Origin of the sequence: Citrobacter enshiensis (genome assembly GCF_029338175.1) — a bacterium.
GTDB classification, from domain to species: Bacteria; Pseudomonadota; Gammaproteobacteria; order Enterobacterales; family Enterobacteriaceae; genus Citrobacter_D; species Citrobacter_D enshiensis.
Map to the genome: position 1 here is coordinate 3,103,626 of NZ_CP119862.1, position 115,343 is coordinate 3,218,968.

Sequence of the window (115,343 nt, forward strand, 5' to 3'; positions counted from 1 at the left end):
TCCCCGTCAGAGCAGTATCACTGAGATTTTTAATGACACTGTCATTTAACTTCGGTGTCACCGTGTACACATCCACAAGCTGCCCTTTCAAGGTCGCAGTGTAGGTTCCCGGCACAGTACCGCTTTCCGTCACGGTGCTCACTGTCACCTTGCCCTCTGCTGGTGCAACACCGGCGCTGTTTTTTACATCCAGCGTCAGATTGCCTGCGATACCCGTCACGGCGTTGCTGAACTTATCCCTGGCCGTCAGGGTCAGCGTACTGGTCGTGGCATCATCCGCCACAATCGAGTCCGGGCTCACGCTAAACAGCGTGACGCTGCCATCCACTGCGCCAGCCGTCAGCGTGACATCTGCACTCAGGCTGCCGATGGTACTGCCGCTGAACGTCGGCGTGATGGTGTATTTATCCGCCAGCTGTCCTTTCAGCGTTGCGGTGTAGACACCAGCAGTGCCGCTTTCCGTCACAGCGCTCAGCGTCACTTTGCCTTCTGCTGGCTCAGCCCCATGGCTGTCCTTGATGCCCAGCGTCAGGTCTGCCGCAATGCCGCTGATGGCGTTGCCAAACTTATCCTTCGCCGTCAGGGTCAGCGTACTGGTCGTGGCATCATCCGCCACCACGGATGTCGGGCTGGCCACAAAGGTCGTTGTCGCCCCGTCCGGGGTGGTGCCAGCCGTCAGCGTGACATCTGCACTCAGGCTGCCGATGGCACTGCCGCTAAACTTCGGTGTGACGGTGTATTTATCCGCCAGCTGTCCTTTCAGCGTAGCGGTGTAGACACCCGTAGTGCCACTTTCCGTCACAGCGCTCAACGTCACCTTGCCTTCTGCAGGTGCAACACCGGCGCTGTTTTTCACATCCAGCGTCAGATTGCCTGCGATACCCGTCACGGCGTTGCCAAACTTATCCTTCGCCGTCAGGGTCAGCGTACTGGTCGTGGCATCATCAGCCACCACGGACGTCGGGCTGGCCGCAAAGGTCGTTGTCGCCCCGTCCGGGGTAGTGCCTGCGGTCAGCGTTACCGTTGCGTTCAAGGTACCGAGCGCGCTGTCGTGGTACAACGCTTTGACGGTGTAAACCCCTGCAAGTTGTCCTTTCAGCATTGCGGTGTAGGTACCAGCCGTACTGCTTTCTGTCAGATCCGTCAGCGTCACCTTACCTGCCGCAGGTGCATTCCCCTGGCTATCCTTCAACTCAAGCGCCAGATCTGCAGCCAGGCCCGGGATAGGGTTCCCAAAGGTATCCTTCGCGGTCAACGTCAGCATACTTGTGGTTGTGTCATCCGCAATAATCAGAGTCGGGCTGGCTACCAGCGTTGACTGCACACCATCGGGGGTTGTGCCCGCTGTCAGCGTGACGGCTGCGCTCAAGTCACCAATAGCAGTACCGTTATTTTGCGGTGTCACCGTATACGTGCCGACCAACATACCTTTCAGGGTTGCCGTATAGGTTCCCGGCACAGAGGTACTTTCCGTCAGGGCCGTGAGCGTCACCTTACCTTCCACTGGGGACTGATTCTGGCTGTTTTTGATATCCAGCGTCAGATTCACCGCAATCCCGGAAATGGCGTTGCCGTTCACATCTTTGGCTACCAGCGTCAGGGTACTGAAGGCCACGTTGTTTGCCACAATAGATTCTGGAACCGCGACAAAGGTCGTTTTTCCGCCATCTGGCGTACTGTCTGCCGCCAGAGTCACCGTATCACTGAGATCACCCAACGCAGTGCCATTTTGCATCGGTTTCACCGTATAGGTATCCGCAAACGTGCCGCTCAGCATTGCTGTGTATACCCCAGAACTGCCACTTTCAGTCATGGCACTCAACGTTACTTTGCTGCTATCCGGTGCCTGACCGTCGCTGCCCTTTACATCCAACGTCAGGCTATCACCCAGACCGCTAATGATGTTGCCGAACTTATCTTTTACCGTCAGCGTCAAGGTACTGGTTGCTATGCCGTTTGCGACAACCGAATGCGGGCTAGCCGTAAAGGTCGTGGCACTGCCCGTATCCGGTGCACCTGCGGTCAGGGTAACGCGACCGCTTAAATCCCCAATCACAGTACCGTTGTTCTGCGGCGCGACGGTATAGATGCCCGCTAACTGGCCCCGTAGCGTCGCGATATAGGTACCCGGAACCGTGCTACTTTCCGTGACGGTGCTCACCGTCACTTTGCCGCTAACGGGTTCGACGTTCTGGCTGTCTTTCACCGTCATTTCCAGGTTACTCGCGAGACCCGGTATAGCGTTGCCATACTTGTCCTTCGCCGTCAGCATTAAGGTGCTGGTGGTCATGTCATCCGCCACGATGGAGTCAGGGACAACCGTGAAGGTAGACAGGGAAGCATCTGGCGTGGCGTTCGCAGTCAACGTGACATCCGCGCTTAAGCTACCGATGGACTCACCATCAAATTTCGGCGTAACAGTATATGTGCCCGCCAACTGCCCTTTCAGCGTCGCCGTGTAGATTCCCGGCGTTGCGCTTTCGGTGAAAGAACTCAGTGTCACCTTACCGGCTGCCGGAACCGAACCTGTACTGTCTTTTATCTCCAGCGCCAAGGAAGAGGCGATACCTGCAATAGCGTTACCGTACACATCCTTCACGGTCAGCGTTAGGGTGCTAAGAGTGCTGTCATCCGCCGCAACAGAATCCGGATTGGCAATGAACGAGGATTGCGTTCCATCCGGTGTGGTGCTCGCGATCAATGTCACGTCCGCAGCCAGAGAACCAATACTGTCACCGCTCAATTTCGGTGTGACGGTGTAGGTATCTGCCAACTGTCCTTTCAGGGTGGCAGTGTAAGTACCTGGTATCGTGCTACTTTCATCCAGATCGGTAAGTGTAACTTTTCCTTCAGCCGGTGTTGTCCCTGCGCTGTTTTTTACCTCCAGCATAAGGTCCGCCGTTCTGCCAGTCATGGTGTTGCCGTACTCATCCTGGATCGTCAGCGTCAGAGTACTGGTAGCGACATTATCAGCAACCACCGAGGCCGGTGCCGCTGTGAAAGAGGACTTAGCTGTATCTGCTGTCGTGCCAGCCGTCAGCGTTACATCCGCGCTCAGTGTGCCGAGATCCGAATTGTTGTATTGTGGCTTCACGATATAGATGTCCGCCAGCGTACCTTTCAGCGTGGCGGTATAGACGCCAGTACTTCCCTGCTCTGCCAGGTTCGTAACGGTCACTTTACCGGTGGTTGGTTCTTCGCCTTTGCTGTTTTTCACTGACAGTGACAGGTTAGCCGCGAGTCCACTGATAGTATTACCGTATTTGTCTTTCGCACTCAGCGTGAGAGTGCTGATAGCAGTGTTATCTGCTACAACTGAAGCCGGACTTGCCACAAAGGTTGAGGTGTTGTCTGTATCCGGCACACCCGCCGTCAATGTGACAGAATCACTCAGACTGCCAATCGCCGTGTCGTTAAAGAGCGGTTTCACCGTATAGACACCCGCCAACGTCCCTTTCAACATCGCGGTATAAGTACCCGGCGTTGCCGTTTCGCTGACTTTGCCGAGCGTTATCTTACCGGCAGCCGGTTCTAGCCCCTGTTCATCGGTAATACTGATTTTCAGCGTTCTGGCAATACCCGGAATCGCGTTACCATTCACGTCTTTTGCCGTCAGTGTCAGTGTGCTCATCTCAATGTTGTCGGCGACCAGTGTCTGCGGATTAGCCACAAACGTGGATGTCACACCATCAGGGGTGCCAGTCATTAACGTCACGGTGGCACTCAGGTTACCGATAGCACTGCCGCTGAACTGAGGTTTCACGGTGAACACCCCTGCCAATGTTCCTTTCAGGGTCGCCGTATAGGTGCCCGGCGTGCTTTCACTCTCCTTCAGGCTACTGAGAATGACCTTACTGCTGTCCGGTGTTGCGCCACTGCCGTTTTTAACTTCCAGAGTCAGACTACCGGCAATATCAGCAATAGCGTTGCCATACGCGTCTTTCGCGATGAACGTCAGGGTGCTCGAATCCGTACCGTTGCCCGTCACAAGAAGCGGAGTTGCCTCAAAGGATGACTGCACGCCATCAGGCGTCGTATCCGCCGTCAGCGTCACCGTCGCGCTCAGGCTACCAATGGACGTGTTGCCGAACGTCGGTTTCACGGTGTACACACCTGACAGGGTACCTTTCAGCATCGCAGTGTATACCCCTGGCGTCGCTGTTTCAGTCACCTTGCCAACCATTACTTTTCCTGTTGCTGGTACCTTATTCTGGCTATCTGTGACGCTCATTTTCAGACTAGCTGCGATTCCGCTGATGTCGTTACCGTTTTCATCTTTCGCGGTGAAGGTCAGCGTGCTCATGGCCGTGTTGTTGGCGATGATCGATGTCGGACTTGCCGTCAGAGTTGACAGCACACCATCCGGTACCGTGCCCGAGGTCAATGTCACCGTGGCGCTAATCTCTCCGATAGCGTTGCCACTCAGTTTCGGTGTGATGATCCAGTCACCGGATACTTTACCTTTCAGAGTGGCAGTGTAAGTGCCCGGCGTAGCTATTTCCGTGAGCGACGTTACCGTCACACCGCCATCTGTTGGTGCGTTACCCTCACTGTCTTTCAATTCCAGGGTCAAGCTACTACCCTGCCCGCTGATGGCGTTACCAAACGTATCGCGCAGCGTCAGAATAAGGGAACTACTCTCCATATCATCTGCCGCAATGCTTGTCGGTGTTGCCTTGAAGCCTGACAGACTTCCGGACGGCGTACTGCCCGCCTTCAAGGTGACGGTGGCACTCAGGCTGCCGATAGCACTGCCACTAAGTTTCGGGGTCACTGTGTAAGTGTCTGCGAGCTGCCCTTTCAGGGTCGCGGTGTACGTTCCCGGCGTGGCACTTTCTACCAGATTACTGAGCGTCACTTTACCGGCGACTGGAGTGGAGTCCAGGCTGTCCTTCAGGGTCAGCGTCAGATCGGAATCCCTGCCCGTCATGGCATTGCCGTTTGCATCCTGGATCTTCAGCGTCAAGGTACTGACAGCGCTGTCGTCCGCCACAATGGAATCCGGGCTGGCCGCAAAAGTTGAATTCGCCACATCAGGCGTGGTGTCCGCAGTCAAAGTCACGGAATCACTCAGGCCGCCGATGGCGCTGCTGTCAAGTTGTGGTGTTACCGTATACGTGTCCGCGAGGATACCTTTCAGCGTGGCGCTGTAAATACCTGGCGTCGCCGTTTCCGTAACACTACTCACCGTCACTTTGCCGCTGACTGGTGCCGCGCCTGCGCTGTTTTTCACACCAATACTCAGACCGTTCAGCCCACGTATTGAGTTGCCGAAGGTGTCTTTCGCCGTAAACAGCAAAGTGCTGGTGGCAGAATTATCAGCAATAATGCTGTGTGGCAGTGCCCTAAATGTCGACTTCGCCGCATCCGGTGCGGAGTTGGCTGTCAGTGTCACCGTATCGCTTAAAGTACCAAGCGCACTCCCATTGAGCAGCGGTTTGACGGTATACACGTCGGCAAGTTGACCTTTCAGAGTCGCCGTCCAGGTACCCGGTGTACTGCTTTCGCTCAGGTTACTGACGGTCACTTTACCCTCAGCTGGAGTGGCCTCCAGGCTATTCTTAACCTCTAACGTCAGACCACTCAATCCGCCGATGGCGTTACCGTTCGCGTCTTTCACCTGCAAAGTTAACGTACTGGTCGTCGTATCATCCGCTGCGATGGATTTCGGGCTTGCACTGAACAGGGATTTACTGCCATCCGGCGTACTTCCGGTCGTCAGCGTCACCGTGTCAGACAACATCCCAATAGCGTTACCGCTGAACTGCGGTTTCAGCGTATATGTTCCCGCAAGTGTCCCTTTCAGGGTCGCGGTGTACGTTCCCGGCGTGACACTTTCACTCAGACTGCTCACAGCCACCTGCGTGGACGACGGCGTACTGCCTCCACTGTCTTTCACACTGATACTCAGGTTTCCGGCCTGGCTACTCATCACGTTGCCATTTGCGTCTTTTAGCATCACCGTCAGGGTGCTGCTCGTCGTGTTATCCGCCGCGATGGATTTCGGGCTGACGCTGAAGGACGACAATGTTCCATCCGGCGTACTTCCGGTCGTCAGCGTCACCGTGTCAGACAGCGTCCCAATAGCGTTACCGCTGAACTGCGGTTTCAGCGTATATGTTCCCGCAAGTGTTCCTTTCAGGGTCGCGGTGTACGTTCCCGGCGTGACACTTTCACTCAGACTGCTCACAGCCACCTGCGTGGACGACGGCGTACTGCCTTCACTGTCTTTCACACTGATACTCAGGTTTCCGGCCTGGCTACTCATCACGTTGCCATTTGCGTCTTTTAGCATCACCGTCAGGGTGCTGCTCGTCGTGTTATCCGCCGCGATGGATTTCGGGCTGACGCTGAAGGACGACAATGTTCCATCCGGCGTACTTCCGGTCGTCAGCGTCACCGTGTCAGACAGCGTCCCAATAGCGTTGCCGCTGAACTGCGGTTTCAGCGTATATGTATCCGCAAGCTGGCCCTTCAGAGTCGCAATATAAGTCCCCGGAACCTCGGTTTCCGTGACGGCACTGACCGTTACCTTCCCAGCTTCTGGCGTACCGCCCTGACTGTCCTTCACTGCCACCGTCAGGCTGGTAGCAATTCCGGTAATGGCATTGCCGTTCGCATCCTTCACTTTCAGCGTCAGCAGACTCTTCGCCGTGTCGTTCGCAACAATTGACTTCGGCGTGGCACTGAACGTTGACTGATTGCCATCCGGCGTGTTGTCAGCTGTCAGCGTTACCGGAGCACTCAGGTTGCCAAGTGCACTGCCGCTAAACTGTGGTTTCACGGTGTAAACACCTGCCAGCGTCCCCTTCAGAGTAGCGGTATACGTACCTGGCGTGGCACTTTCCGTGATGGAGCCAACGGTGACCCTTCCCGTATCAGGGGGGGTATTGTTGCTATCTTTCACCGCAAACGTCAGATCTGCCGCAATTCCGGTGATGGCATTACCGCCCGCATCCTTCGCTTTCAGGGTCAGAGTACTGGTCGCAGTATCATTCGCCGTGATGGAGGACGGACTGGCGCTGAAAGTAGACTGCGTGCCGTCCGGCGTGTTACCCGCCTTCAGGGTGACCGTGGTGCTTAAACTGCCGAGCGCACTGCCACTGAACTGTGGTTTCACAGTATAGATTCCTGCCAGCGTCCCTTTCAGGGTTGCTGTGTAGGTACCTGGGGTCGCACTTTCACTGATACTGCCCACTGTTACTTTATCTGCGGCTGGCGTGCTGCCGCCGCTGTCCTTCACGTTCAGTGTCAGGCTGGATGCAACGCCTTTTACCGCATTACCGTAAGCATCCCTGGCAACCAGCGTCAGTGTACTGATAGCAATATTGTCCGCCGCCACAGAAACTGGTGCAGCGCTGAACGTTGACTGAGCGCCGTCCGGGGTGGTATCAGCTGTCAGCACCACCGCATCACTTAAGCTGCCAATGGCACTTCCTTTATACTGTGGTTTTACTGAGTATGCCCCGGCAAGGGTACCTTTGAGAGTGGCGATGTAGGTGCCCGGTGTCGCACCTTCGCTGATGCTGCTCATCGTCACTTTATCTTCAGTTGGCGTAATACCACCGCTGTCTTTCACCGCAAACGTCAGGTCTGCCGCAAGCCCGGTGATGGCGTTACCGCCCGCATCTTTCGCCGTCAGTTTCAGGGTGCTGGTCGCGGTATTATCTGCCGCCAGCAGCTTCGGACTGGTACTGAAGGTAGACTGCGTGCCGTCCGGCGTGTTACCCGCCGTCAGGGTGACCGTGGCGCTTAAACTGCCGAGCGCACTGCCGCTGAACTGTGGTTTCACCGTATAGATTCCTGCCAGCGTCCCTTTCAGGGTTGCTGTGTAGGTACCTGGGGTCGCACTTTCACTGATACTGCCCACTGTTACTTTATCTGAGGCTGGCGTGCTGCCGCCGCTGTCCTTCACGTTCAGTGTCAGGCTGGATGCAATGCCTTTTACCGCATTACCGTAAGCGTCCTTCGCAAACAGCGTCAGTGTACTGATAGCAATATTGTCCGCCGCCACAGAAACTGGTGCAGCGCTGAACGTTGACTGAGCGCCGTCCGGGGTGGTATCAGCTGTCAGCACCACCGCATCACTTAAGCTGCCAATGGCACTTCCTTTATACTGTGGTTTTACTGAGTATGCCCCGGCAAGGGTACCTTTGAGAGTGGCGATGTAGGTGCCCGGTGTCGCACCTTCGCTGATGCTGCTCATCGTCACTTTATCTTCAGTTGGCGTAATACCACCGATGTCTTTCACCGCAAACGTCAGGTCTGCCGAAAGCCCGGTGATGGCGTTACCGCCCGCATCTTTCGCCGTCAGTTTCAGGGTGCTGGTCGCGGTATTATCTGCCGCCAGCAGCTTCGGACTGGTACTGAAGGTAGACTGCGTGCCGTCCGGCGTGTTACCCGCCGTCAGGGTGACCGTGGCGTTTAAACTGCCGAGCGCACTGCCACTGAACTGTGGTTTCACCGTATAGATTCCTGCCAGCGTCCCTTTCAGGGTTGCTGTGTAGGTACCTGGGGTCGCACTTTCACTGATACTGCCCACTGTTACTTTATCTGCGGCTGGCGTGCTGCCGCCGCTGTCCTTCACGTTCAGTGTCAGGCTGGATGCAATGCCGCCAATAGCATTACCGTTAGCATCCTTAGCAACCAGCGTTAGAGTACTGGTCGCGATGCTATCAGCAGCAATAGTGATCGGGCTGGCTGTGAATACAGACTTATCGCCATCCGGCGTCCGTACCGCTGTAAGCGTCAACGTGTCACTTAAACTGCCAATAGTGTTGCCACTGAACTGAGGAACTACCTTATAGCTTCCAGCAAGCGTGCCACTCAGCGTAGCCGTATAAGTACCCGCCGTCGCAGTTTCCGTCATAGAGCTGATGTTAATACTGCCTGTCGCAGGCGTCTGTCCCTGGCTGTCCGTGACGATCGCGGTCAGGTTACCAGCCACACCAGTCAGCGCATTACCGCCAACATCTTTCACTGTTAGCGTCAGTGTGCTGGTAGTAATGCCGTCGGCCACCAGCAGTTTCGGACTTACGCTAAAAGCGGATTGTCCGGCATCAGGAGTCGTACCCGCAGTCAGTGTCACCGTATCACTTAAACTCCCGAGTACGCTGCCTTTATATTGTGGTTTCAGGGTGTATGTATCGGCCTTCGTACCTTTCAGCGTGGCGGTATAGGTCCCGGCAGTCGCGGTTTCCGTTATGCTGCTGATCGTCACACTCCCCGCAATCGGAGCAGCGCCATGGCTGTCAGACACGGATACCGACAGGTTACCCGCTATACCTGACAGTGGACTGCCAGAGGCATCCTTCACCACCAGCGTCAGTGTCGATTCCGCCGTGTTATCTGCCAGCACCGTTTTTGGGTTGGCAGCAAAAGTGGACTGTCCGGCGTCCGGTGCGGTTGGCGTAATGAAGAAACGTACTGCATTGAGCGCCGTTTTTCTGACTACAGGTGTCAGCGTCAGCAGTTCAGGTTTCGTACCTGCAGTGACTGTCACTTCATAAACACCGGATGATTTACGGGTAAATGCCGATACGGTGGCATCTGCCACAGATGATCCACTCACCCTTTTTGAGGATGCCTGAAGCGCGCCAGGTGATACGGGAAGTTCCGCGATAGCTGTAGTCAGCGTAATATCACTCAGCGGCACATCCACAGGTTGCTGCTGATCGTTAACCAGTGTCAGTGTCGCCACGCCCTGGGTTTTACCGTCCGCGGGTAGATAGCTGGTTGTCGGTGAAGATTTCAACGGTGACTCAGGCAGGAAGTGGGAATTTGCCACACTGATCTCCGCCGTATTGACCGTTATCTGGGTATCACTCGGTGTAGAACGGTTATCGTTGTTGTCGACTGCCACACCGGTGACCAGATAAGTATTATTAGCCCCCTGCGCGCTTTGCCAGGACGGCAGCAAAACATCATAGCTGGTCGTGGAATTAGCAATAATTTTACCGCCTGCCGCGAGTAAACTGGCTGCGGACCAGTCGATCCGCTTCACGCCATGCTTGCTGTTCACGGTAACGTCCAGGGATTTTCGCTCTCCTCCGTTACCGGTCACCAACGCCGCAGTTTTTAAGCGAATGACCTCCTGCTTACGGTACTCAAGGACAATGGAATTGTTACGTTCGACCAGGTCATAGCGACTGCCGTTTAGTGTGTGCATTGCTGCCACACCATCCGGATCGATCTGGTGAGTCCACGGCACCCCTAGTTGATAATTGAGGTCAAGACCCACGCGGGTCTCGTTATCATCAGCACTGCCCTGCCGCTGTTCCGCATTCAGGGTAATCAATGGTACTGGGGTGTAGTTCAGTCCAAGAGTGATAGCGTGCGGATTCCTCTGGCGATCGTCTTTATCAGACAATGCAACTTCGTCACCGTAGTATTGTTCATAAACAATTTTGCCCCCCAGTTGTGGCAACGCAGGCAACCAACCTTCCGCACGGACATCCCAACCGTTCGCCGGACGTTCATCGTAATCTTCCACATCAGGGGAATTTTTCCAGTTGCTTAACCGCTGATAGCCATTGGCACTGAGTTTGAGGAAATCACGTCCATATTCGAGGCCAAGTCCCATGCGGGAATGATTGCGGGACAGGTCATAATCCAGGAAAGTATTTCCTCCCACCATCCAGTTATCCGTAAAATAGCGCAAACCCAGTCCAAGGTTCGACTGGGTCCGATCATCCGTACGGTGGAGACTGCCTTGAGTGAACAGCAATGTGCTCTGCTGCTCCCATAGTGGTAGCAACAGATCGAACTCAGAGTTTTTGAGTGAAAAATTTTCGTCCATCCCGACCTGGACTCGCGCGGTACCGTAGCGACTCAGCATCTGCTGGAGACGACTGCTGGCCTCTCCCGTCACCATACCTGTGACCAGCGACTGCGCTGCCTGACCATCCGGACTGTTACTAAGGAATGAACCCGCCTGTGAGGCTAATCCGGCAATTTTTTGCTGCTGCTCGTCAGGAGCGTTGTCTGAAGCAGGGGTCGGTTTTTTCTGCGGCATTTTTGCAGCAGGGACATCCAGTTCATCCCCGGCCTGCAGGCCAGAAAAACCATGTGCAAAGGTTCTGAACTGATTGAGCTTACGCAGCTCTTCTAAGGTCAGATGATATTTTTTCGCAATGCTCAGGACCGATTCGCCACGCCCCAAGGTATAAACCTGCGTGCTGTGCTCAACGGCGTCGGCACTCACGCTCACGGTACGCTGAGCATGGACAATGGCAGGTGTAAACGCGCCGGCAAGCGGGAAAATAAACTGCAACAATATATTGAGCCAGACAATAAATCGAGCCAAACGGGTGCAACCATCAGCATCAGAAAAAGAGTCCATTCCAAAAGCAGCCTGTCGCTTCATTATTTCCACCAAAGATATTTAATATTGTCACTTACAACAAAGTATTATTCACGGCGTGCATTAATGACATTCACTGTGAAACTGTACTCATGTTCCCGCAGGTACTATCGAAACACTGATTGCCGAAAACTTATTTAAAAAACAATTAAAACAACCAGTTAATAGCATAATATTATTTAATAAACACAAAAAAGCCCCAAAGGAAAAAAACCAGGGTTATTACGTGAAAATGTAAGAAGGGAGCGGGGAGATGCAATAACATCACTTATTATAATATTAATCACTTATAATATTAATTACTTCGCACAACCTGAAGAAAGCAAAGCTATTAGATAATCTATTATGTGAAAAACTCAATGTTTTGCGGTAGCTATTCACATATCACATATTTACGGATGCAAAACCCCTGAACACTCGAACAAGCAACACTGATATATATTATATGCGGCCTATACCACGTTCAATAAATACTCGATCCAAAAATGGATCGCAATGCCACATTTGTATATTAACTGTTAAAAAAAGGATGAGTTGAAGATAAAATCATGAAATTCATTTTTTAAATATTGTTTTTTAATATTCTCTATTAATTAAAAAATAAAACAGAGCTAAAAAAATATTTTCACTGGGCAGGTTTATTTCTTAAAAGCGCTTTTCAGTGGGGATGACAGCGAGCGAACAGTGCAAAAGGATGGTGCCGACGCTTGTGTAAGAAAGCCGCAATGCAGACACTGCGGCTTTTGTAGATGCTTAGCTGGCGACCGCCATGCCTACAGTCATATGAAGACCATAGAACACGCCACGGCCAATCAGTTCACCGACCAACAGCAGGATAAACGCGACTGACAGCAGCGGTACTGCGGGTTGATACCCTTTGAGTTGCGGCAGGATCCAGCAGCACAGCGCCACAGCCAGCAGCACCATACGCCAGGCCATTAATGAACCGTAATCCGGCACCAGCGCAGACGCCTGCTGAATCGAGCTATGGATCGTCGCCAGTTCAGCGCCCTGCATCACGGACATCATGGCACTGACAACCAGCGCCAGTACAGAAATCACCGGTAACAGTCGCATTGCCCATCCGTCCACACCCGCCACGCGCAGCAGCAGATAACCCAATAACGGGCCGCCCATGAACAGCGTCAGGAAGAAGCCTAACGGAGTCCACACACTGTACCAGGTTGGTACGGTGTCGATGGTGTTATATACACGTACCATCATCCAGACAAAGACAACGCCCAGTACCATCGTCGCAACCAGCCACAGATTACGCAATGCTGGAGAAAGTTTCCTGGACAGAGCCAGTAACCAACCGATCCCACCAATGGCAAAGAAGAGAGAGCCACTGGCAATTTCATTACTGAGCGCTGAAGACCCCACACGATTAAGCGAGTTGAAGGCGCGCATCGGTGAACCCAGATGGAGCATAGAAGCAATAAAACCAATGCCCATCAGCACCCACAGGCCAAACATACAGGCAATGACTCGCTGCTGAGATTCAGCACGCAGCTCCCCTTTCATCAGCGCTAATGCCATTACGATAAAACCGCCAGCCACACATTGTCCGAAGACCGTGAAGATCATTAGCGGCCATTCATGCCATCCACTTCCCATCTTACACCTCCTTCGGATTTGCCAGATAACCGGTGGTATCTCCGGTCGGGCGGCTATTGGCGTTAGGTTTGATAACAATACTGGGCTTCGTGAAATGCGCGCCCGGTAACGGTGCGACAGCGGCCAGATCGCCATGTTTTTTACGCAACTCTTCAATGGGACCGAAGTCCAGCGCGCGCAGCGGGCAGGACTCCACGCAGATCGGCTTTTTACCGTCGGCGACACGATCATGACAACCATCGCACTTGGTCATGTGACCTTTGGCGGCATTGTATTGCGGCGCGCCGTACGGGCAGGCCATATGGCAATAACGGCAACCGATGCAGACATCTTCGTCCACCACCACAAAACCGTCTTCACGTTTATGCATCGCACCGCTTGGGCAGACCTTGGTACAGGCCGGATCTTCACAATGGTTGCAGGCGATGGAGACATAATAGGCAAAGACATTCTGATGCCATACACCGTTATCCTCCTGCCAGTCGCCGCCGGCATACTCGTAAATACGACGGAAACTGACGTCCGGGGTTAAATCTTTGTAGTCTTTACAGGCCAGTTCGCAGGTTTTGCAACCGGTGCAACGGCTGGAATCAATAAAAAATCCATACTGGGTTGTCATCGGTTACTCCTTAGACCTTTTCAACCTGAACGAGGTTGGTATGTGACGGATTCCCCTTCGCAAGAGGCGACGGACGCTGCGTTGTCAGAACGTTAATACATCCGCCCTGATCCACGCGTTTCGCATCCGGGTCATACCAGGCCCCTTCACCCAGGGCTACAACGCCGGGCATCATACGCGGCGTAACTTTGGCTTCGATATGAAGTTCACCACGGCCATTGAAGATACGTACCTTGTCTCCGTTTTTGATGCCACGTTTTTGCGCATCCATCGGGTTAATCCACATTTCCTGACGGCAGGACGCTTTCAGCACATCCACGTTGCCATAGGTAGAGTGCACGCGAGACTTGTAGTGGAAGCCCGTCAACTGCAGCGGATAGTCTTTGGTCAACGGATCGTTGTAGCTTTCAAAACCCGGCGCATAGATCGGCAGCGGATCGATCACATCACCTTCAGGCAATTCCCAGCTCGCGGCAATCTCTGCCAGCGCCTGCGAGTAGATCTCGATTTTACCGGACGGTGTCGTCAGCGGATTAGCCTGTGGATCTTCACGGAACGCTTTGTAAGCCACGTGATGCCCTTCAGGATCGCGCTGTTTGAAGATCCCTTGCTTGCGGAACTCGTCAAATGACGGAAGCTCCGGCATGGCTTTGCGCGACTGCTCGTACAAATGACGCATCCACCCTTCCTGGGTGCGCCCTTCCGTAAACTGTTGCTCTACCCCCAGACGTTTTGCCAGCTCGCTGGTCATCTGGTAGATCGTCTTACATTCAAAACGGGGTTTGATGGCCTCATCGGTGAAGATCACATACGACATATTCCCGCAGGAGGCATCCAGCGCAAAGTCCATCTGTTCGGATGCCGTGCAGTCAGGCAGCAAAATATCGGCATATTTCGCTGAAGAGGTCATATGGCAATCGATGACGACAATCATTTCGCACTTCTTGTCATCCTGGAGAATTTCATGCGTGCGGTTGATTTCCGAGTGCTGGTTAATCAGACAGTTGCCGGCATAGTTCCAGATCATTTTGATCGGCACATCAAGCTTGTCTTTACCACGCACGCCGTCGCGCAGCGCGGTCATTTCCGGGCCACGTTCAATCGCATCCGTCCACATGAACATCGAAATACTGGTTTCTACCGGGTTCTCCAGCGTCGGCATACGTTCAAACGGAACGTCATAAGAGCCTTCGCGCGCGCCAGTGTTACCGCCGTTAATGCCTACGTTGCCGGTCAGTATCGCCAGCATAGAAATGGCACGCGTCGCAATTTCACCATTCGCATGGCGCTGCGGCCCCCAACCTTGCGAAATATAGGCCGGTTTAGCACTGCCGATTTCACGGGCCAGTTTCACAATTCGCTCAGCCGGAATACCGGTAATTTGCGCTGCCCATTCAGGCGTTTTCGCAATACCGTCTTTACCTTGCCCCAGAATATAAGCCTTATAGTGGCCATTTTTCGGCGCGCTGGCAGGTAAGGTTTTTTCGTCGTAACCCACACAATATTTGTCGAGGAACGGCTGATCGACCATGTCTTCGGTAATCAGTACGTACGCCAGCGCATTAACCAGCGCCGCGTCGGTACCCGGACGAATCGGGATCCATTCATCTTCTCGCCCTGCCCCTGTATCGGTGTAGCGCGGGTCGACGATGATCATACGTGCATTTGATTTCTGACGTGCCTGTTCGAGGTAATAGGTTACCCCGCCCCCGCTCATGCGGGTTTCGCCAGGGTTATTACCAAACAGGACGACGAGCTTACTGTTCTCAATATCAGAAGGGCTGTTGCCATCCGCCCAGCCGCCGTAGGTATAATTCAGTCCGGCCGCAATTTGCGCAGAGGAATAATCCCCATAATGGTTCAGATACCCACCGCAGCAGTTCATCAGACGCGCAACCAGCGTTTTACCTGGCGGCCATGAACGTGTCATCGTACCGCCGAGCGTACCGGTGCCGTAGTTCAGATAGATTGACTCGTTGCCATAATCTTTGATCAAACGTTGCATATTGGTCGCGATGATCTCGTAGGCTTCATCCCAACTGATACGCTCGAATTTGCCTTCGCCGCGCTTACCGACGCGTTTCATCGGATATTTCAGGCGGTCAGGATTATAGACACGTCGACGCATAGAGCGTCCACGCAGGCATGCGCGTACCTGATGTAATCCTTCGTAATCATCATCACCGGTGTTATCGGTTTCAACGTACTTGATTTCCCCATCCACCACGTGCATGCGCAGTGGACAGCGGCTACCACAGTTTACCGTACAGGCGCTCCAGACAATTTTTTCGCTGGACTGAGCCGGGCTGATAGCTTCAGCGGCATTCGCAATTCGGGTAAATGGCAGGGTGAACGCGCTGCTGGCCATTGCCAGTCCGCCTATCGCCGTCGTTTTTACCAAACCACGACGACTCACCTCAGTTGCCAGTACGGCATCGGGGATCTTAGTTTTCATAATGGCTCACTCTGCTGCTCACATAACAAAAGCAAAACTTCGTTGTGTAGTTATTTATATATCGATTTCATCGCTATATAGATTTGTATATAATGAGTGTGATGAAGTTCAGCGAAATGTGCTGGGTTTCATACGAAGCCAGTATTACCTCTAAGGGGGTATGGATTATTGTTCGGTATCAAACAGGCATAAAAAAAGCGCCCTAAGGCGCTTTTTAAGATCAAATAAACCAGTATTAGCCGATATATTCCAGTCCGTTCATATACGGGCGCAACACTTCCGGCACCGCAATGCGACCATCCGCCTGCTGATAGTTTTCCATTACCGCTACCAGCGTACGGCCAACAGCCAGACCAGAACCGTTCAGAGTATGAACCAGACGGGTCTTTTTGTCGGACTTGTTGCGGCAACGCGCCTGCATACGGCGAGCCTGGAAATCCCAGACGTTAGAGCAGGAAGAGATCTCGCGATAGGTATTCTGAGCCGGGATCCACACTTCCAGATCGTAGGTCTTGCATGCGCCGAAGCCCATGTCACCGGTACACAGAACAATTTTGCGATACGGCAGACCCAGCAACTGAAGCACTTTCTCAGCATGGCCAGTCATCTCTTCCAGTGCGTCCATGGAATCTTCCGGACGAACGATCTGCACCATTTCAACTTTGTCGAACTGGTGCATACGGATCAGACCACGCGTGTCACGACCGTAAGAACCCGCTTCAGAACGGAAGCACGGTGTGTGCGCCGTCATTTTGATCGGCAGGTCGTCTTCGTCGATGATTTCATCGCGCACCAGGTTGGTCAGCGGCACTTCTGCAGTCGGGATCAGCGCATAGTTGCTGCTGTCAGATTCTTCTTCCAGCGGACGCGTATGGAACAGATCGCCGGCAAATTTCGGCAACTGACCGGTACCGTACAGCGTGTCGTGGTTCACCAGATACGGTACATAGTTTTCGCTGTAGCCGTGCTGTTCGGTGTGCAGATCCAGCATGAACTGCGACAGTGCGCGGTGCATACGGGCAATCTGACCTTTCATCACCACAAAGCGGGAGCCGGTCAGTTTAACCGCAGCAGCGAAATCGAGACCGCTGTGCATTTCACCCAGGGTAACGTGGTCGCGAACGTCGAAATCGAATTCACGCGGGGTGCCCCAGCGGCTGACTTCAACGTTGTCGTTTTCGTCTTTACCAACCGGTGCGTCATCGTGAGGGATGTTCGGGATGGTCAGCGCGATATCGCGGATTTCCGCCAGCAGCACATCCAGCTCAGATTTCGCGGCATCAAGCTGCTCACCGAGTTTGTTCACTTCCAGGCGTAATGGCTCGATATCTTCCCCGCGCGCTTTCGCCTGGCCAATGGATTTCGATCGCGAGTTACGCTCTGCCTGCAGGTTTTCGGTTTCTACCTGCAGTACTTTACGACGCTCTTCGAGAGCGCGAAGTTTATCTACATCCAGCTTAAAGCCCCGGCGTGCCAGTTTTTCTGCGACTGCGTCTGGCTCGGTACGCAGCAGATTGGGATCGAGCATGCTTATCCTGTGCTTATCGAATTAAAAAAGGGAATGCAACTGCAGCCTGCGGTTGCAAAGATACATTGCCAACATTACCGCAACGCCTGCGCTAGCGGTAGCGTTTTGTGCGGCTATTTTGATCCTGTTCAGCGAGCCAGGCGAGCTTTTCGCCAATCTTACCTTCAAGACCCCGTTTAGTCGGATGGTAATAGCGTGTTTGTGCCATTTCAGCTGGGAAATACTCTTCACCCGCGGCGTACGCGTTGGGCTCATCATGGGCGTAGCGATACTCCTGCCCATAGCCCATTTCTTTCATCAGTTTGGTCGGTGCGTTACGCAGGTGAACCGGTACGTCGTAATCGGGGCGTTCACGCGCATCGGCCATCGCGGTTTTGAAGGCGGTATAAACGGCATTACTTTTTGGCGCACAGGCCAGGTAAACAATCGCCTGTGCAATCGCACGTTCGCCTTCTGCCGGGCCAACGCGGGTGAAACAATCCCATGCGGAGATCGCGACCTGCATGGCGCGTGGGTCGGCATTACCCACATCTTCAGACGCAATGGCCAGAAGGCGACGCGCAACGTACAGCGGATCGCCACCGGCGGTAATGATCCGGGCGTACCAGTAGAGCGCCGCATCCGGGGCGCTGCCGCGAACGGATTTATGCAATGCGGAGATGAGGTCGTAAAAGCGGTCGCCTTTGTTATCAAAGCGGGCACTGCGCTCCCCGGCAATCTCTGTCAGTAACGCAGGCTGAAGAACACGTTTTCCACTGGCATCCACTTCCGCCATGTCCGCCATCATTTCAAGCGTATTTAACGCCCGACGCGCATCGCCGTTAACCAGTTCGGCTATCGCCCGGCGTGTTTCATCCGGCAGCACGATATCCTGACCGCCATAGCCACGCGCGTTGTCTTGCATCGCCTGGCTCAACACCTGCTCAATATCGTCGGTGGTCAGCGATTTCAACAAATAAACGCGCGCTCGCGATAACAGCGCGGAGTTCAGCTCAAAGGAAGGGTTTTCGGTTGTGGCGCCGATAAAGGTGATAGTACCGTCTTCGATGTGCGGCAAAAACGCATCCTGCTGGCTTTTATTGAAGCGGTGAACTTCGTCGACAAACAGGATAGTGCGGCGGCCCGCGTTACGGTTCTGACGAGCACGTTCAATGGCTTCGCGGATCTCTTTCACGCCAGAGGTGACAGCCGAAATACGTTCGACATCCGCATTGGCATAACGGGCGATCACTTCGGCAAGGGTGGTTTTCCCGGTGCCTGGCGGCCCCCACAGGATCATGGAGTGCAGATGACCCGCCTCGATGGCGCGAGGCAATGGTTTCCCCGCAGCCAGCAGATGCTGCTGACCAATATACTGCGCTAAATTTTCTGGCCGCATACGCGCGGCCAGTGGCTGAAAGGTATTATCAGAAAAATCGAGCGACAGATTGCTCACTCACATGCCTCTACTTACGTTGGTCGTCTACCGTTACGCCTTGCGGAGGGGTAAAGGTAAATTTCGATGCTTCTACAGCGCCATTCTGCTGAGACTTCAGCTGATAGTTGCTGCGCTGACCATCTTGCTCTACCGCACTAAACTGATGAATGGTGCCGTCACGTCCGACATTGATGGTGAACTGCTTCAGGTTCCCGTTGCTGGTTTTCGGCGTCAGGACGAAGTCATCGCCGTTTTGCTTAATATTGTATTGCTGCCAGTCGCTGGACTGGTTGCGGGCAATCAGCATAAACGGCGTATTGCCTGTCGCATCCTTCAACCAGGTCGCCGTTGCCTGCTCGACAAAGGGGTTAAAGAACCACAGTGTTTTACCGTCAGATACCAGAATGCTCTCGTCAGGCTGCGTCATATGCCAGTTAAACAGATTTGGGCGCTTAACCCATAAATCACCCTGACCTTCCTGAACCGCTGCACCGCTACCGTCGGTCACTTTCTGAGTGAAGCTGGCGTGGAAGCTGCTGACTTTATCCAGACGACTTTTCAGATCGCTGGCGGCATCGGCCCATACGCTGCTCACGACAAAGCTTGAGAGTAATGCACAGGTGATTGCGATTTTTTTCATTGTTATTCCTCAAAATACGTCACTCCCGATGGGGAGATCCCTCTGCTATCCATTCCAGGCCAAAAATCAGCATGAGGAAAGAAGAAAATACTGAATTCTTATTTATTTACCGATCTTTGCAATCAATCAAAGGGAGGCGGAGCCAACACTTCTCGATTGCCGTTATGACCTTGTTCGCTGACAATCCCCTGCGCCTCCATCTGCTCGATGATGCGCGCCGCACGGTTATAGCCAATGCGGAACTGGCGCTGTACGCCGGAGATCGACGCTTTACGTTTTTGGGTCACAAAGTTCACAGCCTGATCGAATAAGGGATCCAGCTCTTCGCCACCGTCTAAGCCGCCAGCGCCGCCTTCACTTTCGCTATCGGAGGTGATGCCGTCGACGTACTGCGGACGACCGCGGGCTTTCCAGTCCTGCACGACGGCGTGAACTTCTTCATCGCGAACGAACGCGCCGTGAACACGTACAGGCGTGCTGGAGTTCGGGGCGGAGTAGAGCATATCCCCCATCCCGAGCAGCGATTCCGCGCCGCTCTGATCGAGAATGGTACGGGAGTCGATTTTGCTCGACACCGTAAAGGCGATACGCGTTGGTATGTTCGCTTTAATCAGGCCGGTAATGACATCAACCGACGGACGCTGGGTGGCCAGCACCAGGTGGATACCCGCAGCACGCGCTTTCTGCGCCAGACGCGCGATCAGCTCTTCCACTTTTTTGCCGACGGTCATCATCAGGTCAGCAAATTCATCCACCAGTACAACGATATACGGCAGTTTTTCCAACACCGGATGCGTGGCATCCATGCTGTCGCCCGGTTTCCAGTATGGGTCCGGAATCGGACGTCCCATGCGTTTCGCCTCGGCAATCTTCTCGTTGTAGCCCGCCAGGTTACGCACGCCCAACGCTGACATCAGCTTGTAGCGGCGTTCCATCTCGTTGACGCTCCAGCGCAGAGCGTTGGCGGCGTCTTTCATGTCAGTAACCACTTCCGTTAACAGATGCGGTATCCCTTCATAAACCGAGAGCTCCAGCATTTTCGGATCGATCATGATAAAGCGAACGTCTTCAGGCTGTGCTTTGTAGAGCATGCTGAGGATCATGGCATTCACGCCGACCGATTTACCGGAACCGGTGGTACCGGCAACCAGAAGGTGCGGCATTTTCGCCAGGTCAGCCACCACGGGCTCACCGGCAATGTCTTTACCCAACACCACAGAGAGCGGCGACGGGTTATCGCGAAAGCGCGCGCAGTCGAGCACTTCACGCAGATAAACGGTCTGACGTTTTTTATTCGGCAATTCCAGACCGACGTAAGGTTTACCTGGAATCACTTCCACTACGCGCACCGCAACGGTAGACAGCGAACGGGCCAAATCGCGCGACAGGTTGGAAATACGCGCCGCTTTCACGCCCGGCGCCAGATTCAGCTCGAAGCGAGTGATCACCGGACCCGGCGAGTAGTTCACAACATCCGCTTTAATGCGGAAATCCGCCAGTCGAGCTTCGACCAGGCGTGCCATTTGCTCAAGCGCGAAGGTATCCACCGGCTCAATTTCTGTTGGCGGCGGCGTCAGCAGATCTAATGACGGCAGCGGCGTGGTCGGTTTAAGCGCCGGACGACCGTCACCGTTACGCATCAGCAACGGGTGAATAAGGCTTTCCTTTGGCTGTACAACAGGCTGCTGATACTGCGGCGGCTGTACAACAGGCTGTTGTGGCTGCTGGTATTGCGGAGGCTGTACGACAGGTTGCTGTGGCTGCTGGTACTGCGGCGGCTGAACAACAGGCTGCTGTGGCTGCTGATATTGCGGCGGCTGTACGACAGGCTGCTGTGGCTGCTGGTACTGAGGCGGCTGTGCAACAGGCTGTTGTGGCTGCTGATATTGCGGCTGTTGAACAGGCGCAGGCTCCGGCATCACGCCCGGGGTAAACAACGGCTCATGCGGTCCCTCATCCACCAATGTTTTCATGGGGGAGAATTCAAAATCATCCAGCGAGAATGGATTCGCGCCTGAGGGTTGTTCACCGGAATAACGCTGTTGCTGTGAAGAGGCAAACTGGCGCGCCAGCTCGGCTTCAGCGGCGGCATCTTCGTCTTCCGGTTGAGACACATCGTGCTGATACTCTTCGCCGTAACGATGCTGCTGCGATTGTGCAAACTGGCGAGCCAGTTCATCTTGCTGCATCGCCTCGATTTCGTCTTCAGAGTACTGCATATCAGAATCGAGACGCCCCGCCTCACGCGCTTTCTCTTCCGCCATTCGTTGAGAAGGTAATTTGATGCCGTACGATGCCAGCTCGCGGCGCGTTGGAACACGCACACGATTGGGTCTCGGTAACTGCGGTCCAATACCTTCTTTAACTTGCGGACGTGGCGCACCGCTCCCCGCAAGACTAAACACCGGCGCTGCAGCAGCAGCTGTCGCCCCTGCCGCTATCGTTGCGTCTTTCACGCCTGCGGCTAATGGCGCAACGGCGGCAATGGATTCCACTGGCGGTACAGCCGCCGTCACGGGTGAAGAATATCTCACCGGCTCAGGTTCTTTCACGGGTTCAGGAATGGGCTGATACCATGCCGCAAGTTGCTCACGCTCACGCGCACGCTTCTCTTCCACCTCTTCAAAATAGTAAAGCGGTGGGCGAGCAGGTTTAGATTCCTCAACCTCTGGCTCAGGCTCAACGACAGCAGGTTCCGGTTGATAAACTGGCTCAGACGGATGCACCGGCGCTTGTGAGTAAACCGGTTCAGGTTGCCAGCTTTGCTCCGCAACGGATTCCTGTGGCTGCCATGGCGTCTGCGGTTGTGGTACTACAGGCTGTTCGTAGCCAGGTTCCGCAACCGGTGGCGCATAATAGTGCGGCTGAGGTTCAACTGGCGCGGGTTGCTGCCAGGGTTCATGCGCGGGAACCTGAGGTTGAACATATTGCGACGGTTGCGAATACCCTTCCGGTGCTGGGGCAATAACGGGGTCGGTATATTCCGGCGCAGGGACAGGTTGCCATTGCATCTCAGGTGCAACAGGCACAGGTTCGGCGCCGGGAATCGATGGTGTTTGTAACGCGGGATCGGCAGGCGCGGCCCAGGCTTGCGTAGCCGCTGTTGCTGCTGCGGCGGCGACTACCGGCTCGGTGACCGAGTGACCATTGAGCAGCGGATCATATTCTTCATATTCAGGCTGAGTCGCACGATGCCCGGAGAACAGCACGTCGTTAGGATCGGCAGGTACGCCACGTGCGCTGTATTCAATTTCGTCTTCATCATCCATGCGTTTGCCGGAAAACAGCGCCGCATCGGTATGACGACCGCGTGGGTTGGTAAACTTCTCTGCCAGACGTTTGCGTCGCGCCAATGCGCCCCGGAGAATACGTGCGCGTCGGGACTCTCGTTTTACACCGTCAACTTCATCGGCAAACTCGTCGTCATCTTCATACTCTTCATCATCGACCCACGTATCATCACGACGGGTACGATTGCTGGCGAATGTCAGAAGATTGAGCAGCCAGCCGCCTAATTTTTCGGCAATGCTGACCCACGACCACCCCGTAAACAGCGTCAGACCGGCGGCCCAGATGCACAATAACGCGATGGTTCCCCCACTGCTGTGCAGCAAAGGTTGAAGCGTCGTGCTCAGCAAACTGCCAATCACGCCGCCAGAGGCGAAATACCAGATGTCATCAGCATTAATTGCCGCAAGACCGCAGGAGGTCAGAATGAGCGCCAGCACGCCAATCACGCGCAACGACACGGCAAAATAATCGATATATTCGTCGCTGGCCTGATGTCGCCAGGCAAACCAGCATCCCCCCACCATAATGACCGGGATGGTGTAAGCCATTACGCCGAATATGAAGAACAAGGTGTCAGCCAGCCAGGCTCCCGGCATACCGCCCAGATTATGGATAGGTTCGTGCCATGCCGTTTGCGACCAACTGGGATCTGAGGGATTAAAACTCAGTAAGGCAGCCATCAACCAGACGGCAAAAAGGGCAATAAGGATCAGCAACGCTTCCAGAAGTCGGCGCCCGCTGCTTAACTTTGTCAATGTGACTTCTTTGTCTTCAGTGTATTCCTGGCTCAAAAAAGGCTCTCCAGGTTTCAGGCTTTTCCTGCCCGATGCTAAAACGGACAACAGCACCGGGTCGCCCCGGCACTGTTGCTGTATGGATTAACAGGAGTGTAATCAAAGTGCGTCGATTTTGCACCTGTTCCGTGTTAGCGCGTCTTAATTACCAGACGATTGCTCTGTTTTACTTCTTCCATCACCACATAGGTACGTGTGTCATTCACGCCAGGCAGACGCAGCAGGGTTTCCCCCAGCAGCTTACGATAGGCAGACATATCCGGCACGCGTGTTTTCAACAGGTAGTCGAAGTCACCGGAAACTAAATGACACTCTTGAATTTCTTCAAGTTTTTGTACTGCGGTGTTAAATTGCTCAAACACATCCGGCGCACCACGATTCAGAGTAATCTCAACAAAAACCAGAAGTGATGCATCCAGATAATGCGGGTTTAACAGTGCTGTATAGCCCTGAATAAATCCCTGTCTTTCCAGCCGACGAACACGCTCAAGGCAGGGTGTCGGTGAAAGTCCAACTCGTTTAGAAAGCTCGACGTTCGAAATACGGCCATCCTTTTGCAACTCATTAAGAATGTTGCGATCGATGCGGTCGAGATCTTTGCCAGGGCGCTTCTTGCTATCTACCATTATTATTGTCTCTCTGTATTCCTTCCCTACTCCTGCCTGACTCTTTGCACATCACTGTTTAGAGCCTATGCCCATCACAATAGACCGAAACCCAGAGGGATTAACGGCGCGCAATGCCGGGTCTATAGTGAGAAGACCGTTGCCTGATGGCCGCTATCGATATCACGAATGGCGTCTGTCCACACCATGCGTAGATTTCGCTAGCCGGTAAACATGGTATTTACATGCATGGTTATGCATCACACACATATCACTGTTTTCTTCTTCAATGAATGTTTTCGCAAAACAGCAGGGGATTGTCAAAGCAAAACATCGATTTTTAGTACAACATGCCAATTATTCATTGGGAGCGGTCGTTAATCGTCATTTTATCACCTTATAACGGCCCTATTTTAAGTAGAAATCATTATAGTCGCGCCCTCACCATGGCCTCTCATTGGTTCCTGCTATTACACAAATTGTTAACAAAATCGCTATACTCTTTTTTTACGCCACCAAATTCCCTACAATCCTGCCCATTGCCTGCCAACAACTATGGGGATCTCATGGGCACGACCAAACACAGTAAACTGCTTATTCTTGGTTCAGGACCAGCGGGATATACCGCTGCGGTCTACGCTGCGCGTGCAAACCTGCAACCGGTACTGGTAACCGGTATGGAAAAAGGCGGTCAGCTGACCACCACGACCGAAGTGGAAAACTGGCCTGGCGACCCAAACGAGCTGACGGGTCCGCTGTTGATGGAACGCATGCATGAACATGCGACAAAATTTGATACTGAGATAATTTTTGATCATATCAATAAGGTGGATTTGCAGAACCGTCCGTTCCGTCTGACTGGCGACAATGGCGAATACACCTGTGATGCGCTGATCATCGCCACCGGGGCTTCCGCCCGCTATCTCGGTTTGCCATCAGAAGAAGCGTTCAAGGGGCGTGGCGTTTCCGCCTGCGCCACCTGTGACGGTTTCTTCTATCGCAATCAAAAAGTCGCGGTCATCGGCGGCGGCAACACGGCCGTTGAAGAAGCATTATACCTGGCGAATATCGCTTCTGAGGTCCATCTGATTCACCGTCGCGACAGTTTCCGTGCAGAAAAAATCCTGATCAAACGTCTGATGGATAAAGTCGAAAACGGCAATATCGTACTGCACACCCACCGTACGCTTGAAGAAGTCACTGGCGATCAGATGGGCGTCACTGGCCTGCGCCTGCGCGATACGCATAACACCGACAACATTGAATCGCTGGACGTTGCGGGTCTGTTCGTTGCCATCGGCCACAGCCCGAACACCGCTATTTTCGACGGTCAGCTTGAGCTGGAAAACGGGTACATCAAGGTTCAGTCAGGCATTCACGGTAATGCAACGCAAACCAGTATTCCGGGCGTCTTTGCGGCTGGCGACGTGATGGACCACATTTACCGCCAGGCGATTACGTCTGCGGGAACAGGTTGCATGGCGGCGTTGGATGCAGAGCGTTATCTCGACGGTTTAGCCGACGCTGGCAAATAAGTTTACAAATCAGCAACAAAAGTAAAAAAGGCGACTATAAGTCGCCTTTATTTTTGCCCCGTTGTAACATTGCCCTGCCTAAAATTCTGATAACTCACCTGCTAAGCGTGCAATGAATAAAACCCGTCAAAAAGAGTTAACTCGCTGGTTAAAACAGCAAAGCGTCATCTCCCAGCGCTGGCTGAACATTTCTCGTCTGTTGGGATTTGTCAGCGGCTTATTGATTGTCGCTCAAGCCTGGATCATGGCGCGTATTCTGCAACATATGATTATGGAGAACATTCCTCGTGAAGCCCTCCTCCTCCCTTTTATCGTTCTGGCACTGATTTTTATCCTCCGCGCATGGGTCGTCTGGCTGCGTGAACGGGTCGGTTTTCATGCCGGGCAGCATATCCGCTTCGAAATACGTCGCCAGGTGTTGGATCGTCTGCAACAGGCAGGACCGGCGTGGATTCAGGGGAAGCCTGCGGGAAGCTGGGCGACGCTGGTGCTCGAACAGATTGACGATATGCACGATTACTATGCGCGCTATCTTCCACAAATGGCGCTTGCTGTCTGCGTGCCATTGCTGATCGTCGCCGCCATTTTTCCGACCAACTGGGCTGCCGCGCTGATCCTGCTCGGAACGGCGCCGCTGATTCCATTATTCATGGCGATGGTTGGCATGGGGGCGGCAGATGCCAACCGCCGTAATTTCCTGGCGCTTGCACGCCTGAGCGGCCATTTTCTCGATCGTTTGCGCGGCATGGAAACGTTACGCATTTTTGGGCGTGGGGAAGCAGAAACCGAAAGCATTCGCGCCGCGTCGCAGGATTTTCGCCAACGCACCATGGAAGTCCTGCGCCTCGCCTTTTTATCCTCGGGCGTCCTGGAGTTCTTTACCTCGCTTTCCATCGCACTGGTCGCCGTCTACTTCGGCTTCTCTTATCTTGGCGAACTTAACTTCGGGCACTATGGCACCAGCGTAACGCTTGCCGCCGGTTTCCTGGCGCTGATTCTTGCCCCTGAGTTCTTTCAGCCTTTACGCGACCTTGGCACGTTTTATCACGCTAAAGCCCAGGCCGTAGGCGCGGCTGACAGCCTGAAAACGTTTATGGAAACGCCCCTTGCCCACCCGGAACGTGGCGATATTGAGCTCACGACGAAAGACCCTGTCTCGATTGAAGCCCGGGATCTCATTATCACCTCCCCTGAAGGCAAAATACTCGCCGGTCCGTTGAATTTCTCACTGCCAGCAGGCCACCGCGCAGTGCTGGTCGGGCGCAGTGGTTCAGGGAAAAGCTCTCTGCTGAATGCGCTGTCCGGTTTTCTCTCATACCAGGGGTCATTGCGTGTTAACGACATTGAACTGCGCGATTTGTCTCCCGAATCCTGGCGTAAGCAGCTTTCCTGGGTTGGGCAAAACCCGCAACTCCCTGCGGCAACATTGCGGGAAAATGTGTTGTTAGCGCGCCCGAATGCCACTGAGCAAGAGCTCAGAGCCGCGCTCGACAACGCCTGGGTCAGTGAATTTCTGCCCATGCTGCCACAAGGGCTGGACACACCGACGGGCGATCAGGCTGGTCGGCTTTCCGTCGGCCAGGCGCAGCGCGTTGCGGTTGCTCGCGCGTTGTTGAACCCATGCAAACTGCTTTTACTGGATGAGCCAGCAGCCAGCCTGGATGCTCACAGCGAACAGCGCGTCATGCAGGCATTGAACGCCGCTTCCCGACGCCAGACCACCTTGATGGTCACCCACCAGCTCGAAGATCTGGCCGACTGGGATGCTATTTGGGTGATGCAGGACGGGCACATTATCGAACACGGTCATTATAACCAACTCAGTACCGCCAACGGGCCGTTTGCCACGTTACTGGCTCACCGTCAGGAGGACATCTGAATGCGCGCCTTGCTACCCTATTTAACGCTCTACAAGCGCCATAAATGGATGTTAACGCTTGGGATCGTGCTGGCGATCGTCACACTGCTGGCCAGCATCGGGCTGTTGACGCTGTCCGGCTGGTTCCTGTCCGCGTCTGCCGTCGTTGGCGTTACCGGCATTTACAGTTTTAACTATATGCTGCCTGCCGCAGGCGTGCGCGGCGCGGCGATTACCCGCACTGCGGGTCGCTATTTTGAACGGTTGGTGAGCCACGACGCGACATTTCGCGTCTTGCAGCATCTGCGAATTTATACCTTTAGCAAACTGTTACCCCTCTCTCCGGCGGGGCTTGCCCGTTATCGCCAGGGGGAGTTGCTTAACCGCGTAGTTGCCGATGTCGATACGCTCGATCATCTCTATTTGCGCGTCATCTCCCCAATAGTGGGTGCCTTTGTGGTGATTGTGGTCGTCACCGTGGGCCTGAGCTTTCTCGATGTCACCCTCGCGATAACGCTGGGGGGGGTTATGTTGCTGACCTTGTTCATTCTGCCTCCGCTGTTTTACCGCGCGGGGAAGAGTACCGGACAGAGCCTGACCCACCTGCGCGGACAATATCGCCAGCAGCTCACCGCCTGGCTGCAGGGACAAGCAGAATTGACGATCTTTGGCGCCAGTGAACGCTATCGGGCGCAAATGGAAAGTACGGAATTGCAGTGGCATGAAGCCCAACGCCATCAGTCTGAACTGACCGCGCTGTCACAGGCCGTCATGCTGTTGATTGGCGCGATGGCGGTGATGTTAATGCTGTGGATGGCCTCCGGCGGCGTGGGTGGCAACGACAAACCCGGTGCCCTGATCGCACTCTTCGTCTTTTGCGCGCTGGCGGCATTTGAGGCGCTGGCCCCCGTGACGGGAGCGTTCCAGCATCTTGGTCAGGTTATCGCCTCTGCGCTACGCATTACCGATCTCACCGAACAGAAGCCCGAGGTGGAATTTCCGGATACGGATTCAGTGGTGCCAGAGCAGGTGGCGCTGACGCTGCGTGATATTTCGTTCAGCTACCCTGAGCAGGCGCAAAAAGCGCTGGAATCCCTCTCGCTGCACGCGAATCCTGGCGAGCATATTGCCATTCTTGGGCGTACAGGCTGCGGCAAATCGACGCTATTGCAGTTACTGACCCGTGCGTGGGACCCGCAGCAGGGCGAGATCCTCATCAACAATCAGCCGATTTCAACGCTTAACGAAACCACGCTGCGCGCCACCATCAGCGTCGTACCGCAGCGCGTACATCTGTTCAGCGCCACGCTGCGTGACAACCTTCTGCTGGCAGCACCTGACGCCAGTGACGAAGCGCTGTCAGAAATACTGAGCCGTGTCGGTCTGGAGAAATTACTCGACGATGGCGGGCTTAATAGCTGGTTAGGAGAAGGGGGTCGCCAGTTATCCGGCGGAGAACTTCGCCGTCTGGTTATCGCCCGCGCATTATTGCACGACGCCCCGCTGATGTTGCTGGATGAACCGACCGAGGGGTTAGACGCCACAACCGAAAGCCAAATGCTTGAATTGCTTGCTGATGTTATGCGAAATAAAACGCTGTTAATGGTCACGCACCGCCTGCGCGGGCTGTCGCGTTTTGATCAAATAATAGTGATGGACAACGGGCAAATTATTGAGCAAGGTAATCACGCAGATCTGTTAGCCAGGCAGGGTCGTTATTACCAGTTTAAGCAACGTCTGTAAGCTATTATTGAACGATCCGACTTGCGTACTGGAGTTGTGCTGTCATGCGCCTGGTTCAGCTTTCTCGCCACTCAATAGCCTTCCCTTCCCCGGAAGGCGCTTTGCGCGAGCCCAATGGGCTATTAGCCCTTGGGGGCGATCTTAGCCCCGCCCGCTTATTAATGGCGTACCAGCGGGGCATATTTCCGTGGTTTTCGCCTGGCGATCCGATTCTCTGGTGGTCCCCCGACCCTCGCGCTGTTTTATGGCCGGATCACTTTCATCTGAGTCGCAGCATGAAGCGCTTTCACAAACACTCGCCCTATCGGGTGACGCTGAATTATGCTTTTGACCAGGTCATTGAAGGCTGTGCCAACGATCGCGAGGAAGGGACATGGATAACGCGCGATGTGGTGGAGGCTTATCATCGTTTGCATGAATTAGGCCACGCGCACTCCATTGAAGTATGGCGCCACAATGAATTAGTCGGCGGAATGTACGGCGTATCGCAAGGCACCCTTTTTTGCGGTGAGTCGATGTTCAGCCGCCAGGAAAATGCCTCCAAAACAGCATTGTTTGTTTTTTGCTCTGAATTTCGCCGTCAGGGGGGAAAACTGATCGACTGCCAGGTGCTCAATAGCCATACTGCGTCGCTGGGGGCCGTGGAAATAGCACGCCGTGAATACCTTGAACACCTCAACATAATGCGCCAGCAGCGGTTACCAGCCCTTTTTTGGGTGCCTCGCACGTTATTTTCGCCTCAGGAGTGAATGTTTTCGGCACATTTTTTGTCGGAGTGTTATAATTGTGCCGCAGAGCAGGTTATGCCCATTACCCCGCCGCCGTTAAGGAACAGTTCGCGTCAGGTAACGCCCATCGTTTATCTCATCGCTCCCTTACACGTTGCGCTTTTAGTGCGGCTTTGCCGTGTGTGATCGGAGTAATGCGCCAAACCTGATTTGCTGTGTTTTAAACGCGCAAATCTTTACTTATTAAAAGAACTTCGGCATTATCTTGCCGGTTCAAATTACGGTAGTGATACCCCAGAGGATTAGATGGCCAAAGAAGACAATATTGAAATGCAGGGTACCGTTCTTGAAACGTTACCTAATACCATGTTCCGCGTAGAGTTAGAAAACGGTCACGTGGTTACTGCACACATCTCCGGTAAAATGCGTAAAAACTATATCCGCATCCTGACGGGCGACAAAGTGACTGTTGAGCTGACCCCGTACGACCTGAGCAAAGGCCGCATTGTCTTCCGTAGTCGCTGATTGTTTTCGCGCCCGAATGGCGTAAAGATAATAAAAGGTCGGTTTATCCGGCCTTTTTCGTGGGCGCTATGTCACGCGGTTAATCTTCTACCATCCGCGCATATTCTTCCATTAAGAAATCGACCAATGCACGTACGGAAGGCAGCAATCCACGTCGCGAAGGAAATACCGCGTGGATAACCTCCCTTTTCGGCTCCCAACCCTCCAGTAAAGCCACCAGTTCACCGGCAGCCAGTTGCTCTTTGACCATCAATACCGGTAACTGTACAACGCCAACCCCCGCGACTGCCGCCTCACGCAACGCCAGCATATCGGTGGTAATCAAACGCGGCATAAAATGCACTTCTGCCCGCGCCCCTTCAGGCCCAAATAATTCCCACCGGTGCATATGTTTCCCGGCGGCAAGACTCAGGCCAGGCCAGTTGTTGAGCTCTGCGGGGGAAGAAATAGGCCCCATCCTGGCGATCAATGCCGGGCTGGCAAACAGGCGATGTCCTCGATCGGATAATACACGCATTACCAGATCGCTATCCTCAAAAGGACGCGGCCTGACGCGAATCGCAATATCAATCCCCTCACCCACCACATCAACACGACGATTAGTCGCTTCCAGTTGCAGTGAAACATCGGGATAGCGCGCCAAAAATTTAGCCAGCATCGGACCGATATGCGCGTGCAGCAACGTGACGGGACAGGTCAGCTTCACCACGCCGCGCGGCTCAACCTGTAGCGCAGCGATAGCGTCCTGCGCCGCCTGTGCCTCAACCAGCATCGCTTTGCAATGCTCATAAAACGTCTGCCCGACTTCAGTCACATTGAATTGCCGTGTCGTACGCTGAATCAGCCTGACCCCCAGGCGCTCCTCAAGTTGTGCGATACGCCGACTGAGTTTTGACTTAGGTTCATCGAGCGCGCGACCTGCCGCAGCAAATCCCCCCTCCTCGACGACATGAACAAACCACGCAAAATCATTGAGATCCGGTTTCATTTTTATTGTCCCGTTTATAGAACAGTCCATGCCATTTTAGCCACTACACACCCTATTGTCATGAATATAAGCTTATTGGCAACACCACTACGCCATTGAGGAGATAAAGATGAAACACGTAACAGGCGTCTACACCGCACCTCGCCCGCACTGGGTTGGCGATGGATTCCCGGTTCGTTCGCTGTTCTCTTACCAGTCCCATGCGCAACAGTTAAGCCCGTTCCTGCTTCTGGATTACGCAGGCCCTCACACCTTCGCGCCAGGCACTGAAAAACGCGGCGTTGGAGAACATCCTCACCGGGGGTTCGAAACGGTCACGATCGTTTACAGCGGTGAAGTTGAGCACCGCGATTCAACCGGTCGCGGCGGCATCATCGGCCCAGGTGACGTGCAGTGGATGACGGCGGGCGCGGGCATTCTGCACGAAGAATTTCACTCTCCTGCATTTACTGAACGCGGCGGAGAGCTGGAGATGGTGCAATTGTGGGTGAACTTGCCCGCCAAAGACAAAATGGCCGCTGCGGGCTACCAGAGTATCAGCAGTGAGCTAATTCCCACCGTTGCTTTACCTGGCGAGGCTGGCACGGCGCGGATCATCGCAGGCGACTTCCTGGGAACAAAAGGCCCGGCACACACCTTCTCGCCGCTGAATGTCTGGGATATGCGTTTACAGCGAGGCTGCGACATCACGCTTTCTCAGCCTGCGGGCTGGAGCACCGCGCTGATTGTCCTGAAAGGCAGCATTACGGTAAACGGCACCACGCCGGTCAATGAAGCGCAAATGGCGGTACTCAGCCAACAGGAGGAAGCCTTCCATCTCGACGCCAGCAGCGACGCCACCATCCTGCTGCTGGCGGGGGAACCGTTAAATGAACCGATTGTCGGTTATGGCCCCTTTGTGATGAACACAAAGCAAGAGATCGCTGAAGCTGTTCGCGATTTTAACTCTGGTCGTTTTGGCCAAATCTGAAAACATTGAGGAGAACACCATGTCCAGTCCTGCTAATTTTAATGGTTTGCGTCCGGTTATTGATGTGAATGATTCCGTGATGCTGTTGATCGATCACCAGAGCGGTTTGTTCCAGACCGTAGGCGATATGCCAATGTCAGAGTTGCGCGCACGCGCCGCCGCGCTGGCCAAAATGGCAACCCTGTCGAAAATGCCGGTTATTACCACCGCATCCGTACCGCAGGGTCCTAATGGCCCCCTTATCCCCGAGATCCACGCCAATGCACCGCATGCGCAGTACGTTGCACGTAAAGGCGAAATTAACGCCTGGGATAACGACGAGTTCGTTAAGGCAGTAAAAGCAACGGGCCGTAAAACGCTTATCATCGCAGGCACGATTACCAGCGTGTGCATGGCGTTCCCGGCCATCAGCGCAGTGGCTGAAGGTTACAGGGTATTTGCCGTGATTGATGCTTCGGGCACGTACAGCAAAATGGCGCAAGAAATCACCCTCGCCCGCGTGGTGCAGGCCGGTGTCGTACCGATGGATACGGCGGCGGTCGCTGCTGAACTACAGGGCACCTGGAATCGTGAAGACGCGGGCGAATGGGCTGAAGTGTACACCCACATATTCCCGACCTATCAGCTGCTGATTGAAAGCTACAGCAGGGCGCAGGAAGTGGTGAAGAACAGCGAAAAGCTAGATTCACAGCGCTAATTCATCTCCCCTGCACCACGTCGGGCAGGAAGATGTACACTGCGTAACCAAACGAGAGTGAAAGCGTAAATACTGCTTGACCGTTTTAGCGCAACTCCCTATAGTAGCGCCCCGTTGCCCCCCAAGCGGTCAGGCAGCAATACAATATGGTGAGGTGTCCGAGTGGCTGAAGGAGCACGCCTGGAAAGTGTGTATACGGCAACGTATCGGGGGTTCGAATCCCCCCCTCACCGCCATATTCGAGAAAGAGCTCGTACGAAAGTACGGGCTTTTTTTTCGCATGTTGCACGCACCGGGGGGATGAGAATCCCCGACCGGGGTTCGACAACTGGCGCAGCCAGTTGGACAGACCACGAACGCAGTGAGTGGGCTGCCCGTGAGGGCGAGCAAAGCGAGTCAATCCCCCCCTCACCGCCATATTCGAGAAAGAGCTCGTACGAAAGTACGGGCTTTTTTTTGCCTGGTGCAGGCACCTAATCCGGCCTACGAATGAGCACGTACCGTAGTTCGGATAAGGCGTATACCGCCATCCGACATAAAAACGCATAAAAAAACCGGGCTCAGTGGCCCGGTTCATCAGACGATAAGAAATTAATGCGCGGCTTCTGGTTTGTGCTTTTGCGCACTCTGGAAACCATACGTCAGCTCATTCTTCTCTTTATCCAGGGCAACAGTCACCTGGCCACCGTCCATCAGCGAGCCAAACAGCAACTCGTTAGCCAGCGGTTTTTTCAGGTTGTCCTGCACCACGCGGGTCATTGGACGCGCGCCCATTGCCCGGTCGTAGCCTTTCTCAGCCAGCCAGTCACGCGCTTCCTGGCTAACTTCCAGGGAGACGCCTTTCTGATCCAGCTGAACCTGCAACTCGACAATAAACTTATCAACAACCTGATGAATCACCTCGGTAGACAAGTGATCAAACCAGATAATATTGTCGAGACGGTTACGGAACTCCGGCGTAAAGACTTTCTTGATCTCACCCATCGCATCCGTACTGTTGTCCTGATGAATGAGGCCAATGGATTTACGCTCAGTTTCACGCACGCCGGCGTTGGTGGTCATCACCAGCACCACGTTGCGGAAATCCGCTTTGCGGCCGTTATTATCGGTCAGCGTACCGTTATCCATCACCTGCAACAGCAGGTTAAAGACATCCGGGTGCGCCTTCTCGATCTCATCCAGCAGCAACACGGCATGCGGGTGTTTAATGACCGCATCCGTCAGCAAACCGCCCTGATCGAAACCGACATATCCCGGAGGCGCACCGATCAAACGGCTGACGGTGTGACGCTCCATATACTCGGACATATCAAAGCGCAGCAGTTCAATCCCCAGCGCTTTGGAGAGCTGTACCGTCACCTCGGTTTTCCCCACGCCAGTAGGTCCGGCGAACAGGAATGAACCGACAGGTTTATGCTCGTGACCCAGTCCCGCGCGGCTCATCTTGATGGCTTCGGTCAGCGCCTCAATGGCTTTATCCTGGCCAAAGACCAACATTTTCAGACGGTCGCCGAGATTTCTCAGCGTGTCGCGATCGCTCTGCGAGACGCTCTTCTCAGGGATACGCGCAATTCGCGCCACCACGGATTCAATATCCGCCACGTTGACGGTTTTCTTGCGCTTGCTGACCGGCATCAGACGCGCACGCGCCCCTGCTTCGTCGATCACGTCAATCGCCTTATCCGGCAGATGACGGTCATTGATATATTTCACCGCCAGTTCTACCGCCGCCCGCACCGCTTTCGCGGTATAGCGAACATCATGGTGCGCTTCGTACTTCGGTTTCAGACCGTTAATGATCTGCACGGTCTCTTCCACCGACGGCTCAGTAATATCGATTTTCTGGAAGCGACGCGCCAGAGCACGGTCTTTCTCGAAAATGTTGCTGAATTCCTGATAGGTCGTAGAACCGATCACACGGATCTTGCCGCTGGAGAGCAACGGTTTGATCAGGTTTGCCGCATCCACCTGGCCACCCGATGCCGCTCCCGCACCAATAATGGTGTGGATCTCATCGATGAACAGGATACTGTTGGTATCCTGCTCCAGCTGTTTCAGCAGCGCTTTAAAGCGTTTTTCAAAGTCACCACGATATTTGGTCCCCGCCAGCAGCGAGCCAATATCCAGTGAGTAGAGGGTGCAATCCGCCATCACTTCCGGCACATCGCCCTGGACAATACGCCAGGCCAGACCTTCCGCAATCGCCGTTTTACCGACACCGGATTCACCCACCAGCAGCGGGTTATTCTTACGACGGCGGCACAGAACCTGAATGGCACGCTCCAGCTCTTTCTCACGGCCAATCAGCGGATCGATCCCCCCCACGCGCGCAAGCTGGTTAAGGTTAGTCGTAAAATTCTCCATACGTTCCTCCCCGCCAGCTTGCTCTTCGTTATTCGGTTGGTTGCCTGAATCAGAAGACTGACTCGGCTCATCTTTACGCGTCCCGTGAGAAATAAAGTTCACCACATCAAGACGGCTGACTTCATGCTTACGCAGCAGATAGGCCGCTTGTGATTCCTGTTCGCTGAAAATAGCCACCAGTACGTTAGCGCCGGTAACTTCATTGCGACCGGAGGACTGAACGTGGAAGACGGCGCGTTGCAGCACACGCTGAAAACTCAACGTTGGCTGCGTGTCGCGTTCTTCTTCGCTGGCAGGCAGAACGGGTGTGGTTTGTTCAATGAAGGCTTCGAGTTCCTGACGGAGCGCAACCAGATCCACGGAACACGCTTCCAGCGCTTCGCGGGCTGATGGGTTACTGAGCAACGCCAGTAACAAGTGCTCGACGGTCATAAACTCATGACGGTGCTCGCGCGCTCTGGCGAAAGCCATGTTTAAACTGAGTTCCAGTTCTTGATTGAGCATAGGCACCTCCCCCAATTTTTATGCCTGCATTCAGGCTTTTTCCAGCGTACACAGCAATGGATGCTCGTTCTCCCTGGCATACCTGTTCACCATCGCCACTTTGGTTTCTGCAACCTCGGCGGTAAAGACTCCGCAAATGGCCTTACCCTGGTAGTGAACGGCGAGCATCAATTGAGTTGCACGTTCTACATCATAAGAAAAGAATTTTTGTAACACGTCAATAACAAACTCCATCGGAGTGTAATCATCATTGACTAATATCACTTTATACATAGATGGCGGTTTTAGCGCGTCGCGCAGTTTATCTTCCGCAAGCTGGTCAAAGTCCAGCCAGTCTTTCGTCTTACCCATTGTCAGTCGTCATCTTCGGTTACGGTTACCGGCAGTCATCCTGCCGCTGACAAGAGCCTATGCGCAATCAATCTACCTCAAGTAATAGATAACTATCATCTATCACTGTCATCCGCGACATCTGTCACATTCCCCGGCAATAGCGTTAACTGCTTCAAAATTTTGATTCATTTTTACCCTACCCCCCCCGCCAAATGCTTGACGGCTCGCCTGATTTCTCTAAATTGTACTCTCGAGAGTTGGCGAGGTTTTGAACAGCCTCCGCTCTACCACCGGTTCATTCCATCTTACTTATATAAGATTTACGAAGGATGTCGAAGCATGGAAACGGGTACTGTTAAGTGGTTCAACAATGCCAAAGGGTTTGGTTTCATTTGCCCTGAAGGCGGCGGCGAAGATATTTTCGCCCATTACTCTACCATCCAGATGGATGGCTACAGAACGCTAAAAGCCGGACAATCTGTCCAGTTTGATGTTCACCAGGGGCCAAAAGGCAATCACGCCAGTGTCATCGTGCCTATCATTGAAGCAGAAGCTGTCGCATAGCTCTTCTGTCTCATTGTGTACATCCTGCAGTCAAAATGCCAGCCCCCAGGGCTGGCATTTTTATTTTTGAAGGAATACAACACATTATTCCCTGGCCAGCGCATCGACAGGATCCAGTCGGGCGGCGTTTCGCGCCGGTAACCAACCGAATAAAATCCCGGTAAATGTTGAACACAAAAAAGCGGTAATCAGGGCTATCGGCGAGAAGCCGATTTCCCAACCAGGTAAAAACAGCTGCAGCGTAAATGCGATCAACATCGACAGGCCAATCCCCAAGGCTCCGCCCACCAGACACACCAACACCGCTTCAATTAAGAACTGCTGCAGCACATCACTGGCGCGCGCACCTACCGCCATACGGATACCGATCTCCCGCGTACGTTCCGTCACCGAAACCAGCATAATGTTCATAACGCCTATCCCGCCGACGACCAGCGAGATCACCGCCACCAGGGTCAGAAACAGTTGCAGGGTACGGGTGGTCTTTTCAGCCGTTTTCAGGACGCCATCCATGTTCCAGGCGAAGAAATCCTTTTTACCGTGGCGTAACGTCAACAAACGGGTGAGCTGTTGTTCCGCCTGTGCACTGTCAAAACCTTCTTTCACGCGAACCGTAATCGAATTCAGCCACGATTGCCCCATCACCCGCCCTGACATCGTGCTATACGGCAACCAGACCCTGAGGATCTTACTGCTGCCAAACATCGACTGTTTCTCTTCCGCCACGCCAATCACCGTGGCAGGCATATTGCCGACCAGGATAACTTCGCCCACCACCGTAGTTTTGTTCGGAAATAGCTGACGCCGGGTGTTATTGTCCAGTACCACCACCTGCGCCCGCCCGTTTAACTGTTCACGATTAAAGGTATTTCCTTCACTGAAACTCATCCCGTAAACGTTAAAATAGTCCCCGCTGACGCCATTGGCGCTGGCCGCCACATCGATATTTGCGTAACGTAAGCGTAGATTCTGCGAAACTGCAGGCGTCGCGGAACTGACCCAGGGTTGTTTTTGAATCGCCGTCAAATCGTCGTATTTCAGCGCCTGCTGATACTGGGGATCGTCATCGCCAAAATCTTTGCCGGGATAGATATCGATAGTATTGGTTCCGATAGAACGGATATCCGCCAGCACCAGTTGCTTTGCCGCATCGCCCACCACCACAATCGACACCACCGATGCGATACCGATGATGATCCCCAGCATCGTGAGCAACGTGCGCATTTTGTTGGCCGCCATTGCCAGCCACGCCATGGTCAGCGCCTCACGAAAACCGCTGACAAACTGATTCCAGCCGGAGGCGGTCTTAACGGCAGTTCCGGCAATACTCTCACCGCTAACCGTTTTTTGCGACGGCGGGTTACGCACAATCTCGCCATCGTGAATTTCAATCACCCGTTCTGCCTGCGCCGCGACCAGTGGATCGTGAGTGACGATAATGACCGTATGACCGCGATCGCGCAGTTGATGCAGAATAGCCATCACCTCTTCGCCAGAATGGCTGTCCAGCGCCCCCGTGGGCTCATCCGCAAGGATAACCTGCCCACCGTTCATCAGCGCGCGGGCGATACTGACACGCTGCTGTTGCCCGCCAGAAAGCTGGGAAGGCCGGTAGTCAATACGATCCCCCAGCCCCAGCCGTTGCAATAGCTCCTGAGCGCGGGCTAGTCGCTGTTTACGCTCGGTTCCGGCATAAACCGCAGGCACCTCGACGTTTTGTGTCGCCGTCAGATGTGAGAGCAGATGATAACGCTGAAAAATAAAGCCGAAGTGTTCACGCCGCAACTGCGCCAGCGCGTCTCTGTCGAGGGTAGAAACATCCTGCCCCGCCACCCGATAGGTGCCGCTGGTGGGTTTATCCAGGCACCCCAGAATATTCATCAGCGTGGATTTACCCGAGCCTGAAGCTCCGACAATCGCCACCATTTCACCCGCCTGAATGTGCAACGAGATGCCTTTAAGCACCTCCACCTGCTCCTCGCCAGACGGGTAGCTACGGCGAATATCGTTCAGTTCCAGCAACGCCGTCATTGCGCGGCTCCTGGTTTGCCCTCACCCGTAACGACTTCATCCCCCTCTTCCAGACCTTTGACGATCTCCACATCGGTATCATTACGCGAGCCAATCGATACTTCCCGTTCGCGGGTTTCTCCGTTACGCAGTAGCGTGACTTTGTAGCGATTGTTTCCGATAGGGTCGCCCAGAGCGGAGAGTGGAATGGTCAGAACATTTTTAATGTCGGTAAGCTGAATATGGACCTGAGCCGTCATGTCGAGACGCAAAACGCCATTCGGATTGGGTACTTCAAAACGGGCGTAGTAAAAAATGGCGTCGTTGACTTTTTCAGGCGTCGGCAGAACGTCTTTCAACGCCCCTTCATAGCGTGTCTGAGGGTCACCAAGCACGGTAAACCAGGCCTTTTGCCCCGGTTTCAAATGAATGACATCCGCTTCTGACACCTGCGCTTTCACCAGCATCGTGCTCATATCCGCCAGCGTCAGGATGTTCGGCGCCTGTTGGGCAGCGATCACTGTTTGTCCTTGCAGGGTGGTGATTTGCGTCACTTCCCCCGCCATCGGCGCCACGATACGGGTGTAATCCAGGTTGGTTTTTGCGGTATCCAGAGACGCCTGATTTCGCTTAATTTGCGCGTCAATGGTGCCGATTTGTGCCTGCTTAACGGCCATCTCCGTGGCGGCAGTATCCAGATCCTGCTGCGAGACGGCCTGCGTTTTTGCCAGTTGCTGTTGGCGAGAAAATGTCACCCGCGCCAGTTTCCATTCGGCTTGCGCCTGAAGTCGCTGAGCGTGCAGTTCCATCAGCGTGGCTTCGACTTCTTTAATCTGGTTTTGCGCCTGTTCAGGATCGATAACGCCGAGTAACTGGTCTTTTTTGACTTTATCGCCAATGGCCACCGACAGCGTCTTCAACTGCCCGCTGACCTGCGCCCCGACATCCACTTTACGCAACGCATCCAGTTTGCCGGTGGCGAGTACGCTTTGCTGAAGGTCACCGGGGCGAACAATCAGCGTCTGATAATTAGGCAGCGGCGCATTCAGCGCTCTCCAGACAGCAATCAGCCCCACGATAATGACCACTATCGCAAGCAGATACCGCTTTTTAAGCTTTCCCTTGATGTTCATAAAAATCCTGAATTCCCCGTATATTCCGCCAGAGTGATTGAGCCAACATCAACCAATAATAAACAAGTATTGAAAGGCAATGAGAGTAACAGAGTTATTGATATTTGGTTAAGTATGCTGATGGTGAAATCCATGCGACACCTTTTTATTGGATGGTTGAATATGTCGCAGCTCACCGAAAATGCTTTCTCTCCTTCTCGCCCCATGACGAGCCTGGGGTTATTTTTCAGTCTGACCCGCGGCCTGTGGCGCCCGGGGAAATTCTGGCATCAACGCAGTTTCCGGCGGAAATTTATGTTGCGCTCCCTGCTGATGCCCCGTTTGAGTCGTGAATGGATGACCGAGCTTTCACAGTGGCCGGATCTGAACGTCTTGCTGACGCGACAACCGCGACTCCCGGTCCGCCTTCATCGCCCCTACCTTGCGGCAAATCTGGGCCGCAAACAATTACTGGAAGCATTGCGTTATCATTACGCCCTGCTGCATACGTTCATGACGCCAGAAGAATTAAGCACATATATGAACACGCCCGGGTTACAGCTGGCGCAACTGGAAGGTAAAAATGGGGAAATCTTCACTCTTGAACTGACCATGATGGTCTCCCTCGATAAAGAGGGTGACAGCACCATACTCGTGCGTAACGGTGACGGGGAAACGCTGGCGGAAATGACCTTCACCCTGTGTGAATATCAGGGCAAACGGACCCTGTTTATCGGCGGGTTACAGGGCGGTAAGCGCGAGCTCCCCCATGAAGCTATTCAAAGCGCGACCAAATCCTGTCACGGTTTATTTCCCAAACGTCTGGTCATGGAGGCCGTATGCCGATTCGCCGAACGTTTGCAGGTCAAACAAATTCTTGCTGTCAGCAATGAGACGCACATTTACCGTAGCCTGCGCTATCGGGATAAAGATGACAAAATCCACGCCGACTACAGCGCCTTTTGGGCGGCCTGTGGGGGGGAGTGCGATGAAAATGGCTATTACCACCTTCCCTGCACGCTCACGCGCAAGGACATATCGGAAATCGCCAGCAAGAAACGCGCTGAATACCGTCGTCGCTATCAGATGCTGGACGCTATTCAGGCGCAAATGTCAGATTTGTTCCGCCGTTAATCGGCCCGGCCACGCGCCAGCCAGAGCACGCGTGAGAACATCTTTCTGAACAGGGTCGGCACCGCATCAACGCCGCGCCGACCCGCTTCCATGGCAACTTCAATGGCAAGGTCCGGTTTCGATGAGCGATGGATCGCTTTAGAAATAATCTTGCGCATGTTCATCGGAATATTTTCCGGGATCTGCGCCACCCGGTGAAAGACGTCTGAAAATCCCTGCCGGTACATAAAATGTTCCATATCCAGCGCAGGTAATACGGTGAGATGCTCACGCTCCGCTTCCCGGTCGTTATCAAGCAAGCTGCGCACCGTGGCGGCATATTTTTTCCCCGCTTCATCGCCGTCGACCAGCACATGCCACTCAATCCCCATCCGTCGGGCGAATTTCACCAGCGGTTTTAAACCCGACTGGGCAAACTCAATCACTTTAATCCCTTCAGCGTCAAAGTGATGCCCGCATTGACGCGCCAGTTCGTTGATAACCCAGGTTTCGGTTTCACCCTCGACCAGTAACCAGCAGCGCGCAAATAAAGAAGAGGCGCGGTTGAAACGAATATGAAACGCAATGCGCCGTCCATCTTCCGCACTCAACCCACCGGGTCCCAACCGCCACGCCGCCACGCGCGAGGATTCACGCACCAGGCGAACAACATGTTCCACCGGAGTGAGCGACAACAACTCACCAGAGTTAGTCGTGGCCACACGTTGCAGCGGCAGCAGATTCAACAGTTGCCAGGCCACCGACAGCATAATGGGATGTAACCGCGTTTCCGGGTCTTCTACCAGCAACAGAGGCCGTGCATCTTTATCTAACCTCAGGGAGCCTTTTGCCTGTAATAACGTCGAAAACAGCCCCAGCAGAATCACCCGATGGGTACGCCCGCCGGGTTTGTCGATCATTCGGTTGATGATGTCCAGATACCGCCAGCTTCGCTGTTCGTTATTCGAACGTCGACGCATGAGCCGATAGCGTGATTGCCCGGCGCCTTGCTCAGAGAAGTAATGTTCCAGCAATTGCACCATCGCCGACAGCCCCTGACGTATCTGGCTGTCGGTCAGATTCTGGGGACGCATCGCCAGTTCCCGGGCCAGAAAATCCAGTTGCCTGGCGGTCACTTCCACATCGGGCATATCGGGCACCGTACCGTTACGGATCCGGCGCATAAAACGCGCATCGCGCAGGCGCAGTACCGGCATCAGGCGAATAAGATGCCGGGCCTGGTCGTTAATATCGTCAACGGGTAATGGATGTCCGTCGCCATCAAGGAAACTGCGCAATGTCATGACAGTGTCGTCTTCGGCGCATTCGCCTTCCAGACGATAAAAAATGCGGTGATAGTCGTCGCGACACAGCGTCCAGCAGTCGGCCAGCGGGCGATAACGACGCACCCGGTGGCGGCCAGGTTGCGATTCACGAAACGTGAGAATGATATGCAGATGGTGTTCCCGATCCTGGATATCGCCGGGAGGAAACCAGAAATCCTCACGGACAAAATGATAAAGATCGGATTCCGGCGACAGCAACAGGGTCAGCGCGTCCAGCAAACTGGATTTACCCCAGGCGTTCTCCCCAATCAGTACGTTGTTTTGCTCCAGCATCAACGACAGTCGATTGATCCCGCGAAAACCTACAATCTCAACGCGTTCGAGAATCATGCTTCCTCCAGAAAAGAGTCACTATTCCATTAAGCTATCCGCAGTATAACGGTAAAATCTCACGGCTGATGTGATGTCCGCACGGTCACAACAGGCAACGGATTGAATAATGAACGCGTCATACAGCGTGTCCCGCCCAGATACATTTCAAGAATAAGAGAATAATATAATAGTTAACTTAATGAATTATATCATTTTTCAATAAAACCACCTTCAGGTGAAAATGCACTACACTGTTTCTATGGAAAATTGGCTCAAGGAATAACTGCACATTGCCCTAAATCAAATTTCGTAGATTTATTTAACTGGTGATTGGGTGGCGTTCGTTTTTAAAATACCGGTTCATGCATTCTATCGTCACCCTTTTATGGCGATAAATACGGTTGGCATGAGAAATCATGACCAATTTTTTAAATTGAGGTGGATATGTTCAGAAAATTAGCGGCCGAATGTTTTGGTACATTCTGGCTTGTTTTTGGTGGTTGCGGGAGTGCCGTTCTGGCAGCAGCGTTTCCTGAATTAGGTATTGGATTTGCTGGCGTTGCGCTGGCATTTGGTCTGACCGTTTTAACCATGGCATTTGCTGTTGGTCATATTTCTGGTGGTCATTTTAACCCGGCAGTCACGTTAGGTTTATGGGCCGGCGGTCGTTTCCCGGCAAAAGACGTTATTGGTTATATTATCGCTCAGGTCGTCGGCGGCATTATTGCTGCGGCAGTGCTTTATCTTATTGCCAGCGGTAAAGCTGGCTTTGATGCGACCGCCAGTGGATTTGCATCAAATGGCTACGGTGAGCATTCGCCAGGCGGTTACTCGATGCTTTCCGCCATTGTCATTGAAATTGTCCTGACCGCCGGTTTCTTATTAGTGATTCACGGTGCAACCGATAAAAACGCGCCAGCGGGCTTTGCCCCTATTGCGATTGGTCTTGCACTTACCCTGATTCACTTAATCAGTATTCCGGTGACCAATACGTCCGTTAACCCGGCGCGTAGCACCGCCGTTGCCCTCTTCCAGGGCGGTTGGGCGCTGGAACAGCTGTGGTTGTTCTGGGTGATGCCAATCATCGGCGGCATCCTCGGTGGTCTTATCTACCGCACGCTGCTGGAAAAACGCGACGCGGATACTGATAATGCACGCGCTGCGGTGTCAGATAGCAATTAGCGTATCTGACCAACAGGTCCGCGAGCTGCATAAAAATGTAAGCCGGGTAAGGCGTAACCGCCACCCGGCTTTTATTTTGCTCTTTGACTGCACAGCCGGAATTGGGTAGTGTCACTGGCGCTAAACAGATACTCATTAAAGGACCCGGCTGTTCATGTTTTCAGGACTCTTAATCATTCTGCTCCCGCTGATGGTGGGCTACCTCGTTCCCCTTCGGCATAAACCTGCATTAATCCTGATCAATCGCTTGTTGAGCTGGATGGTTTATCTCATCCTTTTCTTTATGGGTATTAGTCTGGCGTTTCTGGATAACCTCGCCAGTAATCTGCTCTCTATTTTTTATTACTCTGCCGTCAGTATTACCGTTATTTTGCTGTGTAATATTGCTGCATTACTGTGGCTGGAACGCTCAATACCCTGGCGGCACAACCACCAGCAGGAAAAACTGCCGTCGCGTATTGCTATGGCGCTGGAGTCGCTTAAATTATGCGGCGTCGTGGTGCTCGGTTTTGCGCTTGGACTCAGCGGGTTGGCTTTTTTACAACACGCGACTGAAGCCAGCGAATATACGCTGATCTTTTTATTGTTCCTGGTGGGGATTCAATTACGCAACAGCGGCATGACCCTGAAACAAATTGTGCTGAATCGCCGGGGAATGATTGTCGCGGTCGTGGTGGTTGCCAGCTCCCTGGTGGGCGGCCTGATCAATGCGTTTATTCTCGACCTGCCTCTCAACACCGCGCTGGCAATGGCGTCCGGTTTCGGCTGGTATTCCCTTTCGGGTATCCTGCTCACCGAATCCTTCGGACCGGTCATCGGCAGTTCCGCCTTCTTTAACGATCTGGCGCGAGAGCTGGTAGCCATCATGCTGATCCCCGGTTTAGTCCGTCGTAGCCGTTCTACCGCCTTAGGCTTGTGCGGCGCCACGTCGATGGATTTTACCCTGCCCGTGCTACAGCGCACAGGCGGCCTGGAGATGGTCCCTGCCGCGATTGTTCACGGTTTTATACTGAGTCTGCTGGTGCCCATCCTGATGGCGTTTTTCTCCGCCTGATACCTCCCTGGCGGTAGAGCGCTACCGCCAAAATTGCGCTAAATCAATCTCCCTGCAAGTTGTATCAGAAATCCCTTTTATCCCTTCACGCACAGGCATAATCTTAAAGATGTATATTAAATATAACTTTAAAGGTGTGACCATGTTTTGTGTGCAATGTGAACAAACCATCCGTACTCCGGCAGGAAACGGCTGCTCTTACGCGCAGGGTATGTGCGGTAAAACGGCTGAAACCTCCGATCTGCAGGATCTGCTGATTGCCTCCCTACAAGGTCTGTCTGCATGGGCCGTCAAAGCCCGTGAATACGGCATCATCGACCACGAAATTGATAACTTTGCGCCGCGTGCGTTTTTCTCCACGCTGACCAACGTTAACTTCGATTCACCCCGCATTGTCGGCTACGCCCGCGAAGCCATCGCGATGCGTGAAGCGCTGAAAGCGCAGTGTCTGAACATCGATGCCAACGCCACCGTCAACAACCCGATGGCTGACCTGCAAATGGCGAGCGACGATCTGGGCGCGCTGCAACGTCAGGCCGCTGAATTTACCCCGAATAAAGACAAAGCCACCATTGGCGAGAACATTCTCGGCCTGCGTCTGCTTTGCCTGTACGGCCTGAAAGGTGCCGCTGCTTATATGGAGCACGCGCACGTACTCGGTCAGTACGACAACGATATCTACGCGCAGTACCACAAAATCATGGCGTGGCTGGGCACCTGGCCTTCCGATATGAACGCTCTGCTGGGGTGCTCAATGGAAATCGGTCAGATGAACTTCAAAGTGATGAGCATTCTGGATACCGGTGAAACCACCAAATACGGTCACCCAACACCGACTCAGGTCAACGTTAAAGCCACCGAAGGCAAATGCATTCTGATCTCCGGTCACGACCTGAAAGATCTCTACAACCTGCTGGAGCAAACCGAAGGTACCGGCGTTAACGTCTACACCCACGGCGAAATGCTGCCCGCGCACGGTTACCCGGAACTGCGTAAATTCAAACATCTGATCGGTAACTACGGCAGCGGCTGGCAGAACCAGCAGGTTGAATTCGCCCGCTTCCCTGGCCCTATCGTGATGACCTCTAACTGCATCATCGACCCAACCGTTGGCGCGTATGACGACCGTATCTGGACCCGCAGCATCGTCGGTTGGCCGGGCGTTAGCCATCTCGAAGGTGACAACTTCGGTCCGGTTATCGCTCAGGCGCAGCAGATGGCAGGCTTCCCGTACAGCGAAATCCCACACCTGATCACCGTCGGTTTCGGTCGTCAGACGCTGCTGGGCGCTGCGGATACGCTTATCGATCTGGTGAGCCGTGAAAAACTGCGCCACATCTTCCTGGTCGGCGGCTGCGACGGCGCACGCGGCGAACGTAACTACTTCACCGATTTCGCCACCAGCGTACCGGACGACTGTCTGATCCTGACCCTGGCCTGTGGCAAATACCGCTTCAACAAACTGGACTTCGGCGATATCGAAGGTCTGCCGCGTCTGGTTGATGCAGGTCAGTGTAATGACGCTTACTCCGCCATTATTCTGGCGGTCACGCTGGCGGAAAAACTGGGCTGTGGCGTGAACGATCTGCCGCTGTCTCTGGTGCTTTCCTGGTTCGAACAGAAAGCGATTGTGATCCTGCTGACCCTGCTGTCATTGGGTGTGAAAAACATCGTCACCGGCCCTACAGCGCCAGGTTTCTTCACCCCGGATCTGCTGGCCGTACTCAACGAGAAATTTGGTCTGCGTTCCGTCACCACCGTTGAAGAAGATATGAAGCAACTGCTGAGCGCGTAAGGAGTTACATCATGACAATGCCAACCCATCAGTGCCCATGGCGGATGCAGGTTCATCACATTCATCAGGAAACCCCGGATGTATGGACGATTTCGTTGCTGTGCCACGACTATTATCCGTACCGTGCCGGGCAGTATGCGCTGGTCAGCGTACGCAACTCGGCAGAGACACTGCGTGCTTACACCCTCTCTTCCACGCCGGGCGTCAGTGAGTACATTACGCTGACCGTTCGCCGTATTGATGACGGTGCGGGCTCACAGTGGTTAACCCGTGATGTCAAACGCGGCGACTATCTCTGGCTCTCCGATGCAATGGGCGACTTTACCTGCGAAGATAAAGCCGAAGAGAAATTCCTGATGCTGGCGGCGGGCTGCGGCGTGACGCCGATCATGTCGATGCGCCGTTGGTTGGCAACGTATCGCCCGCAGGCCGATGTGCAGGTTATCTATAACGTGCGCTCGCCGCAGGATGTCATTTTTGCGCAGGAGTGGCGTCAGTATCCGGTGACGCTGGTCGCTGAAAACGATGCCACCGACGGTTTTGTGTCAGGCCGACTGACCACAGAACTGCTGCAACGTGTTCCTGACCTGACGTCTCGTACCGTTATGACCTGCGGTCCGGCGCCATATATGGATCTGGTCGAGCAGGAAGTGAAAGCGCTCGGCGTAACGCGCTTCTTTAAAGAGAAGTTCTTCACGCCTGTCGCCGAAGCCGCAACCGAAGGTCTGAAGTTCACCAAGCTGCAGCCCGCGAAAGCATTTTATGCGCCGGTCGGCACCACGCTGCTGGAAGCGATGGAAAGCAATAACGTGCCGCTCACCGTCGCCTGCCGTGCCGGTGTATGCGGTTGCTGTAAAACCAAAGTGGTGGATGGTAACTACACGGTCACCAGCACCATGACGCTGACCGATGCAGAGATCGCCGAAGGGTATGTGCTGGCGTGTTCCTGCCATCCACAGGGCGATTTAGTGCTCGCCTGATAATCCATTGTCGGATGGCGCTGATCCGGCCTACAACAACATTTGTAGGCCGGATCAGGCGTTTACGCCGCCATCCGGCAATTATTCACCTTAACGCCACGCCGAATTTCCGGCAACCGAAAACCGTCCCGCGCCGAGAAACGCCACCGCCAGCGCACCGATAAAGAAATACACCAGACTTTCAATCGCCCATGCTCCGGTTTTATCCAGCGCCCAGGTTTCATTGATCCCGACCATCAGCCACGCCACAATCATTGTAAACGCCAGCACCAGCGCCGCCGGACGCGTCAGAATACCGAGAATAATCAGGCAAGGCGCAATCACTTCACCCAGCAGAACGCCATAGGCGATAAAGCCCGGAAGCCCTTTTGCAATCAGCATCCCGCTAATGCCATCAATACCGGCAAACAGCTTATGCAGCCCATGAAACAACATCAGCCCCCCGACAGCCAGGCGTAATAAAAACTTGCCAAAATCCTCGTGCGTCAGCATCCGATTCACTGCACTTAACAATGTTGCAACCATTTGAATTTACTCCTTGTTCTGTCCTTTATCGTCCCAAGCTACGCGTTACCCCCGTTGAAAGTAACCTGCCGAAAATAAGGGGGTGTCACGCAGCGTAATCATTATATTCATCTAAACTTGTAACCGGTATCACATTTAAGGAGATGGAAAACCATGAAACAAACCGTTGCTGCTTTTATTGCCAAAACTCTTGAACAGGCTGGCGTGAAACGTATCTGGGGTGTGACGGGCGATTCGCTGAACGGCCTGAGCGACAGCCTCAATCGCATGGGAACGATTGAATGGATGTCGACCCGCCATGAGGAGGTGGCGGCCTTTGCCGCTGGTGCGGAAGCGCAGCTTACTGGCGAACTGGCGGTGTGCGCGGGCTCCTGTGGACCGGGCAACCTGCACCTGATTAACGGCCTGTTCGATTGTCATCGCAATCACGTTCCGGTACTGGCCATTGCCGCCCATATCCCCTCCAGCGAAATAGGGAGCGGTTATTTCCAGGAGACCCACCCGCAAGAGTTGTTCCGTGAATGTAGCCACTATTGCGAGCTGGTTTCCAGTCCAGAACAGATCCCACAGGTTCTGGCGATTGCGATGCGTAAGGCGGTGCTGAATCGCGGCGTTTCGGTTGTCGTGCTGCCGGGCGACGTCGCCCTGAAACCTGCGCCAGAGGGTGCCAGTACGCACTGGTACCACGCGCCGCACCCCGTTGTTACACCCACCGCCGAAGAGCTCAAAAAACTGGCGCAGCTGTTACGCTATTCCAGCAATATCGCGCTGATGTGCGGCAGCGGTTGCGCGGGCGCGCATAAAGAGCTGGTCGAGTTTGCCGCCAAAATCAAAGCCCCAATTGTTCACGCCCTGCGCGGGAAAGAACATGTCGAATACGACAACCCCTACGATGTAGGCATGACGGGGCTAATCGGTTTTTCTTCCGGGTTTCATACCATGATGAATGCCGACACGCTGATCCTGCTCGGCACCCAGTTCCCCTATCGCGCCTTCTATCCCACTGACGCCAAAATTATTCAGGTAGATATCAACCCCGCCAGCATCGGCGCCCACAGCAAGGTCGATATGGCGCTGGTTGGCGATATCAAATCGACGCTCAGCGCGCTGCTGCCGCTGGTGGAAGAAAAAACCGATCGCGCCTTCCTCGATAACGCGCTGGAGCACTATCGCAACGCGCGTAAAGGGCTGGACGACCTGGCAAAACCGAGTGACAAAGCCATTCATCCGCAGTATCTGGCGCAGCAAATCAGCCATTTCGCCGCCGATGACGCCATCTTCACCTGCGATGTCGGCACGCCAACCGTCTGGGCGGCGCGCTACCTGAAAATGAACGGCAAACGCCGCCTGCTCGGATCGTTTAACCACGGTTCAATGGCCAATGCGATGCCGCAGGCGCTGGGCGCACAGGCGACCGCGCCGGGGCATCAGGTGGTGGCGATGTGCGGCGACGGCGGCTTCAGTATGCTGATGGGTGATTTTCTCTCTGTTGTGCAGATGAAACTGCCGGTGAAAATTGTCGTCTTCAACAACAGCGTACTGGGATTTGTGGCGATGGAAATGAAAGCAGGCGGCTATCTTACTGACGGCACCGAACTGCACGACACCAACTTTGCGCGCATCGCCGAAGCCTGCGGCATTCCCGGTATTCGCGTGGAAAAAGCCGCTGACGTTGATGAAGCCCTGCAAAGGGCGATGTCCATCGACGGTCCGGTACTGGTCGACGTGGTTGTCGCGAAAGAAGAGTTGGCCATTCCACCGCAAATTAAACTGGAGCAGGCCAAAGGTTTTAGTCTGTACATGCTGCGCGCGATCATCAGCGGACGCGGCGACGAAGTGATCGAACTGGCAAAAACCAACTGGCTCAGGTAAAACAATGCACATCGCCATTTAAACAATAGGGATGTGCAATGATCGATTTACGCAGTGATACCGTTACCCGTCCGAGTCGCGCCATGCTTGAAGAGATGATGGCCGCTCCGGTCGGGGACGATGTGTATGGAGATGACCCCACCGTTAACGCGTTGCAACAGTACGCCGCCGAGCTTTCCGGCAAAGAAGCAGCGCTCTTTTTACCTACCGGCACCCAGGCCAATCTGGTAGCGCTGCTGAGCCACTGTGAGCGCGGCGAAGAGTATATCGCCGGTCAGGGAGCACATAATTATCTGTATGAGGCCGGTGGCGCCGCGGTGCTGGGTAGCATTCAACCTCAGCCTATCGATGCCGCCTCCGACGGTACGCTACCGCTGGATAAAGTAGCGGCAAAGATCAAAGCGGACGATATCCATTTTGCCCGTACCCGCCTGCTCAGCCTTGAAAACACCCACAACGGGAAAGTGCTGCCGCGCGAGTATCTGAAAGAGGCGTGGACGTTCACCCGCGAGCGCGGTCTGGCGCTGCACGTTGACGGCGCGCGTATTTTCAACGCGGTGGTCGCTTATGGCTGCGAGCTCAAAGAGATCACGCAGTATTGTGATTCATTCACCATCTGTCTGTCGAAAGGTCTGGGGACGCCGGTAGGCTCTTTATTGGTCGGCAGCCATGACTATATTAAACGCGCAACCCGCTGGCGTAAGATGACCGGCGGCGGCATGCGCCAGGCTGGAATTCTGGCAGCCGCCGGGCTGTATGCTCTGAAAAATAACGTCGCACGTTTACAGGACGATCACGACAATGCCGCCTGGATGGCAGAGCAACTGCGTGAAGCCGGGGCTGATGTAATGCGCCACGACACCAACATGCTGTTCGTCCGCGTTGGCGAAGAGAATGCCGCCGCATTAGGCGAGCATATGCGCGCGCACGACGTGCTGATCAACGCCTCGCCGATTGTGCGTCTGGTCACGCATCTGGACGTATCGCGCGAGCAGCTTGCCGACGTTGTCGCCCACTGGCGCGCTTTTTTACATCGCTAAGGAGACAGACGTGCCGCAACGAATTTTGGTGCTTGGCGCCAGTGGTTATATTGGTCAACATCTGGTGCAAGTACTCAGCCAACAGGGGCATCAGGTGCTGGCGGCGGCACGTCGTATTGAACGGCTGGAAAAACAACAACTGGCGAATGTCAGTTGCCATAAGGTTGATCTGAACTGGCCGGATAATCTCGCCCCTCTGCTGGCAGGGGTCGACACGGTTTACTATCTGGTTCACGGCATGGGCGAAAAAGGCGACTTTATCGCCCATGAACGTCAGGTGGCGCTGAACGTCCGCGATGCGCTGCGAAACACCCCAGTCAAACAGCTGATTTTTCTCAGTTCGTTGCAGGCTCCCGTGCATGAACAGTCTGAACATTTGCGCGCGCGACAGCTCACGGCGGAAACCCTGCGTGATTCCGGCGTACCGGTCACCGAGTTGCGCGCCGGTATTATTGTCGGGGCCGGTTCAGCCGCTTTCGAAGTCATGCGCGACATGGTCTATAACCTGCCGGTGCTGACGCCGCCGCGCTGGGTACGCTCACGCACCACGCCCATTGCGCTGGAAAACTTACTGCATTATCTGGTGGCGCTACTGGACCATCCTGCCAGCGAACATCGCATTCTCGAAGCTGCCGGACCGCAGGTACTGAGCTATCAGGAACAGTTTGAACACTTTATGGCCGTCAGCGGCAAACACCGACTGCTGATTCCCATCCCTTTCCCGACCCGCTGGATTTCCGTCTGGTTCTTAAACGTCATTACTTCGGTGCCGCCCACCACAGCAAAAGCCTTGATACAGGGGCTGAAACACGATCTGCTGGCCGACGACACCGCACTGCGCGCGCTGATACCGCAAACGCTCATCACCTTTGACGATGCCGTTCGCAGCACGCTGAAGGAAGAGGAAAAGCTGGTGAACTCCAGCGACTGGGGGTACGACGCCCTGGCGTTTGCCCGCTGGCGTCCGGAATACGGTTATTTTGCCAAACAGGCTGGCTTTACCGTCAAGACCCCCGCCAGTCTGAAAGCGTTATGGCAGGTGGTGAACCGTCTCGGCGGGAAAGAGCGTTACTTCTTCGGCAATATTTTGTGGCAGACCCGGGCACTGATGGACAGGTTGATCGGTCATAAACTGGCAAAAGGTCGACCCGCACGCGAACTTTTGCAAGTGGGCGATACGGTAGACAGTTGGAAGGTGATCATCGTTGAGCCAGAAAAACAACTCACATTGCTGTTTGGTATGAAAGCCCCTGGGCTGGGTCGTCTGAGTTTTACACTCGAAGACAAAGGCGATCACCGACAGATAGATGTGCGTGCCTGGTGGCACCCGCACGGAATGCCCGGACTCTTCTACTGGCTGCTGATGATCCCCGCGCATCTGTTTATTTTTCGCGGCATGGCGAAACGAATTGCCAGACTTGCAGAACAAATCACAGATTAGTAATAAAAACATACTGTATTGTTTCATGTTTCCCATTGCATACAGACGTAATTCACGGAAGAATGCGCACGACGTTTTATTAAACACAGTGGATTGATATGAAGGTACTGGTTACCGGCGCCACCAGCGGCTTAGGTCGAAACGCGGTTGAGTTTTTGCGCAACAAAGGCATCAGCGTCAGAGCCACCGGTCGCAATGAAGCGATGGGTAAGCTGCTGGAGAAGATGGGAGCGGAATTCGTGCATGCGGATTTGACCGAGCTGGTCTCCTCGCAGGCCAAGGTGATGCTCGCAGGTATCGACACGCTATGGCATTGCTCCAGTTTTACCTCACCGTGGGGAACGCAGGAAGCCTTCGATCTGGCCAATGTTCGCGCTACCCGTCGCTTGGGTGAATGGGCCGTTGCCTGGGGCGTACGCAACTTTATTCATATCTCTTCCCCCTCACTGTATTTCGATTACCACCACCATCGCGACATCAAAGAGGACTTCCGCCCTCACCGATTCGCCAATGAATTCGCACGCAGTAAAGCCGCTGGCGAAGAGGTGATCGGCCTGTTAGCGCAAGCCAACCCGCAAACGCGGTTTACCGTGTTGCGTCCGCAAAGTCTGTTCGGTCCCCACGATAAGGTGTTTATCCCGCGACTGGCGCACATGATGTACCATTACGGCAGCATCCTGTTGCCGCACGGGGGCAGCGCGCTGGTGGACATGACCTATTACGAAAATGCCATCCATGCCATGTGGCTGGCCAGTCAGGACGCCTGTGATTCATTACCGTCGGGTCGTGTCTATAACATCACCAACGGTGAACACCGCACATTGCGCAGCATCGTGCAGAAACTGATTGCTGAGTTAAATATCGATTGCCGCATTCGCTCCGTGCCCTACCCGATGCTGGATATGATCGCGCGCAGCATGGAACGCTTCGGCAATAAATCAGCGAAAGAGCCCAGGTTAACGCACTACGGCGTGTCGAAGCTGAACTTCGACTTTACGCTGGATACCTCTCGTGCGCAGGAAGAGCTGGGTTACCAGCCCGTCATTACCCTGGACGAAGGGATTGAACGCACCGCCGCCTGGCTTCGCGACCACGGTAAGCTGCCGCGTTAATCTTGCCCGTACTTCTCCAGTAGCGCTTCAGCAATCGCCTGCGTTTCTGCATCCGCCACGCCGTTCCATAACGCCGGGCGGAAGTGCATCTGGAACGCCATAACCACCCGTTGCTGTTCGCGCTGCGTCATCGTTGGTTTCACCTCATAGCCGTAGCGCGCCAGTAGATCCAGCAGAATGGCGGGATCCACAGGGGCGTGCGGCGCTCGCCCGGCCAGATAAAACGTCACTCGCGCGGCGTCTGGCCATGCGCCGATGCCCTGTGCCGCCAGCTCACGCCACGGGAAGAGCGGTCCCGGATCGTCTTTGCGTTGCGGGGCGATATCCGCATGCGCCACCACATTCTGCGGCTTGATGTCATAGCGGGTGACGATCTCTTTCGCGAGCGGGATCAACGCCTGGATCTGCGCGGGCTCAAAGGGAGCGAAATACTTTGTCCCCGCTGACTGTTGCCATCCACGATTCTCAAGTTCAATACCGATCGAGGTGTCGTTAATACGCGTGGCGCCTCGCCAGTAACTGATCCCCGCATGCCAGGCCAGATCGCGCTCTGGCACAAGCTGCCAGATTCGCGGTTTGCCGCCATAAAGCGGAGGGACGGCAGGGATCAGGTAGTGCGAGCTGACGTTTTTATCCGTCAGCGTCGCCAGGGAAGAATCAAAATCATCCGCAGTGTAATGGATGACCAGCACTTTGATACGGGGATACGCCGCCTGCGCCTGGCGACGGGTATCCAGTTGATAACCGGCTTTATCGACGATGCCTTTCTCACCCGCACATCCCGCTAATAGCAGCGTGAGCGCGACGAGCCACACCCCACGTTTCATCGGCGCGTTTTCACTGCCGTACCGCTGACGCTCACCATCAGCATACTGCTGTCTTTGCCGACGGTTTCGTAATCGATGTCGATGCCAACCACGGCGTCTGCGCCCAGCGCTTTCGCCTGTTCGCCCAGTTCCTGGAAGGCGATTTCACGCGCTTTACGCAACTCTTTCTCATAGGCACCGGAACGGCCACCGACGATATCGCGAATGCCGGCAAAGAAATCGCGGAAAATATTGGCACCGAGAATCGCCTCACCGGTCACCACACCGCAATATTCCACGATGCTCTGTCCTTCCAGCGTTGGGGTAGTCGAAAACTGCATGTTGGTCTCCTTGTTTACCTAAGCACTCGATCTCAAAAGCATTATCGGACCGATACGCTATCATTGAAAAGATATTATTCATTATCGTAGACAGCTTTTATGCAGAAAGCTTAATAAGGAAATCACTATGCGCTACCGCAAACTCTCCCTGCTTGTTCCCTGCGCGCTGCTTCTCAGCGCCTGTACGACGACCGTAACCCCCGCATACAAGGACAATGGTTCGCGTAGCGGCTCCTGCGTAGAAGGCGGCCCGGACAGCGTGGCTCAACAGTTCTATGATTACCGCATCCAACACCGCAGCAATGACATTACCGCCCTTAGCCCTTATCTGAGTGATAATCTGGCGAAATTACTGACCGATGCCAGCCGTGATAAAAATCACAATCAATTGATGGGCAGCGATCCGTTCTCGAGCCGCGACGCGCTGCCGGATAGCGCCAGCGTTGCCAGCGCATCGACCATTCCGAATAGTGATGCACGTAATATTCCACTGCGTGTAGAGCAAAAACAGGGGACGCAAAGCTGGCGTGATGAAGTGTTGATGATTAATGAAGGTCAGTGCTGGGTGATTGACGATGTACGCTATGTGGGCGGCAGCGTTGATGCGCCAGCCGGTACGTTACGCCAGTCGATCGAGAACCGCTAACCCCCCTGCTTGCCGGATAAGGCGTTGTAAACTGTAGCGCCGTCCGGCAGCAAAGCAGCATGATGTCCAGAGGGCCTTCTGCTTATCCCCTCAGATGCCTAAATCATAACCCCCATAAATTGTCTGGCATTCTGCATAGAATGCCGACAATTATTCTTGCCGCCCACCGAGTCCGCTATTTTGTGCTATGTTTAGTTAAGAATGCGGTTTGCATTTAACTTTTAACGCATAAATATTGCATAACTATTCTGTCAAAGGTAGTATCTGCGGCTTCAATAGCTATCAGACTGCCAGTATACGAGTGTCAATGAGTATTCAATTAAACGGCATTAACTGCTTCTACGGCGCGCATCAGGCGCTGTTCGATATCACGCTGGATTGCCCTCAGGGCGAAACACTGGTGTTACTTGGCCCAAGCGGGGCGGGTAAAAGCTCGCTACTGCGCGTACTCAATCTGCTTGAGATGCCGCGTTCCGGCACGCTCACTATCGCAGGTAACCATTTCGACTTCACGAAAACCCCGTCTGATAAGGCGATTCGTGAGCTGCGCCAGAACGTGGGCATGGTCTTTCAGCAATACAATCTGTGGCCCCATCTCACGGTACAACAAAATCTGATTGAAGCGCCCTGCCGCGTACTGGGTCTGAGCAAAGACCAGGCGCTGGCGCGCGCGGAAAAACTGCTGGAACGTCTGCGTTTGAAGCCGTACAGCGATCGTTACCCGTTGCACCTTTCCGGCGGTCAACAACAGCGTGTGGCCATTGCGCGCGCGCTGATGATGGAACCCCAGATCCTGTTGTTTGATGAACCGACAGCCGCGCTGGACCCGGAAATCACCGCCCAAATCGTCAGTATCATTCGTGAACTGGCTGAAACTAACATTACTCAGGTGATCGTCACTCACGAAGTGGAAGTGGCGCGTAAAACCGCCAGCCGCGTGGTGTATATGGAAAACGGTCACATCGTCGAGCTTGGGGATGCGAGCTGCTTTGCAGATCCGCAGACCGATGCATTTAAAAACTATCTCTCTCACTAAGTTTCGGGACAATGACAATGAAAAAAGTTCTGATTGCCGCGCTAATTGCCAGTTTTAGCCTTTCTGCTACAGCAGCCCAGACCATTCGTTTCGCTACTGAAGCGTCGTATCCTCCGTTTGAATCCATGGACGCTAACAACAAGATCGTCGGTTTTGACGTTGATCTGGCGAATGCGCTGTGTAAAGAGATTGATGCGACCTGTACGTTCACTAACCAGGCGTTTGACAGCCTGATCCCAAGTCTCAAATTCCGTCGTTTCGATGCGGTCATGGCGGGGATGGATATCACGCCGGAGCGTGAAAAACAGGTGCTGTTCACCACCCCGTACTACGACAACTCCGCGCTGTTCATTGGTCAGCAAGGCAAATTTACCGGCGTTGATCAGCTGAAAGGCAAAAAGGTCGGTGTACAAAACGGTACCACGCACCAGAAATTCATCATGGATAAGCATCCGGAAATCACTACCGTTCCGTACGACAGCTACCAGAATGCCAAACTGGATCTGCAAAACGGCCGTATTGATGGCGTCTTTGGTGACACCGCCGTGGTGACTGAATGGCTGAAGGACAATCCGAAGCTGGCGCCGGTGGGCGATAAAGTCACCGATAAAGATTACTTCGGCACAGGTCTGGGCATTGCGGTCCGTCAGGGCAACAGCGAACTGCAGCAGAAATTCAACACTGCGCTGGAAAAAGTGAAGAAAGATGGGACGTACGAAACCATCTATAACAAATGGTTCCAGAAGTAATCCTTGATGAATGAATTTTTTCCTTTAGCAAGCGCCGCCGGGATGACCGTCGGCCTTGCCGTTTGTGCACTGATCATTGGCCTGGCACTTGCCATGTTCTTTGCGGTCTGGGAGTCAGCAAAATGGCGTCCGGTTGCATGGGCAGGTTCGGCTCTGGTTACGATTCTGCGCGGACTGCCAGAAATTCTGGTCGTACTGTTTATCTATTTCGGTTCCTCTCAGCTGCTGTTAATGCTGTCGGACGGATTCACCATTAACCTCGGCATTGTGCAGATTCCGCTGCAAATGCAGATCGAAAACTTCGACGTTAGTCCGTTTCTGTGTGGTGTGATTGCCTTGTCGCTGCTCTATGCGGCCTATGCCTCGCAGACTCTGCGTGGGGCGTTGAAAGCCGTTCCGCTCGGGCAATGGGAATCGGGTCAGGCGTTGGGTCTGTCAAAAGCGGCGATTTTCTTTCGTCTGGTGATGCCGCAGATGTGGCGTCATGCCCTGCCGGGACTGGGTAACCAGTGGCTGGTCTTGCTGAAAGATACCGCGTTAGTCAGTCTTATCAGCGTCAACGACCTGATGCTACAAACGAAAAGTATTGCCACCCGAACCCAGGAACCCTTCACATGGTACATCGTGGCGGCGGCTATCTATCTGGTCATCACCCTGGTCAGTCAGTACATTCTCAAACGCATTGATCTGCGCGCGACACGTTTTGAACGGAGACCAGGCTGATGCTTGAGTATTTACCTGAATTAATGAAAGGGCTGCATACCAGCCTGACGCTGACCGTGGCGTCGATTGTGGTCGCCCTGATCCTGGCACTGGTTTTCACCATCATCCTGACGCTGAAAACGCCAGTGCTGGTCTGGGTGGTTCGCATCTATATCACGCTCTTTACCGGAACACCGCTGCTGGTGCAGATCTTCCTGATCTACTACGGACCAGGACAGTTCCCGTCACTGCAGGAGTATCCGGTGCTGTGGCATCTGCTCTCGGAGCCGTGGCTGTGCGCGTTAATTGCGTTATCTCTGAACAGCGCAGCGTATACCACGCAGCTGTTCTATGGCGCTATCCGCGCCATTCCAGAGGGCCAATGGCAGTCCTGCGGCGCACTGGGGATGAGCAAAAAAGACACGCTGGCGATTCTGTTGCCGTACGCCTTTAAACGCGCCCTCTCCTCTTACTCTAACGAAGTGGTACTGGTTTTCAAAAGTACCTCGCTGGCGTACACCATTACGCTGATGGAAGTGATGGGACATGGTCAGTTGCTGTACGGTCGTACCTATGATGTGATGGTCTTCGGCGCGGCAGGCGTCATTTACCTGATTGTTAACGGCCTGCTGACGCTGCTGATGCGTTTGGTCGAGCGTAAAGCCCTGGCGTTTGAGCGCAGAAATTAAGCCTTAAACTGCATAACAGTGAATCAACAAGACGGACAAGTCTCACAACTGTCCGTCTTTTTTTATTCATCACAAAATAATTAATCATTTTTATTGCATACAAATTCATTAAATGGCATTGTGAATTCGTACCGCAGACACGGTAAAAATCATAAGATTGACAGACGGGAGTTTCACAATGAAAAAGTTAGTTCTGGCTGCATTACTCGCAACGTTTGCAACTGGCGCCGCAGCGGCTGAGAAGATCAATTTTGGCGTTTCCGCCACTTACCCTCCTTTTGAATCGATGGATGCGAACAACAAAATTGTCGGTTTTGATATCGATCTGGCGACAGCATTATGCAAACAAATGCAGGCTGAATGTACTTTTACCAATCATGCTTTTGACAGCCTGATCCCCGCCTTGAAATTCAAAAAATATGACGCGGTGATTTCGGGTATGGATATTACGCCGGAACGCAGCAAGCAGGTCTCATTTACCACGCCTTACTACGCCAACTCTGCGCTGGTAATTGCGAAAAAAGAGACCTACAAGACCTTCGCCGACCTGAAGGGTAAGCGTATTGGTATGGAAAATGGCACCACCCACCAGAAGTACCTGCAGGACAAACACCCTGAGGTAAAAACCGTGGCCTATGACAGCTATCAAAATGCGATTATCGATCTGAAGAATGGCCGTATTGATGGCGTATTCGGCGATACCGCAGTGGTGAATGAGTGGCTGAAAACCAACCCTCAACTGGGTACCGCCACGGAAAAAGTGACCGATCCGCAATACTTCGGCACCGGTCTTGGCATCGCGGTCCGCCCGGATAATAAAGCCCTGCTGGAAAAACTGAACGGTGCGCTGGCCGCCATCAAAGCCGACGGCACGTATCAGAAAATCAGCGATCAATGGTTCCCGCAGTAAGACCAGAAATGAATAAAGCAGCGATAAGCTAACACTGTTAGTTTAAGACCGAGATATCCGGGGCGACCACCGGGTTTGGCGTCCCTCCGGGAACCAAATCCCGGTGTTTCCCCTCATTCATTGGCTTAAGTGAACGGTGTTACGCGATGAGCGGCTTTATGATTGTCTGACCAGCAGCGTCAACACTTCATAATGGGCGGTATGCGGGAACATATCGAAAAGCTGGACGCGTTCAATGCGATAACCGGGTAATTCACCGATATCTTTCGCCATTGTCTGTGCATTACAGCTGGAATAGATAATGTATTCCGGCGCCATCTGGCTTAAATAGTCACACAGCGCCTTCCCAATACCGCGACGCGGTGGATTGACCAGCACCAGTTCAGGTACGCCTCCCTGAGCGGTGGCAAATTGGGTTGAGTCCAGCGCCTGAAAATGCAGATTCTGTAACCCTAATTCGCGGGCGGATTGCTTTGCGCAGGCTATCGCCTCCGGAGCGATTTCAATTCCGGTCAGCGTCATCTCCGGCGTCGCGCAATGCAGGCCAAACCCGCCAACGCCACAGAACAGATCCCACATATGGTTGACCGGAAGCTGTCGCACCCAGTCACGCGCGGTTGCATATAATTGGCTTGCCACTACGGGGTTGGTCTGGAAAAAGCTCTGTGGGCGGATCCACAGCGGTACGCCGTTAAAACGTTCCGCCAGCGCCTGCTGCTCGGTCAGGAAGTTTTCCGTCTCCCCTTCCATGATCGCCATATGCACAGGCTGAATATTCGCGGTAATGACCTTCAGTTGGGGTAACTGCGCCAGTAACCCCGGCAGCGCCGCCCGCAATTGCCCGAGTTTAGCCTCTGAACGCAACACAAAGCGCAACATCATGCCGCCGTCCTGCTGGCTTTGTGTCAGCAGGATGTATTTCAGCTCGCCACGCTTGCGCGCCACATTGTAGGGCGTCAGTCCGGCGCGCGCGATAAACGGTTTCAACGCCGCAAAAATGGGGGCAAAAGAGGCGGGATACAGCGGGCAATCGCAAAGATCTTCCGGCGTGCCGTCACGATGAAGCATACCCAGCAGCGGTTTCTCTACGCTGCCGCTGACCACCATTTTCGCCTTATTGCGAAATCCCTGTTCAGGGCCGCAGACAGGCGCGCACCACTGTGTGACCGGGCGTTCGGCCAACAAAGTGTGCAGATCGGCTGTTTTGGCGGCGAGTTGCTCGCTTATCGGTGCTGTGATCCACTGACAAGAGCGGCAGCGACCTGCGTCATAGAGTGCGCAGTGCATAAGAAAACCTTCAAATTATCAGGGCGGTGATTATACACATTATTGCAGGCGGAAGAACCGGCGGCTGGCGGGGGGAATAAACAGCAGCAGCAAAACCAGCATATCGGGCAGTTTTTGCATCACCAGGGTACGCAGGATCTCGCGTTTTGACTCGCCTGCAATGCTGAACAGTTCAGGATAGCCGTACCCCAACGAGGCCGCCCACAGATAACCGGTCGCAATGACCTGGGTCAGCAGATAGACCCAACGGGCCCAGTTGCGCCCTTTGACTAACGAAAACGCACAGTAAATTTCGACAAAAACCAGTACCAGACTCCCCAAAAAGACCAGGGTCAGGTTCCATGTCTGCACGCTGCGATGAATAAATTCAACGATTCCCGGCACGCCAAGCGTGTTAAAAATCATCAGCAAGTCAAGGCCGCGGATCATAATAATGGCGAGCGCCGCCACCTGCACCAAAGCAGGGACATTCAAACGAGCATGTGATGAGGCTGATTTTTTAAAAAATCCCACCGTGTTCTCTTCCGTGAAAGCAATGCCGCGACAAGCGCGGCAGAGTGTAGCCAGGTGGGCAGATTTTAGTTTCTTCAGCCGCGTCTTGCACGCTGGATATCGCGGATCCGTTGTTTTTCCATACGTGCCATCAGATACCAGGCGATAAATCCGACAATTCCTACCACCCCAAGGATCAGGGTCGCTAAGGCGTTTATTTCCGGGTTAACGCCCATACGTACGCTGGAGAAAACCAGCATCGGTAAGGTCGTCGCACCAGGACCAGAGACAAAGCTGGCGATAACCAGATCGTCAAGCGAGAGCGTGAAGGCCAACAGCCAGCCAGAGATCACCGCCGGCATAATCATCGGCAAGGTGATCACGAAGAACACCTTCAACGGCGTGGCGCCAAGATCCATCGCCGCCTCTTCAATCGATTGATCCAGTTCGCGCAACCTCGATGAAATCACCACCGCCACATACGCGGTACAGAAGGTGACGTGCGCCAACCAGATGGTCAACATGCCACGGTCCGCCGGCCAGCCGATAGCGTGTCCTAATGCCACAAACAGCAACAGCAACGACAGTCCGGTAATGACGTCCGGCATCACCAGCGGCGCCGTTATCATAAACGCAAACCCGGTGGAGCCGCGAAAACGCCCAAAGCGAACCATCACCACGGCGGCAATGGTACCGAGAATCACCGCCATGGTGGCCGCACAGGCGGCAATGGTCAGGCTCAGGGCGACTGCGCTCATCATCGCTTCATCGTGAAAAAGCTCGCCGTACCAGCGCGTGGACCAGCCCGCCCAGACCGTCACCAGTTTGGAGCTGTTAAAGGAGTAAATCACCAACATCAGCATCGGCGCATAAAGGAAGGTAAAACCAAGCACCAGAATGAAGATTCGCCAGGGCGAACGGACTACCGGTAAGTTGTTCATCCGTGTTCCCCCGCACTTTTTTGCTGATGTTTGTGGAACCACATGATCGGGACGATCAGCAGTAACAGCATGATAATGGCCACCGCAGAAGCGACCGGCCAGTCACGGTTGTTGAAGAATTCCTGCCAGAGCACGCGGCCAATCATGATGCTGTCCGGACCGCCGAGCAATTCCGGGATCACGAACTCCCCGACCGCCGGGATAAAGACCAGCATCGACCCGGCAATAATGCCGCCCTTCGTCAGCGGCACGATGACACTGAAGAAGGTTTTCAACGGTTTTGCCCCTAAATCCAGCGAGGCTTCCACCAGCGAATAATCGATGCGGGTTAGCGCGGTATAAATCGGCAGCACCATAAACGGCAAATAGGCATACACAATCCCAATGTACACCGCCAGATTGGTGTGCAGAATCGTCAACGGCTGATCAATGACCCCAAGCCACAGCAAAAAGTTGTTGAGCACCCCGTTGTTTTTCAAAATCCCCATCCACGCGTAGACACGGATCAAAAACGAGGTCCAGGACGGTAAGATCACCAGCAACAGCAGGATGTTACGCGTGGAGGATTTGCTGTGCGCCACCGCCCACGCCAACGGATATCCCAGCAGTAAGCAGCAGAGTGTCGAAATCCCCGCCACCTGCAGGGATTGCAGATACGCGTCAAAATAGAGCGGATCGTCCGTCAGTTGCAGGAAATTCCCCAGATTGAGCGTGACAGACAACTGTCCGTCAGCCCACTCCATCAGATTGGTATACGGCGGAATCGCCCGCGCCATCTCCGACAGACTGATTTTAAAGACAATCAGAAAAGGCAGCAGAAAGAGCAGGATCAGCCAGATATACGGCAGCGCAATGACCATCTTGCGCCCATGCTTCATTTGCATACGCGACATAAACAGCGTGAAGTTGCTGTGTTTGTTCACGCGTGCCGCAGGTTCAAGTGTACTCATCTTCGCTCCTTAAACCGTCAACACCACGCAGCTGTCCGCATCCCAACACAGACGCACTTCATCGCCCCAGGTGGGTAAACCTTTGCGATAACGGTGCTCATTCTGTAACTGGGCGCTGATCATCTGACCGCTTTTCACACGCACATGATAAATGGAGAGATCGCCGAGATAGGCAATATGCACCACTTCACCCACAGCAAAATTGTAGCCATCTGCCGGAGGTGCCTCACACAGCATGATCTTCTCAGGGCGAAGCGCGACATACACCGGCACGTTATCGACAATCGATGCATCGGCATCCACCTTTAAAGGATGCACCAACCCCGGAGAGTCGATCACCAGGCCATCTTCCTGACGGTCTTTCAACAAGCCCTCAAAGACATTCACAGAACCGATAAACTCCGCGCTATACCGCGTGGTCGGATGTTCATAGATCTCTTCCGGCTCGCCAATTTGTACAAACTTCCCGCGATTCATGATCGCAATACGCCCGGCCATGGTCATCGCTTCTTCCTGGTCATGCGTCACCATGACGCAGGTCGCGCCCACGCGTTCGAGGATATCGACCACTTCCAGCTGCATCCGGTCACGCAGTTTTTTATCCAGTGCGCCCATGGGTTCGTCCAGCAGCAGTAACTTCGGACGCTTAGCCAGGCTGCGCGCCAGTGCTACGCGCTGACGTTGCCCACCTGAAAGCTGGTGCGGCTTACGTTTGGCAAACTCCTGCATGTGCACCAGCCCCAGCATTTCAGTCACTCGCGCGTCTATTTCACCTTTTGGCAGCTTGTCCTGCTTGAGGCCGAACGCAATGTTCTGCTCCACCGTCATATGTGGAAACAGCGCATAGGACTGAAACATCATATTGATCGGACGCAGATAAGGCGGCACATGCGCCAAATCAACACCATCCAGGATGATTTGGCCGGTGGTAGGTTGTTCAAAACCCGCCAGCATACGCAGCAGCGTGGATTTCCCGCAGCCCGATGCGCCAAGTAATGCAAATATTTCGCCTTTATAAATAGTGAGATTGACGTCATCCACGGCACTCTGACCGTCAAATGACTTGGTCAAATTGCGGATTTCAAGAAGCGGCGTTAGCGCTTTACGGATTTTCGCCTGCGGGCGGGGGATTGGCTCATTCACGGGGTGCTCTCCGGCATAGAACAAAAAACAATGCAAATTACGCACCATGACGGTGCGCATTGCCAGGTAGCGCGTTATTTACCCGACCCACAAAACGCAATGTCCTGCAGGAAGGGTAAGTGTGCGCGTTACCGGGCAATAACCTCAAACGCTTATTTACCGCTCTTCACCTTGGTCCAGGCACGTGTACGAACACGGTCGATCTTCGGATCCTGAACTTTCAGCGTGAACATTTTGGCGCGTACATCCGCTGGCGGATAAATACCCGGGTTGTCACGGACTTCCGGGCTGACCAACGTTGTCGCTTCTCTGTTAGCGTTAGCGTAGAACACATGATCGGAAATGTGAGCAATCACATCCGGGCGCAACAGATAGTTGAGGAACTGATAAGCCTCCTCTTTATTCTTCGCGTCAGCAGGCATCGCAAAGACGTCAAAGAACGCCATCGCCCCCTCTTTCGGGATTGAATAGGAAATGTTTACACCGTTTTTAGCTTCTTTTGCACGGTTAGCGGCCTGCCAGACATCCCCTGCCCAGCCAATCGCCACGCAAATGTCGCCATTGGCCAGATCGTTGATGTATTGCGAGGAATGGAAGTAGCGAATATTGGGACGCAGCTTCAGCAACAGCTCGGTTGCCGGGCCGGTATAATCATCGGCTTTCGTACTGTTCGGATCTTTGCCCAGATAGTTCAGCACCGTAGAAAACACCTCTTCAGGTGCATCCAGGAACGAAACACCACAGCTTTTCAGCTTCTCAAGGTTTTCAGGTTTAAAGATCAGATCCCAGCTATTCACCGGCGCATCTTTCCCCAGCACCGCTTTCACTTTATCGACGTTGTAGCCAATGCCGGTCGTCGCCCACATATACGGCATCGCAAATTTGTTGCCCGGATCGTGCTTGGCAACCAGCTTCAATAATTCAGGATCGAGGTTTTTCCAGTCAGGAAGTTTGCTTTTATCCAGAGGTTGAAACACACCCGCCGTTAATTGACGCTCCATAAAGCTCGCGGATGGCACCACCAGATCAAAACCGGTACTCCCGGCCATCAGCTTACCTTCGAGGACTTCATTGGAGTCAAACACGTCATAGATAACTTTAATGCCTGTCTCTTTTTCAAAATTAGCCACCGTATCCGGGGCGATATAATCAGACCAGTTATAGATATGAAGGGTTTTTTGTTCAGCAGCGAGCGTGCCGGCAGAGACGGCCATCAAAGCGCCCGCAACCAGACCCGATAGCCATTTTTTATTTAAGGCGGTCATAATCTCTTTCCTTATGAAAATCCGTTAACAAACGAATCAATATTGTCACATTCTAAGATATGCAAAAAACATGCATATTTTTTCATCCGACACAGGTAAAGAAGAGTCGACTCTCCCCCTGCCGTCATTGCTCGCGATATAAAAGCCTCGCAAGAATAACTTTAGCCAGGGTTTGAGACTATAGCTCAGATTAAAAAACGCCTTTTATCAATTTTTTATGCAGGATTTGTCTATGACGTAAAGCGAAACAGCCGGAAAGGAAGTGAATAATTCTTTAAGAAAAGGTTAAATGCAGCATAACGCAATGAAAACAGTAGCCGCTTTGGCAGCGGCTGCTTTTTTTGAAAGGGATCAGTGAAGAAAATGGTTCTCAGCGCCGTTTTTTTGCGCGTCTTCTTCAGCGCTGAACAAAAGTTGATGTGCCCCGGCTTCCAGGATAACCATTGAGATCTGTTCTTCGCTCTGACGAACAAACCACTCAAACTGTTCGTACGTCACCCCTGGCATCACGGATAACGACTGGCAAACCACCAACTTCGGCAGATTGTCATCCTGCATGTCGAGAAACGCCTTCACGGTTAACGAACTGGCGTTAATCGCGGATAAATCGGCCGCCAGCGGCAACAGCGCTGAAGGTCTGACTTCCGCCATGGCAGAAAACAACAGCGTGTTATCCACCAAATCAATTTTTGCGTCGTAGATGCCATCGAAGTTCTGCATATGCGGTAAATGCAGCGCCTGGCAAGTATCACATTCAAAAAAACTCATGCCCAGGTCGTCGAGCCATTGACGCAACGTATCCAGAGTGGGAACGACCAGTGATGTCATAATAATGTGCTACCTCTTACGATGAAAAAATACCGGGCACAGCTTACGCAAAAAGACCGCGTCATACCACGATCAGGTACAATATTGAGATTAGCCACCCGTTTTAAGGCAAAATTCGGCTGTCGCGTGACGTTCAATCCACTGGATCATTCGCCCGGCAATATCAACCCCTGTGGTTTTCTCTACCCCTTCCAGGCCTGGTGATGCGTTCACTTCCATCACTAACGGACCCCGCTCTGCACGCAAAATATCGACACCCGCGACATCCAGCCCCAGCGTTTGCGCAGCCTTGATGGCAATCTCTCGTTCACGTGCCGTAATGTTGGCGATGCTGGCGACGCCGCCACGATGCAGGTTAGAGCGAAAATCCCCCTCTTTTGCCCGCCGTTCAATTGCCGCCACAACCTCGTCGCCCACCACCAGACAGCGAATATCGCGACCTTTGGCTTCCGCAATATACTCCTGCACCAGAATATGCGCGTTAAGTCCGCGAAAGGCGTCAACCACGCTTTCCGCCGCCTGGCGCGTTTCTGCCAGCACAACACCAATCCCCTGCGTTCCCTCGACCAGTTTTACCACCAGCGGCGCGCCGCCAACCATCTCGATCAGGTCGTGGGTGTCGTCCGGCGAATGGGCGATCCCGGTGATGGGTAAATCGATCCCTTGCCGGGCGAGTAACTGTAACGAACGCAGCTTGTCGCGTGCGCGGGTGATCGCAACGGATTCATTGAGCGGGTAGCTCCCGAGCAGCTCAAACTGACGCAGGGACGCCGTGCCATAAAACGTTATCGCAGAACCAATGCGCGGGATGACCGCATCATATTGAGGAAGCTGGCGGCCTTTGTAATGAATGGACGACCCCGCCGGACTCACGTTCATGTAGCAGGAAAGGGGATCGAGAATATCAACCAGATGACCGCGTTTCATCGCCGCCTCTCGCAGGCGTTTACAAGAATAGAGCGTTCCGTCCCGGGACAAAATGGCAATTTTCACCCTGCACCTCTCTGAAAGACCTGGTAAAAGCCTGCGTATCATACACTGGGTTATTGCCTTTAGCGCGTCGCCCAGCCTTGTTTATGTAAATATTCCAGAATGAAAGGTCGGTTTTCTTTAATGATGGTGCGCCGAATATGATCGCTCCAGGTATCGCGGCGCGCGTTGCTGTCTCGCGTCTGATAATAGTGCGCAATTTGCTCGTCATAGCGCGCTAACAAAGAAGCATCCATCGGCTGATAGTGGTTCTCGTGAACAATCAACCCGGCAGGCAAACGCGGTTTAATCCCAGGATTATCGGCAGGCCAGCCGAGACACAAGCCAAACAGCGGCAGCACGTGTTTTGGCAATTTCAGCATTTCTGTTACCGCCTCGATATTATTACGCAGACCACCAATGAACACTCCACCCAGCCCCAGGGATTCCGCGGCGGTCAGCGCATTTTGCGCCATCATCGCGGTGTCGACCACCCCCAGCAACAGCTGCTCCGCGAGGCCTAACTGGGCATCAGGGCAAATCTGTAAATGACGATTAAAATCCGCGCAAAAAACCCAAAACTCGGCGGCCTGAGCCACGTGTTTTTGCCCACCGGTTAAGCTTACCAGCGCTTCACGCATTGTTTTATCAGTAATACGGATGATGGAACTGCACTGCAGAAAGCTGGAGCTCGACGTTCCCTGAGCAGCGGCGATAATCGCCTCGCGCTGCGCATCGGAGATCGCTTCATCAGCAAAATGGCGAATAGAACGGTGGCCGCGCAGTAAATCAATGGTTGGAGTCATGAGGTTTATCTCTGTCGGAACGGGAAGATGAGTCGGGGGTACGCATCATCAGTTGCGGAGCGAGCCGTTGCGCGATTCGCCACATCAGCACGACTGCAGCAGGCAGCATGAGCAGGACGCCAATAAAGATCATCACGATCTCCGCCAGCGAGGTGTTAAAAGGTGCAGGCAGTGTGAGAGTGTGATTGAGCGATAACAAGGCCAGCGCCAGTATCACCATACCGAAAAACTCCAGTATCAACACACTTTTGGGTAGCGCGCCAATCGTCCGCATATGATGTCTCCCGATGAACGGATGCTCATTGTAAAGCGTTCGGATATACCTTGCTTAACAGATATAGCCTAAAGATATCAAAGCAACAGGTGCAACCTGCTTTTCATCAACGCCATTTAGCGGCATCATTACGGGATTCGCCGTCAGGCTCAGTAAGTTCGAGGAGAGAAACAATGTTTACCGTGATTTTCGGTCGTCCAGGATGCCCCTATTGCGTACGTGCCAAAGAGCTGGCAGAGAAATTAAGCAACGAGCACGACGATTTCAACTATCGCTATATCGATATTCACGCTGAAGGGATTTCGAAAGCGGATCTGGAAAAAACTGTTGGTAAACCGGTTGAGACCGTACCGCAGATTTTTGTCGATCAAAAACACATCGGCGGCTGCACCGATTTTGAAGCATGGGCAAAAGAGAACGTGGATCTGTTTGCCTGATGCGACGTAACGCCCTCGTCATGAGGGCGTTATTCGCTTTTCTTGCGCCGCGGGTCAAACAGACTGCTGATAAATAAAAAGCAGAGTGCACCAAGCGCGCACCAGAACACCGCGCTAAACAACCAGGCAAGCTCCTGCCACAGAGAACGCGTGGGTGTAAAAAACAGCCGCATCAGCAACAGACAACAGGGTGCCGCCAGCATCGCGCCAAACAGGGGTTTAATCACTTCCCTGCGATGGGACCAGAAACTGGCCACGGCACCGGGTAGCGTAAAAAACAGTAACCCAATCTCAGGATGACCTGCAGCCCGAAACGCCCCTTTCACGTTCATCACTAATGAAAGACACACCACAATAAAGAGTACAAAGCAGCAGACAGCGCCTGCCCAACCTTGTTTATGTTTCAATCGTTCCTCCTGACACTATCTCTATCGAACACTCTTTTCGCCCGAAGGCGTCCAGTCAGATAAAGTCATCCGGCATTCCATGCCAAAACACGCCCACACGATTCTTATAGCCGTTGATACGTAATGAGATTAAACTAACCGCATAAATTGCTTTGTTGCTTTTATTTTGGAGGCTGTGCACGATGCCGTCGCCCCTTAATTCATGGCAAAAACATTAGCGTAAATTGTCATTTCTTTCAACAGCTTACTAGTAAACAAGAAGTTAGTCTCCGTGAATATAAACGTCGCAGATTTGTTAAATGGGAATTACATCCTGTTATTATTTGTGGTCCTTGCGCTTGGTCTGTGTCTGGGCAAATTGCGCCTGGGATCGGTCCAACTTGGTAATTCCATTGGCGTTTTAGTAGTCTCTCTATTATTAGGACAGCAGCACTTCAGTATTAACACTGACGCCCTGAATCTCGGCTTTATGCTGTTTATTTTCTGTGTCGGCGTGGAAGCTGGGCCTAACTTTTTTTCCATTTTTTTTCGCGATGGGAAAAATTATCTGATGTTAGCCCTGGTGATGGTGGGTAGCGCCATGCTGATCGCCCTGGGGTTAGGTAAGCTGTTTGGCTGGGACATCGGCCTGACGGCCGGCATGCTCGCCGGTTCGATGACCTCCACTCCGGTGCTTGTCGGTGCAGGCGATACGCTACGCCATTCTGGAATGGCGAGCTCGCAGCTTTCCGTCGCGCTGGATAACCTGAGCCTGGGCTACGCGCTGACCTATCTGATCGGCTTGGTCAGTTTAATTGTCGGCGCCCGTTACCTGCCTAAACTCCAGCACCAGGACCTGCAAACCAGCGCCCAACAGATCGCGCGCGAACGCGGCCTGGACACTGACGCCAACCGCAAAGTCTATCTGCCGGTTATCCGCGCCTACCGCGTAGGTCCGGAACTTGTTGCATGGGCAGACGGTAAAAATCTGCGCGAGCTGGGTATTTATCGTCAGACCGGTTGCTACATCGAACGAATCCGTCGTAACGGTATTCTGGCGAATCCCGATGGCGATGCAGTGTTGCAAATGGGCGATGAGATCGCGTTAGTGGGTTACCCTGACGCCCATGCCCGCCTCGATCCCAGCTTCCGTAATGGGAAAGAGGTCTTCGATCGTGATTTGCTCGACATGCGCATCGTCACCGAAGAGATCGTGGTGAAAAACCACAATGCCGTGGGGCGCCGTCTTGCGCAGTTGAAACTCACCGACCACGGTTGTTTTCTTAACCGCGTGATCCGCAGCCAGATTGAGATGCCCATCGACGACAACGTGGTGCTGAATAAAGGCGATGTCCTGCAGGTGAGCGGTGATGCCCGTCGCGTCAAAACCATTGCGGATCGCATCGGGTTTATCTCCATTCACAGCCAGGTCACTGACCTGCTGGCCTTCTGCGCTTTCTTTATCATTGGCCTGATGATCGGGATGATCACCTTCCAGTTCAGCAACTTCAGTTTTGGGATCGGTAATGCTGCCGGGCTGCTGTTCGCCGGAATCATGCTCGGCTTTCTGCGCGCCAACCACCCCACCTTTGGCTACATCCCTCAGGGGGCGCTGAACATGGTGAAAGAGTTTGGCCTGATGGTCTTCATGGCGGGCGTCGGCTTGAGTGCTGGCAGCGGTATCGGCAACGGACTTGGCGCAGTCGGCGGGCAAATGCTGATTGCAGGTCTGGTGGTCAGCCTGGTGCCCGTTGTCATCTGCTTCCTGTTTGGCGCCTATGTATTACGCATGAACCGCGCTTTATTGTTTGGCGCCATGATGGGGGCTCGTACCTGCGCCCCGGCGATGGAAATCATCAGCGACACCGCACGGAGCAACATCCCTGCATTAGGTTATGCAGGCACCTATGCGATTGCCAACGTCTTGCTGACGCTGGCGGGGACACTGATCGTCATCATCTGGCCTGGCTTAGGATAAAACTGACGTTTGCCATTAAGTGAAAATTTTTTGCTAGTTAGTAGAACTTTTCTTAAAGGTGTCAGTCATAACTAGTGCCACTGCTTTTCTTTGATGTCCCCAATTTGTGGAGCCCATCAACCCCGCCGTTTTGGTTCAAGGTTGATGGGTTTTTTGTTGCCTGAATTTCAGCCCCCTTCAAATCAGCTAGTTAGAGCACGCTTTCAACGAGTGTGGCGACAAAATGGCGCCCGCGCCAAAACCGGTCGCAGATATCTGAGTTCCTTCCCTCTGACGTTTTCGCCCTCTTCATTTCTGAACACCCTCGATTCCTGGTCGCAATCGCGACAAGACTGACAACAGCTATAATTAAAAATCCAACGACAGAAAATAATTTCGAATGTGCTTTTTCGGATATCGAAGTGACCGCATGCATAAGACGTACAACTGTTTCATATTGATAGCGTAAAAGGATTTAGACATGATTTTATTTCTCGTTTTTGTACCCTTGTTAGCCTTACTTGCTCCTGTCCTGGCGGTCATTCTTGTCCAAAAAAACAAAAAACATAAGACAGAGATTGATGCCCTGACAGTCAGCAATATAGCCCTTTCGAATCAATTAAGTGAGAGCCAGGAAAAGTTAGCCCAGGCCATGCATGAACTCTCTGAACGGGAAGGAAAAGCAGCCCCCATGCCCCTGGCCTAAAATCAGCGCCCGCAACTTAACCCGATACCAACATTGCACCCGCTTGCATGATGCGGGTTATTGCCCATAATTTTGAATGGGCAGACGGGTGATGGGATAACGCAATGTTACTTGAAGGCAAAATCGCTGTCATTTTCGGGGGTAGCGGCGCAATTGGCAGCGCGGTTGCGCAGGTAATAGCGCGTGAAGGGGCACAAGTGTACCTTGGCGCACGCCACCAGACTCGCCTGGATCAGATCGCTGGCGAAATCCGCGCCGCGGGCGGAACAGCCGGGACATTTATCATCGACGTACTTGACGAGCAGTCCACCTTTACGCGCACGGCGCAACTGGCCCAACGGGTCGGCGGCATTGACATCGTGGTAAACGCAACCGGCTTTAACCACAATCAGGGAAAAGGAATCGCAGAATTATCGCTGCCCGAATTTATGCAGGGTATAAGCCCGTTTCTGTCTGCATACTTCAATATATCCAAAGCGGTTATTCCCCATATGGGGGGTGAACGTAGAGGAACCATCCTCTCCGTCGTCGCTCCCGCAGGTCCCATGGCGGTGTCGGGCCACTCCGGTCACATCGTCGGCTGTGCAGGTATGGAAGCGTTCACCAGGGCGCTTGCCAGTGAGGTAAGCCCGAGAAATATTCGCGCCATCTGCGTGCGTTCTCATGCGATTGTCGACGCGGTTCAGGCAGGCTCTTATACCCGCGAAGTGTTCACACCAAAGGCGCAAGCGATGGGATTATCCGTAGAAGAGTGGGTCGCGGGCGCGGCGCAAAGCACAATGCTCAAACGGCTGCCAACGCTTTCGCAAGTGGCTGAGACGATGGCGTTTCTCGCATCGGATCACGCAAGCGCCATGACCGCAACGGTGGTTAATATGACGGCGGGCGCAACGCTTGACGGATGAGGCAGCAGTAGTCGCCTCACTTCTCCCCGGCGATTCGCTTTACCATCACCAGAATGTCTTCACGCGCGAGCGGCGTGGTGTCTGTCACAAAATGCAGGGTCATACCTTCTAAAAATGCGTCCAGCGCACGGGCGGTGACAGGATCAAACCACTGCTCCAGAGTGCGCTGACTGCGCTGCATCCAGTTCTGCATCACCTGTTTTAAGGCTGGCTTACGGCTGGCAAAGGCATACAGCTGATACATCAGTTCCATGTTGTCCGGCGTTGTGACCTGGGAGCCATAAATCATGTCGGTAATGGCATTGCAGGCGCCCTGCGCATCATTAACATCATCAAAAAAGGTCTGGTATTGCTGCGACATGCTTTCGGTAAAACCGCTAAACGCCTCCATCAGAAGATCATCAATGCCTGAAAAATAGTAGGTCATTGACCCCAGCGGCACATCCGCGATAGTGGCGATTTTTCGGTGCGTCACGGCATGAAGACCATAGGTCACTATCGCCTCCAGCGTGGCCTGAACGATTTTGTCTCGCCGGTTTGGATCGTTTGCACGTCGCACACTATTTCCTCTCATTCCATTTATGTACAAATGTACACAAAGTTGTTAGTGTTGTCTTCCTTCTTCTCTTTTTTGGCTTGAATTCATGACCGCCAGTTCATCACGCAGGGCATTAAGACGCCGAACCTGGGCTCTGTTTATGTTCTTTTTCATACCAGGGTTGCTGATGGCGTCCTGGGCGACGCGCACCCCCGCCATCCGGGACATTCTTTCTATTTCAACGGCGGAAATGGGGGCGGTACTGTTTGGTCTTTCGATTGGATCGATGAGCGGTATTCTGTGTTCGGCCTGGCTGGTGAAGCGATTCGGTACACGCAACGTTATTCAGATAACGATGTCATGCGCGGTCGTGGGTATGGTGATTCTCAGCATTGCGTTAGGGTTTACCTCCCCGCTGCTCTTTGCGCTGGGTTTGGGTGTTTTTGGCGCCAGTTTCGGTTCTGCAGAGGTCGCGATCAACGTCGAGGGCGCGGCGGTTGAACGCGAAATGAACAAGACCGTCCTGCCGATGATGCATGGCTTTTATAGTCTGGGCACACTGGCGGGAGCCGGTGTGGGCATGACGTTGACCGCAATTGGCGTACCGGCCACAACACATATTTTGCTGGCTGGCATGATAGCCATTGCGCCTATTTTTATCGCCATTCGGGAAATCCCCGACGGCACCGGTAAAAACGCCGATGATGGCACCCACCCGGCTGAAAAAGGGCTGCCCTTTTACCGGGATCTCCAGCTGTTACTCATTGGCGTAGTGGTACTGGCAATGGCGTTTGCGGAAGGGTCCGCCAATGACTGGTTACCGTTGCTGATGGTAGACGGGCACGGATTTAGCCCAACGTCCGGCTCTCTGATATACGCTGGTTTCACGTTAGGCATGACCGTTGGGCGTTTCACCGGCGGCTGGTTTATTGACAGATATAGCCGCGTGGCGGTGGTGCGCGCCAGCGCGCTAATGGGGGCGATCGGCATTGGTCTCATCATCTTTGTTGATAGCGCCTGGGTGGCAGGGGTCTCCGTGGTTCTTTGGGGGCTTGGGGCCTCGCTCGGTTTCCCATTGACGATCTCTGCCGCCAGCGATACCGGCCCCGACGCCCCGACACGCGTCAGCGTGGTCGCCACGACAGGTTATCTCGCCTTCCTCGTCGGGCCGCCCCTGTTGGGATATCTCGGCGAACATTATGGGCTGCGTAGCGCCATGCTGGTCGTTCTGGCACTGGTGTTGCTGGCGGCGCTGGTTGCAAAAGCGGTCGCTAAACCAGAAACAAAAACGCACACTGCTATGGAGAATGGTTAATGGGTATCAAGTTAATTGCAGTAGATATGGATGGTACTTTTCTGAGCGACCAAAAAACCTATAACCATGAGCGGTTTATGGCGCAGTACCAGCAGATGAAAGAGAAAGGGATCCGTTTTGTGGTCGCCAGCGGCAACCAGTATTATCAGCTCATCTCTTTTTTCCCTGACATTGCCCACGAAATCGCCTTCGTTGCCGAAAACGGCGGTTGGGTGGTGAGCGAGGGAGACGATGTGTTCAACGGTAAGTTGCCCAGCGCCGATTTTCATGCGGTGGTTGACCATTTGCTGACGCGCCCGGAGGTGGAAATTATCGCCTGCGGTAAAAACAGTGCGTACACCCTGAAGCGGTATGACGATGCCTTAAAAGAGATGGCGGCGATGTACTACCATCGCCTTGAATTCGTCGATAACTTCAGCAATATCAACGATATTTTCTTTAAATTCGGTCTTAACATTTCCGAAGATCGCATTCCTGAACTGCAGGCCGAACTGCACGAGGCCATCGGCGACATCATGGTGCCGGTGCATACCGGTTACGGCAGTATCGATTTGATCATCCCGGGCGTGCATAAGGCCACCGGTTTGCGTCTGCTCCAACAGCGTTGGGGGATCAACGATGATGAAGTCGCCGTCTTTGGCGATGGCGGTAACGATATAGAAATGCTGCGCCAGGCCGGTTTTAGCTATGCCATGGAAAATGCCAAAGAAGTCGTTGTCTCAGCCGCAAAGTACCGCGCTGGCTCGAACAACAAAGAGGGCGTGCTGGACGTTATTGACAGGATACTCCGGAGCGAAGCGCCGTTTACCCACTGATCGGCAAGCGCCATGCAAAGCAGGGTCGAGGTTTCAAACAACCAGCCTGCCGGATCGCTCCGGCAGGCTGGTGATTATCCTTCCCGTGAAGCGCCTACCTGTTTATCTTTCAGGAAGATAAACATCAGGAGCAGCCAGATAATCCCGTTTGCCAGATTAAACAGACTAAACAGACCGTTTCCGCCGCCCAGATAAGCATATTTGCTCACCTCGATACCGACGGTAAAAATCAGCATCTGCAACATGCCCATCGCGGCAGACACGGTGCCTTTGCTCATGTCGCTGGCAAACAGGGTCAAACGCACCAGCCCCGCGTTTGCCACGCCAATACCAAAGGCATAGATACTGAGGCCTGCCGTCATCCACAGATAGGCATGAGATGAGACGACCGTCGCCGCAGCCGCGAGAATCAGCCCCAGCATAATCGGCCAGCCGCCCATGATAATTAACGAACGAACCGTCCGCCTGGCCGTCAGACGCGCCAGCACCAGGTTCCCTGCGATCAGCGCGCCAAAAATAGGGACCTGTAGCAGACCATATTCATAGCTGCTGAGCTGTTCGCCGCTAATGATGATAATGGGAGACTGTGCGATCCATGCCAGCAGAGGCAGACTGACAAACCCCAGCGCCAGCGCGCCAGCCACAAAGCGCACGTTCTTTAGCACCAGCTTGTAATCCCGCCACAACTCTTTCAGCGAGAGTTTTTCGCCTATCCGGGTTGCCGTTTCCGGCATGGCACGCTGTAAACCGAAAAAGGCGAATGCCGCCAGTACGGCAAACAGAACGAACATGCCTTCCCACGGCAGCACATGCACCCACGCGGCCCCGACGAGAGGCCCCAGCAAGGGCGCAATCAGCGCCACGTTGGCCATCAGCGCGGTAATTTTAATGCACACCGCCTCTTCAAAAGATTCCTGAATCGCGGCATAACCTACTGCGCCGATAAAACACAGGCTGATCCCCTGCAGGAAGCGCAGAAAGGTAAATTGCTCAATGTTTTGCGCAAGCAGCGTGGCAAGGCAGGTGACGATGAACCACACCACACCCGCGAGCATTACCGGGCGACGGCCAATACGGTCCGACAGTGGCCCTAACAGCCACTGCAAAAACATGCCGCCCGCGAGGTAGGCGGTCATTGATGTCGGGACCCAGTCAATTCCGGCCTGGTATTGTTCCACTACCGCCAGCATGCCTGGCTGGATCATATCATTGGCGATGTAGGTGGAGAATTCGTAGAGCACCAGACAGAGAGGGAAAAGCAATGCCTGACGACCCAGTCGGGCGCCAGAAGATAAACGGTTTTGCATGCAATCTCTTCACAAATGAAAAATCGCGCAAAGTGTAATGAAAGCGCGTCTGCGGATATAGCAAATTATGCGCTTTGACAGCAAATAGCGCACATTTTTACAGAATATCCCTTAGCACCTGTTTCCTTTAAGGTTAATTTAAGTTGCTACCGCTATGATGTTGTCGGAACTCTGTTAATTACCCTGAGATGACACCTTTAAGACAATACCGCTTTACGGTATTTAGCAGGGCTTTTATTCTCAGCCAGGCACGGGTCATTTACATGGCTGTCCTTTATTCACCTCATTGCGCTAAGTCTGAATGTTATGCTGGAAAATATTAATAATTCGCTGTTCTCTTTCATCAACGCCACCCCCGACTCCGCCCAGTGGATGATTGATCTCGCCATTTTCATTGCCAAAGATGCGATCGGTATTGTGCCGCTGCTGGCGGTGGTACTCTGGCTTTGGGGACCACGAGATCAGGTCGGTACCCAGCGCCAGTTAATCATAAAGATGGCGATCGCCCTGGTAGTCAGTCTGGCTGTCTCCTGGGCAATGGGGCATCTGTTCCCTCACGATCGTCCGTTTGTCGACCATGTTGGCTATAACTTCCTGCATCATGCCGCAGATGATTCGTTTCCCAGCGATCACGGTACGGTGATTTTCACCGTTGCGCTGGCATTTTTGTTCTGGCACCGGATCTGGTCAGGCGCTGTTTTAATGGTGCTGGCGGTGACTATCGCCTGGTCGCGCGTTTACCTCGGCGTACACTGGCCGCTGGACATGGTCGGCGGTTTACTGGTGAGTATGATCGGATGTCTGAGCGCGCAGATGATTTGGCAAAAATATGGCGCGTCGCTCTATCGCAGCCTGCAAACCTGCTATCGCATCTGTTTTGCGCTTCCCATCCGAAAAGGCTGGGTACGTGACTAATCTGATGAAAAAAGAGTAGTATTAATCGCCCTGTACTGTGCAGGGTGATGACTTAACTCTCCAGGGGAACTATGGAAACACGACGCGACGAGCGTATTGGTCAATTACTGCAAGCGTTAAAGCGCAGCGATAAATTACACCTAAAAGAAGCCGCGACCCTTCTGGGCGTATCTGAGATGACCATCCGTCGCGACCTGAACAATAAAAGCGCGCCCGTCGTATTGTTGGGTGGCTATATCGTTCTGGAACCCCGTAGCGCCAGTCACTATTTACTCAGCGATCAGAAATCCCGTCTGGTCGAAGAAAAACGGCGCGCGGCGCAGCTGGCAGCAAGCCTGGTACAACCGCACCAGACGCTTTTTTTCGACTGTGGCACCACCACACCGTGGATTATTGAAGCCATTGATAATGAACTTCCCTTCACCGCCATTTGCTATTCGCTGAATACCTTTCTGGCGTTGCAGGAAAAACCATTGTGTCGCGCCATCCTGTGCGGCGGTGAATTTCACGCCAGCAATGCCATTTTTAAGCCGCTCAATTTTCAGGAAACCCTGAATAACCTGTGCCCGGATATCGCCTTCTATTCTGCCGCGGGCGTGCATGTCGGCAAAGGCGCAACCTGTTTTAATCTGGAAGAGTTACCGGTGAAACAGTGGGCGATGTCGATGGCGCAATACCACGTTCTGGTCGTGGATCACAGTAAATTTGGCAAAGTGCGACCGGCGCGCATGGGCGAATTAACCTGCTTTAATTCCATTATCAGCGACTGCCGCCCGGATGATGAACTGGTCAATTACGCCAAAGCGCATCACATTAAACTCATGTATTGAGGCAGTATTTGCCGGGTGGCGACGCAAACGCCGCCCTCCGGCATCGCGGGGATTACGCGAACCAGGTGCCAAACCATTGATGGAATTTCATCATCACAAAATCCCACATCCGGCTAAAGAACCCACCCTCTTCCACCGCTTCCATCACCATTAACGGACGCTGCTCAATGGATTTCCCGTTAAGCTGAAAGTCGATGGTGCCCACCACCTGACCTTTCTTCAGCGGCGCCGTTAACTGCGGTTCGGTCAGGGTAAAGCTCGCTTTCAGATTTTTAAGCTGTCCACGCGGGATTGTCACCGAACCGCCTTCACCTGCGCCGAGGTTCACTTCGCTCTTATCGCCAAACCAGACGCGCTGCGTGACAAACGTAGCATCCGGTTTAATGGGTGTTACCGTTTCAAAAAAGCGGAAGCCCCAGGTCAGTAATTTCTCCGATTCATTAAAGCGAACACGGTCAGTTTTCGTCCCCAACACCACAGAGATCAGGCGCATATCACCCTGGGTTGCGGAGGCAACCAGATTGTACCCTGCGCCCGCCGTTGTCCCGGTTTTCATTCCGTCGACATTCAGATTGGTACTCCACAACAGACGGTTACGGTTTGGCTGGCGGATCTTGTTAAACGTAAACTCTTTTTCTTTATGAATGGCGTACTCTTCAGGCACGTCGTGGATCAAGGCTTTTCCCAGCAGGGCCATATCCCGGGCTGTACTGAACTGCCCTGGCGCATCCAGACCGTGTACCGTCTGGAAGGTCGTATTAGTCAGGCCAAGTTTTTGCGCATACCCATTCATTAATCCGATAAACGATTCCTGGCTGCCGGCAACATAATCGGCGAGGGCAATACAGGCATCGTTACCTGACTGAATAATAATGCCTTTGTTAAGGTCGGAAACCGCCACCTGATCGCCAGGTTTAAGGAACATCACCGATGAGCCGCGCAATGCCGGGTTTCCCGTCGCCCATGCATCTTTCCCCACCGTCACCATGTCCGTCAGCTTGATTTTTCCGGACTTCAGCGCCTGCCCGACCACGTAGCTGGTCATAATTTTAGTCAGACTGGCAGGGTCGAGCTTCTCATCCGCATTACCTTCAGCCAGCACTTTTCCACTGGCGTAATCCATCAGGATCCATGCCCGCGCATCAACGCTCGGCGGCGCGGTCGTTTGCTCGGCCGCCTGCAAGGTCGGCGCAAAAAGGAATAATAGTGCTGAGCCCGCAGCAAGGCTGCGAAGAGAAAAGGAGTATTGCTTCATAAATGCCACCCGAGTATCCATTCCAAAAAAACCACGTCACACCACCGTGTTACAAGTTTGGTGAGTAATAACGCACTAACGAGCTTAAAGAAACCGTAAGTAGGTAAAGTTTTTAAAGTTTATGCAATAACGCCCCGCTACGCTGCATTCCATACGTTTTTTTTGCAGGTTGTTGCGTAAATATTAGCTTTATTTCACTATGTACCGGGTCAGACGTCGATCGCAGCCCTAAGGCTGCCCAATCAAATTAAGGGGTTACTATGATTACGCTGTGGGGCAGAAACAACTCGACCAATGTTAAAAAAGTGTTGTGGACGCTTGAAGAGCTGGAATTACCCTTTCAACATATTCTCGCCGGAGGTCAATTTGGCCTCAATCATGACGCTGAATATCTGGCCATGAATCCCAACGGCCTGGTGCCGTTACTGCGTGATGATGAAACCAACCTTGTGCTGTGGGAATCCAATAGCATTGTGCGTTATCTGGCGGCACAGTACGGGCAAAACCGGTTGTGGGTAGATTCCCCGGCCCGACGCGCGGAAGGTGAAAAATGGATGGATTGGGCAAACCAAACGCTAAGCCCCACGCACCGCGTTATCCTGTTTGGGTTGGTCAGAACGCCGGTGGAACAACGCGACTCTGCGGCCATCGACGCCAGCGCCAAGGTGTGCGATGGCCTGTTTGGCATGCTTGACGACGCGCTGGCCAGTCAACGCTGGTTCTCCGGCAACGAATTTGGCGTGGCCGATATCGCCATCGCGCCTTTCGTCTATAACCTGTTCAATGTCGGCCTGACCTGGACGCCACGCCCGAACCTTGAGCGCTGGTATCAGCAACTCAGCGAACGTCCGGCGTTCCGTAAAATCGTGATGATCCCGGTCAGCTAAGCGGTATCCCTCTGCGGGTTAGTCTGTGAGCCACAGGCTAACCCGGCGTCTGAAGGCATTGCACGCTACGTTCGCGGACTCACTCTGAGTAATTCCCCGTCGGACTCATCGGTTAACACATATAAAAATCCGTCCGGCCCGATGCGAACATCGCGAATGCGTTGTCTTCGCTCCCCCAGGATACGCCCGTCTTCCGTCACCGTATTCTCATTGACCGTCATGACAATCACATTCTGTTCTTTTAACGCCCCAATGAAGAGTTTTTGCTGCCACTGCGGGAATCGGTCGCTGTTATAAAACGCCATTCCACTGACTGCGGGTGAGTGCTTCCAGTAAAAAATCGGCTGCTCGGTCCCCGCCACAATCTCCCCTTTCGCTTCCGGGATTTTAAAACCGCTGTAGTTGATTCCCCAGGTTGCCAGCGGCCAGCCGTAGTTTTTGCCCTTTTCCGGAATATTGATTTCGTCCCCGCCGCGAGGACCATGTTCATTCAGCCAGAGCGTATCGCTCCACGGGTTCATCGCCATCCCCTGCGGATTACGAATGCCATACGCCCAGATTTCAGGACGCGCCCCGGCCTCGTTGACAAACGGGTTATCCGGCGGGATTTTTCCCTGATCGGTCAGACGCACCACTTTGCCCTGCAATTTATCCAGATCCTGTGCGGTAGGACGCTGATTATTTTCCCCCAGACCAATAAACAGATGCCCTTTACCATCAAATACCAGGCGACCGCCAAAATGGTTTCCGGTGGACAGTTTCGGCATCTGGCGAAAAACGGTCTGGAAGTTCTCAAGGCGCTTCAGATCTTCGCTGAGTCGCCCATACCCTACCGCCGTGCCCGCATTATCGTTCAGATCGCTTTCCGAAAAACTGAGCCAGACGCGGCGTGACTGCGCAAAGTCAGGCGCCAGCACCACGTCCAGCAATCCCCCCTGCCCATGCGCCCACACCTTCGGTACCCCGGTCAGCGGATCGGAAAGCCCTTTCCCGGCTTGCCAGTGCCGCAGTTGGCCACCTTTAAGCGTAATCAGCATCCCGCGATTGTCGGGTAAAAAAGCCAGCGACCACGGGTGATCAAGTTTGGTTTGCAGCACGTCGACCCTGACTGCGGATGGCACGGCATGGGCAAGCGTTGAGAACAGCAATAATGGGAGTAAAAAGCGGTGAGATCGACGCATAACGCCTCCTGTATGGCTCTGCGTTAAAGCGTAGTCAGCGAGAAGGTGTGCAGAATTATTTTTACAAAAACTTAGGATAAGGGGGAGTTGCCTCCCCCCTGCTTAGACCTGTGCCAGCATGGAATGCGTTTTCAGGCACTGGATGCTGAGCGTCAAATTCGTCAGACAGTTTTCAAGTTTCTCTGCGTTGACGGAAATGAAAGTCGGACAATCATGATGTCCGCTCATAAGACAGACGGCAGCGGCAGCTAATGCACCTTCGGCAAGATGCAATGCCTCCCATTCTTCTATGTCCAGATGAAGTTTCTGCAGTCGTGATTTATCGTGAAGTTCTCGATTCAGTTCAAAAAAGTTATCACGCAGACGATCACTTTCGCTGACTGACATGTAGCCTTTCGCTTTCCTCAACTGCAGATACGCGGCGAGATCAATTCGCGCGTTGATCAGCTTGTTAAGCAGAGCGGTTCTCAGTCTGTCAACGACCATACCTTGTCCCTCCTCTTTCTACTCATGGTGCAACTTAATAGTATGGTCATTTTTTGAACATAATGATGCCTGAGATCAACAATTCACCATAAATTAACAAAATTTACATTGTATCTATAACCTTCATCTTGCCTGTGCTTAATGCCCGGTGAGATTGCGATACAATTTTTGCCCAGATCTCTGTAGAATCCCTGCCCTGACCATTCCAATAACTGAACAATTTTTAAGCTATGAGCAAAGTAACCCACCAGCCGAAAATCGGCTTCGTATCCCTTGGCTGCCCGAAAAACCTCGTCGATTCGGAGCGAATCCTGACTGAACTGCGTACCGAAGGCTATGACGTGGTGCCAAGCTACGACGACGCCGATATGGTTATCGTCAATACCTGCGGCTTCATCGACAGCGCCGTACAAGAATCACTGGAAGCGATCGGTGAAGCGCTGAACGAAAATGGCAAGGTGATTGTCACCGGCTGTTTGGGTGCGAAAGTCGATCAGATCCGCGAAGTTCATCCGAAAGTGCTGGAGATCACCGGACCTCATAGCTACGAGCAAGTGCTGGAGCATGTTCACCACTATGTGCCCAAACCGAAACACAATCCGTTCCTGAGCCTTGTGCCGGAACAGGGCGTCAAACTGACCCCGCGTCATTATGCGTACCTGAAAATTTCTGAAGGCTGCAACCATCGCTGCACGTTCTGCATCATCCCGTCCATGCGCGGCGATCTGGTAAGCCGCCCGATTGGCGAGGTGCTGAGCGAAGCGAAGCGTCTGGTCGATGCGGGCGTCAAAGAGATCCTCGTGATCTCCCAGGACACCTCTGCATACGGTGTCGACGTGAAGCACCGCACCGGTTTCCACAACGGCGCGCCGGTCAAAACCAGCATGGTTGATCTGTGTGCAGAGCTTTCAAAACTGGGTATCTGGACGCGTCTGCACTATGTCTACCCGTACCCACACGTGGATGACGTTATCCCGCTGATGGCGGAAGGCAAAATCCTGCCTTACCTCGATATTCCGCTGCAGCACGCCAGTCCGCGTATTCTCAAGCTGATGAAACGCCCAGGGTCTGTGGACCGCCAGCTGGCGCGCATCAAACAGTGGCGCGAAATCTGCCCGGAGCTGACCCTGCGTTCAACCTTTATCGTCGGCTTCCCTGGCGAAACGGAAGAAGACTTCCAGATGCTGCTCGACTTCCTGAAAGAAGCGCGTCTGGACAGGGTTGGTTGCTTCAAGTACAGCCCGGTTGAAGGTGCAGGCGCCAATGAACTGCCGGATCAGGTACCGGAAGAGGTAAAAGAAGAGCGCTGGAACCGCTTTATGCAGCTGCAACAGCAAATTTCTGCTGAACGCCTGCAGGAAAAAGTGGGCCGCGAAATTATGGTCATCGTTGATGAAGTCGACGAAGAAGGCGCAATTGGCCGCAGCATGGCCGATGCCCCGGAAATCGATGGCGCAGTCTATCTGAACGGTGAAACTAACGTGAAACCAGGCGATATCGTGCGCGTGAAAGTAGAGAACGCCGACGAATACGATCTGTGGGGTAGCCGCGTGTAACCCTTTGCGCCGCCTACAAAGAGGCGTGTATTGAGGATAAGCGGGCGCACCGCTCCCGAAGAAAGCCAGGTTTTTATGCCTGGCTTTTTTTAATGTCAGCAATAACGTTTTTTACGTCAAAAAATCAGAGCAGAGGATAACTTTATCCTGCCATTCCAATTTCTTATAACATAATATCATTGAGCAATAATAAATTAATAACATGAAATTTTTTTCCTCTCAGTTTAATGATGATGCGAACGGTAACCATTGGCGTGGTCTGGGTGGTCAATCTATACTGCTATTGAACAGATAATTAATAACGTTGATTATTTGAATTCAATACACATGTCATCTCCACCTACAACAGGAGGGAGTATGTTTTATTTTAGAATAAACAGAATCAGGATTTTAGATAATCATAAAAATGCTTTTCTTTTTTTAGGTGATAGTTTTGTACAAGTTAAATTAATCAGTTTCATCACTTCAGACGCAGATATTCCGATACTTGACGCCTGGTATTCAGAAAATGATGAGGAGGTAAAAAAACAGCTACTCATACAGGCAGTTCAACAAGTTGCGTCAGCTCGAATATTTAATGAAGTCGCGAATGTTAAAGATAATTCCGTACTCACTTTTGGCGATACTGGATATGTTCTCTACTCCTCCCCCGACATCCCAGATAATTTCAACTGGTGCCTGACGGTTATTAAGGATGACAATAATACCAACGAAATAGGAAGGCAGTTGGAATCGGCAGTTATGCAGCCTGAGTTTGATGTTTTTGCTGCGAGCTTAGGGACACTTATTCTTGGCGCTGTCAATCCTGCGTATGCAGCCGGTGTGATGATTGCGAAATTTTTAACTAATGTCGTAGCCACAACACTGAAAAATAATCCCGATGATCAACTCGGCCTGCTCTATATGTCGCTCAACAAGCAAGAACATTATCGATATGGTGAACGGAAACGAGATGGTATCCCTGACCTGACTGGAAACATCCGTGTGGATTATTCTCTCTTTGCCGTCAAACAAGAGTTGCAATAAAAATTTAGTGGGGAGGAGAACAGTTATTTTTATAAAAAGGTACACAGCAATACAACGTTGGTCTGACGGGTATAGTGCTTGAGCATGATGTTATTTGCGCCTCATTTTGCGAATAAATTCTCTTCCCCACTCCAGGAGCTAATAACAAATAAATAAGTACAGGATAGCCCTGCTATCTGTACTCCCCTCATAAAGGAGAATGCGATGTTTACTCAGAACAAAATTGAGTCACTCCAGTTAGCATTAAAATCATTAGATCTTTATAGTGGGAAAATAGATGGCCTCATCGGACCTTTGACGTTGTCTGCAATTAAAAAACTCGAAGCCTTCATGGCCGAAAAATCGTTTACGGATAAACCGCTACCAGACGACCCTATACCGGATATCACAACAATTGATAACGTGATTGATCAACCGGGGTCAAATATTGATGAAGCGCTGATATTTACCTTAAAAAATGAGGGTGGCTATACAAACCATCCGGCGGACAGAGGCGGACCAACAAATAAAGGCATCACCCTTAAGCGATTAGAGGAGTATCTGGGGAGAGATGACGTTACAGAAGAAGAAGTAAAAAACATGAGTTTTGAAACCATTAATATCATCTACAAAAAAAATTATTGGGATGTATTAAATCTTGATCAAGTGTTAGACCAGAGCATTGCTACCGCGCTATTTGATATGGGCGTGTTATTTGGCCCTGGAACAGCATTAAAACTTTGTCAATCAGTGCTGGGTATTAATCAAACCGCCAGAATGAACAGTGAAACGCTGGAAGCCATCAATAATACTACCGATGACAAATTCATCCCGCTGTTTGCCGATAAAATTATTGAACGATTTAACCAGATTGCCGCCAATAATCCATCCCAGAAGGTTTTCCTTAAAGGCTGGACAAACAGGGCCAATAGACTTCGTTCACTGATTGATAATGACAGCGTAGACGTTAGTGTACCTCCACTGGTGCCGGGAACATCTATCGGAGAGGAATTATATGCACTGGCGGACAAAGCAGGTGTTCCGCACGATGACATTAAAAGAATGATTGACTGGCAGACGCATAATAATGCCGGATCCAATCCCCGATATTGGGCTGTCTTCAAAATTAAAGAACATTCCAAAACAAAAAGAATGCATATTTTTGACCGGGTCAATAAGACGGTGCAGAGTGTTCATGCGGTGCATGGGACGGGCAGCGATCCCAATCATGACGGACTGGCCACCATTTTTTCAAATACACCAGAGTCATACCAAAGTTCGTTAGGCCTCTATAAAACGCTGAGCACCTATACGATGGCACAACATGGCAGAGCCCTAAGACTGGAAGGTCTGGAAGAAAGCAACAGTAATGCCTATAAACGCGGCATTGTCTTTCATGGCGTCCCCTACGCGGGGGAGCAATATGTTAAGCAATATGGCCGTTGTGGACGATCTCATGGTTGTCCTGCCGTAGAGTATGCCCTTGTGCAGGCGCTTATTGATCAGCTTAAAGGGGGCTCACTGCTGCTGATATCCTGAACTGGAGTTTGTCATGCTTGCTTTGTGCCAGAAGCGAGCGCTTCTGGCACAGTGTGATGCTAATTGTGGGGGAGCAGATCAGGGTTATGATGGAATAATCGCTTCGTTATTCGATTTACCATAACACTTTAATGGTATGCAACTCATGAAATAGCCCGCACAGAGCGGGCTTCAGTCGAAAAGCAAGTATTGTGCGATCAATGTTTGTCAGACAGAACCAGTCCTAACTGATGTGACATGTGTAGCTCATTTCGCTCTACAATTTCTTCAACCACCTTCCCTTCATTGTTAAAGCGAAAATACGTCAGGCTTGTCCAGGTCACATCCTTGCCCTCTACGTTAAAACCTTTCCAGGTGTTTGAGCCTCTGGCTACATGTGTTAGCGCTACGACGACCTGGTCGCCATCAACAATCTCTTTCTGGAAAGTCGTCACAATACTGTCGTATAGATCTGTGACATTGTCGCGCAATCCCTTTTTAAAGACTTCCAGACCCACTAAAGGAGCAGGACAATCCGGGCGGTGGTTCACCACATCTTCTGAGAAAAATTCACTGACACGCTCTACATCCTTCCCATCAACACAGTATTTAAAATACGCTTTCACTACTTCGATATTCGTCATCATTAACCACCGTTATTTTAAGTATTCATAGCAGGAAAATACGCTACGCCAGCATACCAGGCCAAGACAAAAAATGAATGTAAGTGAATGTAAAATAAAAGAAATATGTCAGATGCTTAACATGCCACGCTGATTCTACTCATTGCATCGTCACACTTTCTCCAGGCATCTCAAAGACCTTTATTGTGATAATTCCCCTGCTCTCTATTTTGGACAGCTATGTGCCAGGAGCTGACGTTGACCACTTGCTAACTGCACCTCCAATTGTATGGATATTTTCTGTACATCCAAATAAATTGAGGTAACTATTGAACAGGTAAAACTGAAAATAGATATCAAGCTCATGAAGGAAAAGTGCGGATGCCAATACCTATACTCTCTACAGAGCGTTTGCTGTTGAAGCCATTAGCCCCTGAAGATTCCTCACAAATCCAAAGGCTTTATCCACGTTGGGAGATAGTTCGCTACATGGTCTCTTCAGTACCGTGGCCCTATCCTGATAATGGTGCCGAGAATTACGTTAATAACGTTGCCCTGCCTGATATGGCAAATGGAATAGCCTGGATCTGGACTATCAGACACCGTGAAACGCCTGATGAACTAATGGGGTTAATCTGTCTGTATGACGTTGAGGATAATAACCGTGGTTTTTGGTTAGCTCCTGAGTATCAGGGCCAGGGCTTTATGCGTGAGGCCAGTATCGTAGCTACGGACTACTGGTTTAATTCGTTAAATAAGACCGTGTTGCGTGCGCCTAAAGCGGCTCTCAATAGGCATTCAAAACGTATTTCAGACAGCAGTGGCATGCGGCTCATCAGGACTGAAAAGAAAGAGTATGTCAGCGGTCTGCTGGATTCTGAACTCTGGGAAATCACCCGTGACGAATGGAATGCTCATCAGGGAGGTTGATAACGTTATAAAATGTCTGTTTATCGCTCAAAGCAGAACAAAGTTTGATAATTTGATGCTGGTCTTCCTTAAGAAAGGTGACCGGCTCACTCTGCCCTCTAGGGGCGTGAATAACCATGTGATAATTATCTACGTTTCTATCTCCCGTTCCGCGAGTGCATGCCTTGCTGCGTTTGATGCCCATTCATCGGACTGGTCATGATGTTCAATCTCTGCCTCTGCTATCGGCGTTACACGGATCAGCGGAACTGAACCGAATGGCAACCCCTCAATCTGACGACCATCACGGCTGAGAATGATGCGGGTCATTGGTTTATAGTCGTCCGTAAGAGAGCAAAACAGGATGGCTCCATATTTTTCAACATCGGCAGCGACCTGATAGCCCTCGGCAACGAGATCCCCTAGGCTAATTAACAGATCAGCCCAGTCATCAATCTGATAGCTGGTATTATCCGAAGCATCCATCTCCATGAAAAGTTCGCATTCTACGCCGTTTTCCGGGTTTGCAACGCCGGCCCAGGGCGTCGAGAGACCATCGGTGGCCAGCGTTAATTTGGTGCTGCTTTTGGTGCTGAGTACCCGGCGATGGGGTCCGAACCATTTCGTCTGATTGTGTACGTTTGCGTCATCTCGTTCAGTAATAAAGCTATCTGACACGTCGCCATACCTTTTCCAGAATGCTCGTCTTGCGACAGCGGCAGCCTCATACATCGGACTTTGAAGACCACGCGGCACAATTGTCTCATCAAATATTGTGTCAACCGTAACGCGCCCACGCATTAACGGTAATTTAGACTTTGTCCAGCGAACAATGACCTTATTAAACGGCTTTATCCGTGATGATTCGAGTTTATCGACAACGTTGCGGACCCTCTGAAAAGCCTGGTCACCAGCAGTAACGTGACTCCCGTCGGCATAGATGTAGCCTCCAGTTTGCGAGGAGACACCAGCTTGTTCCGTAATAAAGAACCATTCACCTTTCACTGCGCCAGTGGGCGCCTTGTCTAAGGCCGGGCGTAAGTCGCTTGCCGCATCAGAGTTTGAATATGCAGTCATGCCTGTCCCTTATCTTCATGCATTATGTATCTTGCTTATTTTACGCTTTTCCACACCTGAGCGTTGCTAATCTTTCGGCCCGACAAGCTGGAAGATGAGAAAGCGATTGTAGGGCATGAGTCTAAAAAAGTTGAGCAGGCTCTTAAATAATTAACCCTTCAGTTGACCTGCTCCTCGTTGCTTAATACACCTCAATGTTAGTCATGGAGTTGCGAACTTCCGCTGTTCGCTCAAAGCAGACCTACGATTCAGTTAGCTTCCGCTCTGTGTCAGAAGCGGACGTTGCTAACAGCGTAGTGTGTTAATCTATAGGGCGCAGGTCAGCTTATCTCTCATCAACTGTTTGAATTCTTGAGGAGCAGTAATATGGCAGTAGTTCCTAGACAAAACGCACCAAGTAAAAAAATGATCTGGCAGTACTGGATTGACAATGGAATTCAAAGAGGTTTGGATGATACGCGCTATGATAATGCGTGTGATTTCAATGTATGTGTCTGCTGTGGCCGCGAATCCTCAAAATTGGAGAGGGCGCATATTATCCCTCACTCACTAGGCGGAAGTAATGATATCTCAAATTATATTCTGCTATGCAGTAAATGCCATAGAGAAAGCCCAGATATTGCTAATGAATCTGCGCTTATTGAATGGATGAATGAGCAACCTACTGAAATGGAAAGCATGTTAAGACTAATCCAACAGGAAATGGATAAATATAATAAAGAAACTCAAATGGCAGTTAATGAAATTCTTATCAAAGAAATTTTCAGTGAGTTGTTCAAAAAGGCAGGAACACATGGTGGTAGATTTTCTGATGCAACCAAGGTGTATATTATTAGGGAAGCTTTGAAAAAAATATTTAGTCAGACTACTTTATGAATTAAAATACTTATAGTCATCCAGGTTAACCAGTCCATTTAATGTTAAATTTTATTTTACATTAGATTTAAATTTTCTTTTAAGGAAATGTCCGCTCCTCGCTCAGAGCAGAAGTTAAGATCTCTCCTGCTTTTTTACCCGCACAACGATTGCTATTCGGTTCGCGAGTATAAGTCGGTTCAACACACACATCAAAGATTGAGTACTGAGACATTACGTCTCTTCCATTGCCAGTGGACAGAAAAAGCCATCCATCATGCCGTTGCTGCTAGCCAGTCGGTCAGAAGCCAGAGCTGATAATAGTTGGGCCATAATCGTCATATGTAACCAGTTCTCAGCTCCTTACTGGTGGGATAAAGTCTCTCAAACACAGCAGGTTGACGGACCGACTTGAACGAGTGTTAGACCGGAGTAGGCCAGTTTCATGAATTAATTTTCGATTCATCAAAACGGGCACAAGCCATTTGTTCTGTCCTTATCAATTCAGGTGGCTAAAGTTTTTTTGCCGTTAGCTCATAAATAGGGAGTTTTTTTACGGGGGGTTAGCTCGAAGAAAATGCCTATCGGCTCAGAACTGCCTACACAATTCTATTAAGAAAGATATTCTGCCCCTGGTTCGCGTTGATCACGTAAAGAAAGCGTCACCGTCGCGTTTTCTTACTGATTACCTATATATGTAATTAACTAATAGTCATTCTGGCTACTCAAGGGTTCTTTAAAGAATCAACTGATGTGCCACAAATAATACCGCATTCGACTATATTAGAATTTATTTCACAATGGGGAGTAGACCAGAACATGGTGACACTACGGAAGGCGCATCTGGATGATGCAACATTATTAAGTCAGATGGGTTATTCCAGCTACACTCACCACTTTGCCCACCTGTGGCACGAGCACAAAGAATTGCAGGCTTTTCTCTTTCAGGAGTACTCATTGCCAGCATTGCAGAAGGAACTGCAAAGCAAAACCAGTTGCTGGTTTATCGCAACAGATACTGATCCGGTTGGATTCGCCAAAGTATCCTGGCGCAGCGCCGTAGATGAAGACGGCCCGACAGGTACACTGCTGAATAAACTCTATCTGTTACCTGGTGAAACCGGCAAAGGCTACGGTGAGGCTCTGCTTGCAGAAATAGTGCGTATGGCGCAACGCCGTGGTGAAACCTTTTTCTGGCTGGAAGTTTTAGATGCTAACCCGCGGGCGTACCGCTTTTACACCCGCCAGGGGTTAACACATATCAAAGATACAACGTTCAGCACCCCGACCCAGCAAAGCACATTGCATATCCTGGGTAAACGTATCTGAGGGACCTCCTTACCGTTAAATTTGGCCCGACGCCCCTACCCCTTAATCTTCGGGTCCAGCGCGTCGCGCAAGCCATCGCCCAGCAGATTAAACGCCAGCACCGTCAGAAAAATCGCCACGGCAGGAAAAATCGCCACATGCGGCGCAATCACCATATCCGCCCGCGCTTCATTGAGCATTGCCCCCCATTCCGGCGTCGGCGGCTGTGCGCCTAATCCGAGAAAAGACAAACTGGCCGCCGAGATAATCGAGGTGCCGATACGCATGGTAAAAAAGACCACTATCGAAGAGACGGTCCCCGGCAGAATATGGTTGAAAAGAATGGTGGCATCACTGGCGCCAATACTGCGCGCCGACTCGATAAACGTTTGCTGTTTTAACACCAGAGTATTCCCCCGCACCAGGCGGGCGAACGCAGGAATGGAGAAGATCGCCACGGCGATAATCACATTAGCAATGCCGCTGCCCAGCACCGCCACCACCGCAATCGCCAGCAGGATGCCCGGAAAAGCAAACAGCACATCGCAGATACGCATGATCATTCTGTCCCACCAGCCCTCATAGTAGCCCGCCAGTAAACCGAAGACCGTACCTATCGCCGCGCCAATAAATACCGCAAATACCCCAGCCGCCAGGGAGATTTGCGCCCCAACCAGCACGCGGCTGAAAATATCCCTGCCCAGCGAATCGACGCCAAACCAGTGCAGCATGGAAGGACCGTCATTGAGACGGTCGTAATCGAAGTAATTTTCCGCATCAAACGGTGTTAACCCACGGGCAAAGATCGCCACCAGGATCAGCAGCAGCACAAAAACACCGGCGATCATGGCCACATGCTGACGACGAAAACGCCGCCAGAACTCATACCACGGCGTGCGTACCCGATCCGGTTTTACCAGAGGCATGGCATTTAAAATCGCCTGACGGCGCCAGTTGAACAATCGCATCCTTACTTGTACCTGATAGCCGGATTAATGGCGGCGTAGAGAACATCCACCACTAAATTGATAAGAATAAATTCCAGAGAAAACAGCAGGATCTCAGCCTGAATCACCGGATAGTCGCGCATTTCCACCGAGTCTACCAGCAGGCGGCCAAGCCCCGGCCAGTTAAACACTTTTTCGACGACAATAGAGCCGCCAAGCAAAAAACCAAACTGTAGCCCCATCATGGTAACGACCGGGATCATCGCGTTACGCAGACCGTGTTTTAGCACAACCCAGGTTTCACTCACCCCCTTCGCGCGGGCGGTACGCATGTAATCTTCACTGAGCACATCGACAAACGACGCGCGAGTGAAGCGCGCCATCACCGAGGCGACCGCCGCGCCCAGCGTGACAGACGGCAAAATGTAGTGCAGCCAGGTGTCTGCGCCGACCGTTGGCAACCAGCCCAATTCGACGGAAAAGACCTGCATTAACAGCATGCCGAGGGCAAACGCCGGGAAAGAGATCCCGGTGACCGCCAGCGTCATGCTCACCCGGTCTGGCCAACGGTTACGCCAGACAGCGGCAATAATCCCGGCCGTCATCCCAAACATGACAGCCCAAACCATACTGGTGATGGTCAGCCAAAACGTCGGCATAAAGCGGCTGGCGATCTCTTCCGATACCGGGCGGCGGGAAACCATCGACGTCCCAAAGTCGCCCTGAAGAACGTGGGTGATGTAATGCCAGAACTGAACATGCAGCGGTTGATCAAGGCCAAGCTGCTGGCGCACCAGTTCAATCACCTGCGCATCGGCCTCCGGTCCGGCAATCAGCCGCGCCGGATCGCCGGGTAACAGATGGACGAATAAAAACACCAGCACCGCGACAATCAACAGGGTTGGAATTAACCCCAGCAGACGCTTGAGAACATAACTAAACATCAGACTCCCTGGGTCTGCCCCTGAACTTCAGGGGCAGAATATATGGCTTACTTCAAATCCGCATCTTCAAAACTGAAACCCGTGTCCGGCATAATCCAGAAACCGGTCAAATTTTTACTGTGTGCCGAAACCAGTTTTTCGACGACCAACGGCACCCACGGAGACTCTTTCCAGATGATGTCCTGCGCCTCTTTGTACAGACGCGCTTTCTCCGTCGGGTCATTGGTTTTCAGCGCGTCCGCCAGATCGCTGTCGACCTGCTTGTTGCTGTAGAACGCGGTATTAAACAACGTTGGCGGCCAGTTTTGCGACGCGAACAGCGGCGACAGCGCCCAATCGGCTTCACCCGTGGAGGCGGTCCAGCCGGTGTAGAACAGTCTCACCCCACTATCTTTCTGCCCTTTACCTTCCACTTCCGCCGCACGCTGCCCGGCATCCATCGCCGTCACCTGCGCTTTAATACCGACCTGCGCCAGTTGTTGCTGGGTAAACTGCAGCACTTTTTGCGCGGTACTGTGGTTATGCGATGACCACAGCGTGGTGCTAAAACCATTCGGATAACCCGCTTCTTTTAACAGTTCGCGCGCTTTTGCCGGGTCGTACGGCCACGGCGTGTAGCTTTGCGCAAACGCTATCGCCGGAGGCAGCACGCCAGTGGCAGGCGTCGCATAACCGGCAAACGCCACTTTCACCAGCGCCTGACGATTAATGGCGTAGTTGAGCGCTTCGCGCACTTTGGCATTATCAAACGGTTTCTGCGTAACATTCATGCTGATGTAACGCTGCATAATAGAGGGACTGGCGACCAACTCCAGGTTTTTGTTTTTTTCCAGCAGCGCCGCTTGCTCGTAAGGGATTGGGAAGGCGAATTGCGCCTCGCCCGTTTGCAGCATGGCCGAGCGCGTGTTGTTGTCCGCCACTGGCCGCCAGGTGATGCTGTCTAACTTCGGTAACCCTTGCTGCCAGTAACCGGTGAATTTCTTCACTTTGACGAAATCAGTCTGGTTCCAGGTATCCAGTTCATACGGGCCAGTACCGACCGGATGAAATCCAATCTCATCACCGTATTTTTCCAGCGCCTTCGGTGAGATCATGACCGTCGCCGGATGCGCCAGAATATTGATGAACGCAGAAAACGGTTGTTTCAGCGTGATGTTCACCGTTGTTGGATCGACCACGTCTGTTTTCGCGATGTTCTTGTACAGGTTATAGCGTTTGAGATGGCTTTCCGGATTGCTTGCCCGGTCCAGGTTGGCCTTTACCGCCGCCGCATTAAAGTCGGTGCCGTCCTGAAACTTTACCCCCTGACGCAGCTTCACGGTGTAGTTCAAACCGTCGTCGGACACAGTGTAGCTTTCTGCCAGCACGTTTTTAAGTTTCATATCCTTATCAAGGCCAAACAGTCCCTGGTAAAACGACTTCGCCACCGCCTGCGATAAGGTGTCATTCGCGTCATACGGGTCGAGCGTCGTGAAATTGGAGCCTACCGCCACCACAATATCTTTCGCCGCAAACGCAGGCGATGCCGTCAACGCCGAAGCAACACCCACTGCAACCAGCCAATTACGGGCAACAAATTTTGTCATATTATTCTCCTGAAACCCTGAGTGTCTGAATGTTATAAACGCGAAAGCGCATTTTCCGGCTGCACACGCGCAACATAATGACCCGGCCCAACCAATTGCAATGACACGGGCGTAATCTGTTCCCCACGCTTACGAATATTGCTGGGGATATCATCGGACAGCAGCACACGCTGTGGCCGATGTCGGGAAGGATCGGCCACCGGGACGGCCGCCATCAACTTCCGGGTATACGGATGTTGCGGATTCTCAAACAGGGCGCGGCGAGGGCCAATTTCCACGATTTGCCCCATGTACATCACCGCTACGCGATGGCTGATTCTCTCAACCACCGCCATATCGTGGGAGATAAACAGATAAGCGATCCCCATCTCCCGCTGAAGATCGAGCAACAGATTGATGATCTGCCCACGAATAGAGACATCCAGCGCGGAGACGGCCTCATCGGCAATGATCACCTTTGGATTGAGCGCCAGCGCGCGGGCAATACAGATACGCTGACGCTGACCACCGGAAAACTCGTGCGGATAACGCCAGGCATGTTCCGGGCGCAGGCCGACACGCTCAAGCAGCCAGGCCACCCGCGACGCTGCCGCATCGCCCTGCAGCACGCCATGAACACGCAGCGGCTCCATAATGGAATATCCCACCGTCTGGCGAGGATCCAGCGAGGCGTAAGGGTCCTGAAAGATGAACTGGATATCCCGACGGAGCGACTGCAATTTGCCCGTCGGAAGGGTGTCAATACGCTGACCGTTGAAGGTTATCTCTCCGCGTTGTGATTCCACCAGCCGCAACAGCGCGCGTCCGGTCGTGGACTTGCCGCAGCCGGACTCCCCCACCAACGAAAGCGTCTCCCCCGGCCAGAGATCAAAACTGACGTTTTCTACGGCATGGACTTCCCGGGTCACCTGATTAAAGATGCCGCTTCGTAACGGAAAACGCGTCACCAGATTACGCACCTGCAAGATAGGTTCGCCTGCGACGACCGTATCCTGCTCTGTCTGCGGTTCGCGCTGGAGTGGATCGCCTGGTGAAATAAGCGGGAAACGACGCGGAAATGCCTGCCCGTTCATCGCCCCCAGTTGCGGTACTGCCGCCAGCAACGCCTGGGTATACGGGTGCTGCGGCGCATGAAAAATCTGCTCAACGCTGCCGGTTTCCACGGCCTCGCCCTGATACATCACCAGGACGCGATCGGCGACGTCAGCCACCACGCCCATATCATGGGTGATAAAAATCACCCCCATCGACATATCCTGCTGTAGCACTTTGATCAATTGCAGGATCTGCGCCTGAATAGTGACATCCAGGGCCGTCGTCGGCTCATCCGCAATCAACACGGCCGGGCGACACGACAGCGCCATCGCGATCATCACACGCTGGCGCATCCCCCCGGAAAGCTGGTGCGGATAACGGGATAAAATGGCGTTTGCCTCGGGGATACGCACCTGGTCGAGCATCCGTTTGGCCTCCGCCATCGCCTCTTCGCGACTGGCGCCCTGATGCAAGCGGATCGACTCGGCGATTTGTTCTCCCACCGTAAACACCGGGTTGAGCGAGGTCATCGGCTCCTGAAAGATCATGGCGATATCCGCACCGCGCACGCTCTGCATCTGAGACGCATTTTGCTCGCCCAGCTCAATCACCTGACGATTACGCCAGCGCAGGAGCATTTCATCACACTGAATCTCGCCCCCGGCCTGCTCAATCAGACGCATCAACGACAGCGCGGTGACCGATTTTCCCGACCCCGACTCGCCGACAATCGCCAGCGTCTCTCCACGCTTGAGGCGAAACGAAAGATTGCGCACCGCGCTAACGCGTTGCTGCTCTTGTGAAAACGCAATATTCAGATTGCTGACGGCCAGTACATCGCTGGCGTCAAGTTCGTCACTGTGTGGCAACGGTGTCCCCTTTTTCCCGGTAGATCCCCGTGGTTGGCGTATCCCCGGCATATCCCCAGGCACGGTACATGCCTTCGCAATTAAACGGCAGGGCAACGTTCCCTTCATGATCGATGGCGATTAATCCGCCACTGCCGCCCAACGCCGGTAATTTTTCCATCACCACCCGCTCGCAGGCGTCGGCAAGGCTGAGTCCGCCGTAATCCATCAGCGCCGCAATATCGTAAGCCGCCAGCGTGCGGATAAACACTTCACCGGTTCCCGTACAGGACACCGCGACGTTGGCATTGTTGGCATAGCACCCCGCGCCTACCAGGGGGCTGTCACCGACGCGTCCGGGCAGTTTATTGGTCATGCCGCCTGTTGAGGTCGCCGCCGCCAGATTGCCGTATTGGTCCAGTGCAACTGCACCGACAGTGCCCATTTTTTTCATTTCATCCAGCGGCGCGCCGCTGTGGTCGAGCGCCGTTTCGTCTGCGGCACGTGCCGCCAGCAACTGTTCGTAACGCTGGGGAGTCGAAAAAATATCGGGTGAAACGCGTGCCATTCCCTGCGAAAACGCAAAATTTTCCGCCCCTTCACCGACCATCATGACATGCGGGCTATGCTCCATCACCAACCTGGCGGCGAGCACCGGATTACGCAACTGGCTCACCCCGGCGACGGCACCGGCTTTTAGCGTGTTGCCATCCATTACGCAGGCATCCAGCTCATGGGTTTCATCCCGGGTAAACACCGCGCCAATACCGGCATTAAATAAAGGGCACTCTTCGAGCAAACGCACCGCTTCCGTCACCACATCAAGCGCGCTTTCCCCCGCTTCGAGCATCCTTTGCCCTGCTTCAACAATATCGGACAGCGCCCGAATGTAGCGCTGCTCTTGCTCCTGGCTCAATTGCGCGCGGGAAATGGCGCCTGCGCCGCCGTGAATCGCAATGACTGCTTTGCCCATTTTTGTCGTCCATTAACGGTGGCACACACTTTTGCTATAAATATCAGAATTATTGTGAATTCTTCATTCGATTTTTGAATATAGAAAGATGCAAGCAGCATGTAAAGGTTAAGCCCGAGGTGGCATACAGTCTGCTGGTATTTTCTGACATAATAGCCGGATTCGAATTTGCCCCGCAGGAGTATTTCCATGGAATTTACCGCCGGATTAATGCCGCTTGAAACGGCACTCACGCAAATGTTATCGCGCATTACCCCCCTCACCGCTGTCGAAACGCTGCCGCTGGTTCAGTGTTTTGGTCGCATTTTGGCAAACGACGTTGTCTCTCCCCTCGATGTGCCGGGATTTGATAACGCTGCGATGGACGGCTACGCGGTTCGTTTAGGCGATCTGGCCTCCGGTAAGCCGCTTCCTGTGGCCGGTAAAGCCTTTGCCGGGCAGCCTTTTCAGGGTGAATGGCCTGCACATACCTGTATCCGTATTATGACCGGTGCTCCCGTCCCCGCAGGCTGCGAAGCGGTGGTGATGCAGGAACAGACGGAACAAACGGACGAAGGCGTACGCTTTATGGCGGAAGTCCGCGGCGGGCAAAACATTCGCCATCGCGGAGAAGATATTACCGCTGATGCCACTGTATTTGCGGCGGGAACGCGCCTGACCACCGCAGAACTGCCGGTACTGGCCTCGCTGGGTATCGCCGACGTTCCGGTGGTACGTAAAGTGCGCGTGGCGCTGTTCTCGACAGGTGATGAACTGCAACTGCCGGGTCAGCCGCTGGGCGACGGGCAAATTTATGACACCAACCGCTTAACGGTGCATCTGATGCTGGAACAGCTCGGTTGCGACGTTATCAACTTAGGCATTATCCGCGACGACCCGCACGCTTTACGCGCCGCATTTGTGGAAGCGGACAGCCAGGCGGATGTGGTGATAAGCTCCGGCGGCGTCTCCGTCGGCGAAGCGGACTATACCAAAACGATTCTGGAAGAGCTGGGCGAAATTACGTTCTGGAAACTGGCCATTAAGCCCGGTAAACCTTTCGCCTTTGGCAAACTCAACAACAGCTGGTTCTGCGGTCTGCCGGGCAACCCGGTCTCCGCCGCGCTGACGTTTTATCAGCTCGTACAGCCACTGCTGGCCAAACTCAGCGGCAATACCGCATGCGGACTGCCTGCGCGCCAGCGGGTGCGCACGGCCTCTCGGCTGAAGAAAACCCCGGGGCGTCTCGATTTTCAGCGTGGCGTACTGCAGCGCACCGCCGACGGCGAACTGGAGGTCACCACCACCGGACATCAGGGTTCGCATATTTTCAGCTCCTTTAGCATGGGGAACTGCTTTATTGTGCTGGAGCGCGATCGCGGCAATGTTGAAGCGGGCGAATGGGTGGAAGTCGAGCCGTTTAACGCGCTGTTTGGAGGTCTGTAATGGCTGAGCTCAGCGACCAGGAGATGATGCGCTACAACCGGCAAATCATTCTGCGTGGCTTCGATTTTGACGGGCAAGAAGCCTTAAAAGCGGCGCGCGTGCTGGTAGTCGGGCTGGGGGGACTGGGATGCGCGGCCTCGCAATATCTGGCAAGCGCTGGGATCGGTAATCTGACGCTGCTCGATTTTGATACGGTGTCGGTCTCCAATTTGCAGCGTCAGACGCTGCACAGTGACGCGACGGTCGGGCAACCCAAAGTCGAATCCGCCCGTGACGCGCTGATGCGTATTAATCCGCATATCATTATCTCCCCGATTAATGCCCTGCTGGAGGATGAAGCCCTCTATGCGCTGATCGCTGAGCATGACCTGGTGCTGGACTGTACCGATAACGTCACGGTGCGTAACCAGCTCAACGCGGGTTGCTTCGCCGCAAAAGTGCCGCTGGTTTCCGGCGCGGCTATCCGCATGGAAGGCCAAATTACCGTCTTCACCTGGCAAGACGGTGAGCCTTGTTATCGCTGTCTGAGTCGTTTGTTCGGCGAGAATGCGCTGACCTGCGTGGAGGCGGGCGTCATGGCGCCGCTGATTGGGGTGATTGGCTCGTTGCAGGCCATGGAGGCGATTAAATTACTGGCGCAGTACGGAAAGCCCGCCTCTGGCAAAATCGTTATGTATGACGCCATGACCTGCCAGTTCCGCGAAATGAAGTTGATGCGCAATCCAGGCTGTGAGGTGTGCGGGAAGTAAACAAGACCGGGTGAGCATGACGCCCACCCGGTATCAGAACTTACAGAGACGTCCGCCCAAAGGCTCCCTGCCAGTCGTGCTCAAATTTCTTCACCGCAGCATCCACCGCCGGAGAGCTGATCAGCTGCTGGGCGACATCCAGTGGAAGAGTAATAGACTCACACCCTACCAACAGGCAATCCAGCGCCTGACGCGGCGTTTTGAAGCTGGCCGCCAGGACTTTAGCGTGCGGCGCATGCATCTGCAGCAGTTGCTGAAGTTCATTGACCGTCTGAATACCATCACCGCCCTGCGCATCGAGACGGTTCACGTACGGCGCAACGTAATCCGCTCCAGCCAGCGCCGCCAGCAGCCCTTGCGCAGCACTGTAAACCGCCGTACCCAGCGTAGGGATACCTTCAGATTTCAGCAATTTAATGGCGGCCAGACCTTCTGAGGTGACAGGGATCTTCACCACAATATCAGGGATAATCGCCCGCAGCAGGCACGCATCGCTGACCATTCCTTCTGCGGTGGTTGCCATCACCTGGGCAAACAAACGTCCTTTACCGCCCATCGCTTCATATAACTCAGGCAATAACACGTCCAGCGACGTTTTACCTGCGGCCACAATGCTGGGGTTGGTGGTGACACCCGCCAGCGGAAAAACACGCGCCAGGGCTTTCACGGCAGCGACATCAGAAGTGTCCAGATAGAGTTCCATAATCATTCCTCAAACTGTGAGATTTAGCATGGATTCACGATACCACGGCAAAACTGCTCGGTTAGTTGACTTGCGTCAATATAACTTTCATTCGAAAGTAATTTAATCTTTATACGAAACAAGAGGGCCGTTTTATGATTTTCAACATTCAGCGCTATTCCACTCACGATGGCCCAGGTATACGAACCGTGGTGTTCCTCAAAGGCTGCTCCCTGAGCTGCCGCTGGTGCCAGAACCCGGAGAGCCGCGCGCGTACACAGGATCTTTTATACGATGCGCGTTTGTGCCTGGAAGGGTGCAACCTTTGCGCTCAGGCAGCACCTGGTGTGTGCGAGAGAACGCTGAATGGCCTGCTGATCCACCGTGAGAAACTGAACGACGACCATATCAATGCGCTCACCGACTGCTGCCCAACGCAGGCGTTAACCGTGTGCGGCGAGATGAAAAGCGTGGAAGAGATCATGGCCACCGTGTTGCGCGATAAAGCCTTTTACGATCGCAGCGGCGGTGGAATTACCCTCTCCGGCGGCGAACCGTTTATGCAGCCGGAACTGGCGGCCGCGCTTTTCAAAGCCAGCCATGATGCAGGCATTCATACTGCCGTTGAAACCTGCCTGCATGTGCCCTGGAAATACATTGCGCCCTCGTTACCGAATATCGATCTGTTTCTGGCAGACCTGAAGCATGTTGCCGACGCCCCATTCAAACAATGGACCGATGGCAACGCCGCCCGGGTGCTGGAAAATCTGAAAAAAGTGGCCGCCGCAGGGAAAAACATCATTATTCGCGTGCCGCTGATTCAGGGTTTTAATGCCGATGAAGAGGCGATAAAGGCCATTACCGATTTTGCCGCCGACGAACTGCACGTCGGTGAAATCCATTTTCTGCCCTATCACACGCTGGGCATCAACAAATACCACTTACTCAGTCAACCCTACAACGCCCCAGACAAACCGCTTGACGCGCCTGCGCTGCTCGACTTTGCGCAACAGTACGCCTGCACGAAAGGTTTGACCGCGACTTTACGAGGATAATTCCCATGACCACACTGAAACTGGATACACTCAGCGACCGCATCAAGGCACACAAAACTGCGCTTATTCATATTGTGAAGCCGCCGGTATGTACCGAACGCGCCCAGCATTACACCGAGATGTACCAGCAGCATTTGAATAAACCTATTCCGGTCCGTCGTGCTCTGGCGCTGGCGCATCATCTGGCGAAACGTACCATCTGGATCAAACACGACGAGCTGATTATCGGTAACCAGGCAAGTGAAGTCCGCGCCGCGCCTATCTTCCCGGAATACACCGTCTCGTGGATTGAAAAAGAGATCGATGACCTCGCCGATCGTCCGGGTGCCGGTTTTGCGGTCAGCGAAGAGAACAAACGCGTGCTGCATGAAGTCTGCCCATGGTGGCGCGGACAGACCGTCCAGGATCGCTGCTACGGCATGTTTACCGATGAGCAAAAAGGTTTGCTGGAAACGGGGATCATCAAGGCCGAAGGCAACATGACCTCCGGCGATGCACATCTGGCGGTCAACTTCCCGCTGGTGCTGGAAAAAGGGCTCGACGGCCTGCGCCACAAAGTCGACGAACGTCGTTCCCGCATTAATCTCACTTGCCTGGAAGACCTGCACGGCGATCAGTTCCTGAAAGCGATTGATATCGTCCTCGACGCGGTGAGTCTGCACATCGAGCGTTTTGCCGACCTGGCACGCGAAATGGCGGCCACCGAGACGCGCGAAAGCCGCCGCGACGAACTGCTGGCCATGGCGGAAAACTGCGATGTGATCGCTCACGAACCGCCAAAAACCTTCTGGCAGGCGCTGCAACTGTGCTACTTCATCCAGCTCATTCTGCAAATTGAGTCTAACGGTCACTCCGTCTCGTTCGGTCGTATGGACCAGTACCTCTATCCGTACTACCGTCGCGATGTCGAGCTGAACCAGACGCTGGATCGCGAGCACGCCATTGAACTGCTGCACAGCTGCTGGCTGAAACTGCTGGAAGTGAACAAAATCCGCTCCGGCTCCCACTCCAAAGCGTCGGCCGGTAGCCCGCTGTATCAGAACGTCACCATTGGCGGTCAGAATCTGATCAACGACCAGCCGATGGATGCGGTTAACCCGCTGTCCTACGCTATTCTGGAATCCTGTGGTCGTCTGCGCTCTACGCAGCCAAACCTCAGCGTGCGCTACCACGCCGGGATGAGCAATGACTTCCTCGACGCCTGCGTGCAGGTGATTCGCTGTGGCTTTGGGATGCCAGCATTTAACAACGACGAAATCGTCATTCCGGAATTTATTAAACTCGGCATCGACCCGCAGGACGCCTACGACTACGCGGCTATCGGCTGTATCGAAACCGCCGTTGGCGGCAAATGGGGTTACCGCTGCACCGGGATGAGCTTTATTAACTTTGCGCGCGTGATGCTGGCAGCGCTGGAAGGCGGTCGTGACGCCACCAGCGGGAAAGTCTTCCTGCCACAGGAAAAAGCGCTCTCTGCCGGTAACTTCAATAATTTCGACGAGGTGATGGAGGCCTGGGACACCCAGATCCGTTACTACACCCGTAAATCGATCGAAATTGAGTATGTGGTCGATACCATGCTGGAAGAGAACGTACATGACATTCTCTGTTCGGCGCTGGTCGATGACTGCATCGAGCGGGCGAAAAGCATCAAGCAAGGCGGCGCGAAGTATGACTGGGTTTCGGGTCTGCAGGTGGGTATCGCCAACCTTGGCAACAGCCTGGCCGCAGTGAAAAAACTGGTCTTTGACCAGGGTGTGATCGGTCAGCAACAGCTGGCGGCAGCACTGGCTGACGATTTTGAGGGGCTGACCCACGAACAGCTGCGTCAGCGTCTGATCAACGGTGCGCCGAAGTACGGTAATGATGATGATAGCGTCGATACCCTGCTGGCCCGCGCTTACCAGACCTATATCGACGAACTGAAACAGTACCATAACCCGCGTTACGGTCGTGGCCCGACGGGTGGCAACTACTACGCCGGTACGTCCTCTATTTCTGCCAACGTGCCTTTTGGCGCCGCGACGATGGCAACGCCGGATGGCCGCAAAGCCCACACGCCGCTGGCGGAAGGTGCAAGCCCATCTTCTGGTACTGACCACCTCGGACCCACGGCGGTGATTGGCTCCGTAGGTAAACTGCCGACCGGCTCCATTCTCGGCGGTGTGCTGCTCAACCAGAAGTTGAATCCAGCCACCCTGGAAAACGAGTCCGACAAGCAGAAGCTGATGATCCTGCTGCGCACCTTCTTTGAAGAGCACAAAGGCTGGCATATTCAGTACAACATCGTTTCGCGTGAAACTTTGCTGGAAGCGAAAAAGCACCCGGACCAGTATCGTGATCTGGTCGTGCGTGTAGCAGGCTATTCCGCCTTCTTCACCGCGCTCTCCCCGGACGCTCAGGACGATATCATCGCCCGTACCGAACATATGCTGTAACCTTCATGCCCGGTGGCGCTACGCTTACCGGGCCTACATGTTTCTCCCCCCAGGCCGGGTAAGGCGCAGCCGCCACCCGGCGCTTTTACTTTCATTCGAAATTAAATTTGTGCTTCAGGTCACATTGTTATTAGAATGTTGCTAGTCGCAGTAATATTCTGGAGAGCAATGTATGACCGTAAAAGTTATCGTCACCGATATGGACGGGACTTTTCTCGACGACGCCAAGCAGTACGATCGTGCGCGTTTTATGGCGCAGTATCAGGAACTGAAAAAACGCGATATTGAATTTGTCGTCGCCAGCGGCAATCAGTATTACCAACTCATCTCCTTCTTCCCCGAGCTCAAAGATGAAATCTCTTTTGTCGCCGAAAACGGCGCGCTGGTTTTTGAGCATGGCGAGCAACTGTTTCACGGCGAATTGACCCGCCACGAGTCGCGCATCGTGATTGGCGAATTGTTAAAAGATAAGCAGCTCAATTTCGTCGCCTGTGGTTTGCAAAGCGCTTACATCAGCGAAAACGCCCCCGACGCCTTTGTGGCGCTGATGTCAAAACACTATCACCGTCTGAAACCGGTGAAGGATTATCACGACATCGACGACGTGCTGTTTAAATTCTCACTGAATTTACCGGATCAGCAGATCCCCATGATGATAGACACGCTGCATACCGCGCTGGACGGCATTATGAAACCGGTCACCAGCGGATTCGGCTTTATTGACCTGATAATTCCAGGCCTGCATAAAGCCAACGGCATTAGCCGCCTGTTAAAACGCTGGAATTTGTCACCGCAAAATGTGGTCGCCATCGGCGACAGCGGCAACGATGCGGAAATGTTGAAAATGGCACGCTACTCCTTCGCCATGGACAATGCCGCAGACAACATCAAAGCCCTCTCTCGCTATGCCACTGACGATAATAATCACCAGGGCGCGTTGAATGTTATTCAGGCCGTACTGGATAAAACCGCCCCATTCAATGAATGACTCATCAATCCGGAGCGTTGTGATTTAATGCTGGTTGGTTAAGGAGCTAGGGAGAACTTTTTAGTCTGGTGAATGTTGACGCTCACCGGAGTAAAAGGTTCTCCCTAATTCCAGAACGCCCCCCTTAGCGCATTGCGCTCAAATTTTTCTTCCTCTCTCTGCATTCTTTTCACACTGTCGAAAATTTCAACTTGCATTAACTTATTTTTAACTTAAAGTATCACTTGTAAGTTATATTTCTTTCGAATGAAAGCTTAAGTGAGGTGTTTATGGCTCTTACCTTTACCAGCGATACGTTACCCGCCGACCACAAATCCGCTATCCGGCAGATGAAGAAAGCGCTGCGAGCACAAATCGGTGATGTTCAGCAGGTTTTTGACAAACTCAGTGATGTGATAGCAACCCGCGTGGCGGACATTAATGCGCGTAAAGCACGCGGCGAAACTGTCTGGCCAGAACTCACTTACGCTGACATTAAAGCAGGCCGCATCACGGCCGCGCAGCGAGAAGAGATTAAACAACACGGCTGCGTGGTCATTAAGCGGCATTTCCCGCGGGAACAGGCGCTGGACTGGGATCAGTCGATGCTCGACTACCTGGATCGCAACCGTTTTGACGAGGTGTATAAAGGCCCTGGCGATAACTTTTTCGGTACCCTGTCCGCCTCCCGACCGGAAATTTATCCGATCTACTGGTCACAGGCGCAAATGCAGGCGCGTCAAAGCGAGGAGATGGCTAACGCCCAGTCATTCCTCAACCGTTTGTGGACCTTTGAAAGCGACGGCAAGCAGTGGTTTAACCCGGATGTGAGCGTTATCTACCCGGATCGCATTCGCCGCCGCCCGCCGGGAACAACTTCAAAAGGTCTCGGCGCGCATACCGACTCTGGCGCTCTGGAACGCTGGCTGCTCCCTGCGTATCAACAGGTCTTCGCGCAGGTGTTTGGCGGCCATGTCGATCGGTACGATCCGTGGAACGCTGCACACCGTACCGACGTGGAAGAGTACACCGTGGAGAACACCACCAAATGTTCGGTGTTCCGTACTTTCCAGGGCTGGACCGCGCTTTCCGATATGTTGCCCGGTCAGGGATTGCTGCACGTGGTGCCGATCCCGGAAGCGATGGCGTATGTCCTGTTACGCCCTCTGCTGGATGATGTCCCGGAAGATGAACTGTGCGGCGTCGCGCCAGGCAGAGTATTGCCCATTTCTGAACAATGGCACCCGTTGTTGATTGAAGCGTTAACCAGCATTCCACAGCTGGAAGCCGGTGACTCTGTCTGGTGGCATTGCGACGTCATTCACTCGGTGGCCCCCGTCGAAAATCAGCAAGGCTGGGGTAACGTGATGTACATCCCCGCCGCGCCTTTGTGCGAAAAAAATCTGGCTTACGCGCACAAAGTCAAAGCAGCACTGGAGAAAGGCGCCTCGCCGGGCGACTTCCCCCGCGAGGATTATGAAACAAACTGGGAAGGACGCTTTACGCTCGATGATTTGAATATTCACGGTAAGCGCGCGCTGGGTATGGCTTAATCGTCATACAGCCCTTCTCTCTCGACGGCGGTGCGTCGTTTTCCCTGACGTATCCGCCGGACAGATTCACGTATTGCCAGCGAACCATTGAGCAACAGCGTACCGACAGGCGCATCGGGACGCATCAGCCGTTGCTGGAGCATATGCACGGCCTCTATTGCCAACGCATCGCGCGGGACATGAACGGCGGTTAAGAGAACATCCTGAATCGTCGCCAGATTAAACCCGTCAATACTCATTACCGAGATATCCTGCGGCACACGCAACCCCTGCTTTTGCAGCGCGCTGATCGTCCCTGCGGCCATAAAATCACCGCCCACCAGAAACGCCGTCGGCAGCGCTTTGGCTGACGTGTGCTTCAACCATTCGCTTACCTGTAGCTCCGTTTCTTTCGCACTGAAACTGGGCACCACCAGCAAATCGCGTTGATCATTAAACGTCAGATTATGCGACTGCCAGGCATCGCGAACGCCCGCCAGCCGAAGTTCCATCGTGTAACGACGAAGACAGAACACGTTCATGATTTCCCGGTGACCCATCTCAAACAGATAGTCAGCCGCCAGCTCGCCAATCGCGCGATGGTCAGGCGCGACCGCAGGCAAACGCTGTCTTCTGTCGCGACAGTTGATCAACATACAGGGTTTCCCGACATCCACCACCAGATCATGAATATGCGGATCATCGATACCCAGCAGCATCACCGCCTGCGTTTCCGGCTCGTTAATACGCGTCAGAAAAAGCTGGGCATCGCTGTCCAGCTCTTCCAGCGCGCAATACCGTAGCCTGACCTCATGAGAAGCCAGACCTTTACTTAAACTTTGGAGCACCCGGTAGTAAAAGATGTCGGACCGCTCATCAAACGCCCGTTGTGGCGCAAAAACCAACAGGTTATTGAGCAGCAGCCGCCCCGCCGCCATACCGTCCATCACCCCCAGTTCCCGCGCACAGGCCAGCACCTTACTGCGTGCTTTTTCACTGGTGTTGGCCTTCCCGGCGAGCACCCGGGAAACGGTGCTGATGGAGAGCTGCGTACGGGCGGCAATTTCGGCGATTTTGAGCCTTTTATCCATTTTGTGATCTCGCTCCATCAGGCAAATGAAAAAATTTTCATAACCCTGAGATTAAGCAGTAACGGGTGTCCGGCGCATCATGACAAATAAAAGACAATCGTTATGAGAAAGCTTGCACAAAATCCGCTATTACCCACCTCTTTTCTCCCTTAAGGTGAATTTGTTACACCACTCCCATACTAGTTGTATGTCAGCTTTAGACCATAAAACAGATACATATCAAATCGATACAAATCTGTATGACAACTGGAATGAATTTTCCCTATATCGTCCGTCTTGTGGAGAAAGAAATGAGTCAGGACATTAACAACACAGTTACGGCAAGCAAAACCCGCCGTGTCATGAAAAACTTGCGCTGGTACATGCTGGTGCTGTTTTTACTTGGCGTCACAGTTAACTACATCACGCGAAACTCGTTAGGTATTCTGGCCCCGGAGCTCAAAGACAGTCTGGGTATTACCACCGAACAATACTCCTGGATCGTTGGCGCCTTCCAGCTCGCTTACACCCTTTTCCAGCCCCTGTGCGGCTGGCTGATTGATGTGATCGGTCTGAAGCTCGGCTTTATGATCTGCGCCTGTTTGTGGGCCATTGCCTGTATCGCTCACGCTGGCGCCGGGAACTGGCTGCATCTGGCTATTCTGCGCTTCTTTATGGGCGGTGCCGAAGCCGCTGCCACCCCGGCCAACGCCAAAACCCTTGGCGAATGGTTTCCGAAAACCGAACGCCCGATTGCCGCTGGCTGGGCAGGCGTGGGTTTCTCAATTGGCGCGATGTTAGCGCCGCCGATTATTTACTTTGCCCACGCCTCTTTTGGCTGGCAGGGTGCATTTATGTTCACCGGCGTGCTGGCGCTGCTGTGGGTGATTCTGTGGTGGGCGTTCTACCATAACCCGGAAAAGCACCCGAATCTTGGCAAGGACGAGCTGGCCTGGATCAAGCAGGACAACGAGCCAGCTCCCGTAAAACAACCCTTCTTCACCGCGCTGAAAGGCGTCGCTAAAAACAAACGTTTTTATGGTATTGCCATCCCGGCATTTATGGCAGAACCGGCATGGGCAGTGTTCAGTTTCTGGATGCCGCTCTACTTCGCCAAAGAATACAATATGGATCTCAAGCAGATCGCCTTATTTGCCTGGCTGCCGTTTCTCGCCGCTGATCTGGGCAGCGTGGCAAGTGGCTATCTGACCAAACTCTATACCCGCCTGTTCGGCTACTCACGCGTTAACTCAACCATCGCCAGTTCCGTCACCGGCGCATTTATGATGATTTCGCTCGCTGCAGTGGCGATCACCCGGGATCCCATTGTTGCCGTGATCCTGATGTCCATCGGCGGCTTCGGGCATCAGATCATCTCCTGCATGCTGAGCGCGCTGGTCGTGGAGTCATTTGATAAAGGTCAGATGGCAACCGTCAACGGTATGCGCGGTTCGGCGGCGTGGATCGCCAGTTTCCTGTTCTCCCTTTTGATTGGTGTTACCGCTGACAAAATTGGCTTTAACCCACTCTTCATCGCCATGGGTTTCTTCGACCTGATTGGCGCTATTTTCCTGGTGGCATTTATTGCTGAACGTCGCGCCAAGCGCGCTTGATAGTGGATGTATTGCATATGAAAACCCTGAAGAACTGGATCGTTGATAAGCAATCAGCGCATCATCTGGAACTGCTGGTGGATAACCAGCACCGCGTATGCCTGTATGTACTGGAAGAGAATCTGTTCCGCGTACTGATTAAGCGTAAAGGCGCGCTGGCGCTGGACAGAACCTGGAGCATCGCACCTAAGCAAGATGTGCCCTGGGAGGGGCGCCATCGCGATGACCTCAGCGGCTTTAGCTGCCCGGCGTGGAGCCTGGAGCAGCAGGACGAAACCGTGACGATCAGCACTGAACAGCTGCGCGTCACCGTCCACCAGCCGCTGTGGCTGGAGTGGCATTATCGCGATGAGGCGGGCGACTGGCAGCCGCTGGCGAGCGATCGCAGCACCAGTGCCTATCTGCTGAACGCCCACGGCGACGGCGTGGCGCACTATCTGAGCCGCCGGAAAGATGAGCGCTTTTACGGGCTGGGAGAGAAAGCCGGTAACTTGCAGCGTAACGGTAAACGCTATGAGATGCGCAATCTGGATGCGATGGGCTATAACGCCGTCAGCACCGACCCGCTGTACAAACATATTCCCTTCACCATCACCCGCCGTGATGATGTGAGCTACGGTCTTTTTTATGACAACCTGAGCAGCTGCTGGCTGGATCTGGGGAATGAAATTGACAACTACCACACCGCGTATCGCCGCTGGCAGGCGGAAGCCGGTGATATTGATTACTACATGTTTACCGGTAAACGGGTGCTGGACGTGACCAAAGCGTTTGTGCGTCTGACAGGAAAAACGCTGTTCGGGCCGAAATGGAGTCTGGGCTACAGCGGCTCGACCATGCACTACACCGACGCGCCGGATGCGCAAAACCAGCTGATGAACTTTATTCGCCTGTGCGAAGAACACGCGATTCCGTGCGATTCATTCCAGCTCTCTTCCGGCTATACCTCGATCAACGGCAAGCGCTACGTCTTTAACTGGAACTACGACAAAGTGCCGCAGCCGAAAGTAATGTCCCGCGCGTTCCATGACGCAGGACTGAAACTGGCGGCCAACATCAAGCCGTGCTTGCTGCAAGACCATCCGCGTTATAGCGAAGTCGCTGAAAAAGGTCTGTTCATTCGTGATTCAGAAACGAATGCGCCGGAACGCTCCAGCTTCTGGGACGATGAAGGGTCTAATCTCGATTTTACCAACCCGCAGACTATTCAATGGTGGCAGGATGGCGTGACGACCCAGTTGCTGGAGATGGGCATCGACTCGACCTGGAACGACAACAACGAGTTTGAAGTGTGGGACGGCGAAGCCCGCTGTCACGGTTTTGGCCAGGAAATCGCCATTAAGCACATTCGCCCGGTGATGCCGCTGCTGATGATGCGCGCCTCTATGGAAGCCCAGCAGCGCTTTGCCCCGGAAAAACGGCCGTATCTAATCTCGCGCTCGGGCTGCGCCGGGATGCAGCGCTACGTCCAGACCTGGAGTGGCGACAACCGCACCAACTGGGACACGCTGCGCTACAACACAAGAATGGGGCTGGGGATGAGCCTTTCCGGCCTGTTTAACGTAGGGCACGACGTAGGTGGTTTCTCTGGCGACAAACCGGATGCAGAACTGTTCGTGCGCTGGGTACAGAACGGCGTGATGCACCCACGCTTTACCATTCACTCGTGGAATGACGACCATACGGTCAATGAACCGTGGATGTACCCAGGCGTGACGCCCGCCATTCGCGGTGCGATTGAGCTGCGTTATCGCTTACTGCCCTATTTTTATACCCTGCTCTGGCAAGCTCATGCCGACGATGAGCCGATGCTGCGCCCGACGTTCCTCGACCATGAGCATGATGAGCAAACCTTCGAAGAGTGCGACGATTTCCTGCTTGGCCGCGATATTTTAGTCGCCAGCGTAGTTGAAGAAGGCCAACGCCAGCGCCGCGTCTGGTTACCGGATAACGAAACAGGCTGGTACGATTTTTACACTCACGAGTGGTTCTCTGGCGGCCAGTGGATTACCCGCGATGCCCCGCTGGAAAAACTGCCGCTGCTGGTACGGGCAGGCGCCGGTTTACCGCTGAGCGAACGCATCACCCACGTCAGCGCAGAAAAAGACGCTACGCGCGAGTTGAAACTCTTCCCCGTGAAGGGCACAGGCACGACGACCGGTATGTTGTTTGAAGATGATGGCGAGAGCTGGAATTATCAGCAAGGCAATGCGCTGTGGCTCGCGTGGGAGATGCGTTGCAGCGCCAGCGCGATTCATGTGAACTTCACCCGTAAAGGCCACTATCAGCCCGCGTGGCACAAACTGGCCGTTACGCTGGCGGGCAACGACCCACGCACCTTGTTTATCGATGGCAAAGAAGTTTCACGGGACGATGCGCATTTTTGCCTCCCCACATTGCAGTGACATCAACGGTGAGTTCCATCTTGTACGGTTCTTACCTGTCAACAGAGACGCCCACGACGGGCGTCTTTGGGAGAGTCGGACATGAATGGACCCCTTCACGGAGTTTTTATGAACAAGACTATCTTAGCTGTCGTTGTCTCGCTTGCCGCCTTCACTGCCCCTTCAGCCTTTGCCGCCGAAGGCTTCAAACCCAATTATGATGAAAACAAAACAGGCTCCTTGTCGCTGCCGCAGGCAATTCCGGCGGGCACAAAGGATGCCAGACTCGCCTGGGAAACAACGCGGCGTAGTGAAATTTTAAATCTGTTTCATGACAACGTGTACGGCAAAACTTTCACGTTTAAGCAGGTGAAAGTCATAAAAACATCGGCAAAGCATCCCTTAACGCTTTCCAAAGGCTATTGGCAGACGGTGGATTTGTCGCTGGACGGTCGGCCTGCGCAATTACTGATGTATATGCCTGATTCCACCAAACCGGTGCCGGTATTCGTCGGGTATAACTTCTGCGGCAACCACGGAGTGACGTTCGATCCTGCACTGCCTGTTTCCACGCAATGGGCGAATCCGCTGGTCTGTGGCAGCAAAGTCGACCCCACACAGGTCACGACGCTGCACAATACCTTCACCCCCGCCTCGCGCGGCGTGCGCGCCTATCGCTGGCCATTCGATGACATCGTGTCGCAAGGGTTTGGTGTTGCCACCCTGTATTATGGCGACGTCGTCGCCGATAACCCTGCTGATTTTCAACGCTTTATTCAAACCAGCCGTCCCGGCGAAGCGGTGGGAGACTATTCCGCGATTGGCGTCTGGGCCGGTGGTTTAAGCGCCGTCGCGGATTATCTGCAGACCCGTAAGGATGTCGACAGCGACCGTCTGGCGGTCATCGGTCATTCGCGGTTGGGCAAAACGGCGCTCTGGGCAGGCGCCAATGATTTGCGTTTTCGCTACGTCATCGCCAACAACGCCGGTGAAGGCGGCGCGGCGCTGGCACGCCGCAACTATGGCGAAACGCTGGCGTCAATCACCACCGATTTCCCTCACTGGTTCTCGGCCAAATACGCGAGCTATGCCAACAACATTGATGCGTTACCCGTAGATCAGCATATGTTGATCGACCTGATCGCCCCCCGCCCGGTGTATGTCGCCAGCGCGAAAGAGGATCAATGGTCGGACCCCAAAGGCGAGTTTTTATCTGTTGTGGCCGCCAAAAGCGTCTATCAGCTTTATACCGATGATATTTTCACGACCGACCAACAGCCAAAAACAGGACAGCCGTTACACAGTCGTCTGAACTATCACTACCGGGAAGGGGTTCACGATCTCTTTCATTACGACTGGCAGCAGTATCTGGACGTCGGTAAGAAATATTTGCAGGAAGAAACATCGGTGTCGAAGCGTTAAGTATGGGTTTTGTTACCTTCCCCTGACCGCAAGCCGGGGGAAGGTCTCAGGAAAAATGCCCAATGTTGCATTGGGCATTACTCAGGCAGTATTAGAGCCTGATTATTCGACGCCTTTGCTACGCAGATAATCTTCGTAGTTACCGGTGAAGTCGATCACGCGTTCCGGCGTAATTTCGATCACGCGGGTTGCCAGCGAGCTAACGAATTCGCGGTCGTGAGAAACGAAGATCAGCGTGCCCTGATACATCTCCAGCGCCATGTTCAGCGATTCGATAGATTCCATATCCAGGTGGTTGGTTGGTTCATCCATTACTAGAATATTCGGTTTCTGCATCATCAACTTACCGAATAGCATGCGCCCTTTTTCACCACCGGACAGCACCTTAGCAGGCTTTTTGATATCGTCCTGGCTGAACAGCAGACGACCAAGGAAGCTACGAACAACTTGCTCATCGTCCCCTTCCTGTTTCCACTGACTCATCCATTCAAAAACGGTCAAATCGTTTTCGAACTCATATTCGTGATCCTGCGCGTAGTAGCCAATTTGCGCATTCTCAGACCATTTAACGGTGCCATTATCCGGCGCCATGTCGCCTACCAGGGTTTTCAGCATGGTAGATTTACCCACGCCGTTGGCACCCAGGATGGCAATCTTCTCGCCCACTTCCAGCAGCAAATTGAAGTTTTTAAACAGCGGACCGTTATCAAAGCCTTTGGTCAACGCTTCCACTTCCAGCGCGTTACGGAACAGTTTCTTGTCCTGTTCGAAACGGATGAACGGGTTCTGACGGCTGGAGGCCTTCACTTCGTCGAGCTTGATCTTATCAATCTGACGCGCACGTGAAGTGGCCTGACGAGATTTCGAGGCGTTGGCGCTAAAGCGGCTAACGAAGGACTGCAGATCGGCAATCTGCGCTTTCTTCTTGGCGTTATCGGCCAGCAGACGTTCACGCGCCTGGGTTGCCGCCGTCATGTACTCGTCATAGTTACCGGGATAAACACGCAGCTCGCCGTAATCGAGATCCGCCATGTGCGTACAGACCATGTTCAGGAAGTGACGGTCGTGCGAGATAATGATCATGGTGCTGTCACGGTCGTTCAGCGTCTGCTCCAGCCAACGAATAGTGTCGATGTCCAGGTTGTTCGTCGGTTCATCGAGCAGCAGGATGTCTGGGTTAGAGAACAGCGCCTGCGCCAGCAATACGCGCAGCTTCCAGCCAGGCGCGACTTCGCTCATCGGGCCGTAATGCTGTTCTACCGGAATACCAACACCCAGCAGCAGTTCACCCGCGCGGGATTCGGCAGAATAGCCGTCCATTTCGCCGTATTTCACTTCCAGATCGGCCACTTTATAGCCGTCCTCTTCGCTCATTTCCGGCAGCGCGTAGATGCGATCGCGTTCTTGCTTCACTTCCCACAGTTCAGCGTGGCCCATGATCACCGTATCCAGTACGGTGAACTCTTCGAACGCAAACTGATCCTGACGCAGCTTACCAATACGCTCATTGGGATCGAGGGAGACGTTACCCAGCGTCGGCTCAAGGTCGCCGCCGAGGATCTTCATAAAGGTGGATTTACCGCTACCGTTCGCGCCAATCAGGCCGTAACGGTTGCCGCCGCCAAATTTGACGGAAATATTTTCAAACAGCGGCTTACTGCCGAACTGCATGGTGACGTTGCTGGAAACTAACACTGGCGTATCCTGAGAAAAATATGTGACAAACCGCATATTATGCCACAAGTATTAAAAAAGATCGCGTATTGTCAGGAGCAGGAACGCAGAACAAAAGGTCAGATCAAGGGAAAAATGTGATTTCGTACACATCTGATTTCCCTGTGAACCCGAATGCACATATAATGCGCTCCCAACACGACAGAATTCTCAACCCAATAGCCTGCCTGGCAATGAATCTCGCATAAATGAATATGAATATGAAATTGACAACGTTTTTCGCGGCGGCACTCGCAGTTGTTGGCTTTTGCAGCACTGCTTCAGCCGTTACGTATCCACTACCGACAGACGGTAGCCGGGTGA

Annotated in this window: 92 protein-coding genes and 1 tRNA gene (2 of these 93 cut by a window edge); 49 read left to right on the forward strand and 44 right to left on the reverse strand. The window is 53.3% G+C overall.

What is annotated here, in order from left to right; translation table 11 throughout:
* The 9 genes from P2W74_RS15010 to lrp form a co-directional block, all read right to left on the reverse strand.
* Window positions 1-11,341: the 5' portion of an invasin domain 3-containing protein gene (locus P2W74_RS15010; RefSeq protein WP_276292231.1), read on the reverse strand. 953 nt of this gene lie to the left of the window's left edge; the window shows 11,341 of its 12,294 coding nt (coding positions 1-11,341); the start codon lies at window positions 11,339-11,341; the stop codon falls past the left edge of the window.
* A gap of 774 nt (window positions 11,342-12,115) precedes the next feature.
* Window positions 12,116-12,979: a dimethyl sulfoxide reductase anchor subunit family protein gene (locus P2W74_RS15015; protein WP_276292232.1), complete on the reverse strand. Its 864-nt coding sequence runs from the start codon at window positions 12,977-12,979 to the stop codon at window positions 12,116-12,118.
* Window position 12,980: 1 nt separating this feature from the next.
* Complete coding sequence (dmsB, locus tag P2W74_RS15020) at window positions 12,981-13,598, reverse strand: dimethylsulfoxide reductase iron-sulfur subunit DmsB (protein WP_276292233.1); 618 nt, start codon at window positions 13,596-13,598, stop codon at window positions 12,981-12,983.
* Between the two features lie 10 nt (window positions 13,599-13,608).
* Window positions 13,609-16,053, reverse strand: coding sequence for a dimethylsulfoxide reductase subunit A (gene dmsA, locus P2W74_RS15025; RefSeq protein ID WP_276292234.1), 2,445 nt, complete (start codon window positions 16,051-16,053; stop codon window positions 13,609-13,611).
* Between the two features lie 235 nt (window positions 16,054-16,288).
* Entirely contained in the window at window positions 16,289-17,581 is a 1,293-nt protein-coding gene (serS, locus tag P2W74_RS15030; protein WP_276292235.1) for a serine--tRNA ligase, read from the reverse strand.
* A 91-nt stretch (window positions 17,582-17,672) separates the two neighbouring features.
* Window positions 17,673-19,016: a replication-associated recombination protein RarA gene (gene rarA, locus P2W74_RS15035; protein WP_276292236.1), complete on the reverse strand. Its 1,344-nt coding sequence runs from the start codon at window positions 19,014-19,016 to the stop codon at window positions 17,673-17,675.
* 10 nt (window positions 19,017-19,026) lie between these two features.
* Entirely contained in the window at window positions 19,027-19,638 is a 612-nt protein-coding gene (gene lolA, locus P2W74_RS15040; RefSeq protein WP_162380079.1) for an outer membrane lipoprotein chaperone LolA, read from the reverse strand.
* Between the two features lie 122 nt (window positions 19,639-19,760).
* Window positions 19,761-23,777, reverse strand: a complete 4,017-nt coding sequence (gene ftsK, locus P2W74_RS15045) for a DNA translocase FtsK (protein WP_412767195.1) — start codon at window positions 23,775-23,777, stop codon at window positions 19,761-19,763.
* Between the two features lie 77 nt (window positions 23,778-23,854).
* Window positions 23,855-24,349, reverse strand: coding sequence for a leucine-responsive transcriptional regulator Lrp (gene lrp / locus P2W74_RS15050; RefSeq protein WP_000228473.1), 495 nt, complete (start codon window positions 24,347-24,349; stop codon window positions 23,855-23,857).
* Window positions 24,350-24,894: 545 nt separating this feature from the next.
* Here lrp and trxB point away from each other — a divergent pair.
* From trxB to infA, 5 genes are all read left to right on the forward strand, one after another.
* Window positions 24,895-25,863, forward strand: a complete 969-nt coding sequence (trxB, locus tag P2W74_RS15055; protein ID WP_276292238.1) for a thioredoxin-disulfide reductase — start codon at window positions 24,895-24,897, stop codon at window positions 25,861-25,863.
* Between the two features lie 112 nt (window positions 25,864-25,975).
* On the forward strand, window positions 25,976-27,742 hold the full coding sequence (gene cydD / locus P2W74_RS15060) for a heme ABC transporter permease/ATP-binding protein CydD (RefSeq protein ID WP_276292239.1): 1,767 nt from the start codon (window positions 25,976-25,978) through the stop codon (window positions 27,740-27,742).
* Window positions 27,743-29,464 (forward strand): heme ABC transporter ATP-binding protein/permease CydC, encoded by a 1,722-nt coding sequence (gene cydC, locus P2W74_RS15065; RefSeq protein ID WP_276292240.1) that lies wholly within the window; start codon window positions 27,743-27,745, stop codon window positions 29,462-29,464. It abuts the gene before it with no gap.
* A gap of 44 nt (window positions 29,465-29,508) precedes the next feature.
* Entirely contained in the window at window positions 29,509-30,213 is a 705-nt protein-coding gene (gene aat, locus P2W74_RS15070) for a leucyl/phenylalanyl-tRNA--protein transferase (protein WP_276292241.1), read from the forward strand.
* Between the two features lie 285 nt (window positions 30,214-30,498).
* A complete protein-coding gene (infA, locus tag P2W74_RS15080) occupies window positions 30,499-30,717 on the forward strand; it encodes a translation initiation factor IF-1 (protein ID WP_001040187.1) in 219 nt (72 codons plus the stop codon).
* A 79-nt stretch (window positions 30,718-30,796) separates the two neighbouring features.
* On the opposite strand, the gene P2W74_RS15085 is transcribed toward infA, so the two are convergent.
* Window positions 30,797-31,705 (reverse strand): LysR family transcriptional regulator, encoded by a 909-nt coding sequence (locus P2W74_RS15085; RefSeq protein ID WP_276292242.1) that lies wholly within the window; start codon window positions 31,703-31,705, stop codon window positions 30,797-30,799.
* A 109-nt stretch (window positions 31,706-31,814) separates the two neighbouring features.
* On the opposite strand from P2W74_RS15085, the gene P2W74_RS15090 reads away from it, so the two are divergent.
* From P2W74_RS15090 to P2W74_RS15100, 3 genes are all read left to right on the forward strand, one after another.
* Window positions 31,815-32,675, forward strand: a complete 861-nt coding sequence (locus tag P2W74_RS15090; protein WP_276292243.1) for a pirin family protein — start codon at window positions 31,815-31,817, stop codon at window positions 32,673-32,675.
* Window positions 32,676-32,694: 19 nt separating this feature from the next.
* Window positions 32,695-33,372: an isochorismatase family protein gene (locus P2W74_RS15095; RefSeq protein WP_276292244.1), complete on the forward strand. Its 678-nt coding sequence runs from the start codon at window positions 32,695-32,697 to the stop codon at window positions 33,370-33,372.
* A 148-nt stretch (window positions 33,373-33,520) separates the two neighbouring features.
* Window positions 33,521-33,608 (forward strand) — tRNA-Ser (locus P2W74_RS15100).
* 355 nt (window positions 33,609-33,963) lie between these two features.
* On the opposite strand, the gene clpA is transcribed toward P2W74_RS15100, so the two are convergent.
* Complete coding sequence (gene clpA / locus P2W74_RS15105) at window positions 33,964-36,240, reverse strand: ATP-dependent Clp protease ATP-binding subunit ClpA (RefSeq protein WP_276292245.1); 2,277 nt, start codon at window positions 36,238-36,240, stop codon at window positions 33,964-33,966.
* Between the two features lie 30 nt (window positions 36,241-36,270).
* On the reverse strand, window positions 36,271-36,591 hold the full coding sequence (gene clpS, locus P2W74_RS15110; protein WP_276292246.1) for an ATP-dependent Clp protease adapter ClpS: 321 nt from the start codon (window positions 36,589-36,591) through the stop codon (window positions 36,271-36,273).
* A gap of 321 nt (window positions 36,592-36,912) precedes the next feature.
* On the opposite strand from clpS, the gene cspD reads away from it, so the two are divergent.
* Window positions 36,913-37,137: a cold shock-like protein CspD gene (cspD, locus tag P2W74_RS15115; RefSeq protein ID WP_162379603.1), complete on the forward strand. Its 225-nt coding sequence runs from the start codon at window positions 36,913-36,915 to the stop codon at window positions 37,135-37,137.
* 84 nt (window positions 37,138-37,221) lie between these two features.
* Here the strand turns inward: cspD and macB are convergent, their stop codons facing one another.
* Together macB and macA are read right to left on the reverse strand one after the other, a co-directional pair.
* Window positions 37,222-39,168 (reverse strand): macrolide ABC transporter ATP-binding protein/permease MacB, encoded by a 1,947-nt coding sequence (gene macB / locus P2W74_RS15120; protein WP_276292247.1) that lies wholly within the window; start codon window positions 39,166-39,168, stop codon window positions 37,222-37,224.
* Window positions 39,165-40,280, reverse strand: a complete 1,116-nt coding sequence (gene macA / locus P2W74_RS15125; protein WP_276292248.1) for a macrolide transporter subunit MacA — start codon at window positions 40,278-40,280, stop codon at window positions 39,165-39,167. Before macA ends, macB begins: the two co-directional genes overlap by 4 nt.
* A gap of 162 nt (window positions 40,281-40,442) precedes the next feature.
* Between macA and P2W74_RS15130 the strand changes: the two genes are divergently transcribed.
* Window positions 40,443-41,393 (forward strand): VirK/YbjX family protein, encoded by a 951-nt coding sequence (locus P2W74_RS15130; RefSeq protein WP_276295201.1) that lies wholly within the window; start codon window positions 40,443-40,445, stop codon window positions 41,391-41,393.
* Here the strand turns inward: P2W74_RS15130 and P2W74_RS15135 are convergent.
* Window positions 41,390-43,048, reverse strand: a complete 1,659-nt coding sequence (locus P2W74_RS15135; protein WP_276292249.1) for an ATP-dependent endonuclease — start codon at window positions 43,046-43,048, stop codon at window positions 41,390-41,392. The genes P2W74_RS15130 and P2W74_RS15135 overlap by 4 nt on opposite strands.
* Window positions 43,049-43,474: 426 nt before the next feature.
* Here P2W74_RS15135 and aqpZ point away from each other — a divergent pair, with 426 nt between their 5' ends.
* The 4 genes from aqpZ to hcr all read left to right on the forward strand — a co-directional run bounded on the left by aqpZ (window position 43,475) and on the right by hcr (window position 48,041).
* A complete protein-coding gene (aqpZ, locus tag P2W74_RS15140) occupies window positions 43,475-44,212 on the forward strand; it encodes an aquaporin Z (protein ID WP_276292250.1) in 738 nt (245 codons plus the stop codon).
* A 154-nt stretch (window positions 44,213-44,366) separates the two neighbouring features.
* Window positions 44,367-45,266, forward strand: a complete 900-nt coding sequence (locus P2W74_RS15145) for a LysO family transporter (protein WP_276292251.1) — start codon at window positions 44,367-44,369, stop codon at window positions 45,264-45,266.
* A 142-nt stretch (window positions 45,267-45,408) separates the two neighbouring features.
* Entirely contained in the window at window positions 45,409-47,061 is a 1,653-nt protein-coding gene (gene hcp / locus P2W74_RS15150; protein ID WP_276292252.1) for a hydroxylamine reductase, read from the forward strand.
* Window positions 47,062-47,072: 11 nt separating this feature from the next.
* Window positions 47,073-48,041, forward strand: coding sequence for an NADH oxidoreductase (gene hcr, locus P2W74_RS15155; protein WP_276292253.1), 969 nt, complete (start codon window positions 47,073-47,075; stop codon window positions 48,039-48,041).
* A 90-nt stretch (window positions 48,042-48,131) separates the two neighbouring features.
* Here hcr and P2W74_RS15160 read toward each other — a convergent pair whose 3' ends face one another.
* Complete coding sequence (locus P2W74_RS15160) at window positions 48,132-48,566, reverse strand: DoxX family protein (RefSeq protein WP_276292254.1); 435 nt, start codon at window positions 48,564-48,566, stop codon at window positions 48,132-48,134.
* A 153-nt stretch (window positions 48,567-48,719) separates the two neighbouring features.
* Between P2W74_RS15160 and poxB the strand changes: the two genes are divergently transcribed.
* From poxB to P2W74_RS15180, 4 genes are all read left to right on the forward strand, one after another.
* Window positions 48,720-50,438: a ubiquinone-dependent pyruvate dehydrogenase gene (gene poxB / locus P2W74_RS15165; RefSeq protein WP_276292255.1), complete on the forward strand. Its 1,719-nt coding sequence runs from the start codon at window positions 48,720-48,722 to the stop codon at window positions 50,436-50,438.
* Between the two features lie 38 nt (window positions 50,439-50,476).
* The gene (gene ltaE / locus P2W74_RS15170; protein WP_203358319.1) at window positions 50,477-51,478 is read left to right on the forward strand and encodes a low-specificity L-threonine aldolase; all 1,002 of its coding nucleotides are present in this window, start codon (window positions 50,477-50,479) and stop codon (window positions 51,476-51,478) included.
* 10 nt (window positions 51,479-51,488) lie between these two features.
* On the forward strand, window positions 51,489-52,919 hold the full coding sequence (locus P2W74_RS15175; RefSeq protein WP_276292256.1) for an SDR family oxidoreductase: 1,431 nt from the start codon (window positions 51,489-51,491) through the stop codon (window positions 52,917-52,919).
* Window positions 52,920-53,017: 98 nt separating this feature from the next.
* Complete coding sequence (locus tag P2W74_RS15180) at window positions 53,018-54,031, forward strand: NAD-dependent epimerase/dehydratase family protein (RefSeq protein ID WP_276292257.1); 1,014 nt, start codon at window positions 53,018-53,020, stop codon at window positions 54,029-54,031.
* Here P2W74_RS15180 and P2W74_RS15185 read toward each other — a convergent pair.
* Together P2W74_RS15185 and P2W74_RS15190 are read right to left on the reverse strand one after the other, a co-directional pair.
* Window positions 54,028-54,858 (reverse strand): N-acetylmuramoyl-L-alanine amidase, encoded by an 831-nt coding sequence (locus P2W74_RS15185; protein ID WP_276292258.1) that lies wholly within the window; start codon window positions 54,856-54,858, stop codon window positions 54,028-54,030. The two genes, P2W74_RS15180 and P2W74_RS15185, sit on opposite strands and share 4 nt — an antisense overlap.
* On the reverse strand, window positions 54,855-55,178 hold the full coding sequence (locus P2W74_RS15190) for a heavy metal-binding domain-containing protein (RefSeq protein WP_001160726.1): 324 nt from the start codon (window positions 55,176-55,178) through the stop codon (window positions 54,855-54,857). The genes P2W74_RS15185 and P2W74_RS15190 overlap by 4 nt, the downstream gene beginning before the upstream one ends.
* Before the next feature lie 127 nt (window positions 55,179-55,305).
* On the opposite strand from P2W74_RS15190, the gene P2W74_RS15195 reads away from it, so the two are divergent.
* The 6 genes from P2W74_RS15195 to artJ all read left to right on the forward strand — a co-directional run bounded on the left by P2W74_RS15195 (window position 55,306) and on the right by artJ (window position 59,910).
* Window positions 55,306-55,824: a lipoprotein gene (locus P2W74_RS15195; protein ID WP_276292259.1), complete on the forward strand. Its 519-nt coding sequence runs from the start codon at window positions 55,306-55,308 to the stop codon at window positions 55,822-55,824.
* Window positions 55,825-56,131: 307 nt separating this feature from the next.
* A complete protein-coding gene (artP, locus tag P2W74_RS15200; RefSeq protein WP_162379619.1) occupies window positions 56,132-56,860 on the forward strand; it encodes an arginine ABC transporter ATP-binding protein ArtP in 729 nt (242 codons plus the stop codon).
* A 17-nt stretch (window positions 56,861-56,877) separates the two neighbouring features.
* Window positions 56,878-57,609, forward strand: coding sequence for an arginine ABC transporter substrate-binding protein ArtI (gene artI / locus P2W74_RS15205; protein WP_192611726.1), 732 nt, complete (start codon window positions 56,878-56,880; stop codon window positions 57,607-57,609).
* Between the two features lie 6 nt (window positions 57,610-57,615).
* Window positions 57,616-58,332 carry an arginine ABC transporter permease ArtQ gene (artQ, locus tag P2W74_RS15210; RefSeq protein WP_276292260.1) on the forward strand — a complete coding sequence of 239 codons (717 nt, stop codon included), beginning with the start codon at window positions 57,616-57,618 and terminating at the stop codon, window positions 58,330-58,332.
* Window positions 58,332-59,000, forward strand: a complete 669-nt coding sequence (gene artM, locus P2W74_RS15215; RefSeq protein WP_276292261.1) for an arginine ABC transporter permease ArtM — start codon at window positions 58,332-58,334, stop codon at window positions 58,998-59,000. The genes artQ and artM overlap by 1 nt, the downstream gene beginning before the upstream one ends.
* Before the next feature lie 178 nt (window positions 59,001-59,178).
* A complete protein-coding gene (artJ, locus tag P2W74_RS15220; protein ID WP_276292262.1) occupies window positions 59,179-59,910 on the forward strand; it encodes an arginine ABC transporter substrate-binding protein ArtJ in 732 nt (243 codons plus the stop codon).
* Window positions 59,911-60,066: 156 nt separating this feature from the next.
* Here artJ and rlmC read toward each other — a convergent pair whose 3' ends face one another.
* The 10 genes from rlmC to P2W74_RS15270 form a co-directional block, all read right to left on the reverse strand.
* Complete coding sequence (gene rlmC / locus P2W74_RS15225; protein WP_276292263.1) at window positions 60,067-61,197, reverse strand: 23S rRNA (uracil(747)-C(5))-methyltransferase RlmC; 1,131 nt, start codon at window positions 61,195-61,197, stop codon at window positions 60,067-60,069.
* A 39-nt stretch (window positions 61,198-61,236) separates the two neighbouring features.
* Complete coding sequence (locus P2W74_RS15230) at window positions 61,237-61,734, reverse strand: YbjO family protein (RefSeq protein WP_276295202.1); 498 nt, start codon at window positions 61,732-61,734, stop codon at window positions 61,237-61,239.
* 50 nt (window positions 61,735-61,784) lie between these two features.
* Complete coding sequence (potI, locus tag P2W74_RS15235; protein ID WP_203358328.1) at window positions 61,785-62,630, reverse strand: putrescine ABC transporter permease PotI; 846 nt, start codon at window positions 62,628-62,630, stop codon at window positions 61,785-61,787.
* Window positions 62,627-63,580 carry a putrescine ABC transporter permease PotH gene (gene potH, locus P2W74_RS15240; protein ID WP_276292264.1) on the reverse strand — a complete coding sequence of 318 codons (954 nt, stop codon included), beginning with the start codon at window positions 63,578-63,580 and terminating at the stop codon, window positions 62,627-62,629. The genes potI and potH overlap by 4 nt, the downstream gene beginning before the upstream one ends.
* A gap of 9 nt (window positions 63,581-63,589) precedes the next feature.
* Window positions 63,590-64,723, reverse strand: a complete 1,134-nt coding sequence (gene potG, locus P2W74_RS15245) for a putrescine ABC transporter ATP-binding subunit PotG (RefSeq protein ID WP_276292265.1) — start codon at window positions 64,721-64,723, stop codon at window positions 63,590-63,592.
* Between the two features lie 152 nt (window positions 64,724-64,875).
* Complete coding sequence (gene potF / locus P2W74_RS15250) at window positions 64,876-65,988, reverse strand: spermidine/putrescine ABC transporter substrate-binding protein PotF (RefSeq protein ID WP_276292266.1); 1,113 nt, start codon at window positions 65,986-65,988, stop codon at window positions 64,876-64,878.
* Between the two features lie 351 nt (window positions 65,989-66,339).
* Window positions 66,340-66,816 (reverse strand): type III secretion system chaperone family protein, encoded by a 477-nt coding sequence (locus P2W74_RS15255; protein WP_276292267.1) that lies wholly within the window; start codon window positions 66,814-66,816, stop codon window positions 66,340-66,342.
* 90 nt (window positions 66,817-66,906) lie between these two features.
* Window positions 66,907-67,809 (reverse strand): 30S ribosomal protein S6--L-glutamate ligase, encoded by a 903-nt coding sequence (gene rimK / locus P2W74_RS15260; RefSeq protein ID WP_276292268.1) that lies wholly within the window; start codon window positions 67,807-67,809, stop codon window positions 66,907-66,909.
* 59 nt (window positions 67,810-67,868) lie between these two features.
* Window positions 67,869-68,591 (reverse strand): oxygen-insensitive NADPH nitroreductase, encoded by a 723-nt coding sequence (gene nfsA / locus P2W74_RS15265; protein ID WP_276292269.1) that lies wholly within the window; start codon window positions 68,589-68,591, stop codon window positions 67,869-67,871.
* The gene (locus P2W74_RS15270) at window positions 68,575-68,865 is read right to left on the reverse strand and encodes a YbjC family protein (protein ID WP_276292270.1); all 291 of its coding nucleotides are present in this window, start codon (window positions 68,863-68,865) and stop codon (window positions 68,575-68,577) included. The genes nfsA and P2W74_RS15270 overlap by 17 nt, the downstream gene beginning before the upstream one ends.
* Before the next feature lie 173 nt (window positions 68,866-69,038).
* Between P2W74_RS15270 and P2W74_RS15275 the strand changes: the two genes are divergently transcribed.
* Entirely contained in the window at window positions 69,039-69,302 is a 264-nt protein-coding gene (locus P2W74_RS15275; protein WP_276292271.1) for a GrxA family glutaredoxin, read from the forward strand.
* A 29-nt stretch (window positions 69,303-69,331) separates the two neighbouring features.
* On the opposite strand, the gene P2W74_RS15280 is transcribed toward P2W74_RS15275, so the two are convergent.
* Window positions 69,332-69,709: an inner membrane protein YbjM gene (locus tag P2W74_RS15280; RefSeq protein ID WP_276292272.1), complete on the reverse strand. Its 378-nt coding sequence runs from the start codon at window positions 69,707-69,709 to the stop codon at window positions 69,332-69,334.
* A gap of 271 nt (window positions 69,710-69,980) precedes the next feature.
* On the opposite strand from P2W74_RS15280, the gene P2W74_RS15285 reads away from it, so the two are divergent.
* The 3 genes from P2W74_RS15285 to P2W74_RS15295 all read left to right on the forward strand — a co-directional run bounded on the left by P2W74_RS15285 (window position 69,981) and on the right by P2W74_RS15295 (window position 73,256).
* The gene (locus tag P2W74_RS15285; protein WP_276292273.1) at window positions 69,981-71,666 is read left to right on the forward strand and encodes an aspartate:alanine antiporter; all 1,686 of its coding nucleotides are present in this window, start codon (window positions 69,981-69,983) and stop codon (window positions 71,664-71,666) included.
* Between the two features lie 460 nt (window positions 71,667-72,126).
* Complete coding sequence (locus P2W74_RS15290; protein WP_276292274.1) at window positions 72,127-72,351, forward strand: hypothetical protein; 225 nt, start codon at window positions 72,127-72,129, stop codon at window positions 72,349-72,351.
* A 104-nt stretch (window positions 72,352-72,455) separates the two neighbouring features.
* On the forward strand, window positions 72,456-73,256 hold the full coding sequence (locus P2W74_RS15295) for an SDR family NAD(P)-dependent oxidoreductase (RefSeq protein ID WP_276292275.1): 801 nt from the start codon (window positions 72,456-72,458) through the stop codon (window positions 73,254-73,256).
* A 16-nt stretch (window positions 73,257-73,272) separates the two neighbouring features.
* Here the strand turns inward: P2W74_RS15295 and P2W74_RS15300 are convergent, their stop codons facing one another.
* Window positions 73,273-73,815, reverse strand: a complete 543-nt coding sequence (locus P2W74_RS15300) for a TetR/AcrR family transcriptional regulator (RefSeq protein ID WP_276292276.1) — start codon at window positions 73,813-73,815, stop codon at window positions 73,273-73,275.
* An 85-nt stretch (window positions 73,816-73,900) separates the two neighbouring features.
* On the opposite strand from P2W74_RS15300, the gene P2W74_RS15305 reads away from it, so the two are divergent.
* Window positions 73,901-75,109 carry an MFS transporter gene (locus P2W74_RS15305; protein ID WP_276292277.1) on the forward strand — a complete coding sequence of 403 codons (1,209 nt, stop codon included), beginning with the start codon at window positions 73,901-73,903 and terminating at the stop codon, window positions 75,107-75,109.
* Window positions 75,109-75,924, forward strand: coding sequence for a Cof-type HAD-IIB family hydrolase (locus P2W74_RS15310; protein ID WP_276292278.1), 816 nt, complete (start codon window positions 75,109-75,111; stop codon window positions 75,922-75,924). The genes P2W74_RS15305 and P2W74_RS15310 overlap by 1 nt, the downstream gene beginning before the upstream one ends.
* Window positions 75,925-75,998: 74 nt before the next feature.
* Here the strand turns inward: P2W74_RS15310 and P2W74_RS15315 are convergent, their stop codons facing one another.
* Window positions 75,999-77,231, reverse strand: coding sequence for an MFS transporter (locus tag P2W74_RS15315; protein ID WP_276292279.1), 1,233 nt, complete (start codon window positions 77,229-77,231; stop codon window positions 75,999-76,001).
* 306 nt (window positions 77,232-77,537) lie between these two features.
* Between P2W74_RS15315 and ybjG the strand changes: the two genes are divergently transcribed.
* A complete protein-coding gene (ybjG, locus tag P2W74_RS15320) occupies window positions 77,538-78,146 on the forward strand; it encodes an undecaprenyl-diphosphate phosphatase (RefSeq protein ID WP_276292280.1) in 609 nt (202 codons plus the stop codon).
* Between the two features lie 71 nt (window positions 78,147-78,217).
* Window positions 78,218-78,976 carry a DNA-binding transcriptional repressor DeoR gene (deoR, locus tag P2W74_RS15325; RefSeq protein ID WP_276292281.1) on the forward strand — a complete coding sequence of 253 codons (759 nt, stop codon included), beginning with the start codon at window positions 78,218-78,220 and terminating at the stop codon, window positions 78,974-78,976.
* A gap of 52 nt (window positions 78,977-79,028) precedes the next feature.
* Here the strand turns inward: deoR and dacC are convergent, their stop codons facing one another.
* Entirely contained in the window at window positions 79,029-80,231 is a 1,203-nt protein-coding gene (dacC, locus tag P2W74_RS15330) for a serine-type D-Ala-D-Ala carboxypeptidase (RefSeq protein ID WP_276292282.1), read from the reverse strand.
* 260 nt (window positions 80,232-80,491) lie between these two features.
* Here dacC and P2W74_RS15335 point away from each other — a divergent pair, with 260 nt between their 5' ends.
* Complete coding sequence (locus tag P2W74_RS15335) at window positions 80,492-81,118, forward strand: glutathione S-transferase family protein (RefSeq protein ID WP_276292283.1); 627 nt, start codon at window positions 80,492-80,494, stop codon at window positions 81,116-81,118.
* 65 nt (window positions 81,119-81,183) lie between these two features.
* On the opposite strand, the gene P2W74_RS15340 is transcribed toward P2W74_RS15335, so the two are convergent.
* Both P2W74_RS15340 and bssR read right to left on the reverse strand, forming a co-directional pair.
* Window positions 81,184-82,299 (reverse strand): PQQ-dependent sugar dehydrogenase, encoded by a 1,116-nt coding sequence (locus tag P2W74_RS15340; RefSeq protein WP_276292284.1) that lies wholly within the window; start codon window positions 82,297-82,299, stop codon window positions 81,184-81,186.
* Window positions 82,300-82,401: 102 nt separating this feature from the next.
* Window positions 82,402-82,785, reverse strand: coding sequence for a biofilm formation regulator BssR (gene bssR / locus P2W74_RS15345; protein ID WP_276292285.1), 384 nt, complete (start codon window positions 82,783-82,785; stop codon window positions 82,402-82,404).
* A 230-nt stretch (window positions 82,786-83,015) separates the two neighbouring features.
* On the opposite strand from bssR, the gene rimO reads away from it, so the two are divergent.
* The 3 genes from rimO to P2W74_RS15360 all read left to right on the forward strand — a co-directional run bounded on the left by rimO (window position 83,016) and on the right by P2W74_RS15360 (window position 86,885).
* Window positions 83,016-84,341: a 30S ribosomal protein S12 methylthiotransferase RimO gene (gene rimO / locus P2W74_RS15350; protein WP_276292286.1), complete on the forward strand. Its 1,326-nt coding sequence runs from the start codon at window positions 83,016-83,018 to the stop codon at window positions 84,339-84,341.
* A gap of 357 nt (window positions 84,342-84,698) precedes the next feature.
* The gene (locus P2W74_RS15355) at window positions 84,699-85,367 is read left to right on the forward strand and encodes a hypothetical protein (RefSeq protein ID WP_276292287.1); all 669 of its coding nucleotides are present in this window, start codon (window positions 84,699-84,701) and stop codon (window positions 85,365-85,367) included.
* A 204-nt stretch (window positions 85,368-85,571) separates the two neighbouring features.
* Window positions 85,572-86,885, forward strand: a complete 1,314-nt coding sequence (locus P2W74_RS15360) for a murein L,D-transpeptidase catalytic domain-containing protein (protein WP_276292288.1) — start codon at window positions 85,572-85,574, stop codon at window positions 86,883-86,885.
* A gap of 197 nt (window positions 86,886-87,082) precedes the next feature.
* Here P2W74_RS15360 and P2W74_RS15365 read toward each other — a convergent pair whose 3' ends face one another.
* A complete protein-coding gene (locus tag P2W74_RS15365) occupies window positions 87,083-87,511 on the reverse strand; it encodes an ester cyclase (protein ID WP_276292289.1) in 429 nt (142 codons plus the stop codon).
* A gap of 357 nt (window positions 87,512-87,868) precedes the next feature.
* Here P2W74_RS15365 and P2W74_RS15370 point away from each other — a divergent pair, with 357 nt between their 5' ends.
* Entirely contained in the window at window positions 87,869-88,417 is a 549-nt protein-coding gene (locus P2W74_RS15370; protein ID WP_276292290.1) for a GNAT family N-acetyltransferase, read from the forward strand.
* 129 nt (window positions 88,418-88,546) lie between these two features.
* On the opposite strand, the gene P2W74_RS15375 is transcribed toward P2W74_RS15370, so the two are convergent.
* Window positions 88,547-89,473, reverse strand: coding sequence for a hypothetical protein (locus tag P2W74_RS15375; RefSeq protein WP_276292291.1), 927 nt, complete (start codon window positions 89,471-89,473; stop codon window positions 88,547-88,549).
* A gap of 366 nt (window positions 89,474-89,839) precedes the next feature.
* Between P2W74_RS15375 and P2W74_RS15380 the strand changes: the two genes are divergently transcribed.
* Together P2W74_RS15380 and P2W74_RS15385 are read left to right on the forward strand one after the other, a co-directional pair.
* Window positions 89,840-90,349 (forward strand): HNH endonuclease, encoded by a 510-nt coding sequence (locus P2W74_RS15380; RefSeq protein WP_276292292.1) that lies wholly within the window; start codon window positions 89,840-89,842, stop codon window positions 90,347-90,349.
* Between the two features lie 798 nt (window positions 90,350-91,147).
* A complete protein-coding gene (locus P2W74_RS15385; protein WP_276292293.1) occupies window positions 91,148-91,657 on the forward strand; it encodes a GNAT family N-acetyltransferase in 510 nt (169 codons plus the stop codon).
* A 35-nt stretch (window positions 91,658-91,692) separates the two neighbouring features.
* Here the strand turns inward: P2W74_RS15385 and gsiD are convergent, their stop codons facing one another.
* From gsiD to iaaA, 5 genes are read right to left on the reverse strand one after another with little or no spacing between them, the layout of a single operon-like run.
* The gene (gene gsiD, locus P2W74_RS15390; RefSeq protein ID WP_276292294.1) at window positions 91,693-92,604 is read right to left on the reverse strand and encodes a glutathione ABC transporter permease GsiD; all 912 of its coding nucleotides are present in this window, start codon (window positions 92,602-92,604) and stop codon (window positions 91,693-91,695) included.
* A gap of 2 nt (window positions 92,605-92,606) precedes the next feature.
* A complete protein-coding gene (gene gsiC / locus P2W74_RS15395; RefSeq protein WP_192611691.1) occupies window positions 92,607-93,527 on the reverse strand; it encodes a glutathione ABC transporter permease GsiC in 921 nt (306 codons plus the stop codon).
* Window positions 93,528-93,574: 47 nt separating this feature from the next.
* Window positions 93,575-95,113: a glutathione ABC transporter substrate-binding protein GsiB gene (gene gsiB / locus P2W74_RS15400; protein WP_276292295.1), complete on the reverse strand. Its 1,539-nt coding sequence runs from the start codon at window positions 95,111-95,113 to the stop codon at window positions 93,575-93,577.
* Between the two features lie 32 nt (window positions 95,114-95,145).
* On the reverse strand, window positions 95,146-97,017 hold the full coding sequence (gene gsiA / locus P2W74_RS15405) for a glutathione ABC transporter ATP-binding protein GsiA (protein WP_276292296.1): 1,872 nt from the start codon (window positions 97,015-97,017) through the stop codon (window positions 95,146-95,148).
* Window positions 97,004-97,969 carry a beta-aspartyl-peptidase gene (gene iaaA / locus P2W74_RS15410; protein WP_276292297.1) on the reverse strand — a complete coding sequence of 322 codons (966 nt, stop codon included), beginning with the start codon at window positions 97,967-97,969 and terminating at the stop codon, window positions 97,004-97,006. The genes gsiA and iaaA overlap by 14 nt, the downstream gene beginning before the upstream one ends.
* A gap of 189 nt (window positions 97,970-98,158) precedes the next feature.
* On the opposite strand from iaaA, the gene moeA reads away from it, so the two are divergent.
* Together moeA and moeB are read left to right on the forward strand one after the other, a co-directional pair.
* Complete coding sequence (moeA, locus tag P2W74_RS15415; protein ID WP_276292298.1) at window positions 98,159-99,394, forward strand: molybdopterin molybdotransferase MoeA; 1,236 nt, start codon at window positions 98,159-98,161, stop codon at window positions 99,392-99,394.
* Window positions 99,394-100,143 (forward strand): molybdopterin-synthase adenylyltransferase MoeB, encoded by a 750-nt coding sequence (gene moeB / locus P2W74_RS15420; protein WP_276292299.1) that lies wholly within the window; start codon window positions 99,394-99,396, stop codon window positions 100,141-100,143. The genes moeA and moeB overlap by 1 nt, the downstream gene beginning before the upstream one ends.
* Before the next feature lie 40 nt (window positions 100,144-100,183).
* Here moeB and fsa read toward each other — a convergent pair whose 3' ends face one another.
* Window positions 100,184-100,846: a fructose-6-phosphate aldolase gene (gene fsa, locus P2W74_RS15425; RefSeq protein WP_276292300.1), complete on the reverse strand. Its 663-nt coding sequence runs from the start codon at window positions 100,844-100,846 to the stop codon at window positions 100,184-100,186.
* A gap of 134 nt (window positions 100,847-100,980) precedes the next feature.
* Between fsa and P2W74_RS15430 the strand changes: the two genes are divergently transcribed.
* From P2W74_RS15430 to P2W74_RS15445, 4 genes are all read left to right on the forward strand, one after another.
* Window positions 100,981-101,880: a glycyl-radical enzyme activating protein gene (locus P2W74_RS15430; RefSeq protein WP_276292301.1), complete on the forward strand. Its 900-nt coding sequence runs from the start codon at window positions 100,981-100,983 to the stop codon at window positions 101,878-101,880.
* Between the two features lie 5 nt (window positions 101,881-101,885).
* Complete coding sequence (locus P2W74_RS15435) at window positions 101,886-104,318, forward strand: glycyl radical protein (protein WP_276292302.1); 2,433 nt, start codon at window positions 101,886-101,888, stop codon at window positions 104,316-104,318.
* A 172-nt stretch (window positions 104,319-104,490) separates the two neighbouring features.
* Window positions 104,491-105,306 carry a Cof-type HAD-IIB family hydrolase gene (locus tag P2W74_RS15440; RefSeq protein WP_276292303.1) on the forward strand — a complete coding sequence of 272 codons (816 nt, stop codon included), beginning with the start codon at window positions 104,491-104,493 and terminating at the stop codon, window positions 105,304-105,306.
* A gap of 269 nt (window positions 105,307-105,575) precedes the next feature.
* A complete protein-coding gene (locus tag P2W74_RS15445; RefSeq protein WP_276292304.1) occupies window positions 105,576-106,838 on the forward strand; it encodes a DUF1479 domain-containing protein in 1,263 nt (420 codons plus the stop codon).
* On the opposite strand, the gene P2W74_RS15450 is transcribed toward P2W74_RS15445, so the two are convergent.
* Window positions 106,835-107,908: a LacI family DNA-binding transcriptional regulator gene (locus P2W74_RS15450; protein WP_276292305.1), complete on the reverse strand. Its 1,074-nt coding sequence runs from the start codon at window positions 107,906-107,908 to the stop codon at window positions 106,835-106,837. The two genes, P2W74_RS15445 and P2W74_RS15450, sit on opposite strands and share 4 nt — an antisense overlap.
* A 290-nt stretch (window positions 107,909-108,198) precedes the next feature.
* Here P2W74_RS15450 and P2W74_RS15455 point away from each other — a divergent pair, with 290 nt between their 5' ends.
* The 3 genes from P2W74_RS15455 (at window position 108,199) to P2W74_RS15465 (ending at window position 113,306) form a co-directional block, all read left to right on the forward strand.
* The gene (locus tag P2W74_RS15455) at window positions 108,199-109,500 is read left to right on the forward strand and encodes an MFS transporter (RefSeq protein WP_203358377.1); all 1,302 of its coding nucleotides are present in this window, start codon (window positions 108,199-108,201) and stop codon (window positions 109,498-109,500) included.
* Between the two features lie 17 nt (window positions 109,501-109,517).
* Window positions 109,518-111,905 (forward strand): glycoside hydrolase family 31 protein, encoded by a 2,388-nt coding sequence (locus P2W74_RS15460; RefSeq protein WP_276292306.1) that lies wholly within the window; start codon window positions 109,518-109,520, stop codon window positions 111,903-111,905.
* A gap of 108 nt (window positions 111,906-112,013) precedes the next feature.
* Complete coding sequence (locus P2W74_RS15465) at window positions 112,014-113,306, forward strand: glucuronyl esterase domain-containing protein (protein ID WP_276292307.1); 1,293 nt, start codon at window positions 112,014-112,016, stop codon at window positions 113,304-113,306.
* Window positions 113,307-113,408: 102 nt separating this feature from the next.
* On the opposite strand, the gene P2W74_RS15470 is transcribed toward P2W74_RS15465, so the two are convergent.
* Window positions 113,409-115,001, reverse strand: a complete 1,593-nt coding sequence (locus tag P2W74_RS15470; RefSeq protein WP_276292308.1) for an ABC-F family ATPase — start codon at window positions 114,999-115,001, stop codon at window positions 113,409-113,411.
* Window positions 115,002-115,234: 233 nt separating this feature from the next.
* Here P2W74_RS15470 and ldtB point away from each other — a divergent pair, with 233 nt between their 5' ends.
* Window positions 115,235-115,343: the 5' portion of a L,D-transpeptidase gene (ldtB, locus tag P2W74_RS15475; protein ID WP_276292309.1), read on the forward strand. Its footprint extends 812 nt past the window's final position; 109 of the gene's 921 nt are visible here — the first part of the coding sequence; it begins with the start codon at window positions 115,235-115,237; its stop codon lies off the right edge, out of view.

Coding starts and splice junctions, on each gene's coding strand:
- trxB (WP_276292238.1), top strand. CDS start 24,895: ATGGGCACGACCAAACACAGTAAACTGCTTATTCTTGGTTCAGGACCA.
- deoR (WP_276292281.1), top strand. CDS start 78,218: ATGGAAACACGACGCGACGAGCGTATTGGTCAATTACTGCAAGCGTTA.
- poxB (WP_276292255.1), top strand. CDS start 48,720: ATGAAACAAACCGTTGCTGCTTTTATTGCCAAAACTCTTGAACAGGCT.
- P2W74_RS15440 (WP_276292303.1), top strand. CDS start 104,491: ATGACCGTAAAAGTTATCGTCACCGATATGGACGGGACTTTTCTCGAC.
- cydD (WP_276292239.1), top strand. CDS start 25,976: ATGAATAAAACCCGTCAAAAAGAGTTAACTCGCTGGTTAAAACAGCAA.
- lolA (WP_162380079.1), bottom strand. CDS start 19,638: ATGAAAAAAATCGCAATCACCTGTGCATTACTCTCAAGCTTTGTCGTG.
- rlmC (WP_276292263.1), bottom strand. CDS start 61,197: ATGCACTGCGCACTCTATGACGCAGGTCGCTGCCGCTCTTGTCAGTGG.
- P2W74_RS15290 (WP_276292274.1), top strand. CDS start 72,127: ATGATTTTATTTCTCGTTTTTGTACCCTTGTTAGCCTTACTTGCTCCT.
- P2W74_RS15015 (WP_276292232.1), bottom strand. CDS start 12,979: ATGGGAAGTGGATGGCATGAATGGCCGCTAATGATCTTCACGGTCTTC.
- P2W74_RS15355 (WP_276292287.1), top strand. CDS start 84,699: ATGTTTTATTTTAGAATAAACAGAATCAGGATTTTAGATAATCATAAA.
- artQ (WP_276292260.1), top strand. CDS start 57,616: ATGAATGAATTTTTTCCTTTAGCAAGCGCCGCCGGGATGACCGTCGGC.
- nfsA (WP_276292269.1), bottom strand. CDS start 68,591: ATGACTCCAACCATTGATTTACTGCGCGGCCACCGTTCTATTCGCCAT.
- gsiC (WP_192611691.1), bottom strand. CDS start 93,527: ATGTTTAGTTATGTTCTCAAGCGTCTGCTGGGGTTAATTCCAACCCTG.
- moeA (WP_276292298.1), top strand. CDS start 98,159: ATGGAATTTACCGCCGGATTAATGCCGCTTGAAACGGCACTCACGCAA.
- P2W74_RS15445 (WP_276292304.1), top strand. CDS start 105,576: ATGGCTCTTACCTTTACCAGCGATACGTTACCCGCCGACCACAAATCC.
- P2W74_RS15085 (WP_276292242.1), bottom strand. CDS start 31,705: ATGAAACCGGATCTCAATGATTTTGCGTGGTTTGTTCATGTCGTCGAG.
- dacC (WP_276292282.1), bottom strand. CDS start 80,231: ATGAAGCAATACTCCTTTTCTCTTCGCAGCCTTGCTGCGGGCTCAGCA.
- P2W74_RS15465 (WP_276292307.1), top strand. CDS start 112,014: ATGAACAAGACTATCTTAGCTGTCGTTGTCTCGCTTGCCGCCTTCACT.
- clpA (WP_276292245.1), bottom strand. CDS start 36,240: ATGCTCAATCAAGAACTGGAACTCAGTTTAAACATGGCTTTCGCCAGA.
- ltaE (WP_203358319.1), top strand. CDS start 50,477: ATGATCGATTTACGCAGTGATACCGTTACCCGTCCGAGTCGCGCCATG.
- P2W74_RS15370 (WP_276292290.1), top strand. CDS start 87,869: ATGCCAATACCTATACTCTCTACAGAGCGTTTGCTGTTGAAGCCATTA.
- potH (WP_276292264.1), bottom strand. CDS start 63,580: ATGAGTACACTTGAACCTGCGGCACGCGTGAACAAACACAGCAACTTC.
- P2W74_RS15315 (WP_276292279.1), bottom strand. CDS start 77,231: ATGCAAAACCGTTTATCTTCTGGCGCCCGACTGGGTCGTCAGGCATTG.
- P2W74_RS15145 (WP_276292251.1), top strand. CDS start 44,367: ATGTTTTCAGGACTCTTAATCATTCTGCTCCCGCTGATGGTGGGCTAC.
- P2W74_RS15380 (WP_276292292.1), top strand. CDS start 89,840: ATGGCAGTAGTTCCTAGACAAAACGCACCAAGTAAAAAAATGATCTGG.
- infA (WP_001040187.1), top strand. CDS start 30,499: ATGGCCAAAGAAGACAATATTGAAATGCAGGGTACCGTTCTTGAAACG.
- P2W74_RS15095 (WP_276292244.1), top strand. CDS start 32,695: ATGTCCAGTCCTGCTAATTTTAATGGTTTGCGTCCGGTTATTGATGTG.
- P2W74_RS15305 (WP_276292277.1), top strand. CDS start 73,901: ATGACCGCCAGTTCATCACGCAGGGCATTAAGACGCCGAACCTGGGCT.
- P2W74_RS15435 (WP_276292302.1), top strand. CDS start 101,886: ATGACCACACTGAAACTGGATACACTCAGCGACCGCATCAAGGCACAC.
- potI (WP_203358328.1), bottom strand. CDS start 62,630: ATGAACAACTTACCGGTAGTCCGTTCGCCCTGGCGAATCTTCATTCTG.
- P2W74_RS15130 (WP_276295201.1), top strand. CDS start 40,443: ATGTCGCAGCTCACCGAAAATGCTTTCTCTCCTTCTCGCCCCATGACG.
- P2W74_RS15340 (WP_276292284.1), bottom strand. CDS start 82,299: ATGCGTCGATCTCACCGCTTTTTACTCCCATTATTGCTGTTCTCAACG.
- cspD (WP_162379603.1), top strand. CDS start 36,913: ATGGAAACGGGTACTGTTAAGTGGTTCAACAATGCCAAAGGGTTTGGT.
- ybjG (WP_276292280.1), top strand. CDS start 77,538: ATGCTGGAAAATATTAATAATTCGCTGTTCTCTTTCATCAACGCCACC.
- P2W74_RS15195 (WP_276292259.1), top strand. CDS start 55,306: ATGCGCTACCGCAAACTCTCCCTGCTTGTTCCCTGCGCGCTGCTTCTC.
- macA (WP_276292248.1), bottom strand. CDS start 40,280: ATGAACATCAAGGGAAAGCTTAAAAAGCGGTATCTGCTTGCGATAGTG.
- dmsB (WP_276292233.1), bottom strand. CDS start 13,598: ATGACAACCCAGTATGGATTTTTTATTGATTCCAGCCGTTGCACCGGT.
- gsiB (WP_276292295.1), bottom strand. CDS start 95,113: ATGACAAAATTTGTTGCCCGTAATTGGCTGGTTGCAGTGGGTGTTGCT.
- fsa (WP_276292300.1), bottom strand. CDS start 100,846: ATGGAACTCTATCTGGACACTTCTGATGTCGCTGCCGTGAAAGCCCTG.
- artP (WP_162379619.1), top strand. CDS start 56,132: ATGAGTATTCAATTAAACGGCATTAACTGCTTCTACGGCGCGCATCAG.
- clpS (WP_276292246.1), bottom strand. CDS start 36,591: ATGGGTAAGACGAAAGACTGGCTGGACTTTGACCAGCTTGCGGAAGAT.
- P2W74_RS15295 (WP_276292275.1), top strand. CDS start 72,456: ATGTTACTTGAAGGCAAAATCGCTGTCATTTTCGGGGGTAGCGGCGCA.
- P2W74_RS15430 (WP_276292301.1), top strand. CDS start 100,981: ATGATTTTCAACATTCAGCGCTATTCCACTCACGATGGCCCAGGTATA.
- P2W74_RS15190 (WP_001160726.1), bottom strand. CDS start 55,178: ATGCAGTTTTCGACTACCCCAACGCTGGAAGGACAGAGCATCGTGGAA.
- P2W74_RS15365 (WP_276292289.1), bottom strand. CDS start 87,511: ATGATGACGAATATCGAAGTAGTGAAAGCGTATTTTAAATACTGTGTT.
- bssR (WP_276292285.1), bottom strand. CDS start 82,785: ATGGTCGTTGACAGACTGAGAACCGCTCTGCTTAACAAGCTGATCAAC.
- P2W74_RS15275 (WP_276292271.1), top strand. CDS start 69,039: ATGTTTACCGTGATTTTCGGTCGTCCAGGATGCCCCTATTGCGTACGT.
- P2W74_RS15360 (WP_276292288.1), top strand. CDS start 85,572: ATGTTTACTCAGAACAAAATTGAGTCACTCCAGTTAGCATTAAAATCA.
- P2W74_RS15310 (WP_276292278.1), top strand. CDS start 75,109: ATGGGTATCAAGTTAATTGCAGTAGATATGGATGGTACTTTTCTGAGC.
- serS (WP_276292235.1), bottom strand. CDS start 17,581: ATGCTCGATCCCAATCTGCTGCGTACCGAGCCAGACGCAGTCGCAGAA.
- potF (WP_276292266.1), bottom strand. CDS start 65,988: ATGACCGCCTTAAATAAAAAATGGCTATCGGGTCTGGTTGCGGGCGCT.
- aqpZ (WP_276292250.1), top strand. CDS start 43,475: ATGTTCAGAAAATTAGCGGCCGAATGTTTTGGTACATTCTGGCTTGTT.
- P2W74_RS15160 (WP_276292254.1), bottom strand. CDS start 48,566: ATGGTTGCAACATTGTTAAGTGCAGTGAATCGGATGCTGACGCACGAG.
- lrp (WP_000228473.1), bottom strand. CDS start 24,349: ATGGTAGATAGCAAGAAGCGCCCTGGCAAAGATCTCGACCGCATCGAT.
- gsiD (WP_276292294.1), bottom strand. CDS start 92,604: ATGCGATTGTTCAACTGGCGCCGTCAGGCGATTTTAAATGCCATGCCT.
- P2W74_RS15375 (WP_276292291.1), bottom strand. CDS start 89,473: ATGACTGCATATTCAAACTCTGATGCGGCAAGCGACTTACGCCCGGCC.
- cydC (WP_276292240.1), top strand. CDS start 27,743: ATGCGCGCCTTGCTACCCTATTTAACGCTCTACAAGCGCCATAAATGG.
- P2W74_RS15090 (WP_276292243.1), top strand. CDS start 31,815: ATGAAACACGTAACAGGCGTCTACACCGCACCTCGCCCGCACTGGGTT.
- P2W74_RS15270 (WP_276292270.1), bottom strand. CDS start 68,865: ATGCGGACGATTGGCGCGCTACCCAAAAGTGTGTTGATACTGGAGTTT.
- hcr (WP_276292253.1), top strand. CDS start 47,073: ATGACAATGCCAACCCATCAGTGCCCATGGCGGATGCAGGTTCATCAC.
- P2W74_RS15335 (WP_276292283.1), top strand. CDS start 80,492: ATGATTACGCTGTGGGGCAGAAACAACTCGACCAATGTTAAAAAAGTG.
- moeB (WP_276292299.1), top strand. CDS start 99,394: ATGGCTGAGCTCAGCGACCAGGAGATGATGCGCTACAACCGGCAAATC.
- artM (WP_276292261.1), top strand. CDS start 58,332: ATGCTTGAGTATTTACCTGAATTAATGAAAGGGCTGCATACCAGCCTG.
- rimO (WP_276292286.1), top strand. CDS start 83,016: ATGAGCAAAGTAACCCACCAGCCGAAAATCGGCTTCGTATCCCTTGGC.
- P2W74_RS15455 (WP_203358377.1), top strand. CDS start 108,199: ATGAGTCAGGACATTAACAACACAGTTACGGCAAGCAAAACCCGCCGT.
- P2W74_RS15135 (WP_276292249.1), bottom strand. CDS start 43,048: ATGATTCTCGAACGCGTTGAGATTGTAGGTTTTCGCGGGATCAATCGA.
- P2W74_RS15180 (WP_276292257.1), top strand. CDS start 53,018: ATGAAGGTACTGGTTACCGGCGCCACCAGCGGCTTAGGTCGAAACGCG.
- macB (WP_276292247.1), bottom strand. CDS start 39,168: ATGACGGCGTTGCTGGAACTGAACGATATTCGCCGTAGCTACCCGTCT.
- artJ (WP_276292262.1), top strand. CDS start 59,179: ATGAAAAAGTTAGTTCTGGCTGCATTACTCGCAACGTTTGCAACTGGC.
- P2W74_RS15460 (WP_276292306.1), top strand. CDS start 109,518: ATGAAAACCCTGAAGAACTGGATCGTTGATAAGCAATCAGCGCATCAT.
- P2W74_RS15385 (WP_276292293.1), top strand. CDS start 91,148: ATGGTGACACTACGGAAGGCGCATCTGGATGATGCAACATTATTAAGT.
- hcp (WP_276292252.1), top strand. CDS start 45,409: ATGTTTTGTGTGCAATGTGAACAAACCATCCGTACTCCGGCAGGAAAC.
- artI (WP_192611726.1), top strand. CDS start 56,878: ATGAAAAAAGTTCTGATTGCCGCGCTAATTGCCAGTTTTAGCCTTTCT.
- P2W74_RS15185 (WP_276292258.1), bottom strand. CDS start 54,858: ATGAAACGTGGGGTGTGGCTCGTCGCGCTCACGCTGCTATTAGCGGGA.
- P2W74_RS15255 (WP_276292267.1), bottom strand. CDS start 66,816: ATGACATCACTGGTCGTTCCCACTCTGGATACGTTGCGTCAATGGCTC.
- iaaA (WP_276292297.1), bottom strand. CDS start 97,969: ATGGGCAAAGCAGTCATTGCGATTCACGGCGGCGCAGGCGCCATTTCC.
- dmsA (WP_276292234.1), bottom strand. CDS start 16,053: ATGAAAACTAAGATCCCCGATGCCGTACTGGCAACTGAGGTGAGTCGT.
- P2W74_RS15450 (WP_276292305.1), bottom strand. CDS start 107,908: ATGGATAAAAGGCTCAAAATCGCCGAAATTGCCGCCCGTACGCAGCTC.
- aat (WP_276292241.1), top strand. CDS start 29,509: ATGCGCCTGGTTCAGCTTTCTCGCCACTCAATAGCCTTCCCTTCCCCG.